The organism is Anabaena sp. TISTR 8404 (assembly GCF_056847745.1).
In genome coordinates this window covers 2,133,847-2,249,189 of the sequence record NZ_CP180578.1, presented here as the reverse complement: position 1 = coordinate 2,249,189, position 115,343 = coordinate 2,133,847, and the positions used below count along the sequence as shown (strand labels likewise).

Genomic DNA, 115,343 nt, shown 5'->3' with positions numbered 1-115,343 from the left:
CCTTGAGACTTCGTAAAAACGGAAACTGTTTAAGATTGGTACCTGATAGGAAAAGATTGCTTTTAGTTGAGGGAGATTCTCGTAATATTAAAGTACTCCGTCTTTTTAAAGCAGCACCTCGCAAATCTCAATATGAAAAGGCTATGGAAGCTTATAGACAAGTAAGTACTAAGTATAGAAACGCACTTCGTGAACTAGCTAAGTGAATGATATTTTTTGGTTGAGTGAGGAAGTCATTAAAGCTATGCACGAAGAACAACTAGCAGAACACGGTGGACTTCCAGGTATAAGAGACAGAAATCTGCTTTTAGCTAGTTTAGATAGACCTAAAAATTTATTTGCTTATGGCGAACCTACACCAACTATTTTTGATTTAGCAGCTGCTTATGCTTTTGCATTTGCAAAGAATCATGCGTTTGTAGATGGTAATAAAAGAATAGCCTTTCTTTCGATGGCTACCTTTCTTGTATTGAATGGGTATTCTTTAGAAGTACCAGAAGACGAAGTTGTATCAATGATAAAAAGACTTTCAACCGATAAAGAGACTCAAGAATCAATAGCAAATTGGGCTAAAGAAAATTGTATTAAAATCAGCGATTAATTGTTAGCAAAATTTATTTTGTCTAGTGTTTGTGATGATCGATAATTTTTGTTGCAATCCGTTTTACTAACCCAATAACCTTACTTGTGAACCTTGTTGAGTTTTATTCACTTCAATTCGGGCTTGGAAGGCTTCTTTGAGATGGGGCATGTGGGTGACGGTGAGGATGCAGGCAAAATCAGAGGCGATCGCATTGATGGACGCAATCAGGCGATCGCATCCTTCGGCATCTTGTGTACCAAAGCCTTCATCTATAATTAGCATTTGCAACGCTGCACCTGCCCGTTGTGCTAATAATTTTGCCATTGCTAAACGAATCGCAAAGTTAATTCTAAATGCTTCTCCACCAGAGTAAGTCTCATAAGCACGTGTTCCCTTAGCATCAGCAATTAAAATGTCTAAGGTATCGATCAGCTTGGCATTTTTCTTTGTCGATTTGCCGCTTCTTCCGGCTTTTTGCGTCACAAATTGTACGTGCAACTGATTTGCACTCAGTCTCGATAACAATTGATTTGTTTCTGCTTCTAGTTGTGGCAACACATTTTCAATCATCAAAGCTTGGATACCATTTTTACCAAATGCCAGGGCTAACTCGTGGTAAACACGGTACTGCTTTTTACAATCTTGCAGTTGTTGTTGTTGTTGTTCGTATTGAATTTGCAAAGTTTCTAGTTGATGTGCGAGTTGTTCTAAACGCCCCAATTTGGCTATTTGCTCATCGAGTTGTCGCCTGCGAGTAGCTAACTGCTGTTCTAAAGCTTGAATTTGCTCGATAGGGTTAGCTGACTGTGCTAGTTGCTGCACAATTTCATCAATTTGGCTGGCGAGTTTTTGCCGTTCGTTCAATCGAGTAGTTTTCGCCGCTTCTAACTCTTGTAATCTGCCTTGCAATTGGGGATACTGCTGTTGGGCTGACAACAATTGTTGATAGCGTAACTGCCAAGCTTGCCCTTGGCGGACTGCTTGACGTAAGTTATTGTGTTGCTCGGAACTATAACCAATTTCAGCAATTTGACGCTCAAGCGCCGCTATTTGTTTGGCACATTCAGAATCAGTTTGCTCTTGCTGAATTTTAGTTTGTAATTGAGTAATAGTCGCTTGTAACTCTGGTTTACGGGCTGCTAATTGAGTTTGGCGTTTCAGCGCATCTTTAATCTGCCCTTGTTTGATTTCTGCCCAGCGCCATCTTTCGACTTCACTCCGCGCTAAGGCATGGTCTTGCTCATTGTAATTTAATTGTTGCAGATATTCTTCTAATTGTCGTAGTTCTTTTTGTTTGTCGTGGGCGTAGTCACCAACTTGGAGCGATCGCTCTAAATGCTGTCTTTCTGCTGCTAGTTGTTGCAACTGTTCTTCTGCATCACTTGTAGATTCTAGTTGAGCTGCTAATTGTCCTCGCTGTTCTCGCAAAGAGTCATAAGGAGCTAAGTTTTGCGATACTTCTCGATATTTTTGACGTAGTACTTGAATTTCTCGATCTGTACAAGCCATCTGTTCACGAAATACCCACAATTGTTCCTCAGTGTCTTTGTACTCAGCTTTAGTTTTATCAGCAACTCGGTTCCAGTGATGTTCATCTAAAGGACGTTCGCACAACGGACAAATCGCATCGGGATTTCGCAGCATTTGCAGTTTTTGATCTAACTCCCCCAGTAACCTTTCATATTCCCGTTGTTGGGCTTGCAGGCGTTCAATAAAGTGTCGTCTTTCTTGCCCTTTTTCTTGAATACGTTGCAAATAAACTTTATCTTTCTCCATTTGCTCAATTTGCATCGCCACCGCCATGACTGCTTGTTGCAATTCGGGGTGGCGTAGAGAGGCGCGTTGCAGTTGGTTTTCTGTGGCTTGTATTTGTTCTAATCTGGCGACTAAACTAGCTTGAATTCTATCTAAATAAGTTTGCAAACTTTGGCGCTGTTGTAATAAAGGCGAAACTTGCATTTGCAGTTCATCTAACTGCGCCACCCGGCGACGCGCGGCGGAAAGTTGTCCTAAAGCGGCCTCGACTTCACCTGATTTACTCAGCGTTTGTTGAATTTCTTGTTCTTGCTGTGCTAAAGCTTCGAGTTGTGCTTGAACTTGTTGTAATTGCCTTTCAATTTCGTGAATTTGCCCAGTTAGTTGCTGCTGCTTTTGTTGGCGGAGGGCTGTGGCGCGGGTATGTTGTTCAAATTTAGCCGCAAAAGCTTCTTCTTGAGATTGGAGACTTTGATAATGAGCGTAACCGTTTTTAATTTCCGCTTCTTGATTTAATATGGCTGCCAATTCTGCCAGCTGAGCTTTGACAGACAATTGTTCTTGGTAGAGGCGATCGCAATCTTGCGTCAAATTTTGATATTGTTGCCTCACAAAGCTTAGTTGTTGTTCCCAATTTTGCCGCTGGTGCTGTACAACTTGCAAGCTTTGTAATTGAATATTATCAAAAGCTTGTACCTGTTGCAGTTGATTCAGTTCAGCTTCTATTTCTGATTTTTGAATTTCTGTTGTTTCCCGCTGTTGCAGTTGACTTTTAATTAATTCCAAAGAACGCTCTAATTCTTCTGCTCTCGCTTTGAATTGGCGGGAAGATTCTTTCGCTCGTTCTTCTAAATCGTCATACTGCGTCAGTTTTAACAACTCTGCCAAAATTTCCTTGCGTTCGGTAGGGCGCTTGAGCATGAATTCATCCGCACGACCTTGACGCAAGTAAGCAGAATTAATAAAAGTATCGTAATCGAGCTTGATGTGTTCTAAAATCAAATCCTGCGTTGCCCGGACTCCTTTACCAGTGAGTGGGCGAAACCCAGAAGGTGTTTCGATTTGAAATTCTAAAACACTAGTTGCACCGCGAACTCGCGTGCGAATCACCCGATAAAATTGTTGGTTAATTTGAAAAGTGAAATCAACTCGGACTTCTTTAGCCCCAGCATGGATGACATCATCTTCAACAGAAGCACGACTTTCACCCCAAATTGCCCATGTAATCGCTTCGAGCAGAGACGATTTACCTGCTCCATTAGAACCAGAAATACAAGCCGTATGCAAACCACGAAAATCTAAAGTAGCATCACGGTAACTAAGGAAGTTTTTGAGGATAAGTTGTACTGGAATCATTAAGGCAATAGCGCCACATCTAGGATTTGATGAACGAGCAGTACAGATGCACTCTTGATAGTTTAGCTAGGTATATATCAGGATTCTAGTCCTTAAGTCCGTAATTTTACGAAAATTAACAATATTATGAATAAGTTTTTCCCACTTGGCAAATGATTTTCCTCATATCTGGAGAAAAATTAGTTGAAACGCAAAGAAGTGCGGAGGTAAGCGCAAAGGTACGCTGAGTTTTTGAATGTGAGGTTAGCTTGATGAGAGGATAGCAGGTATGATTAGTGACGTTGGTGGGTTTCTTTTGTAAACATTTTGTTAATTCAATCTTTCAAGTTTCTCAGGAGTAGTTGACAACCGCATAAAAATGGGTTGGGATTTTCGATGCGTTCGTCCTGAAGCACCTTAATTGGCAGCTGACTGTTATAAATTAATTCATCGTAATCCATCAACGCATTCCACTTAATCTTGCCAGTGGGAAAGCCTAATTCTAAAGCTGCATCAAATATTAATTCTTGCCATTTCTGAATCTCTGGGTCTCGTGATTTACAGTAATCTAGAATGGCGATATATGCACCAGGTTTAGTAACGCGTAAAATCTCATCAAGAGCGCGGACAGGATCAGTAACAACACAAAGGGTAAAACCTGATGCTGCTGCGTCAAAACTATTATCAGGAAAATCCAGGTTCAGTAGATCCGTTACTTTCAGAGTGATGTCTGCGGATACATGCTTTTTCCGAGCTTCATCCAGCATTTTATTTGATAGATCAACACCTACAATATGCACTCCTTCGGGGTAGACGGGAAGATTCAGGCCTGTTCCTACGGCAGCATCAAGCACAGTTTGTCCAGGGTGAAGCTGTAACGAATCAATCAGTGGTTTACGATCAACATTCCAGTAACGCAGCATAATCGACTCATAATCTGCTGCTCCCTGATCGTAAGTCTTAATTATTTTAGTTACTTCCATACACTTCTTAATTAAGATAAGTATTTTTTAGAACTATTTCTGCAACAGTTTGGCGGGATATTACTACCAAATCTTGTACATAATCTTATCAGTATAAAGGTATATATATTGAGATATAAAATAGAAAACAAAATACTGATGGAACAACAGCAGGAAATTTGCGTCAAGCAGACTAATTCTCTGTGAAGCTGTACATTATTTTTACCCCTCCTGACCTCCCCTTCGTAAGGAGGTGTCGCAGGCAGTGGGGTTATTTCTATACCTCTTCATATAGAAATAGTATTAGTGAGAAGTATTGAACTTTTGATTTATCGACGCATTTTAGCAGTGTAAATTTTGTGGAACAATAGCAGATACTCCTCGTCATCCAATCAGCCTAACTTGCGGAATATGCCTAGGGATAGTTCCACAGCTAGTCAGAAACAATCTCAGTAATGCCTCGTCATTACATACGTCACAAACATCAACGCAAATTTTGTTATGACACACCTTTATCGAATTAAATCTGGAGCTGCTGCATTCATGGCAATGGCACTAACTACAGGTGCGATCGCTCCGATGATTGCTTTAGCTCCTGCCCAAGCACAATATAATATTGGGCAATCACGCTCAACTACGATTCCTGCTAATGTAACTTTGCCTGTGACTTACGAAAAAGAAAAAATCGTGGTCACTCCAGGCGAAAGTATGTCCCTCAAGCTAAAAATAGCTAACGACATTATTGATAGGAATAGAAATGTCCTAATTCCTGCTAGAACTGAAGTTATCGGCAGACTAGAACCTGTTGATTTATATGGCAGAAATTACCCCAGTGACAGCAATAATGACAATAGAAAAGGTGTCAGGTTTGTCGCTTCCGAATTAGTCTTCCCTTCTGGTCGTAGACTACCAATTAATGCTAATTCTCGAACCATCACCGAAACTGAAAAAATTACCAAAGGTGCTGATACTGGTCAAATTTTAACGGATGCAGCTATTGGTGCAGGTGCGGCTACTGTAATTTCACTACTCACAGGTAACAAGAGAATTGAAGTATTAGAACCTGTGGCAGGCGGTGCTGCGGGTGCTTTAGCAAGTGTATTGTTGCGGAAAAAACAAGCTGATGTATTTGTGCTTAGACCAGAAGAAGATTTAGATATCACACTGACAAGTAATTTAGTTATATCCCGGAACAATACTTATTAACTGAAAATTCAGTCGTGAATTTAATCAATCATATCAGCGATCGCTTCTTTCAATATAGTGAGCGATCGCTTCATTTTTAGAGATAAAAATTTAATTTTTCTGCAACTATTTTATCCTAATCTCGTCTTCTATAATATTCGAGTTATATGCTGAATATTTGCTGGGTAATAAATTCTAAGATTCGCTTCACTTATTCTTTAAAAGAAATTTAGTGTATGTACGGTATCAGTTTTTAGTAAAAAAAAACAAGATTAAATTATTAAGCACCCAAATAAATTTGCATCTTCCGTCCTACTGTGACAAATAAAATTTACTGATAGGACTGAACTAAGTTACAGCAGATTGCAGGTAAATGAGGTACAAGTCTTTACCAACAAGGCATGTAACACAAGACTTTCAAGCCTGTTCCCCGTTCCCTGTTCCCTGCTATATCTTTCCATTTCCTGTATAGGTGCGGTCATCAAACCAGTTGATTAGAGTTGGTTTGGAATCATTCATCATTGCTAATTTACACACATCTTACAAGGATTTTTACTAGAATGCTGAAAAATTTATCTCTTGCTTTATTAGGAACAACTGTTATTGTAGCGAGTGCCAACCCAGCTAGTGCCGTAACAATGGTAGTCAGTGGCGGTATGTTCTCTAGCTACTCTGATGCTAAAACTGTCACCTTTGATGATGGGACAGCAAATGATTCAAATGGATTTGCTACTTACTCTAATATTACTACTAACATTGTTCAAGGTAGTGTTAGTGGTCAATATGCCTCACCTTATGGAGATAACACCAAATTTCTGACAATTGCTCCATCAGGTAGTAATGTTGCAGGTGATAGTGGTTTTGTCAGTATTAATTTCAAAGAAGCTATTGATTACTTCGGTTTTTATGCAGGTTCCTTGGATAGTTACAACTATATTGACATCTATAGCGGTAATCAGTTGTTAAAGACTTTTAGTGGCTCAGATGTACCAGGTGCCGTAGCGGATGGTAGTTGGACTAGCGGTCAAGCTAATCTGTTTGTCAATCTTGTAGGTGATGCAGGCGAAAAATTTGATCGAGTTGTGATGCGCTCAAATGGTATTGCTTTTGAAACAGATAACCACGCCTATAGATTAGCGCAGAGTGTTCCAGAACCCAGTGCAATGTTAGGTGTATTGGTAATAGGAGCTTTTGGAACTACTTCACTATTAAAACGTCAACAAAAGAAAATAGCAGTGAAAGGATAAATTTCCTTTCAAGTTTAATTTGATAACTGCTATGTGTACAAATTCGCATAGCAGTTTTTTCATTGGAATTTCATGTTGCTATGAAATTATCCGCAATGAGCAATAGTTATTAATTAATTAGCAATTAATTTTTAATATGTCCTGGGAAATAGGTAATAAGTCATAGGATAGATGTCTATGACTTATTACCTATTTTTATGCGAATTATCTCCAATTTAAAAAGTAAGTACATCCCAAAAAATAGAAATATTCAGAAACTTTTTTTATCCAATATTGTCTAAGTAATTAACAGAAAACAAATAAATGTAAAGAGGTAAAATTGATGTTTACTGTAAATCGTTGGCAATCTAAAACTGCTGCACTCATGGCTTTGAGCATTACTGCTGGCGCTGTAGCACCTTTTATAACTGCTACACCATCTTTTGCTCAAACTACTTTTACAGATGTTTCATCGAATTATTGGGCAGCGCAATTTATTCAAGAATTGTCACAACGGGGTGTAATTGCAGGTTTTCCTGATGGTAGTTTCCGCCCAGAAGAAGCGGTAACACGCGCTCAATTTGCGGCGATGGTAAATAAGGCTTTTTCAAAAGCACCACAACGGCAAGCAATAAACTTTGTGGATGTACCCAGCAATTACTGGGCATCTAGCGCCATTCAGCAAGCTTATACCATCGGGTTTCTGTCTGGATATCCTGGAAATCGTTTTGAGCCTAACCAAGCGATTCCTCGTCAACAGGTTTTAGTTTCTCTAGCTAATGGTTTGGAATATAGCCCTAGTGGTAATGTTGAAAGTACTCTGCAATACTTCAACGATGCTTCTGGTATTGCTAGTTATGCTCGTAGCCCAATTGCAGCAGCGACTGAGCAGCAAATTGTGGTGAACTATCCCAATGTCAAATTCCTCAATCCAAATGCAACTGCAACACGCGCCCAGGTGGCAGCATTTATTTATCAAGCGTTGGTCAGTTCTAATCAAGCTTCAGCAATTAACTCACCTTATATAGTGGCGGCTCAACCTACTACCCCAACACCTGTATCAATCACAATTCCCCAAGGGACTGTTATCCCCGTGAAGTATGATCAGGCTAAGAAAATTCTCGTCACTAAGGATGAAACTGCACCGTTGACACTGACTGTTGACCAAAATGTAGTTACTCAAGACGGTACTGTAGTAATTCCTGCGGGTAGTCAAGTTGTTGGACAACTTAAACCTGCAAAAGGTGGTTCGCAATTTGTTGCTCAAAAACTCGTGTTAACCTCAGGTCAAGAGTATCAAATTGCAGCTACTTCTGATGTAATTACAACAACCGAAACTGTCAACAAAGGTACTAGTACTAGAGCTATTATTACCAATACTGTCTTGGGTGCTGGGGCGGCGGCGGCGGTATCTGCGGTGACAGGCGATCGCGCGATCGCTACTGAAGAAGTTCTCGGTGGTGCGGCGATTGGTGGCTTAATTGGCTTGTTCTTCGGTCGCAATAGTGTTGACTTAATTGCTATTAATCCCAATACCGATTTACAAATGACTGTCAATCAAAATTTGTTGGTCTCAGTTAGATAGTTGTTAGTCAAGAGTCAATAGTCCATAGTCAAAAGGAACTTTTTGACCATTGACTATTGACTAATAGGTAACCAAAGAATAAATGTAGTTCCCGGTGCATCCTCTGATGCGATCGCTCTTGTAATTGCTGGACTGAAAACTTCGATTTCACCTTGCATTTGCTCGATTAATTGTTTAGCGATCGCTAGTCCCAATCCTGTACCGGGAATTTCTGTTTGTGCTTGTACACCCCGATAATGTCTTTCGCCCAAATGTGCTATATCCTCTTGGGGAATTCCTGGGCCAGTATCACTAATAGCAATACCTAAAAAATTTGCTCTTTCTTGCCCTGCATGAATGTAAATCTTGCCGCCTTTTGGTGTGTATTTCAAAGCATTATCAATGATATTACTTAGTACTTCTTGCAAGGCTTTAATATTGACCCGAACTAAAGGTAAGTTTTTGGGAATTTCTGTTTTTAATTTCAGATGACGTTCTTGGGCGATCGCTTTTGCTGATGCTAATAATGGTGCTAATAAATCAGCTAAAGAGCAATCAGTTTCTTGTTCTCCTGTACCTGGTAATAACAAAATTGGCTTCGGTTCTGGTTGTACTGTTGCTTCGACAAATACTTCATTTTCTGGTAGCGCCAGCGGTGCTAAATCTAATTCTGTCCAGTCAATAACTTGCTCAAATTGTTGCAATAATTCTTTCAGGCGATCGCTTTCTCGAACAATATTCGCTCCCACTTCTCGGTTAGGGTCGCCTGGGCGCAGTCTTTTAAATAGCAATTTGCCAAAAGTCCGCAATGCTGTCAAGGGATTGCGAAATTGGTGTAATAAATTATCTAATAAATCTCGCTGCTGTTCTTGCAGAAGTTGTTGTTGATGTAACTGTTGTTGCAACCATGCGCGACGCTGATCTAAAACACAAGCGATCGCCAAAGTCTGGACTATCTTTTGAATTGTACTTTGTTCTTGTTGACTCCAAGCTCGGTCTTCTCTACATGTCACCAGTAATCCCATCATTACACCCTCATGAACCAAGGGCAGAACAATCTGGTGTCCACTCAGTAAATACTCTTCTTGAAAATCTGCTTGTCCAGTATCTGTTGTGTCTACTTCTGGCGATGAAGCCGTAGATTCCGTAGCTGCTGTTAATAACCTTTTTTGCTGTTTGGGGAGTAGCAAAATATTACTAATTTGCAATTGTTTGCGTGCTTTTACTTCAGTATTTTCTTCTCCTGGTGGTAATCCTGCTGTTTCTGGATAAACTACTACAGGAATTAGTTTCGCCTCAGTTGTTGGAGCTTCTACCAATTCTTGTGTTAAATAAACCACACTTAAAGAGGCTCCCAACCCTTGGGCTAACAATGCTATTTGTTCTCGGCATAAAGCCACAAAATCTGAACTAGCAGACATTAACATTTTTCATTTCTTGCTCAGGATCACGAACTTTGAGGGAATTTTCAAGAATTAGCTTGATTGTAACTCTGTTTTTATCAAGCTTAACTCAAGCTGCTTACGTCATAGTTGAGATAAAGAAATTGTGTACTTTACTAGTTTTGTGATTTATTTGCCTTCAAAAAAATTATTTTTGTTGTATCAAAAGTTTATAAACTCTTGATTTTTTGAACTAGAACTTTTATAATTACGACGGATTTTGTAGCTATCACTACAATCTAATAGCTTGAAAGAGGAGGAAAATAGGTTGGCAAGGAGACGGAAAAGGAAGAGTCGTCGTCGCCAGGAAGGACGGCGGATTTTAGAGCATGTGCCTCAATATAGCATCGAAAGCGGCGAAGAAAAACCTGTGACAGCAGCAAGAAAATTCATTCAAGCTGAAGGTATCTTGCCACCGGCTTTGCTACTCGTAAAGCGCAATGAACACACCACAGACCGATATTTCTGGGCAGAAAAGGGTCTGTTTGGTGCTCAGTACGTAGAAGAAAACCACTTCTTGTTTCCCAGCTTGCGGACATTAGAAGCTCCGGCTGGTTCAGAACCTGTGGCTGTAGCCGCTCGCTGAACTTCAATTGGTGATCCTACGTGTTGAATTTGTTCTGAATATTCATTTAACTGGCAAAGTTGCTCAGTTTATGCAAAATTTTCAATTTTTTTTAAATTTGGGTCTGATTTGCCAGTAGAGGTTTAGTCCAGGCGGTTGGACAAACAACTCGGCTCAAGCCAAATTGGTTGGGATGAGTTGGCTTATCATCAAATACGCATCAGGGAGCTAGAAAGAGCGATTACAAAGCATCCAAAAGCGAGAGTAGTATGCACTTTCCTTTTGCAGGCGACGTTACAAGATACTTTTTTCTCTAAAGCATTTCGTTTTAGAGAAAACTTACATCACAACAATCCTCTTTTCTACTCCCTATTGTTTATTTCTTCTTGCTCATCACTAGAGGAAATGTCCAAAAACTAAAATTTAATCACTCAGTTTTAAATTGAGTGCTTTCTGTAACTCAATCAGTTCATCTCGATGGGCAGTTACAGTAATCTTAGCTGGGGAGTTTGATTCATCTTGATTAGCTTTTTGCAGATGAAGCAAAACTTTCTCAGTTCTTCCTGCTTTTTTCCAATAAAAAAAACCACTCAAAGGTGATAGCAATACTATCCCAAGCAAAAAACTGCTAATGTTAGGCAAAAGCAGTGATAGAACAAACGATAAACAAACCAAACCAACAGTTGCAAGCAGCGTCAAAAAAATTGCTAAAAACAAGCTGGGTTGGACAAAACCCTCAAAAATGACTTGATTTTTGTCAGGGTCTACCGCTGCCACTCGGTAAGACCGTGAACGGAAATAATCCTGCAATTGAGGCATTAATACAGCTTCGTCTTGCTCAGATACCAGTTGTGCTGTTTGTGTGCGGTCTTTAGTTGCAGCACGAATAAAGAAAAACAACCCAACTGATAACAATAAGGTGAGCAGCAACGTAGATGGCAGAATAGCAGTATCCATAAATGATTGTTACTGTGTGACTGGAGGAGATTTATTCATTATTAATTATTAGTTAATTTGTCCTCCCGTTGATGTACTCTTGCCAAAGACGCGTTAAATCCTGCGCTTGAACTTGCCATTCTGGAGAAACTTGGTACATTCGCCTAGGTCTTCCTCGTCCTTCGAGCTTTTTCCAATACCCATTAATTGCCCTTTCGTCTTCGAGAAACTTAATCGCACTATAAAGTACGGTATCTGAAAGTCGATAGGTAGGGTATTCAGTTTCTAAACGTTGAATTAACTCGGTTCCGTAGGATTCACCTTGCAGTAAAACAGACAGTATGTAACAAATTGCTAGTTCCTGACAGAGGTAAGTTGGCGGAGGATTTTCAAAGAATTGATATATATCCTCAAGTTTCATGGTTGGTGAATGGCTAAAAAAATGCCTTAGGGTGGGATTTATAATCCTTGTGTTACGTATTTAATATTACTAAATGTAATCATTAATACAAAAACACTGAGGCAGGTGTTCAAAGCGTCAACTTAAAAAATGCAAAACAATTATGCCCCACGCAGATAAAGTCATGGGATACAAGCGAAATTCTAAGGAGCGTAAGAATTACACTCCTATTTAAGCTCTAGGCAGTGTGGTGAGGAGCAAGAAAGACAGAGGCTTAGCCACTGTGTTAGTGTCAAATGATGCCGAGCCGATTAGAACTGCATAAGCATAAAATGCCATCGAAGAAATTTTACAAGTAAAATGCCATTTTGTCTGTAAAAGTTATGAAACACTTGTTTATTAAGTATTCAATAATAGCTTTCTATACATGAAATAACTTACGTACAAAGTTTAGTTGTTGATATTAGACCTGCCTTGAAAATAGGGAACAGGGAACAGGAAGAGGTATTTTCATTGTTTTTTGTGAGTGTAACTCATGAAGTCTCTTGCAAAAGTTGCTTTTGCACTTTTGTAGGAAACAGGAAAAACTTAGGTCTATTCCCCGTTCCCTGTTCCCGACTTCTGCAAGAAGTCTATTGGGTGTAAAGTTTTTGAATAGCTACACCTTTATAGCCCTATATGCCTTGTTTAAGTCCTTGATTTTTTCTTTCACTACGAATTTCTACTTGAGATATTCATAGGTCATCTGGTAAGTGTGATAGTAAATCTAGCAAGCGCCAAGCATTTTGGTGATCAGTATGTCACAAAATTCCGATGCTCCATCATCTTCTGCTAATATTCGGGCGATCGCCCAAACATTTCGCCTCACAGGTTGGATTAGCTTTTGGATTCAGCTAGTACTAGGTGTGGTTTCTAGTATTATTGTGCTGCTCTTTGCTATTTTCTCGCAAAGAGCCGGTAGCCCTAGTAATAATCCTGGGACTGGTTTTGGAGTCTTTTTAGCGGTTTGTGGACTAATTATTTTGGGTGCGGGTATTTATTTAGCTTTCCGTTACACCAGAATTGGCCGACAACTACAATCTTCCAACCCTAGCAACCGCCCCCGGAAAAGCGAAACTGTACAAGTATTACGCTTAGGTCTGTGGATAAATTTAATTGGTACAGTTGTCACACTTTTAGGGGCGCAGGCGATCGTTGGTACACTGGTGGCAAGGTCAATATCTCCACAAGCCATCACTACACAATTTTTTGATCCGACTCGGATTATTAGCGGTCTTGATATGTTGGTAGTTCAGGCAAACACAAACACAGTCTCAGCACACTTTGCTGGCTTGGTAGCATCGCTTTGGCTTCTCAATCGCATAAATCGCCCTTAGTCAAGTCAAAAGTTAAAAGTCAAAAGTTAAAAGAATAAAACTGAGTTTCAGTAAAATTTATCTTTAACTTATACCCCTACACCCTTACACCCTTGCCCAAACCCTTGATTTTTCGTCTCCGGAGTTATACCATTTTGGATTTTAGATTTTGGATTTTGGATTGTGAAAGGGTTTGTTGGTAAGCTTTTTAGCACTCCATCTGTCGCAAACATTTTTTGAATTGGTATTAGTCCTAACCTAATTTATTCATCTGCTAATCAGACTCCGATTCATACTGAACTCTGAATTCTGACTCCTGAATTCTATTTAAATAAACCTAAGAAAGATAATCTTCATCGTCAGAAGTACTATCCCAATTAGAAGCTTCATTAGAGCGGTATGCTTCGGCTTTGGTGCGGCGATTTTCTTGTCTTAAGGCTTCTCGTTCTCGCAATGTTAGTTGTTGCTTGTCGGTAATGGGCAAACGTTCAACTGTACGCTTAGAAGTTTTTTGGCGTGTAAAGGTCTTCCAAGCAGTTTTCATTCCAACAACAAGGCTACGAGTACCGACTTGAATATTTTGGGCTTGTTTTTTTGCACCATCAATGCTTTGGTCAACTTGTTTAACAACTTGACCTGCACTTTTGACACCTTCACTAACATCATTGGTTAAGTCGGTGATTTCGATACCAGTGGAGCGGATGGAATTTAAAGTAGGTGGTAACTCCCGCGAAAGGGTGTCAAAAAACTTTTCTGCACTGCGGGCGGCGCGTGCTACTTCTTGCAAAGCGGGTATAGCCGCCACTAAAACAGCAGTTAGACTGGCGGCGACTAAGAGTAGGGACAGTCCCAACCAAAACAGAGGATCAATCACGGTTATGCTATTTACGAGCGTTCCGAAGGCTGGGGAATTGAATCTGAGTCTTCTTCAGGTGTTTGCCGATTCAAGACTTCACTTTCGCGCTGACTAGCATCTATGCCAGCTGCGATCGCTTCCCGTAGTCTATCTAAAGTTTCATCCCAGTTACGTAGTGCATTGGCAGAAAGACGATCTGCCTGAATTTGTACACTCGTTGATAAATCTTCTGCTAATTCTGGGATAGCATCAGCAGATTTTTTCAGAAGTTTACGCGTTTCGCGCCCTGTGCGGGGAGCAATTAGTAAACCGGTTAATGCACCGATGGTCGCTCCTAGCATCATACCGCTAATAAAGACTCCAGAACGGTTATTAGACATTTGAATTGTTTCTCTCCTTACACCTATTTTAGGTGGGTTGTTTCCCGTTGTATAACCAGAATGATTTTATCGAGTTAATTTATCGTGACAATTTATCAGCCAGAAATGTTGCTATTGTTCATTTCGGCTTTGGTGAGTGTCTTTCTCAACCAGAAAGAATTGGATTTGCGAAAATAACGTTTTCCAACTCGCTGACCTAACAATAGCAGACTCACAATTTGCCGCACTTGCTGGATTTTGAATTGTAGAGATTGGTTTTTCAGGCGAAGATTGCGGATATTTTGCTGACTAATATTGAGATTTTGGGGTGCTTGAGAAAGTAGAGTCTGGCTACATTTTTCATAGGCAGTTAACCTATCGGTGATAAATGCTATTCGTGCTTTAAGTTGCCATACTTCCCAAGCTATAAAGAACAGCAGTAGAGAAATGAGAGTGTTAATGATGACTACTAACGTTACCATTGTTTACTTTTTGTTTGCTGGAGTTAGATGACTAGGCGATCGCCCAAAACTACACTTTGGGAATCAGCGATCGCTCATAATAAAATTAATCTTATTGGCAAAATACCTATGGAAACTCTCACCCTCAACATACCACCCGCCGTAGGTTTAACAGACGAACAGTTTTATCAAATATGTCTAGCCAATGATGAATGGCGCATCGAACTCACCGCCGAGGGAGAACTGATAATTATGCCTCCAACTGGCGGCGAAAGCGGCATCCAAAATTCAGAAATCAACATGGAACTTGGTTTATGGAATCGTCAAACCAAACTGGGTAAAGTATTTGACTCTTCTACAGAATTTCGCTTACCAAATGGTGCTTATCGTTCACCAGATGCTTCTTGGATAAAGCAAGAACGTTGGGATGCACTGACCCCTGAGCAACGGGGACGCTTTCCACCCATCTGTCCTGATTTTGTGATTGAACTGCGCTCTGAGACTGATTATCTCAAAAAATTGCGTGCCAAAATGTTGGAGTATCGAGATAATGGGGCGCGTTTGGGTTGGTTGATTGATCCTTTCACACCTTTAGTTTAAATTTATTGCCCTAATGTTGAGGTTGAAGTGATTAATTTCGCTTTTGAACAACCACCTCAACTTAGGGGCGAAGATGTATTACCAGGATTTATCTTGTCATTAAATCAAATACTTAATCCTTGATATTTGAGAGAAATGCAGCAACAAAATGTTCAATCCCTCCTCATTTTGAGGGATTGAATATGTGAGAAGTTAACTTTTTTCTCAAGAACTAGAACAGGAATGTAGTCCGAATGATGCCAGTGTAGATAGTATCGTTGTTGCTGTTATGTTCGGGGTTAAATATCACCAACAATCCAGGTGTAATGGAGATGTTGTCATTCAGTTGGTAGCGATACAATGCTTCTAGACGGTAGGATGTATCAGAATCTTCACGGCGGGCAATACTATTAGTTGTGCCAAAGTCATTATCTGTGACTTTCGGTGGCTGGCCGAAAATAATACCCCCTAAGTTACCTTTTTTACCCAAGTCAGGGAAAGCGAGAGTAACTGCCCAATTCCAGATGTCGGCTTTATCACCACGATTGACGTTTGGTAAAAATGTAGTTTCTGCGATCGCCTGAGTATACCCCACCCAACCAGACAAGACAAATTTCGGGTTCAGCCGATAGCTGGCTTGGAAACTATAGTGATTGGCAGAAGTCGCAATCCCACGGGGATTTGCCGCTGTACTTCCAGGGCCAGCACCAAACGGTTGGTCAGCAAAGGAACCACCGTACAACCCGGAAACTGCTACATCATTATTAGCGCCACTAAAGTATGAGTGAGCATAGGTCAATCCCAAGGAAAGGTCTTTGTTAGGCTTGAATGCCAATTGTGCTAGAGCGCCGTAACTACCATCGAATAGGCCTTTTCCCGCAGTAGGATCGTTGGCTCTTCTGGCTAGATAACCGCCAGATAAGGTAATTGCGTCGCTGAGTTTGTAGTTAACACTCACTCCTGTACCAAAATTAACGCCAGAGCCACTGTTACTGGCGCGGTAAATGGGGGAAAAACGACTAGCACGGGAAATAGCACCCAAAGGAATTGATGCTAACAAGGGGTTAAAGTTGTTGAAGTTGTCGTAGAATTCTCCTCCAATTGCATCCACAGTCACGTTGAGTTTGTCACCAACTGGAAAGCGATAAAATAATTTTCCCACTAAGACTTCGTTATTAGTGTCTCCATCCCAGGAAAAGCGGGTCATGTTTGTACCCGTAACTGCGTTATTAAAAAGTACGGTGTTGTTCGCTTCTAAACGTGTCAACAGTTGGTCTTTACCAGTGAAGCTCGTAACAAAGTTGAGCCGGATGCGATCGCTAAATATTGTATTATTTGTCAAAGGTGCGCCACGGGTGGCTCCTGCTCTATATTGGTCAGAGTCTATCGCTCTATCTTCGCCATATACACCACCTACACTAAAAATTACCTCTCCATTTAACCTGGTGGTGGTGGAAAATTGCTGACTTTCCAAGATAGCTGTCCGATTTTCTAAAGCATCAACTCGTCCCCGAACTTGTGCCAGTGTATCGGCAAAATCTGTTTGGAGTTTTTGTAAAGTTGCTAAATCTTCCTTCGTTACTAAGTCTGCTGTACTGCTAGAAATCAGTTCATTGACTCGATTCAGGCAAGCATTCAAACCTGCGGCAAACTCATAACGAGTGAGGGCGCGATTTCCGCGATAAGTGCTATTTGGATAGCCTGCAATACAGCCATAGCGCTCAACCAATGATTGCAAAGCCTGGAATGCCCAATCTGTAGGTTGCACATCAGATAGTTGGGAAACAGATGTTACCTGAGCCTGAAACTCGTTCTGTTGTTCTGGCTCTGAACCTTCCACTTTGGTCTCATTAACTACATCGTTTTGAGCAGGAATTTGTGTCGCAGGATTGGCAAATGCTTGTGGTGCAGCGATCGCATTCAATCCCAGAACTATGGGTGCTAACCACAATGAATGACGCAGAATATCAGGCATTTATTTAAATTTTCCAGTAATGTTACTAAGCTTTTTAGTATCAATTACTGTAAGTCTAAATACTTTCTATAAAAGTATCAATTTATACATAAATTTAATTTATTTCTAAATGTATAAAAATACTTTAAAAGCCCACAGGCATTTATTTATAAGCATTCCAGTATATCAGAACAAATAGACTAAGGTACTAACACTAATTACAAAAATGCATATTTTTGATGTAGTTTATACATCGCATACTTTTTAGCACATCAAAATGTAGCAAAATTTTGCGTCTGTGCTGTCTTTCTGTAGTGGTATCCTCAGCAATGAGCGTTACATCACTAAATTATCTAAATCAGGAGATCCCAAAGATGTCCGTTAGCAATTCACCAACCCAACTCAAACGCGAGTTAGGAGTTTTTGGTGCAACCCTGATGGGGCTGGGTTCAATTGTCGGAACGGGTGTATTTGTCAGTATTGGTATTGCTGCGGGGATAGCTGGGCCAGCGGTAATTCTGGCGGTGATAATTGGGGCAATTGTTGCCACTTGTAATGGTTTGAACAGCGCCCAGTTGGCTGCTAATCATGCAGTTAGTGGCGGTACTTATGAATATGGTTATAAGTACTTGACTCCGGCTTTTGGGTTTACCGCAGGTTGGATGTTTTTGGTAGCGAAAACGGCTTCTGCTGCTACTGCCGCTTTAGGTTTTGCTGGTTACTTCCTCAATATTGTGGGATGGGATAACACTTGGACTATACCTGTGGCTGTGTTAGTTGTAATTGTGATGACAGTAATTGTGTTGAGTGGAATTCGACGCTCTAATACTGCTAATACTGTAATAGTTTCGGTAACATTGCTGTCTTTAGGTTTATTTGTTCTGGTTTGTTTACCTCGTGCAGCAACGGTGGGAGTGGAAAATTTAACACCTTTTTTCACCAGTTCTCCAGGGGCAGTACTTCATGCCAGCGCCTTGATGTTTGTTGCTTATACAGGTTACGGACGCATTGCCACAATGGGAGAAGAAGCGCGATCGCCTAGAGTTACAATTCCCAAAGCGATGATTATCTGTTTACTGCTGACAATGCTGTTATATATAGTTGTCGCAACGGTTGGCATTGGGGCTGTAGGTGCAGATTTTTTAAGTGATACCGTAGGGCAAAGTAAGGCAGCACCTCTAGAAGTTGTCGCCCGTAGTGTGGCAGGTTCCGGTGTGGCTTTGGTTTTGGCTATTGGGGCAATGACAGCAATGTTGGGTGTGCTGTTGAACTTGATTTTAGGCTTATCTCGTGTGTTATTAGCAATGGGTCGCCGTTCTGATGCACCGAGATTTTTAGCCCAACTGAACCGCGAACAGAATTCCCCTTACTGGGCGGTGATTGTGGTGGGAATTGCGATCGCTCTTTTAGTATTTTTAGGTAATGTTAAAACTACGTGGTCTTTCAGTGCCTTTAGCGTTTTAGTTTACTACGCAATTACCAATTTAGCTTCTCTCAAACTGGGTTCTTCAGAGAGACTTTATCCCGTTTGGGTAGGTTGGTTGGGTCTTTTATCTTGTTTATTTTTAGCTTTTTGGGTAGAGTCTGCTATTTGGCAAGTCGGTTTAGGATTGATTGTGGCTGGGTTAGTGTGGCATAAAATCCGACGAGCAACATCATCTTTGGCGTAAAACTCTATACCAAATCAGCTTAAAAAATCTAGGTTGGGGTGAGTCTTCTATTTTGAAGCTCAAAGTCTTTAATTTTGTAGCTTATAGATACGCCATAGTATACTTAAATTTTTTACATAATAGGAAGTTAAAAGGTGAATAGACAAATTAACACAATCAGGTTGAGAATTGCATGGAAAACGGAGCAAATAAATCAAGATTTATTAACATTAAATCGAGAGCGCTTTTGGGCACCTATCCGTGAAGAATATTCAAGATACTCAATAGACGAACTGGAAGCAAAATTAGTAAATCAGTTTAGTAATTCACTCAGAGATGCCTTAGTAAATCGTTTTATATATCCCTGGGAAGCTCTACACGATCAAAAGTCAATTGCAAGATTTGAAGAACAGCTTCAAAGATTGAGTAGGCTAATTGATGATGTAGAGCAGCGTATACGTTACGAACAGGCTGCAATTGATGAGCGGATTTTATCAATGGTTCATGATGCTTGGAATTCTATAACTGAATTCATCCGATTTAAGCGAGAAAACATTGAACAAAATAAAATTTATTCTGATTATCAAGAACAATTAGCATTATTAAAATCAATAGCAAAAATTTCTTTTTCAGCCAAAATTATTGGTTATTCAAGTGTTACTTTAGGAATTGATGTTGGTGGAGTTAGTCAATTAGCGAACATCTTTGAAAATGACTTCGATGCGTTTCAAGTTTTCCTAGATTCTTATATTCCAGATGGATTGTCCTCCGCGATACCTGCAAGAATGTCAGAGCGAATGACATATGATCTACAAATTCCTAATTCTATAAAAGAAGAATTTACTCAAAAATTGACATATATTTCGGATTCAAAACCTCCGGAGGAGCGCTCACCAGAGATCATCAAAGAAACTACTATTTCCAAAGCCCGTAAAAATGCCGAATGGATTTGGATATTATCTAATACTTCTTTAGTCGTTCCTGTTTTTTTAGCTTTAGCAGTCGTTTTCTTTGCGAGTAATGTAATGCGCTCAATAAATGTAGAGAATGCCGATATGTTGAAACAAGCCATTAATGAGCAAAAAGAACTCATTAAACAGAACCAGGAAAGTCTTACTAAAGAAAGAGAAAGGTTGTTTAAAATTCAGTCAGCACAGGATGAATACATCCTAAAACGGTTGCAGAAAGAGGAAACTGAACAAACAAACCGCCGTTAAGCCCTATTTGAAAAGTGTCTCTTTTTGGCTAGTAAATTGTCGGCATTGCTAGAAGAATTTTATGAAGCGATCGCATCTTAGCAACAAAACTACCAAGCCACAGGTTCACCTAAATGGAAAAAGCCGCCACTTGGCCCATCATCAGGCAGAGTTGCTAACTGAACACCTGTTTTTGCGCCTTCGGTAATGTCCATCATTGCGCCTTCGCCACCTAATTCTGTTTTTACCCAACCGGGATGGGCGCTGTTTACTTTCACTGGAGTATTGCGTAGTTCATGTGCCAAGTGAACAGTGAAGGAATTAACCGCTGCTTTGGAAGCATTGTAAGCAAAGGGTTTGGCATCATAAATAAACGAGTTTGGATCGGCGTGAAGTGTGAGTGAAGCTTCAATGCTTGCCATGTTGACAATCCGACCGCTTGGGCTTTTCAAAATCAAGGGTAATAAAGCTTGAGTCACTTCGACTAAGGCAAAAAAGTTAGTCTCGAAGGTTTTGCGGATAATGTCTAGGGAAACGGAACTGGCGTTGCTGATTATCCATGCACCATCCAACATTACCCCTGCATTGTTAATGAGAACGTCAAGTTTGCCAAATTTGTCACCAATTTCTTGAACTGCTGTTTGAATTTGGGTACTGTTGTTGACATCAAGTGCGATCGCCTCAGCTTGCAATCCTTCATCTTGAAGTTTCGTTGCTGCATCTTGTACTGCTTGGAGATTGCGACCTGCAATCAGAACTTTTAATCCATGCTGGGCAAGTTGGCGACTCATTTCAAATCCTAGACCTTTGTTTGCGCCAGTAATCAATGCAATTTTGCCATTTGATGTGCTGCTGACCATTGAATTCTCCTTTGGGGTAGATGCTGACAGCGGTCAGAGCGAATCTACCATGAGATCACAATGTCTGAACCTAGAAAATCGGCTAGTTTTTAATGATTTTGCAGGTTAATTTTATCTTTTTTAAATCTTACTAAAGATAGTTGTTTTTTTGTAAAAGCCTGAACTTTCTGCAACTTAGCACAAAAATATAAAACAGCTTATTATGGTTGAGATTATCATTCAGGCGATACAAGAGGTTTGGATAATATGGTGGCTGATGTAATTACCGATTCAGTTCCCGTTACTGTTTTAACTGGCTATTTAGGCGCAGGCAAAACAACTTTACTCAATCACATTCTCACTTATGAACACGGTAAAAAAGTGGCTGTGATTGTGAATGAATTTGGGGAAGTGGGCATTGATAATCAATTAGTTATTGATGCAGATGAAGAAATATTTGAAATGAATAATGGCTGCATCTGTTGTACAGTACGCGGCGACTTAATTCGCATTATCGGTAATTTGATGAAGCGACGTGATAAGTTTGACCATTTAGTAATTGAAACTACTGGTTTAGCTGATCCTGCACCAGTAATTCAGACATTCTTTGTTGATGAGGATATGCAAAATAAACTGTCTCTAGATGCTGTGGTGACAGTGGTAGATGCTAAGCATATTTGGCAACATTGGGATGCAGATGAAGCTCAAGAACAAATTGCTTTTGCAGATGTGATTTTACTTAATAAAACTGATTTAGTCACACCAGAAGAACTAGAAGAATTAGAAAAGCGGATTCGGGGAATGAATGCGATCGCAAAAATTTACCGCACCCGCAACTCAGAATTATCAATGGATGCGTTACTAGGTGTACAAGCCTTTGATTTGAATCGCGCCTTAGAAATTGATCCGAATTTTTTAGGCGAAGATGCTCACGAACATGATGACAGTGTTTATTCTGTGGCGTTAGTCGCCCAAGGTGCGCTGGATGGAGAAAAATTACATGCTTGGATGACGGAATTATTGCGTACTCAAGGCCCCGATATTTTTCGGATGAAAGGGATTTTAAATATTGCTGGGGAAGATAATCGCTTTGTTTTTCAAGGTGTACACATGATATTTGATGGCAGACCAGATAGACCTTGGAAACCCACCGAAACCCGGAAAAACGAATTAGTTTTTATCGGTCGGAATTTGGATGAAGCCAAACTCAAACAAGATTTTTTGGCTTGTCTTGTTTAAACAGTGCTGAGTGCTGAGTGCTGAGGAGCCAGTGCGTTGCGGAGGTTCCCTCCGTTGTAGCAACTGGCGTTGCTGAGTATTCAATACTTTCGTCTGCACTCTGCACCCCATACCCTTACACCCTTGTTTTAAGGTTTGTCTGAGACAATTGGTTCTTTAGCTACATCATCTAAGTGGATGCTGACTAACAAATCTTGCCATTGTGCTTTCAATTCTGTGTCTTGAGGATTTTTTTGTCTTAGTTTAGCTAGTGTTGTGAGTGCTTCGTGCCAAATGCCATTTTGGGCATAGATGGCAAACTGTTGCAAAGGTGTTGCTGTTTGTAATTGCTTGGTAATTTCTGGACTGAGGTTAACTCGTTTGATTACCCCTTCAACATAAACAGGAGGTGATTGTTTTGCTTTATCGCAAGAAAAAGTCAAAAACCAACGATATCGTTGATTAACAGCTAAATCAGGCGCGTCATCTGGTAGCGAAACACTCATGATTCCTGGATTAGTTGGAGGAGCGATCGCTTTTTCGTAAACTGGGTTTGAATCCTGATCTTGCAGCACAAACGTCGCTGGACTAGTCACATTTTGGGAATACGGCACATAAAACCAAAACGTGGGGTGTGTTGCTGTAGTTAATGACCAGACATTAGTCACTGAGGGCGGTTCTTGAGTAAAGGGTACTAAAGCAGTTAAATCCTGTTTGACTTGAGGACAAGAACCGCGTGTGGCTCCACCCAACACCCGGCCTCCAGGGGGTGGGTCTTTTGGTGGTGGGGGTGGGTTAAAATACACCTTTTGGGATAAAGCCGCCATACTATGGTGAGTGGCGACTACTGGTGTTGCTAGTGTTAAGTTCTGACTAGCAAAAAAACCTGCATAACCCAGAGCTAATCCTAAAAGTAGTTTCATTAGTTATAAACTCCAGTTTTTATCCGGCTGAGATTGATGATTGTATCTGTTGAGGCTGCTCTGATTGACGTTTAATTATTTATTTTTTCAACTTTTGCCATAAGTCTGATTTGCAATTTTGGATTGAAATCGCACCTGCTGTACCAACCAACAATAAAGCTGAGGGAACAAAAGGCACCCATACACCCCAGATTAATAAACTAAGACACAGAAAATAAAGTATGCCGGAGGTAATACCTACCGCTAATAACAAATTGGGTAGCCGCCGCCACCGCCAAACCAGCAATCCTCCCACCACAGACCAACTCCAAATCCAGGTAATTTCCCACCAAGGAGACCAAACTTTCAGTAGAGGTCGCTTATCCAAAACCGCACTGAGAATTTGGCTGATCATGTGTGCCTGTACTATAACTCCTGGCATTTTTGTCTCTAATCTACTGCCGTAGGGAGTAGCCCATTGGTCAGGAAAATCACCTCTAGCTATCACACCAATCAAGATAATTTTATCTTTGATAGCATCGGGATTTACTGGATTAGATAAAATGTGTGTGAGTGAGACTGTTTCTGCAATCTTCTTAGTAGCACGATAGTTGAGTAAGGTTTGCCCGCTATTAGCATCAATACCTTGATAACCGCTGCTACGAGGCGATAAACGCGGAAAAACGGCATTACCTAACTGCAAATTGCCTTGAGGTGTGAATTGCGGTTTAATTCCCAAAGGTAACAGATAACGGAATGCTAATTGTGTACTAAAAGCATACTCAGCCGGACACAACGATGCGGGTTCTGGGGTGAAAAACATCAGATGGCGACGAACTACTGCATCAGCATCTTGGATGAAGTCACTGAACCCCTGTCTTGATTTGGGAATTTCTGGCGGTGGTTCAATACCTTTAGTGTTGACTGTGGAATCGCTACCCTTACACACACCTATCAAATTGTCTGTTTTTTGTAGTCGCGCCCTTAAATTTGGCTGTTCTGCGGGAAAATCACGATAAATATCTAAACCGATCGCTCGTGGTTTGTACTGTTCTAATTTTATTAATAAGGCATTAAGTGATTTTTCGGAAAGGGAAGTTCCTTTCAACACTTCACCCTTACGACGTTGATTGAGTAAATCGGTATCGTCAATTGTAATAATCAACAGCCGTGAATCGGGTTGTTCTTGAGGACGCGATCGCATCATTTGGTCTAATGCTTGCAGTTCAGCAGTTTGCAATATGCCAAAAAACCGCAATCCTAAAACTGCACCTGTCATCGCCAAACTAGAGAATAAGCCTAATTTCCATTTAAATTTGGGGCGTTCAGGTATAATTTGTACTTCTGGCGTTTCGGTAGATGTGAGTTCTTGCCAAGTTAGGGGAATTTGGGCAGGATTTTGACAAATTACTGGTAGCCACGTCGCACAGGGAAATCTATCTTCTAAGCCTTGTAAGCGTTCGCGTGCTTGGCGGACTGCTTGGTATAACGTTTCTCCCCTAGAAAAACTAGTTAAAAAATACTTCAAAAATTCTTGCGCTACCTGGTCGGGAACAGGTTCGCGCATAATTACCATTTGGGGAATCTGGAGATCGGCCAATTCTCGCGCCAGTCCCAAACCATCACAGGAGTTAAAAATTGCCAGATGCAAACCGCGTTCAATGGCTTGCTTGAGAGCATATTTTAACTCGTTAATGCTGAAGCTATCGGTTTTGTTTAAATAAATGCGCCCGGCGATATCATTTCCTTGACTGGAACTGTGTCCGGCAAAGAATAAAATATCCCAATTTTTTAACCACAAAAAATCACTTAATTCTTGACGTTGGGGTTCTACTAAAAAAGTGATATCAACATTTGGACACTGCTGCAAAATGGCTAAATCAGCCTGAGTGTCAATTCCTTGACTATTACCGACAATGGCTAAAATTTTGACTTTTAGGTTTTGAGTGCGGGGTTGAAGAATACAGTCATAGGTTGGTGAAGCGATCGCTATTTCTGCTTTTGGATAGCGATCGAGTAATTCCCACAGATGCCAAGGCAATCTCTGCAATTGACTATTATCTGTTTGTAAAATTACTCGCACTTCATCTGTTGGCAGTAGTTTTTCTAACCATTTTTCTCGTAGTGGGCGAAATTCTTCGGCTCTTAACCAAGTATTAAAACGTGCCTGTAAAACGTGTGCTAAGTCTTGACAACTTTGGGTGATAGAAACATTTGTTACTTGAATTTTCTCAGCATCCAAACGATAACTGTTGCCTGTTTGACGATAACTCGATTGCCAACGGGTGTAGTAAAGCGGCATTTCTGGACATGGGGGCAATCTACCAGTGATTTCTGTTGTCGGGCGATCGCTTTCTTCACCAATCTGAAGCGTAACAGCAAACCCTTGGTTGAAACTAGCGTCTCCGAATTTCAAAACCACTAACTTAGCCATGACTGACAAACAATTTTGGATTTTATCGCTAAAGTGCTGAGTGCTGAGTGCTGAGTAAAAATACTTGCCTCTAGTCCTTAATCTCTAGCCTCTCTTTCCTCTTGAATTCTCAAATCATAAAGTGTTCTTGAATACTCATATCATCTAATGAGATTGCCACACTAAATTGTTCTTGGATTTCACCACGAAATTGCAACTGAATGTAATTATCTGCACTTCTGGCTTGAGCTTCCAAAAATATTTCTCCTGACTCATCTAATACCGTGAGTTTGACTCTTTCTGGTAAATATACTTGATTACTTGTGGGGTGTAATTGTAATCGAATGCTGATTTTATGATTTTGTTCTGGGTTAATTTCCATAATCAGCATTAAGGGACTGTTATCTAATTGGATACCCAAATCAATTAATTTTGCTCGTTTAGTAGCTACTGGCTGTTGATTGCCAAATGATTCTTCAGTAGTTATACCACCACGAAAAGCATAAGCAGGTCTAGATTCTAACAAATCTCGCAAGGATTCCACTGTTTGCCAGCCAGCATCAACTTGCCCAAGAAACCATTGGCTTAAGTTTACTAAGGTTTGAACTGGAGAAGCTTTCAACTGGGCGATGCAATCAATTAATTTTTCTAGAGGTTGCAGTTGATGCAACGGTAAAAATTCACTGTCTACACTGCGAGTAAAACCTAAGAGATTGGCTTCTTGCAGTAATTCATCTATTTGCACTACAACATAACCTACTCGGTCTTCCCAAGTTTCTGGGGGAATTAAACATGCTTGTTCATGCAGTTTTACAGGGCGACACTCCAAACGACCAACTGAGGCAATTTCTAGGTCTGCTGCGTTGGTACATAACTGCATTATGGGATTCCAACTGTCTCCAGTTTTGAGGTTAGTAGGAATTTCCATCATTTGCAAATACTCATTTACCACCCACACAGCTAATGTGTTCAGTCGAACTTGTTCTGCTTTAGCGGGGGTAGGTTGTTGATTAGCAAATTGTTGAGCAATGGTACAAGCAGCTTGAGTAATAGGCAATTTGATACCTAAATCATCTACTCTATGAGTGGTTGGAGTCATGGTGTAATACCTACTGTTCAGAAGGGTGCTGTAGTATCTATCGCCCGCATTCAATAAATTTATGCCACAAAATCAGAAAACAAAAGAAATGTCTGCACATTTTTGTGATGTCAAAGGCTAGAGGCTAGAGGCTAGGGGCTAGTATTTTTACTCAGTATTCAGCACTATTTTCAAGTCAGCTATTCATGAGAAAATCTCACAACCAAACATAAAAAAATCTTTCCCCTACACCCCTATTCCCATTTTCCAGAGGATACGCAGAGTTTTTATGAAACGTTTGCTTTTAATTACAGAACGATTTACCCCAGATTTGGGGGGTTTAGCTAGGAGTGCAACACGTTTGGTAACTACACTTTGTCAGTTGGGTGTAGAAGTTGACGTGGTGACATGGAGTCGTTATCTTCAACCAGGAGAAGTTTTACCACCAGAAACTGTAGATGCACAGTCTCGTGTTTATCGTATTGGGCTATATCGTCACTGGGATATGACTATGCCCCATACTTTGAATGTATTGGAATGGTTACATTCTTGTTATCAGTATGATGCAGTTTGGGGACATTATTTGTTTCCTAGTGGTTTTTTAGCTACTTGGTTTGCCGCATTGCAAGGAATAGCCAGCACTGTCAGTGTCCGGGGAAATGATATTGATAAAGAAATGTTTCCTCCAGGAGATTTTGCCCGCCTGCAATGGACGTTACAACACACTCAGCTAATTACGGCTGTGAGTGCTGATATGTCTCGCAAAATTCAGCTATTGAGTGGTAGGGATGATGTGTTGGTGTTGAAAAATGCGGTGGACACAGAAATTTTTGCACCGCAGCAAGTGATGGGGGAAGTTAGTAAGGAATCTTTAGGAATTGCGCCAGAGGAAGTAGTACTGGGGTTTTGCGGAGAATTACGGGAGAAGAAAGGACAGCAATTTTTGTTGAATGCGTTGACAACGGTACGAAATCAGCATCCTGCTTGCTTATTAATTATTGGTGAAGTGCGGGCTTCTCACGAATCTGTGCTGCAATTTTATGCAACTGAGCAACCAGAAAATGCTGAGAGGATTATTATTACAGGACATTTGCCGCATCTTCAAGCAGTTGCGGCACATTTGCGGCTGTGTGATGTTTACCTCCAGCCTTCACTGTGGGAGGGAATGCCAAATGCACTATTAGAAGCAATGGCTTGTGGTTGTTGTTGTATTGCTAGTGATGCGGGGGGTATTCCTGAAGTAATTACACATGGTGAAAATGGTTTTATCATGCCGCGATCGCAACTACATAAGCTGGGTGATGCTGTATTAGAATGTTTGGCACTGCCAATGACAAAGAAATCTCAAATTTCTCAAGCAGCACGCGATCGCATCCTTGCAGAACATTCTATCGCTCAAGAACAACAGCAACTTCAAACTATTATTGACCATCTTTTAAGTTAAAAGTCAAAAGTAGAAATGCAAAATTAAATATTTTTTACTTTTATCTTGTTACTTTTTACTTACTTGAACGTTTGATGCCTAATTCTGTATAAGCAGCAATTAAAGCTTCTCCTGCAATTTTCCAAGTGTAATGCTGTTCTATTCTGCTTCTGGCATTGGCGGCTAGTTGGGTTGCCAATTCTGGTTTACTTTGCAAGTGTAATATTGCATCTTTAATGGCTTTTGCTGAACCTGGCTTAACTAACAAAAAATGTACACCATTTTCTCCGAGTTCTCTTACTACTGGTAAATCACTAGCAATTACAGGTGTTCCTGTTGCCATACCTTCTAAAATCTTCAGGGGACAGCAACCTTGAACTAAGTTGCGATCGTTTGGTGTTAAAGGAGCCAAAATTACATCGGCAGCATGAATATATTTCACCAATTCTTGTTGAGGAATTGGTTCTAATATCTTGAGTTTATCTGCAACTGCTAATTTGACAGCCAGTTGTTTTAAAATCTTAATTTGATCATTTTTTACTTGTCCAATTACAGTTAAATATGCTGGAATATCTCGGTTAAGCAAAGCTAAAGCTTCAATTGCTAAATTTACACCTTGCCAAGGTGAAAGTGTACCAAAATATATTAGTTCTAGGGACTTATTGTTGAAAGTTGCTATCTTTGAATAATAGGTAAATACCTCTAAATCTACACCATTAGTAATGACTCGGATTTGATTAGCTGATACACCGCGATTTTGTAAATATTCAGAGGTGATACTACTAGGCGTAACGATTAAATCTGCTGCTGCTAGACAAATTTGCTCTTGAGCATACAACTTATGTAAAAGTTCTTGATCCTCAACAACATTTGGATAGCGGTATTTTAGCTCTATTGACGGTAAACCATTAACTTCAAAAATTAACTTATTACAATATTTCTGTTTATTTTTGGCAATGAAAAACCCTTCGTAAATTGAACGGATGTGTATTGCCTCAAATTCCTTGTTTTGTAACCATAGCCTTAACCAATGGCGAAAGTGCAAAATTCGCTGAATCAAATTATCCCCGCAAGCTGGTAACGTTGTTTGGATAACTTGTGGATAAAATTCTTGTGCATCTATACATTCTACTGTTGGCGAAACTGTTACTAACTGTATGCCATCAAAGGCTGCTGCCAATGTTCTAGAAAAAGCTGTAATATGAATCGCTGCCCCTTTTGGTGCTGGCACAATATCAAAGGAGATATAAGCTATTTTTTGTTGACTCATAGATATCTACATCATACCATCGCCTTTTATTTTTTTGCTTTGGTATAGTAACGGTTAACTGGAAATATATTTATTAAAAATTATTTCAAAAATTTCAATTTATCAAAAAACTCAATAAATTGAATAAAAGTAAAAAATCAGCTAAATCTAATCAACCTCATTCAGGTTGATGATTTTGTAATAATATGCCCGTTGATTTAAAACAATTCCGCCAAAACTTGACTTATATAGTGCAAGCCCCAGTTAATCAAGTGATAGCAGACTTGCATGAGATAGCAGAAATTGATTACCTAGCAGAGCTAAAACAAAAGGAATATGGCAAAAAGGCACTCTATTATTTTTTAGGAATCGTTATTTCCATTGTATTGATAATCGTTGTATCTGTTGCAATTACCAATACTGGATTGTTAGGTTGGTTATTTATTTTATTGATTATAGCTATTATTGGGTTGATTATTGGTTTTATTTATGCGTTAGTTAATAGATTTAAGTTTAGCAGAATTAACATTGTTAATTATCGCTACCAGTCAACGCAAAGAATATTGCAAATGCTTTCTAGAGATATGGATGCAAATGCTAATATTCGGTTGCAGTTGTCTTTTCAACCAATTGAAAAAAATGAACATAAAATAAGTACAATACCACATCCAGTTAAAGCTGGTTGGCAAGTAGATAATTATCAACATGAATGGATAAATATCCAAGGAATGCTTTTAGATAAAACTCGCTTTGAATTATCGGCGACTGCTATATCTAAAAAGCAGTACGGCTGGAAGCGTGGTAGTAGTGGTAAGAGTAAATACAAATCAAAAATTAAATCTGTAGGATTAGATGTTCACTTAAATATTAATTATTCTCAGCGCCGCTATGGAGCGATAAAAATTTTCAAAGATGAAATTAGCAGTGCAGTAAAATTACCAAAACTATCTCATCTACGAGCTTTAAGGGTAACAGATAAATCCATAGCGATCGCAGTCAGAATTGCCCCAAACGTTGCGGACAATCAAGAGGAAATTTATCAAACAGTTACGGCAATGTTTTTAAGCCTTTATCAAGTACTTAATTTAGCAAAGGCTTTGTCTAAGTAAGTAGCCAATAGGAGCTATTTTTTTCTAGAATGGCCTTGTAATGGTTAGGGAAAATTTAAAATAGGTGATTTGTTATGCAATTAGAAATCAAAAAAAACTATTACACACCTGAAGAATATTTAGAATTTGAAGAGAAAGCAGAATTCAGAAACGAATACCGTGATGGAGAAATCGTTCCAATGACAGGTGGTACTACCAATCATAATAAAATTTCAGGTAACCTTTATGCATACTTAAAGTTTGCTTTGAAAGGACAAAATTATGAAATTTATATCAGTGATGTACGGTTATGGATACCTCGATATCGCCAGTATACTTATCCAGATGTAATGGTAATTGCAGGGCAACCTATTTATACAGGAACCAATACAACTACTGTAATGAATCCTTGTTTAATTACCGAGGTTTTATCTAAATCGACCAAAAATTACGATCAAGGAGATAAATTTTTATATTATCGCTCAATCCCTGAATTTAAAGAATATATTTTAATTGACCAATATAACTATCATGTTATGCAGTATGTAAAAACGGCGGAAGGTCAATGGTTATTTACTGAAATTGAAAGTCAATCAGAAATTTTATTGATGCAAACTCTTGATTTTAAAATTGCATTGAGTGACCTTTACGAACAAGTGAATTTTGCTGAAAGTGATGAAGAAAATTAGCCAGAGTATTAAAAGATAAATGAAAAGTATAGGTTTAAAAATTTCTATTTTAGTTTTTCTGTTTACTGCTATTTTGGGATGTAGCAGTACAAATAAAAGTAGTGTCACTCCTAATCAAGCCAACAGTACTCCTGTAGCTGTGAATGAAACAAATGTAGCTACTAAAACCGATAAAATTAAGGTTAAAACAGAGGGAGGTACAGATTTATTTTCTCTCAAACAGCAAACAGATGGAGCTAAATTAGTTGATGGCAAAGAGCAAGAAATAGCTAAAATTAAAGCTGATAAATCAGGTAAAGTTAAATTTAAGAATGCTGCTGATAAAACTTTAGGTTATATAGTAACAGCAAAAAACTCTTGGAAGCTAGAAAACTCAGCACAAAATCAAGATTTATATATTCTGAGAAGGCAGAATAATGGTGATTACCAATTAGAAGATGCTGCTAAAAAAATAGTTTATCAAATTAAGCCACGCAATAATGGGTTGGAAATTTTAAATTCAAATAATCAGCTAGTTTACCAAATAAAAATTAAAGAAGGTAAAACTTCCTTAAAAAATCCATCAGAAAAAACGGTGTTTTATACAAAATCTACGATTTCGCCTATTGCATTTGCTTGCTTTGGTTTGGATGTTCTCAACCGCGAACAGCAGGCGGCTTTGGCTTATGCTGTCAATTTAACAGGAGGACAATAGACTTTGCAAATACAATTAACTTGGGTAGATCCAAATACAGGCGATCGCAGAGAACCATTGTTGGAAACACCAGTAGCTATTGGCAAACAATTTTCGACAATGCCACAGCAAATTGATGCTCAAAGAGTTTCTAGAATAGTTATCGAAGATGACTTAATTGCAGATTACCATGCTTTGATTGATTGGCAAAATCAAGAGTTAACAATTATTGACCAAAATACAAGCGACGGCATAAAAATTAATGATGTGCAGTTAACGAATAGCATCCTGCAAAATGGCGATCGCATCCAAATTGGCAGTTGTGAAATTATCGTCAACTTTGAAAGTACAAAATGGGAATGCGATCGCATGGTAGGCTTTTTATTTAAACGTCGTTGTGGACGCACTGATCGCACAAACTGCCCTGACTGTAATGTGTCATACGATGATGATTATGCTTATTATCCCGAATATGGTAGTTACCGCTCCTGGGGTAGCAGTTATTATCATGAGCGCGATCGCTATTCTTATGACCCCGAAACAGGTAATGTAGACTTTACCGAAGCTGATTCTATAAGTTTAGAAAACGAACGAGATACTGATTTTGAAACTAATATGGGTGCAAGTTGAGAGGATACAAAACAATAAAGCATAAAATTAAGAATTGTTTGGAACATCTCTCATTACCATAATGGCTGGGATAATTTCATCCTTCATACTTTAGACTTCATACTTTAGATTTGGCTAACACTTGGTTAATTTACGCCCTTGGGGGTGGTTGGGGACATCTAAATCGTGCTTTATCCTTGGGGAGAATTGCAGCTAAAGAAAGAAAAGTTAGGATTATTACTAACAGTCCCTACGCATTACAAATAAATAATGAAGGTTGCACAGTACATTGGATTCCCGATAAAGCTGGTTTTTCTGCAACTTGTCAGCAAGTACGAGAAATCATCCTGAAAACTCGCTACGATCGCTTGATAGTTGATACTTTTCCTAGAGGCTTAGGTGGTGAGTTGGCAGACATCTTACCATCGTTACAGCCTATACCCCGCATTTTCATACATCGAGATATTAACCCAGACTATGTAACTGCCAAAAATTTGCGGTCTTTTGTAAAAAATAATTACGATACAGTAATTGTCCCAGGCGAAGGCGAAGATTTACCTTTGGCTGACTTAGCGAATGTGCAGCATACAGCACCTTGGTTGATTCGGAATGCTGAGGAATTGCCAGATAGAATTAGTGTGCGATCGCGTATCCTAAAAGTTGACCCAGATATCAAAACAATTCTTGTTTGTGCAGCTGGGAAAGCATTAGAGTTGTCTTTATTTGCCCAACTCACCTTACACTTACAACAAAATTTCCCAGAGTGTGCGGTGAGAATGTTAGCTGCAAATTGTCCCGCAAATTTTCCCGAAGCTTTATGGGTATCACACCATCCTGGTATTGAGTGTCTAGTCGCAGCTGATGTTGTCGTTGGGGGTGCAGGATACAATACAGTTTACGAATGTGCCGCAGTAGGTGTACCCTTAATAGCATTTGCTTTTGAGCGTTTGTACGATCGCCAAGCCAAAAGAGCCAAAAAAGCTTACAGTGTGCAGAATATCCAAGAGGCAATTACTACCGTCAGTACACTTCTAGACACAGTAGATCCAAAAAATAATTCATCTGTATCAACTTATATTAACGGTGTAATGCAAGCAGTACATCAGATTTGAGTTATAAGTTATAAGTTATGAGTTTATACCTGAATTTTTAAGCTTTACCTGTACTGAATCGTGAATCTAACTCGACTGATTCCAATTTTTGATAATTCTGTTACTAGCTGGGCTGTAGAGGCGCGACTGCTGCGGTGGTTGACCTTGATTTGGCTATTTTTTGGGTTGATTGTGCTGTATTCAGCATCTTACCCAGTTGCCGACGCACGTCAAGGTGACGGATTATATTACTTCAAACGTCAGATTATCTGGGTGTTAGTTTCTCTAATTGCCTTCAACTTTATTGTGAATCTGCCGTTACGCAAAATTTTGCGGGTATCCCATTGGTTTTTAGGAATATTTTTACTGTTAATTTTCGTAACCCTCGTTCCAGGCTTGGGTAAAAAAGCTTTTGATGCAGCACGTTGGATAGCCATTGGCCCCATTCCTATTCAACCCTCAGAATTAATTAAACCTTTTTTAGTGTTGCAAAGTGCCAGACTGTTTGGACAATGGGAACAATTACCTTGGCGAGTGCGCTTGACTTGGATAGGTATTTTTGGTTTGGTACTTTTAGGAATTCTTGCCCAGCCTAACCTGAGTACAACTGCACTTTGCGGTATGACGATTTGGCTCATTGCCTTAGCGGCTGGATTACCTTATAAATATTTGGGTGGAACAGCAATAGGCGGAGTATTATTAGCTGTACTCAGTATTAGTATCAAAGAGTATCAGCGCAAGCGGGTGATGTCCTTTCTCAATCCTTGGGCAGATGCGACAGGCGACGGCTACCAATTAGTTCAAAGTTTGTTGGCTGTTGGTTCTGGGCAAACTTGGGGCGCTGGCTATGGATTTTCTCAGCAAAAACAGTTTTTCTTACCAATTCAAGATACTGACTTTATTTTCGCCGTCTTCGCCGAAGAATTTGGTTTTGTAGGTGGTATCGCCCTACTGTTGATGTTAGCGATATTCGCCACTTTAGGATTAATAGTGGCACTGAAAGCCAAGAATCCGATTCATCGATTAGTAGCGATCGGTGTGACAATTGTGATGATTGGACAATCTTTATTGCATATCGCTGTCGCTACAGGCGCTTTACCAACTACAGGCTTACCTTTACCGATGTTTAGCTATGGTGGTAATTCGATGATTGCCAGCTTAATTGCTGCTGCCTTACTCATTAGGGTAGCGCGGGAAAGTAACGAAGCAGAAGTAGTTCCTTTACGCAGAACTCCGCCTAATGGTCGTCAGCGTCGTAAGTCATAAGCCATCATTACTTGAATATACAAGAGAGGGTGAGAGCGATCGCTCTCACCCTCTTTTTGTTTAGAGATTCTCTACTTGTAACTGAGTGTCTGCGTGTTGCCATGCTGTAGTAAATTCTGCTTGTGCCAGTTGGACTGCATCATCTTTACCTTGTGCTTGCAAACTCTTGTGCAAACCAAACAAAGACCGTCCATTGTGGGGATATTTTTCTAAATCGGCACGAAACACTTTCTCGGCTGTGACATAATCACCCTTAGCTAACAGTACACCGCCCAATGCTTCCCGTGTGGGAAAATACCAATCTGGTGGTTCTACATAATCAAGGGCATCTTCAGCAGCTACTGCTTGTTCTAGCAAGTTAATTGCCGAGTCGTAGTCATGGTTAGCTTTAGCAATTTTACCCTCAAGAAATTTTTGCGCAATATAGAGAATACGACTAGCAGGAGTAAACCCAATAGTCGCCTCACCAGGCAGTTTTTGTATAGCAACTTGCATTGCACTGCTTTCATCAGCCGCGCCTTGAAGATTGCCTGTAGCCGCCTGGGCTAAACCTCTAGTAAAATGCCAAAGTGCTGTGGTTGTGGGCAAAGTCGCATCTGGTGCAGGAGTCTGTAAAATCGCCTGCCAGTCACCAAACCGTGCTTGTATCAGCATTTTATGTCCCAAAAATCCCTCAACCATAGGTATATGCGGGTCAAGAGAATAAGCATGGGCGACTAATTTCTCCGCAGCTTGCAGTGCATCATAGTATCTACCAGCCATGCTACTAGCCACCATCAAAAAATGTATATTGTGGCTAAAGTACATTTGAGAATAAATGCCCTGGATTTTATTTTTACTGATGTAGGCGACATCTTGAGCGATCGCTTGCTCATTTGACCGCATTGCGCCTTGATAATCTCCCACGCGAAAATAAATATGGCTGGGCATGTGTACCAAATGTCCGGCGGCTGGAACTAATGTTTCTAGACGTTTGGCGCTGGCGAGGGCGCGTTCTGGATGCAGAGAAGCTTCCACCGCATGAATATAGTAATGATTTGCCCCTGGATGGTTAGGATTTCGTTGCAGTACCGATTCTAAAACAGCGACAATTTCTTCTGTATCAGTTTGCGGTTTACCATCATGCGTCCAAAGTTGCCAAGGATGCAAATCCATCAAACTTTCAGCAAACAAAGTCGCTGCATCTAAATCATCAGGATATTGCTGGGCGAGATTTGCCATTGCTTTGGCATAGTCTACTTGCAGTTGGTGCAAATCTGCATCAGGATTTGGTGAATAACGCTTTGCTAAAGCCGCAATATAATCTTGTTCTGAAGCTGGTGCTTGAGGAGAAAGTGCCAAAGCTTGCTGTATTGCTTGATAAGCAGTTTGTTCTTTTTCTGTCGTGATGACTGCGTTGATGTTCGGCCCCAAAGCTAGGGCCATACCCCAATATGCCATTGCCATTTGCGGGTCGAGTTCCGCCGCGTGTTGAAAAGAACGCACCGCTTCATCATGATTAAAGCCGTAAACTAAATTCAATCCTTGGTCAAAGAACTGTTGTGCTTCCGGATTCTTAGTGGAAACTGGATGATGGTACGTTCCTAAGCCAGGAATTAGGGTGTAAGAGGGTTTTGCTTGAGCAAGTGCCTCACTGGGAAAGGCTAAAGTTAGTATGAGTACCCAAACTATAAATAAGTACCTCATAGTCAGATTCCCGTTCTTCAAGCTTTTTGATATTGGTATTTAGATTACAGTGACTTGAACAGGAAATATGCATCCCTCAAATTGGTGAGAATGGCGATCGCTTTTGCTATGAGACTCGGAATTCATTCCGAGGCGGGATAGGCATTCTAGCAACATTTGTGTGTACACCGTAGTCCCACAGGGGAGAGGCTTTGAAACCTTTATTTCTCGTTCAATACCATGAAGATTTTTGCCCCTCTCCGAGGCGGAGAGGGGTTGGGGGAGAGGTTCATCAAACTAAAGTGAAAAATAGGAACGGTACAGCAAATGACCGCTAAACTTTACACCATTTCAACACTTTTGGGTCTTTGTCATAGCGGTAGGTCAAGCCATCTTTAGTAGTAATAGACTCCCCTTTACTGGCCTTACTTCTAATAGTTGTAATCGAATAGGACGTTAATTCAGTCATTTCCTTATGAGAAAGACCTGCACTGATAATTGTCTGCGACCATATTGTTGATTGATTGCGGTATTCATGATGAGGCAAACTGTCTACAGTAATCCGAGTATTCTCAGCAGAGTTATGAGTAATTGTTGTTCGATGGCGATAATCTTGCACAGTTAACAGTTGCCAACCGGAATCTTGTGTAAGTTCCAGAACCCAATGATGATAATCAAACAGACTTTCCCTATGCCCAACACTTATAAATGTTGTTTTCGTTTCCTGTAGCTGTTGATATAAATTACCTTCATTACTTAAATCTAAGGCGCTTGTTGCTTCATCTAATATCGTGAATCTGGGATGAGTTAATAATAGTCTTGCGAAAGCTAGGCGTTGCTGTTCTCCGAGCGATAATATATTTTCCCAAGGAACTTCTGTATCAAAGCCATCGATGCGACTTAACAAGTTTTGTAGATTTACTTGTCGTAAAACTTCTTTTAGTTGTGCGTCGTTTATTTGACGATTTGTATTAGGATAAAGCAACTGTTCACGCAAAGTTCCCAAGATAATGTAAGGACGTTGGGGCAAAAATAAAACTTCTTCTAGAGGAGGTCGCACCAAACGACCAGTCCCAGCATTCCATAAACCTGCGATCGCTCTTAGTAGAGAACTTTTACCTCGACCACTCGCCCCAACAATTAATAAACCTTCTCCAGGCTGAACAGAAAGTGATAAGTCTTCAACGATTACCTGTTCATAGTCTGGCGTTTTTAACGTAACATTTTCAAAAGCAATCTGATTTTCTTCTATAGATTTAATGGTAGTTGTATCCTCTGGTTGTTTGGTAACAGCTTCTAAAGCATTTGTAAATTCAGATAAACGCTCAACATAACTAGAAACTTTGCCAGAATTACCAAATTCACGAATTAAGTCTGCTAAAGCATTAGCAAAAAAATAGCAACATATAGATGCTTGACTAATTTCTCCAAAATCCATTTCACCTTTAATATCTAAAGGCCCAAATACTATATATGGAAATATTTGAATTACCGCCTGATAACCTCTATTAAAAATCTCATTATTCCTCTCCCAATCAATTTTTTGTTTAGCAAAATTTATCAAAACATTAAATCGGCGGGCTATTATATTTGATTCTTGCTTCTCTCCTCTAAAGAAAGCTATTGATTCAGCATGAGTGCGGAAATGAGTCAGACAATAGGTGTAGTCAGCTTTGGCTTCGAGTTCTTCTCGATTAATTTTATTTAATTCTTGAGACAAGTACATAGCTATCAAATTACCTATGACTGTGTAAGTCACTAAAATTAAGGCAACAGACTGAGATATTGTCCAAAGAATTATCCAAAAAGCTGACATCTCTAGTATTTTTTCCAAGAGAGTTGCTGAAAAGCTTAAAGCATCACTAGCAATAGGTTCGATTTCTTGAGCTAAACGTTGATCGGGATTATCAATATTAGATTTAAAATTAATTTTGTAATAAGCTCGATTGTTTAAATATTTTGATAAAATTTGGTTATTCAGCCATTGATACCAATCGAGAGCAATTTTTTTTCTCACAAGTTTGGTGAACCCTACCAATAAGGTAACCAATACTAAAGCTGAACCATAAAGTAATAAAGCATTGTAAAACTTAGAAAGATCCTTATCTTTAATGATGACATCGAGTAAATAGCGATTAATAAAGCTATTAAAAACGTTTGCACTGACAAGCGCAATTATTAATGAAATTAGGAGAATGAGCATTCCCCATGAGCGAATTACATCTGAGAATGCCCTTGTTCCTGCCTCTGTTGGATACCAGTAAGGCCCAGCAACAAGTTTGACATTTTCCCAAAACTGAGTAAAAGCTGAATAAGTATTCTTGGAAGATTGGTTTTGAACTACTTGGGTTGTCATATTCTGGAAATAAACTGAGATTTTCCGTAACAAGTAAGCTATTTTTATGGAATTAGCGTTAAGTTCCAATTCCTTACCAAATAAGCATTTTAGCTATAAGTAAAGTGGCACACTGGTCTAATGTAATTTTGCTCTGTTTGGAGAATGATAAGCTTTTTCTCACAAGTTGGGAAACCTACTTTTAAAGTTATTTTTTAGCAAAATATTTTACTCTATGACGCATTGATATATCTGCTGCATTCTCCTTGGTGTCGATAGTTGACAGCATGATAGATACTAAATTTTCAGCAGATAATTTGGCAATAAGTGTCATTTTATAACGCAGTACATACCAAATTTACATTTTGATTTTTGTTTTAACCCCAAGTTACTGAACATATACCTCTTAACTGTCTTAACTGTCTGCTTAACTGTCTTAAATGTCTTAAATGTCTTGTTAACTATCTGCTTAACTGTCTTAACTGGCATTGTATTTTATTGACTAAAGTGAGATAATTTGTGAATTAAGGGGGTATAATTGATAAATTATAATTAATAGAAAAAATTTATTGTTAAATAAAAATTAATTTCATATATATATCTAGTAATAAAAAGGCAAGAAGTTCAAATGTGAATCAGTGAATGATTTATAAAATCAGCGATATATGCTAAAGAAATATTATATTACCTGCAAATAACAGAGACTAGTAAGCTTATTAAAAGTAGCAATATTTAGAATAAAATTCTTGATTTATTAAAATAGGCATTGATAAACGTAGAATTATGAATTTAACAGAGCTTCTAGAAAAACTTTCAGCGAAGAATGTTGAACTGTGGGTTGATAGAAACAAACTGCGGTATCGATCGCCTGAAGATTCACTAATCTCTGAGTTATTGCAGAAAATTCAGCAATTTGAACCAGAAATTATCCGAATCTTATCCCAGAATACTAATCAGGCTGCAACCTATCCCCTCTCCCACGGTCAAAAAGCACTCTGGTTTTTATATCAGTTAGCACCTGGTAATACTGCTTATAACGCTGCGTATGCAGCAAAATTAGTTGCAAATTTAAATATTCCTGCCTTAAAGCAGGCAGCACAATCTTTAGTTGCAAGGCATCCAGTTTTAAGAACTACCTTTGCAACCATTAATAGCGAACCTGTGCAAACAGTTCACGAACATCAGCAAGTTGACTTTCGCATCCAAGAAGCTTTCGATTTGAGTCAAGATGATATAAAAAACTGGCAATCAGAAAAAAGCGATCGCTCCTTCAATTTAGAACAAGGGCCAATATTACGCTTTGATTTATTAATTAACCAGATTAATACTGATAAATTAACCACAAAAGAACATATTCTTTTAATCACGTTACATCAGATAGTTGGAGATTTCCGGTCATTAGAAATCATTACCAGTGAACTCCAAAGTTTATATCAAGCGATCGCCCAAGGTGAAACAGCCCAACTATTACCACACAACTATCAATATCAAGATTACATCAAATCATCAGAGCAAATGCTCGCTAGTTCTCAGGGAGAAAATTTGTGGACTTACTGGGAGCAAAAGCTATCGGGTGAGTTGCCCTTGCTAAACTTAGCAACAGATAGACCAAGACCTCAGATTCAAACCTATAATGGTGCTTCCCGCTTTTTTACTATTGAAGAAAAACTGCGCCAAAAGCTGACAGAATTAGCAAATAAAGAACGTGTATCTCTAGATATTATTTTATTGACAGCATTACAAATATTATTACTACGTTATACCAATCAAGAAGATATTTTAATTGGCTATCCGACAGCAAATCGGAACCGCGCAGAATTTGAAAATATCGTTGGCTACTTTACTAATCCTGTAGTTTTGCGAGGAGATTTATCAGGAAGACCAACTTTTCAAGAGTTACTGATGCGATCGCACTGTTGTGTATTAGAAGCCATAGACCATCAAGATTATCCCTTTCCCTTATTAGTAGAGCAACTGCAACCAGTCCGCAACCTCAGTTTTTCCCCACTCTATCAGGTAGCCTTTGTCTGGAATCAGTCTCAACAAAATAACGATAGTTTGATTGTCCAATCAATCATCCCAGAGTCAAAAGGAGCCGCCTGTGATTTAACCTTAAATATTCTGGAGGAGACTGGTTCACTTAAAGGTACATGGAATTACAACACTGACTTATTTGATAGCAGCACAATTGAGCGCATGATGGGGCATTTTGTCAGTCTACTTGAGGCAATTGTGACAAATCCCCAGCAACGAATTGACCAGTTACCTTTGTTGACCAAATTTGAGCAACAGCAATTATTAGTTGACTGGAATGAGACAGCAATAGATTATTCCCAAGATAAATGTATTCATCAGTTATTTGAAGAGCAGGTAGAACAGACACCTGATAATGTGGCGGTGGTGTTTGACAATCAACATTTTACATACCAGGAATTAAACAGCCGTGCTAATAGATTGGCGCATTACTTGCAGTCTTTGGATGTAAAACCCGATACCCTAGTAGGAATTTGTGTAGAGCGTTCCTTAGAAATGGTTGCGGGATTATTAGGTATTCTCAAAGCGGGTGGTGCTTATGTGCCACTCGATCCAGAGTATCCAAGCGATCGCCTGAGCTATATGCTAGACGATACACAAGTTGAGATACTGCTAACCCAAAAGCGACTCCTAAATAAGTTACCTGCAACAAAAGCAAAACTGGTCTTTTTAGATGAAATAGAGTCATACATTAGCCAAAACAACCAAGAAAACCCCGCGAGTGAAGTCACAGCCTCTCATCTAGCGAATGTAATTTACACTTCAGGTTCAACAGGTAAACCTAAAGGGGTAATGGTTGAACATCGGGGATTAGTTAACCTAGCTCAAGCACAGATTCAGGCGTTTGGCGTAGATTCTGCTAGTCGAGTTCTCCAGTTTGCCTCCTTCAGTTTTGATGCCTGCATATCAGAAATCTTGATGGCTTTGGGTTCTGGGGCAAGATTATACCTGGGAACAAAAGACGCACTCATGCCTGGTGCGCCTTTAATAGAACGATTTAAAAATGATGGCATTACCCACGTCACCCTAGCACCATCAGCCTTGGCAGTTATGCCAGTAGAAGAACTGCCAACATGGCCAACAATCATTGTTGCCGGAGAAGCCTGTCCACTGGAACTGATGCAGCAATGGTCTGTTGACAGAAACTTCTTCAACGCCTACGGCCCAACAGAAGCGAGTGTCTGTGCCACAATTGCCAAATGCACGCCAGAGGATGAAAAAGTTACTATTGGTCGTCCCATTGCCAACACGCAGATATACATATTAGATTCGCAATTACAACCAGTACCAATAGGCGTACCAGGAGAACTCCACATAGGTGGCATAGGACTAGCGCGAGGATACCTCAACCGTCCTGAGTTGACACAAGAGAAGTTTATTCCGAATCCTTTTGAGGAGGCAGGAGGCAGAAGGCAGAAGGCAGAACTCAGAACTCAGAACTCAGCACTTTTATACAAAACAGGAGACTTAGCGCGTTATCTACCAGATGGCAATATTGAATACTTGGGACGGATAGATAACCAAGTAAAAATCCGGGGATTCCGCATTGAGTTAGGAGAAATCGAAGCCACCCTCAACCAACACCAAGACGTGCAAACATCATGTGTTATTGCCCGTGAAGACACACCAGGAAACAAACGCCTAGTAGCCTACATCGTAGCCCAGCCACAGACAACACCCACAGTTAGCGAACTGCGTAGCTTCCTCAAAGAACAACTACCAGATCACATGGTACCAAGTGCCTATGTCATCCTCGAAACCTTCCCCCTCACCCCCAACGGCAAAATAGATCGCCGCGCCCTACCGCAACCAGAAGCCCGCACCGGAATTGAAACCGACATAGTGCTACCACGCACCCCCATCGAAGAACAACTAGTCCAAATTTGGACGCAAGTATTAAGAATCGAGCAAATAGGCATCCACGATAACTTCTTTGAACTTGGTGGCGACTCCATCCTCAGCATCCAAATCATCAGTCGCGCCAAACTCGTGGGAATAGAACTGACAGTCAAACAACTATTTGCCAACCCCACCATCGCCCAACTAGCCACCGTTGCCACTCCCACCAAAGCAAACTCAATACCACAAGGACTAGTTACAGGCACATCGCCTCTAACACCAATTCAACATTGGTTTTTTGAGCAGAATTTACCCCAAAATCATCACTTCAATCAATCATTTCTCCTGGCTGTGCCATCAGACCTCAACATTGAAATCTTAGAGCAAGCATGGCAGCAAATAGTTCTTCATCATGATGCTTTAAGGCTGAGATTCACTCAAACAGACATCACTTGGCAGCAAAATCATACCAACCCAACAGATAAAATTACAATCTCGCGTTTTGACCTATCGCAAATTCCCGAATTAGAGATAGAAACCGTCATCGAAACCACAGCCAATGAACTACAGGCGAGTTTAAATCTGTCAGAAAATCTAGTACAGATAGCATTTTTCTGGCTGGGTGTTGACAAAAAAGCACGATTACTCATCGTGATTCACCACCTAGTAGTTGATGGTGTTTCTTGGCGGATATTGTTAGAAGATTTGCAGACTGCTTACCAACAACTCAGCCAAAGCAACACAGTTCAACTACCAGCTAAAACCACATCCTTCAAAGATTGGGCGCAACAACTAACAGAATATGCCCAATCAACCGTGGTGAAATCAGAATTAGATTATTGGTTGAGTGCAGGTTATGAAAGTGTTGAGTCGATTCCCGTAGACTATACCCAAGGTGTCAACATCACCGCATCGGCTAAAACATTAACAGTCTCGTTAGATGAAGCCGAAACTCAAGCTTTGCTGCAAGATGTTCCCAAAGCTTACAAAACCCAAATTAACGATATCTTACTCACAGCTTTAGCTTTGACGTTGAGTTCTTGGACTGATTCTGAAAGGGTATTATTCAACTTAGAAGGACATGGGCGGGAAGAGATTATTGATGGTGTTGATTTATCCCGCACAGTAGGTTGGTTTACAACGATTTTCCCAGTGGTAATTGGTTTGGGAAATACCAATGATTTAGGTGAAATTATTAAATCGGTCAAGGAACAATTACGAGGTATTCCCAACAAAGGAATTGGCTATGGCTTGTTACGTTATTTGAGCCAAGATGCAGAAATCACTGCTCAATTGCAGGCTTTACCCCCAGCCCAAATTAGTTTTAATTATCTTGGTCAATTCGATCAACTCCTCAATGAATCTTCTTCGATGCAGCCAACTAGTGAGTCGGCTGGACACATCCACGGTTTGCAGAACAACCGCGCCCATCTGCTAGATATAAATAGCATGATTACTGGGGAAAGGCTGCAAATAGAGTGGACTTACAGCAGCAATTTCCACCAAGACATCACAATTGAAACTCTGGCACAAGAATTTGTACAGACATTGCAGCAGATTATTGCTCATTGTTTATCGCCAGATAATGGAGGTTATACCCCTTCAGATTTCCCATTAGCCAAGCTAAACCAGCCAGGACTAGACCAACTTTTGGCTAGTTCAACATTTAACTGGCAAAACATTGAAGATATTTATCCACTTTCTGGTGTGCAACAGGGAATGCTGTTTGAAAGTTTGTATGCACCAGACTCAGGAGTGTATTTTCAACAGTGGATTTGCACGGTGAATGGTCAGTTGAACGTGCCAGCATTTGAGCAAGCTTGGCAGCAAGTGGTAGCAAGGCATTCCATCTTGCGGACGGCTTTTGTGTGGGAGGCATTGACTCAACCACTTCAAGTAGTGTACAGGCAAGTAGATGTCAAGCTACAAACCCACGATTGGCAAAAGCTATCTGCACAACAGCAACAACAGCAATTAGAGCAACTGTTACAGTCACAGCGACAACAAGGTTTCCAACTGTCGCAAGCACCATTAATGCGCCTGTGTCTCATCCAATTAAGTGCAGATAGTTATCAATTTATCTTTAATCACCATCACTTATTGCTTGATGGCTGGTCAATGCCTTTGTTGCTGCAAGACTTATTGCAATTTTACAGAGCAAATGCTCAAGGTGAAACTTTATCTTTACAACCAACTCTCAGCTACCGCAACTATATTGCTTGGCTACAGCAACAAGACTTAACCCAAGCAGAACAATTTTGGCGGCAGAAGTTGGCTGGGTTTATAGCACCCACTCCTTTGGTTGTTGATAAATCATTGTCAATGCAGGAGCCGCAACGCTCTGCCTACAGCGAACAACAAATCAAACTCACAGCAAAAGCGACAGCAGAGTTACAAACTTCTGCACGGCAGCATCAGCTGACAGTGAATAATTTAGTGCAGGCAGCTTGGGCAATACTGCTAGGTCGCTATAGCCAAGAAACTGATGTAGTGTTTGGTGCAACTGTGTCTGCTCGTCCACCAGCGATTTCCGGCATTGAGTCGATGGTGGGAATATTTATCAACACTTTGCCAGTGCGAGTTCAAGTTTCAGCAGATACCCAAGTGTTGGCTTTGTTAAAAGAATTACAGGCACAACAGGTAGAGTCTGAACAATTTTCTTATAGCTCATTGGCAGAAATTCAAGGGCTAAGTGATGTCCCCAGAGGAACGTCACTCTTTGAGAGCATTGTTGTCTTTGAGAATTATCCTATTGATGAGGCAGTGCAACAAAACAAGCACAGTTTCTCTTTAGAAAATATTTACGCTATTGAACAAACTAATTATCCTCTGACGTTGGTGGTTGTTCCTGGCGAGCAATTGTTGGTAAAAATTAACTACGACACTAGCCGATTTAATGATGCCGTAATTACTCGTTTGTTAGGACATTTTCAAACATTACTTGACGGAATTGTTGCTCACCCAGAAGAACGGATGTGGCAATTGCCAATGCTGACACAATCTGAGCAACGGCAGTTATTAATTGAGTGGAATGATACAAAAGTCGATTATCCCCTTGATAAATGTATTCATCAATTATTTGAGGAGCAGGTAGAGCAAACACCAGATGTAGTAGCAGTGGTGTTTGAGAATCAACAATTGACTTATCACGAATTGAATTGTCGTGCTAACCAATTAGCAAATTATCTCCAAACTCTGGGTGTGAAACCCGATGTAATGGTGGGGATATGTGTAGAACGTTCCTTAGAAATGGTCGTGGGATTATTGGGTATTCTCAAAGCGGGTGGGGCTTACGTACCACTTGACCCTGAGTATCTGATTGAACGCTTGAGCTTTATGTTAGAAGATGCAGCGGTTCCAGTGTTGCTGACACAACAGCATCTACTGGAAAAACTGCCCCAACATCAAGCGCAGGTTATATGCTTAGATACTGATTGGAATTATATTTCTCAGTTCAGCCAAAATGATGGTTTATCGCAATCAACGGTAAGTATCGCCTCTGTACAACCGAGTAACTTGGCTTATGTAATTTATACCTCTGGTTCAACTGGCAAGCCCAAAGGCGCAATGAATACCCACGGAGGTATTTGCAATCGGCTGCTGTGGATGCAGGAAGCTTATCAATTAACAGCAGAAGATTGCATTTTACAAAAAACTCCTTTTAGTTTTGATGTTTCAGTTTGGGAATTCTTCTGGCCATTATTCACTGGGGCGCGTTTAGTTTTGGCTAAACCAGGTGGACATAAAGATAGTGCTTACTTGGTCAATTTCATCCAACAACAGCAAGTAACTACATTGCATTTTGTCCCTTCTATGCTCCAAGCTTTCGTAGAAGAAGAAAGTGTAAAAAATTGCACTAGCTTAAAACGAGTTATCTGTAGTGGCGAAGCTTTGCCTTGGGAACTGCAACAACGCTTTTTTACAAGTTTAGAGTGCGAATTACACAATCTCTATGGGCCAACCGAAGCGGCGATTGATGTTACCTACTGGGAATGCCAACCAGATACTGATCTCAAAATAGTACCGATTGGTCGTCCCATTGCCAACACGCAGATATACATATTAGATTCGCAATTACAACCAGTACCAATAGGCGTAGCAGGAGAACTGCACATTGGTGGAATAGGACTAGCACGAGGATACCTAAACCGCCCTGAGTTAACACAAGAAAAATTCATCCCGAATCCATTTGAAAGAGGCAGGGAGCAGGGAGCAGGGAGCAAGGGGACAATTCAGAACTCAGAACTCAGAACTCAGAACTCAGCACTTTTATACAAAACAGGAGACTTAGCGCGTTATCTACCAGATGGCAATATTGAATACTTGGGACGGATAGATAACCAAGTAAAAATCCGGGGATTCCGCATTGAGTTAGGAGAAATCGAAGCCACCCTCAACCAACACCAAGACGTGCAAACATCATGTGTTATTGCCCGTGAAGACACACCAGGAAACAAACGCCTAGTAGCCTACATCGTAGCCCAGCCACAGACAACACCCACAGTTAGCGAACTGCGTAGCTTCCTCAAAGAACAACTACCAGATCACATGGTACCAAGTGCCTATGTCATCCTCGAAACCTTCCCCCTCACCCCCAACGGCAAAATAGATCGCCGCGCCCTACCCCAACCAGAAGCCCGCACAGGTATCGAAACAGACATAGTGCTACCACGCACCCCCATCGAAGAACAACTAGTCCAAATTTGGATGCAAGTATTAAGAATCGAGCAAATAGGCATCCACGATAACTTCTTTGAACTTGGTGGCGACTCCATCCTCAGCATCCAAATCATCAGTCGCGCCAAAATGGCTGGAATAGAACTGACAGTCAAACAACTATTTGCCAACCCCACCATCGCCCAACTAGCCACAGTCACCACCACCACAACATCAAACTCAATTGAACAAGGACTAGTTACAGGCACATCACCTCTAACACCGATTCAACATTGGTTCTTCGAGCAGAACTTAGTCCAAAATCACCACTTCAACCAATCATGGCTGTTCACAGTTCCATCAGACCTCAACATAGAAATACTAGAACAAGCATGGCAACACCTCCTCAAACATCACGATGCTTTAAGGCTGAGATTCACTCAAACAGACACCACTTGGCAGCAAAATCATACCGAACCAACAGATAACATTCAAATTCAGCGTTTGAACCTATCACAAATTGCTGAATCAGAAATAGAAACCGCCATAGAAAGTACAGCCAATCAGATACAAGCAAGTTTAAACCTGTCCAACAATCTGGCAGAGGTAGCATTTTTCTGGTTAGGAGTTGACAAACAAGCACGCTTACTCGTCATCATTCATCACCTCGTAATAGATGGTGTTTCTTGGCGGATATTGTTAGAAGATTTGCAGACTGCTTATCAACAACTATCTGAAGGTGAGAAAGTTCAACTACCAGCAAAAACCACATCATTCAAAGATTGGGCGCAACAGTTAATTGAATACGCCAACTCAGAAATTCTCAAATCAGAATTAGATTATTGGTTGAGTGCAGGTTATGAAAGTGTTGAGTCGATTCCCGTAGACTATACCCAAGGTGTCAACATCACCGCATCAGCTAAAACATTAACACTCTCATTAGACCAAACCCAAACTCAAGCTTTGCTGCAAGATGTTCCCAAAGCTTACAAAACTCAAATTAACGATATCTTACTCACAGCTTTAGCTTTGACGTTGAGTTCTTGGACTGATTCGGAGTCAGTGTTATTCAACTTAGAAGGACATGGCCGAGAAGAGATTATTGATGGTGTTGATTTATCCCGCACTGTGGGGTGGTTTACAACGATTTTCCCAGTGGTAATTGATTTAGGAAATACCAATGATTTAGGTGAAATTATTAAATCGGTCAAGGAACAATTACGAGGTATTCCCAACAAAGGAATTGGCTATGGCTTATTGCGTTATTTGAGCCAAGATGCAGAAATCACTGCTCAATTGCAGACTTTACCCCAGGCAGAAATTAGCTTTAATTATCTTGGTCAATTCGATCAACTGCTCAATGAATCTTCTTGGATGCAGCCAGCAAGTGAATCTAGTGGCAATACCGATAGTTTAAAAGGTCAACGTCCTTATTTGCTAGATGTTAATGCCATGATTTGTAACGAACAACTACAAATAGAGTGGACTTACAGCATCAATATCCATCAACAAGAAACCATTGAAGATATTGCTCAAGAATTTATCGAAATTTTGCAAGAGATAATTGCTCATTGCGTATTACAAGAAAATATAGGTTTTACACCTACAGATTTCCCATTAATTAATCTTAATCAATTAGAACTTGACCAAATATTACAAAATTTATGAAATTAGAAATTAACAAAAATAATCAGCAAAATATTGAAGATATTTATCCCTTATCTCCAATGCAAGAGGGGATGCTGTTTGAAAGTTTGTATGCGCCAGATTCAGGGGCATATTTTGAGCAGTTAAGTTGCATTTTAACAGGGAATTTAGATGTAAAAGGTTTTGAGAAAGCTTGGCAGCAAGTAGTAGCAAAATATTCTGTTTTTCGTACAGCTTTTGTATGGGAGTCATTAAGCAAGCCGATACAAATAGTGTATCGACAAGTAAATGTGAAAGTCGAAACATACAACTGGCGAAATTTATCAGCACAAGAGCAGCAACAACAATTAGAAACTTTTCTGGAGTCTGAAAGGCAAAAGGGTTTCCAACTGTCGCAAGCACCATTGATGCGCTTACATCTCATTCAATTGGAGAGAAATAAATATCAGTTTGTATGGTGTTATCATCACTTATTACTTGATGGCTGGTCGTCATCTTTAGTATTCAAAGATTTATTAGACTTTTATCAAGCAATTTCTCAAGGCGAAACTTTACCACTCAAAGCAACTTCCAGCTACCGCAACTATATTGCTTGGTTACAGCAACAAAATAAAGAATTAGCAACCCAATATTGGCAAGAAAAATTTCAAGGTTTTACTACACCAACTCCTTTGGTGGTCGATAAACCATTGTCAATGCGGGAACAAAACTCAGGCTATGGTGAACAGCAGATTAACTTAACTGCATCAGCAACAGCAGCAGTAGTATCTTTTGCTAGACAGCATCAATTAACACTGAGTAACTTAGTACAAGCAACTTGGGGATTATTGCTGTCTCGCTACAGCCAAGAAACAGATGTAGTATTTGGTGTAACTGTGTCTGGTCGTCCACCGGAACTGGCTAGTGTAGAGTCGATGGTGGGATTATTTATTAATACTTTGCCAGTACGGGTGCAAATCTTTGAGCATACAGAATTGTTGGGTTTGTTGAAGGATTTACAGGCGCAACAGGTAGAGTCTGAGCAATATTCCTATAGCTCATTGGTAGAAATTCAAGGGCTGAGTGATGTTCCTAGAGGAACGTCTTTGTTTGAGAGTATTGTTGTTTTTGAGAATTATCCTGTTGATAGTGCTGGACTAGAAACCAATAGCAATTTTTCTGTCTCGAATTTTCGGGTGATAGAACAAACAAATTATCCGCTAACAGTTATAGTTGCCCCTGGTGAGCAATTGTTACTGAAGGTGATGTATGATGCTAGTCGATTTGAATATGGCACGATTAGCCGAATGCTTGGTCATTTTGTGACTTTGTTAGAAGCAATTGTGGCAAATCCGCAGCAACAAATTTCCCAATTACCAATACTCACAGCAATAGAGAAACAACAGTTATTAGTAGAGTGGAATGATACAGAAATAGACTATTCTCAAGAAAAATGCATCTGTAAGTTATTTGAACAGCAGGTAGAACGAACACCAGATGCAGTTGCAGTTATCTTTAACAATCAACAACTTACATACTCTGAATTAAACTGTCGTGCAAATCAGTTAGCACATTACTTGCGCTTCTTGGGAGTCAAACCAGATACCTTAGTAGGGATATGTGTAGAACGCTCCCTAGAAATGGTCATCGGAATCCTGGGAATACTCAAAGCAGGAGGGGCTTACGTACCACTTGACCCTGAGTATCCCCAAGAACGTCTGAGTTTCATGTTAGAAGATGCTGCCGTATCAGTACTGCTCACCCAACAAAAATTAGTTGAGAAACTACCCCAACATCAGGCGCAAGTCATTTACTTAGACATCGACTGGTCACACCTCAACCAGTTGAGTCAAGAGAATCTCATGACTGGCGTGCAAGAACATAACTTGGGTTACGTAATTTACACCTCTGGTTCCACAGGTCAACCGAAAGGTGTAACCATGACTCAATTGGCACTGTGCAATCTTATACTGTGGCAATTGCAAAATTCGCCAATGTCATCTAAGGCAGTCAAAACCCTGCAATTTGCGCCTGTCAGCTTTGATGTCTCATTTCAAGAAATGTTCTCGACTTGGTTTAGTGGTGGTACATTGCTGTTGATTGATGAGCAATTACGCCGAGAACCATTAGCCTTATTAGGTTTACTTCAAGAACAAGCAGTAGAAAGATTGTTTGTTCCTTTTGTAGCCTTACAGCAACTAGCGGAGGTAGCAGTTAGTCATAACTTCATTACCAGTCATCTCAAGGAAATTATCACAGCAGGAGAACAGTTACAAATTACACCTGCAATATCCAAGTGGCTTAGTCAGCTAAATGACTGTACTCTGCACAATCATTACGGGCCATCAGAAAGCCATGTAATCGTCACTTATACTCTGACTGATTCAGTAGACACTTGGCCAGTACTAGTGCCAATTGGTCGCCCCATTGCCAACACCCAAATTTACATTTTAGATAAATATTTACAGCCTGTACCTATAGGTGTACCAGGAGAACTACACATTGGTGGTGTTTCCCTAGCGCGAGGCTACCTCAACCGCAGCGAATTAACCCAAGAAAAATTTATTCGCAATCCTTTTGTGAAGGCAGGGGGCAGGGAACAGGGGGCAGGGAGCAGGGGGCAGGGAGCAGGGGAACAGTTCACAACTCACAACTCAGCACTCAGCACTCAGCACTCAGCACTGTTATACAAAACAGGAGACTTAGCCCGTTACCTGAGTGATGGCAATATTGAATACCTGGGACGCATAGACAATCAAGTAAAAATCCGGGGATTCCGCATTGAATTGGGAGAAATCGAAGCCGTCGTCAGCCAATACGAGCAAATACAAGCCAGTTGTGTGGTTGTTCGCGAAGATACCCCAGGAGATAAACGCCTAGTCGCTTACATTGTTCCCCAACCACAGACTACACCCACAGTCAGTGAAGTACGACAATTCCTCAAATCTAAACTCCCAGAATACATGGTTCCAAGTGCCTTTGTCAGCTTGGAGTCCTTACCATTGACCCCTAGTGGTAAAGTTAACCGTCGCGCCTTACCATCACCAGAGTCGAATAGTGAATTATCACAGCAATATGTCGCACCCCGCACACCAATAGAAGAAATCCTGGCAAACATTTGGCAACAAGTTTTGAAAGTAGAGCCGATAGGCAGACATGATAACTTCTTTGAACTTGGGGGACACTCTCTACTCGCAACGCAACTAATGTCACGCATTCGGACAAACTTGAAAGTCGAACTGCCATTGCGGAGCTTATTTGCTGCCCCTACAATTGCTCAACTAGCACAATTAATCGCGCAAGTACAGCAACAAGACTCAGAACTGGCTGTACCACCCATCATTAAACGGACAGAAAATGCAGAAATACCACTGTCATTCGCACAGCAGCGTTTGTGGTTTTTAGACCAATTTGAACCTAATAGTTCTTTCTACAACATCCCCATAGGTTTGCGCTTAGTCGGAAGTGTGAATATTTCCGCCTTAGAACAAAGTTTATTTGAAATTATTCATCGTCACGAAGCATTACGCACTAACTTTGTGAGTGTTGATGGGCAACCAACTCAAATTATTAGGGAATGGGGAAGAGAGAATGGGGAACAGGGAATAGTTTCTGTTGTTGACTTGCAGCATTTACCCGCAACAGAAAAAGAAACTGCTGCACAGCAATTAGCACAACAACAAGCAATTCAACCTTTTGATTTAGCGAATGATGCCTTAATTAGAGCGACATTAGTATTGCTTTCTGATACAGAGCAGTGGTTAGTAGTCTGTATGCACCATGTTGTCAGTGATGGCTGGTCAATGGGTGTGTTTGTTGATGAATTAACTGCGCTTTATAATGCTTATGCTCAGGGTAAATCCTCGCCTTTAGCACCACTACCAATTCAGTATGCAGACTTCGCTATTTGGCAAAGACAATGGTTGCAAGGTGAGGTACTCAATAGCCAATTGAGTTATTGGCAACAACAGTTGACGGATGCACCAGGCTTTTTGCCATTACCCACAGATAGACCCAGACCTGCGGTGCAGACATTCAATGGTGCATATAAACAGCTAGCCTTGTCTGCGGAGTTGACCCAACAGTTAGAAAAACTCAGTCAACAGCAAGGGGTAACTTTGTTTATGACGTTGTTGGCGGCATATAATACCCTGCTTTATCGCTACACTGGGCAAGAAGATATTTTGGTGGGTTCGCCAATTGCTAACCGCGATCGCTCGGAGATAGAAGGGTTAATTGGCTTTTTTGTCAATACCCTAGTAATGCGGACTAACTTGGCTCAAAACCCCAGCTTTAACGAATTACTCCCACGGGTGCGCGAAACAGCTCTGTCGGCTTACGCTCATCAAGATTTGCCCTTTGAAATGTTGGTGGAAGCATTGCAGCCAGAACGGGATATGAGCCATACACCACTGTTCCAAGTGATGTTCAGTCTCCAGAATACACCTGTATCAGAATTTGAGTTGAGTGGGTTAAGTGTGAGTTTATTACCCACCGAAATTTCTACAGCCAAGTTCGATATGACTTTAGTTATGGAGAACTCTGCGACTGGACTAATAGGTTGGTGGGAATACAACACTGACTTGTTTGATAGCAGCACCATTGAGTGGATGATGGGTCATTTTGTGACACTGCTGGAGGCAATTGTGACAAATCCCCAAGAACGGATTTCGCAATTGCCAATGTTGACTGCTTCTGAGCAACAACAGTTATTAGTAGAGTGGAATAATACAAAATCTCCCTATCCCTCTGATAAATGTATTCATCAATTATTTGAGGAGCAAGTTGAGCGTACACCAGATGCAGTAGCGGTGGTGTTTGAAAATCAACAGTTAACTTATAGTGAATTGAATATTCGTGCTAACTCCTTAGCGCATTACTTACAGTCCTTGGGTGTAAAACCAGATACTTTAGTAGGAATATGTGTAGAGCGTTCCTTAGAAATGGTGGTGGGACTGTTGGGCATTCTCAAGGCGGGTGCGCCTTACGTACCGCTTGACCCTGAGTATCCAAATGAACGGTTGGCTTTCATGCTCGATGATACTCAAATATCAGTAATATTGACGCAAGAAAAATTAGTTAATAGGCTGGGCGAACACCTCCGGTGCGGCTTTGCCGAACGCAGTGTTAACTTAATTTGCTTAGACTCAAACTGGGATACCATCTCTCAACAACCAAAACACAACCCGACTAGCAACACCAAAGCGCAAGACTTAGCTTATGTGATGTACACCAGTGGTTCAACAGGACAACCCAAAGGTGTGAGCATTGTTCATCAAGGTGTAGTGCGACTAGTCAAACAAACTGAATATGTAAGCTTTAGTGAAAAAGAAGTCTTTCTCCAAGTTGCACCTATTGCCTTCGATGCTGCTACTTTTGAAATTTGGGGAGCGTTACTGAACGGTGGAAAACTAGTTATTTACCCCGCCAACACCCCAACAATTGATCAACTAGGAAAAGTTATTGAGCAACATCAAGTTACTATTCTTTGGCTAACAGCAGGTTTATTTCATCTCATGGTAGATGAAAATATTCATGCTTTCAAACCCTTACGTCAGTTGATAGCTGGTGGTGATGTTTTATCTGTTTCCCATGTCCAAAAATTTCTGCAAACTGTAGAAAATTGTCAACTAATTAATGGTTACGGGCCAACAGAAAATACAACATTTACTTGCTGTTACCAAATTCCTCAATCAATAAGTTCTGATGTTTCTGTTCCTATTGGTCGTCCAATTGCCAACACTCAGGTTTATATTTTAGATAAAAATCTGCAACCAGTACCAATTGGCGTACCCGGAGAACTGCATATTGGTGGTTCAGGGTTAGCAAGAGATTATTTTAACCGTCCAGAATTGACACAAGAGAAATTTATCCCCAATCCTTTTGAGAAATCAAAAATTAAAAGTAAAAAGTCAAAATTATATAAAACAGGGGACTTAGTACGCTATTTACCAGATGGCAATATTCAATACTTAGGACGCATCGATAATCAAGTCAAAATTCGCGGTTTCCGGATTGAATTGGGCGAAATCGAAGCTTTATTAAGTCAACATAGTGATGTACAGGCTTGTTGCGTCATTGTTCGAGAAGACACTCTGGGAGATAAACGCTTAGTTGCTTATGTAGTGGCATTTCCAGACTCTACACCAGCCACAAACGAACTGCGGCAATTTGTCAAAGCCAAGCTGCCAGAATACATGATTCCCAATGCTTTTGTCATTTTAGAGTCTTTACCGTTAACACAAAATGGCAAAGTAGACCGCCGCGCTTTACCTGCACCAGATTCCTACAGCAGCACCGACAAATATATTGCCCCACGTACACCCAATGAAGAACTTTTGGCGCAAATTTGGGCGCAAGTTTTGAAAGTCGAGCAAGTGGGCGTTGAAGATAATTTCTTTGAGCTTGGGGGACACTCTCTACTCGCAACGCAATTAGTTTCACGTATTCGCAACATTTTCAAAGTAGAACTACCATTACGTGAATTTTTTGCTGCCCCTACAATTGCTCAGTTAGCACAATTAATCGTGCAAGTACAGCAACAAGACTCAGAACTGACTGCACCACCTATCATTAAACGGACAGAAAATGCAGACTTACAACTATCATTTGCACAACAGCGTTTGTGGTTTTTAGACCAATTTGAGTCTGATAGTTCCTTCTACAACATCCCAATGGGGTTGCGCTTAGTAGGAAGTGTAAATATTGCTGTCTTGGAACAAAGCTTTAAAGAAATTATTCTTCGCCACGAAGCATTACGCACTAACTTTGTAAGTGTTGATGGACAGCCAAGACAAATTATCAAAGAATGGGGAACAGGGAACCGGGAACAGGGAATAGTTTCTGTTGTTGACTTAAAGCATTTACCTGCAACAGAGAAAGAAATTGCGGCCCAGCAATTAGCGCAACAACAAGCAAATGAGCCTTTTGATTTAGCCCATGATGTTTTAATCAGAGCAACATTAGTTTTGCTATCTGATACAGAACATTGGCTATTAATTTGTATGCACCACATTGTCAGTGATGGCTGGTCAATGGGTGTGTTTAGTCAGGAGTTAGTTGCACTTTACAATGCTTATTCTGAAGGTAAGACCTCGACCTTAGAACCATTACCGATACAGTATGCCGATTTTGCTATTTGGCAAAGACAGTGGTTGCAAGGGGAAGTACTACAAAGCCAATTAAATTATTGGAAAAAACAACTCAAAGACTCACCGGCCTTTTTATATTTGCCCACAGACCGACCCAGACCTGCTGTGCAGACTTTCAACGGCACACATCAAGAATTTGCGTTGTCTGGTGAATTAACCAATAAGCTCTCCAAACTCAGCCAAGAGCAAGGTGTCACTTTGTTTATGACGCTGTTGGCAGCATACAATACCTTGCTTTATCGCTACACCGGGCAAGAAGATATTTTGGTGGGTTCGCCAATTGCTAACCGCGATCGCTCGGAAATAGAGGGGTTAATTGGCTTTTTTGTCAATACCTTAGTCATGCGAACTAACTTGGCAGAAAACCCCAGCTTTAACGAATTACTCAGCCGTGTGCGTGACGTGGCAATGGCGGCATACTCTCACCAGAATTTGCCATTTGAAATGCTAGTAGAAGCATTACAGCCAGAACGGGATCTCAGCCATACACCCTTGTTCCAAGTAATGTTTGTCCTCCAGAATGCGCCCACCGCATCTGAATTAGAACTAACTGGGTTAAATGTCAGTCCATTGGCAGTAAAACTGACAACTTCCAGATTTGATTTAACCTTAATCATGCAAAACAGTCCTACTGGACTTGTTGGGTTGTGGGAGTACAGCACTGACTTGTTTGATGCTAGTACCATTGAGCGTATGACGAGTCATTTTGTCACGTTGCTAGAAGGCATTGTCTCTAACCCAGAACAGCAAATTTCCCAATTACCTCTGCTAACACAAACCGAACAACAAAAGTTACTGGTTGAGTGGAACGATACAGAAGTTGATTATCCCCTACATAAGTGCATCCATCAGCTGTTTGAGGAGCAAGTAGAACTGACACCCGATGCCATAGCAGTAGAATTTGTAGACGCGCCCAGTCATGGTTCTGGAAAAGTCAATCAACAACTTACTTACGATGAATTAAACCATCGTGCTAATCAATTGGCGCACTATTTACGGTCTTTGGGTGTCAAACCAGATACCTTGGTTGGTCTGTATGTCGAGCGTTCTTTAGAGATGGTCATTGGACTATTAGCAATTCTCAAAGCTGGGGGAGCTTATGTACCACTTGACAGTGAGTATCCAACTGAGCGTTTGAGCTTCATTTTGGAAGATACTCAAGTTAAAGTATTGCTTACCCAGCGATCGCTTGTTGACCGACTGCCCCCAAATCAAGCACAGCTTGTTTGTTTAGATACTGATGCTGAATTAATTTCTCAGTACAGCCAAGAAAATCTCATCTCTGATGTACAAGCTAATAACTTGGGTTACATAATTTACACTTCTGGTTCTACAGGTCAACCAAAGGGTATAGCTATGAATCAGCTTGCACTTTGCAATCTGATTTTGTGGCATCAAGACAGTCTCAAAATTGCTCGTGGAGCCAAAACCCTGCAATTTGCTTCCATTAACTTTGATGTCTCCTTCCAAGAAATCTTCACGACCTGGTGTTTTGGTGGTACTTTATTCCTCATTGCAGAAGAATTACGTCACGATACCTCAGCTTTATTAAATGTTCTCCAAGAACAAGCAATAGAAAGATTGTTTGTGCCGTTTGTAGCCTTACAGCAACTAGCAGAATTCGCTGTTAGTAGTGAGTTAGTCAATACTCATTTGCAAGAAATCATTACCGCAGGCGAACAGTTACAAATTACACCTGCAATATCTAAGTGGCTTAGTCAGCTAAATGACTGTACTCTGCACAATCATTACGGGCCATCAGAAAGTCATGCTGTCACCAGTTTTACACTGACTCCTCCTGTGGATAATTGGCCAGTACTAGTGCCAATTGGTCGCCCCATCGCCAACACCCAAATTTACATTCTAGATAAATATTTACAGCCTGTACCTATAGGTGTACCAGGAGAACTACACATTGGTGGTGTTTCCCTAGCGCGAGGCTACCTCAACCGCAGCGAATTAACCCAAGAAAAATTTATTCGCAATCCTTTTGTGAAGGCAGGGGGCAGGGAACAGGGGGCAGGGAGCAGGGGGCAGGGAGCAGGGGAACAGTTCACAACTCACAACTCAGCACTCAGCACTCAGCACTCAGCACTGTTATACAAAACAGGAGACTTAGCCCGTTACCTGAGTGATGGCAATATTGAATACCTGGGACGCATAGACAATCAAGTAAAAATCCGGGGATTTCGCATTGAATTGGGAGAAATTGAAGCTGTACTCAGTCAATACGAGCAAATACAAGCCAATTGTGTTGTTGTCCGCGAAGATACCCCAGGAGATAAACGCCTAGTTGCTTACATCGTTCCCCAACCAGAACAGACACCCACAGTCAGTGAAGTACGAAAATTCCTCAAATCCAAGCTACCAGAATATATGGTGCCAAGTGCGATCGCTATTTTGGATTTTTTACCTCTGACCTCCAGTGGTAAAGTTAACCGTCGCGCCTTACCCGCACCACAAGCAACTAGCGGGCAATTAGAAAAATATGTCGCACCCCGCACACCCCTTGAAGAAATCCTGTCAGGAATTTGGGCGCAAGTACTAAAACTAGAGCAAGTGGGTATTGATGATAACTTCTTTGAGTTAGGCGGACACTCCCTCTTAGCAACACAGTTGGTTTCTCGTGTACGTAGCAGCTTGAAAGTCGAACTACCATTGCGTTCATTATTTGCCGCCCCTACAATTGCCCAATTAGCACCATTAATTGTGCAGATTCAGCAACAAAACCTTAAATTCTCTGAACCGCCTATTTTACCAAGGACAGAGAATGCAGAAATACCACTTTCTTTCGCACAACAGCGGTTATGGTTTTTAGATCAGTTTGAGCCTAACAGTGCCTCATACATTATCCCTGTTGGTTTGCGCTTAATGGGAAGTGTGAATGTTGCAACTTTAGAACAAAGCTTTAGGGAAATTATTCATCGTCACGAAGCATTACGCACTAACTTTATTACCGTTGATGGACAGCCAACTCAAATTATTAGGGAATGGGGAATAGAAAGCAGGGAGCAGGGAGCAGGGAGCAGGGGGCAGGAAATAGAAATAAACTCCAATGTCTTAGCACCTATAGTTTGGAAAATTACAATTGTTGAGTTGCAACATCTTGCGAGGGAAGAGCGAGAATTTACTGCACAAAAATTACTGCAACAAAAAGCTAATGAGCCTTTTGACTTAGCGAATGATGCCTTAATCAGAGCGATATTATTTGTCTTATCTGATACAGAACATTGGCTATTAGTCTGTATGCACCACATTGTCAGTGATGGCTGGTCAATGAGTGTCTTTGTTGATGAATTAACCACGCTTTATAATGCTTACGCTCAGGGTAAATCGTCGTCTTTGCCATCACTTTCAATTCAATATGCAGACTTCGCTGTTTGGCAAAGACAATGGTTGCAAGGCGAGGTACTTAATAACCAATTGAGTTATTGGCAACAACAGTTAGCGAATGCACCCGCTTTCTTGCCATTGCCAACAGATAGACCCAGACCTGCGGTGAAGACTTTCAATGGTGCGCATCTGGAGTTTAGACTCTCTGTGGAGTTAACCCAAAAGTTGGAAAAATTGAGTCAACAGCAAGGGGTAACTTTATTTATGACGTTGTTGGCGGCATATAATACCCTGCTTTATCGCTACACTGGGCAAGAAGATATTTTAGTAGGGACACCAATTGCCAACCGCGATCGCAGTGAAATAGAAGGGCTAATTGGCTTTTTTGTCAATACCCTAGTAATGCGGACTAACTTGGCTCAAAACCCCAGCTTTAGCGAATTACTCCCACGGGTGCGCGAAACAGCTCTGTCGGCTTACGCTCATCAAGATTTGCCCTTTGAAATGTTGGTGGAAGCATTGCAGCCAGAACGGGATATGAGCCATACACCACTGTTCCAAGTGATGTTTGTTCTCCAAAATACGCCTGTATCAGAATTTGATTTGACTGGTTTAACTATCAGTGACTTGCCAATTGAAACTTCTACCGTCAAGTTCGATATAACTCTAGTTATGGAGAACTCTGGTGCTGGATTAGTAGGATGGTTGCAATACAACACTGATTTGTTTGATAGCAGCACCATCGAGCGGATGCTGGGGCATTTTGTCACACTGCTGGAAGGTATTGTGACAAATCCCCAAGAACGGATTTCGCAATTGCCAATGTTGACTACTTCTGAGCAACAGCAGTTATTAGTTGACTGGAATGATACAGCAGTAGACTATCCCGCTGATAAATGTATCCATCAATTATTCGAGGAGCAAGTAGAGCGTACACCCAATTCTGTGGCGGTGGTGTTTGAAAATCAACATCTCACATACCGCGAATTAAATAGTCGTGCAAATGGGTTGGCACATTATCTGCAAACTCTGGGCGTGAAGCCAGATACGCTGGTGGGGATATGTGTTGAACGTTCCTTAGAAATGGTAGTGGGACTGTTGGGTATTCTCAAAGCGGGTGCTGCATATCTGCCCCTTGACCCTGAGTATCCCCAAGAGCGATTGAGCTTTATGTTAGAAGATGCTCAAGTTGAGATACTCCTGACCCAGGAGAAATTATTAGATAAATTACCTGTTAATCAAGCAAAACTGGTCTTTATAAATGAAATCTGGTCACAAATTGACCCAAGCAACCAGAAAAATCCCACTAGTGAAGTCACAGCGTCTCATTTAGCAAATGTGATTTACACCAGCGGTTCCACAGGTAAACCTAAAGGTGTGATGGTTGAGCATAAAGGACTAGCGAACCTAGCTCAAGCACAGATTCAGGCTTTTTGTCTAGATTCTGCTAGTCGAATTCTTCAGTTTGCATCCTTCAGTTTTGATGCTTGTATATCCGAAATCTTATCAACTTGGGCATCAGGAGGCACACTATATTTAGGAACAAAAGACTCAATCATTCCTGGTGCGCCGTTAATCGAGCGATTCCGCGACTATGGCATTACCCATGTCACCCTACCACCATCAGCCTTAGCAGTCCTACCTACTGAAGAACTGCCATCACTGCAAACAATCATCGTTGCAGGTGAGGCTTGCTCGGTGGAATTGATCAAAACTTGGTCTGTTGGCAGAAACTTTATCAATGCTTATGGGCCGACAGAAGCAAGTGTCTGCGCTACAACTGCCAAATGTACGCCAGCGGATGACAACGTTACCATTGGTCGTCCCATTGCTAACGCACAAGTTTACATTTTAGACTCACACTTACAACCAGTTCCTGTAGGTGTACCTGGAGAACTGTACATTAGTGGTGCGGGTGTGGCGCGAGGTTATCTCAACCGTCCTGAGTTAACACAAGAAAAATTTATCCCCAATCCATTTGATGAGGTAGGAGAGAGTAGATTATATAAAACTGGTGACTTGGCACGATATTTACCAGATGGCAATATCGAATACTTAGGACGTATCGATAATCAAGTAAAAATTAGAGGTTTCCGCATTGAGTTAGCGGAAATTGAGTCAATACTGAGTCAGCATCCAGGCGTTAGGGAAAGTGTGGTAGTAGCAAGAGAAGATATCCCAGGAGAAAAACGCTTAGTAGCTTATTTTGCGCCACATTTAGAACAAAATCTAACTATTAATCAGTTACGCATTTTCTTGCAAGAGAAATTACCTCAGTACATGGTTCCAAGTGCCTTTGTAAGCTTAGAGTCTTTACCTTTAAGCCCCAATGGCAAGGTAGACCGTAAAGCTTTACCTGTGCCTGATTCTCAGAATACTCAGTCGGTAGTCAGTTTTGTTGCACCGCGTACCCACTTAGAAAAGGTATTAGCAGAAATCTGGGCTGATGTACTGCATCTGGAACAGGTGGGTGTTTTTGATAATTTCTTTGATTTAGGAGGTCATTCCCTAACAACGATTCGGGTAATGTCTCAAGTAAATGAGACTTTCCAGATGAAGTTACCGCTGCGCCACTTATTTACTGCGCCAACTATAGCTGAACTGGCTCAAACTATAGAATCTACTTCTAGGAAAGATTCTACTGTCAGTGATAATGAAATTAACACCTTAAACTTACAGGCTGAAGTTGTCTTAGACGAGACAATTAAGCCAGGGAATTTAGTTTATCAACCTGTAACTGAACCAAAGGCGATTCTACTGACTGGTGCAACAGGCTTTGTCGGTGCTTTCTTGCTGGCGGAATTATTACAACAAACTCAAGCAGATATCTACTGTCTGGTGCGTGGTACTAATTTGACCGCAGGGAAACAACGCCTGGAAGAAACCCTGAAAGCTTATTTAGTTTGGGAAGAATCTTTTAACTCGCGGATTATTCCGGTATTGGGAGATTTATCTCAACCGCTTTTGGGTCTTGCTGATGAAGAGTTTCACCTCTTGGCTGAGAAAATTGACTGGATTTACCATAATGGTGCGTTAGTCAATAACATTTATCCATACGCTTTGTTCAAAGCAGCAAATGTGCGGGGAACTGAGGAAGTCTTGCGATTAGCTAGTCAAGTCAAAATTAAGCCAGTGCATTTCGTTTCTACTTTGAGCGTTTTCTCCTCAGATGAGTATTTCAAATTAGGGGTGGTTGAAGAAAATGATCCTCTGCAACACAGCCAAGGACTGCTTGGAGGTTATACCCAAAGTAAATGGGTGGCAGAAAAGATTATCATGATGGCACGCGATCGCGGTTTACCTTGCAGTATCTACAGGCTTGGTAGAGTCACATGGCACAGTCAAACCGGGATTTGGAACGCAAATGACCTATTTTACAGATTCATCCAAGGCTGCATTCAACTCAAGTGTGCGCCAGAAATGGATAGTATGACAGAAATTACACCTGTAGACTATATAGCCAAAGCATTAATCCACCTGTCCCAGCAACCAGAATCTTTAGGTAAAGCCTTCCATCTCGTTAATTCCTATTCGGCTCCTTGGAGTCAATTTATTAACTGCATTCACTCTTTGGGCTACCCGCTGCAACAACTTCCCTATGGAGATTGGCAAGCTGAATTACTTCGCAATACCCAAATTTCTACTGATAACGCTTTGTATTCATTTGTATCGCTGGCAGCAGAAAATCCTTCTTCCAATTCAAAGGCAAAAGCAACATCTAACATAAAATTCGATTGTCAACATACCCTCAATGGGCTGGCAAATACTAACATTTGCTGGCCGAAAGTGGACGATAAATTACTCCAAGCTTTCTTTGCAAACTTTAGCCAGGACTTACGCACAAAGATTGTCGGTTGAGATGGGTGTAGAGGGGTAAGGGCATAGGGGTGTAAGGGTTTTTAACACCTACACCCTTACACCCTCATATTCCTACACCCTGCTGTAAAACCTTAATTTTCCGTTTTCTTGCGTAAGTCCTATCTCTTTGAGAGTAACTTAGTATCAGGTTAATAAGGACAAAAAACCCCTGAATCTTTTCAGGGGCTGTAAGTTAAAACAACAACTGAGGTAGAAGCAAACTCTATTATCAACTTCTGAGAATTACACTCAGGCTACTTGGGAGTGTCAATCAATTACGATGATTGTTACTGTAGCGAACCCTTGTACCTGCCCAGAGTAACTTCTCGCGCAGCGTTTGATAATAGGAATTGTTCTCGCGTAAAACAATAAATTTAGCTCGACAATCAGCCATCCGTACATCAACGCGATGTCCCGGCCAAATTGAAGTAGATAATACACCGTCCATCCACAATTTGGTACTCAAATCGTAATCGCCCAATGGCCAAATACTCACCACAACCCCAGGCGGCAAAACCAGAGGACGGCTAGAAAGGCTCATGGGACAAATGGGAGTAATGGTCACAGCTTCCATACCATCGTGCATGATGGGGCCATTGGCCGAGACCGTGTAACCAGTGGAACCTGTAGGAGTAGAAATAATCAACCCGTCTCCTACATATTGATCGACTACTTCACCATCAATTTCCATTTCCAGAATAGAGGTGATCATGCGATCGGCAGAAGCGGGTTTGACACAAAATTCATTTAACGAAAGGTAGCGCTCGGTGACTGGTTCTAAATTCGTGCGATGTCCTTCATACACTGCGGCTTGTAACATCATCCGCCGCTGAATGGCATAGCGATCTTCAAACAGCCGATCCCAAACTTTTTCTGTATCTTGAAATTCATCTACAGACTCGGTTAAAAAGCCCAGATGACCACCCACATTCACACCAAGAATGGGGATACCAGCTGGGGCTAAATGTCTGGCACTAGTTAAAACAGTACCATCACCACCGAGTACCAAAGCCATATCAATTGGTTGACCAGACGATGCCAAAAACACCGGGTAAGGGTTATCTTTTGGCCCGCTAGGGCCCATTAATACATGACAGTCGCGATTTTCTAGTTGCTTGGCACAAATTTCTGCCCAGCGTTTACTTTGAGAATCTCGCGCCTTATAAGCAATGATTACCTGCTTGAGTTGCACGCAAAATTACCACTTCAGGAGATTAAACTGCTCCATATCGACGGTATCGCGGTTGCGATAAATGGCCAGAACTATCGCCAAACCCACCGCCGCTTCAGCAGCAGCTACAGTAATGACAAATACGGTAAATACTTGGCCTTTAATTAATGTTGAGTCAAGAAAGTTGGAAAATGCCATTAAATTCAAATTAACAGCATTTAGTAGTAACTCAATTGACATCAGCACCCGTACAGCATTACGACTCGTAATTAAACCATAAATGCCGATACAAAACAAAGCGGCTGCCAGTAATAAAAAGTACTGAAGTTGCATGAATCCTAGTATTCCTTCTCTAATATGCTGGACAAGGCAAAAGGCAAAAGGTAAAAGGCAAAAGGTAAAAGTAAAAAGTTAAAAGGCAAAAGAAATAAAAAGAAAATAGTTGGTTCTTACAGCGTTACCGCAGTCTCACCCATATCTTTTTACTTTTCACTTTTTACTTTTTACTTTTTAGTCTTGGGTTTCTCGACCTGCTGATACCAGTTCTCTGGGACGTTCTGGCAAAGTTAGAACAGTTGAAGGTGAAACTTGATCTGGCAAATACTCACGACGTGCCAAAATAATTGCTCCTACCATTGCCATCAGTAACAAAATAGAAGCCAGTTCAAAAGGTAATAAAAAGTCGCTGAAGAAATGCTCACCAATCAAAACTATTGAACTTTCACCAGCCACAGGAGTAGTGGAGTATGCCCAAGGAGTTGCCAAAACCATTGCACTCAACAGCCCAAATAGACCGAGACTGACTACACCTGTGAGTACTTTCCGTACTCCAGCACTAGGAAATGGCGCAAAATCTTGGCGTTTGTTCACTAACATAATGGCGAACAAAATTAATACGTTAACCGCCCCAACATAAATTAGCACTTGGGCTGCTGCTACAAAGTCAGCATTTAGCAACAGGTACATCCCTGCCATGCTGATGAACACGCCTCCTAGCATAAAGGCAGAATAAACAATGCTGGAAGACAGCACTACACTCAGTGCTGCCCCAATCATCATTACAGCTAATATGCCCAATGAAACAATCTGTACACCTTCCGCTAGATTCACTTTTTTGTCCTCAGTCAATGGTCAATAGAAAGTATGAAGTATTAAGTATGAAATTATCTCAACCATCAACAGATATACAGATGTAGTGATTTTTTCATGCTTTAGACTTCGTTGGTCATAAGTCATTAGCAAAGAACAAATGACTTATGACATTTATTTTTCTACTTTTTCTACAAGGTCTTCAGGCCTTGCGCCGGCACGAGGTGCATCTGCGGGTACACCGTGGGGTTCTAGTACGCCCTTGGGTAGATAAACTAATTCCCGTAGTGGTGTAACCATTGGGTCATTGGTGACTTTGTAAGGCAAACGGCCCAGAGCTACGCTGTCGTAGTTTAATTCATGGCGATCGTAGGTGGAAAGTTCGTATTCTTCTGTCATGGATAGACAGTTGGTGGGGCAATATTCCACACAGTTACCACAGAAAATACAAACCCCAAAGTCGATGCTGTAGTGTTTGAGCTTTTTCTTTTTGCTACCTTTATCAAATTCCCAATCTACTACAGGTAAGTTAATCGGACAAACACGCACACACACTTCGCAGGCGATACATTTATCAAATTCATAGTGAATCCTACCGCGAAACCGTTCACTAGGAATCAGTTTCTCGTAAGGGTACTGTACGGTAATGGGTCGTCGGCGCATGTGGTCGAAGGTAACAGATAACCCCTGACCAATATAACGACCAGCTTGTACTGCTTCTTTGGCGTAATCACCAACTTGCTTCAGGAACTTTAGCATTGTGTTTCACACTCTCTTTCAATTTTGGATTTTGGATTTTGGATTTTAGATTTTAGACTCAATCACGCCACTTGCTTCAACGGAGGTAACCCCCCTTCGGGTTCGCCAGTCGCCTGGGTCGGTAAACCCTCCCGCAGGGCTGATTCACCGCAACGCAGTGGCTCTAAAATCTAAAATCGTAAATCTAAAATTGGACTATCCACCAAAGGCGACGGGAAAAGCTAATTTCAGGGCTGCGGTTAATAGAAGATTAACCAAACCAACTGGTAACAAAAACTTCCATCCTAAATCTAAGAGTTGGTCAATGCGTACCCGTGGTACTGTCCAGCGCAACAGGATGGCAACAAACACTAGTAAGTAGGCTTTGAGTACGGTCATGGTAATACCCAAACCAGCAGTGACTACTTGTAATACAGGATTAGCTTCACTGACACCTAGCAAACTAGCAATGGTGTTAATCGGAATGGGAAAATCCCAACCGCCTAAATACAGAACTGAGACTAATAAAGCAGAAAGCACTAAGTTAACGTAGGAACTGAGGTAAAACAAAGCAAATTTCATGCCTGCGTACTCAGTTTGATAACCTGCGACTAGTTCTTCTTCCGCTTCGGGTAAGTCGAAGGGCAAGCGTTCACATTCTGCTAAAGCGGCAATCCAAAAGATGAGGAAGCCAACTGGTTGTCGCCAAATGTTCCAGCCGAGGATGCCGTAACCAGATTGCTGATTGACGATATCAACTGTGCTGAGGCTGTTAGACATCATAGCGATCGCCAGCACACTCAGCGCCAGCGGAATTTCATAACTAATAGATTGCGCTGCTGCTCGCAATCCTCCTAAGAGGGAGTATTTGTTATTGGATGCGTAACCAGCCATTAACAACCCAATTGGCTGAATGCTAGACAAGGCAATCCACAAAAAGACCCCCATACCGACGTTTGTAATCACGATATTCTGTCCAAACGGCACAATCAAATAAGACAGAAATACCGGCAGTACCACAATGATGGGGCCGAGAGTAAATAACCAGGGGTCAGATTTAGCTGGTACAATGTCTTCCTTAAACACCAGCTTTAAACCATCTGCTACCGGAGCAAGTAAACCAAAAGCCCCAATAAATTCAGGGCCAATTCGCTGCTGTGCTGCTGCTGAAATCTTCCGTTCCAGCCATACGCACACCAACACACCCACTGTTGCCCCAATCAGCATTAGGATCATTGGCAGCGGCATCCATATTGCTTTGGCAGTGCCTGCTGGTAGTCCTAAATCCATCAGGGATTTAATAAACGTTCCTTGAAGGTCAATTCCTGAGTTCATGTTTCCGCTCTATAAGTCAGTTGAAGTGTGAAGTGTGAATTATGAAGTATGAAATTTCAGCTTTCACTCTTCATCTTTTATCCTTCCCAGATGACTCCTGATTGAAGATTTGTTGCTATATTCCCATGCCTAGTATATCGTTGCATGGTTTTCAGTCCCTGTAGCTATACAAGAACTTCTGCTTATGGGTAGGATTTAGATTTGCTATGAGGTTAGCAGGAGAAGTATGAAGGCTAAAGGCTAAAATTTTTCATAATTTCAGACTTCATCCTTCATACTTCATTGGCATCAAAAAACTGCCGCTTCCATGCTGGCAACGGTTATTTGCTGCTTATAGGATTTCTGATTCCCCTGATTGGGGGGTTGATGCTGATATTTTTACTTGAAGGTAGGTGCTATCTTAACTGTCACGCTGCCAGTTAACGTTGTTCGAGTGGGATATAAGGAACGTCGTGGTGACCGTTGTAAACCTGAGTAGGACGGAAAATCCGGTTTTCTGCTAGTTGTTCTTTCCAGTGCGCTAACCAACCAGCAACGCGGGCGATCGCAAATATTGGTGTAAACAAGTCTGTGGGAATTCCCATTTTTCTATACACCAAACCAGAGTAAAAGTCAACATTAGGATAAATTCCTTTGTGACCAAGTTTCTCCTCAACGACCCGTTCCATTTCTTGGGCGATGTCGTAGTACTTATCTGCCCCGAACTTCTCAAATAGCTGCTCTGCAAGGTTTTGGAGAATAATGGCGCGTGGGTCTTTCACTTTGTAGACGCGATGCCCAAAGCCCATTAGTTTCTGTTTGTTTTGCAGCCGCTCCTCAACGTAGGGACGGACGTTTTCTACCGAGCCGATTTCTTCCAACATCTGAATTACTTCTTCGTTGGCTCCACCGTGCAACGGGCCGCCCAAGGTTCCCACAGCACTAGCAACTACAGCATAAGGGTCAGTTAAGGTAGAGGCTGTTACCCTAGCACTAAAAGTTGAAGCATTCATTGTATGCTCAACGTGCAGAATCAAGCAGATGTCAAAGATTTTTGCCGCCAAAGCATCCGGTTCTTTCTCGTTGAGCATGTAGAGAAAATTGGCGGAATAATCTAAGTCATCACGAGGCTTTACTGGGTCATTACCCTTACGCATCAACTGAAATGCTGCCACCATTGTGGGGATAGTTGCTATCAAACGCACAACTGAATCCCGAATGTAGGCGGGGTTATGTAAATCTCGCAAGGAGTAAAACAAGCCTAAAGCCGCAGCCGAGGCTTGTAGAGCATCCATTGGATGACCGCTTTCCGGGAAGCATTTCATCATGTCCCGAATGCGGTATTTAATCCGCCTGTGGTGGCGAACTTCATCCTCGAATGCTTCTAGTTCTTGTTTACTTGGCAATTCACCCCAGATGAGGAGATAAGCAGTTTCTAGAAAGGTACTTTTGGCTGCTAATTCCTCAATCCGGATGCCACGATATTCTAGTATTCCCTTCTGCCCATCCACGTAGCTAATACTCGATTGGGCGGCGGGAATGCCTTCTAAACCAGGCTTGTATTCGCACACCATCATGGCAACACCATTTACTTTGTGAAATATTTGATCACGCTAACTTACCAGAAATTATTTTCGCCATAACAGTAGCCGTTATCACAACAATTCTTCGAGAAGAATTGAAAAACTGCTATAGCAAGTACTTGGGTGGTGTCAACCAGAACATTTGACTACGACCCACAACAGAGCCTGCTTCTGGTAGTTTTACTCCGATCATACCTGCTTTTTTCAGGACTAGACAGCTTTTGACTTCTCCCCAAAGGAGAATTTCTGCCCAACTACTTAAATCAGGTTCATGGCCTACCAAGGCAAGTTGGGTATTTTGGGAATAATTTTTGGGTTCTAACCAGTAAACTAACCAACTAGAAAGATGACCACCAGGGGCGAGGTGAGTAGATTCTTCTAACTGCGAACCCAGTCCGATGGTGACGAGAATTTCGGCTGTTTGGCGGGCGCGTACTAAGGGACTGGTGACAATTAAATTAAACTGCAAACCCAGCTTGAAGAGACGCTGGGCTACTTTCTCAGTTTTTTGCCGTCCTTCTTGAGTAAGGTGTCGCTCTTCATCTTTAATGCCAGCTTGCCTTTCTTGAGCGATGCCATGCCGAATTAGATACAGTTCCACAATGATAGTCCTGAGTGCTGAGTTAGGATTTACGCCTGATGTTATTTAACATATCCTAATTATTTTGGAACCTGTTCTGTTAGGTAAATTTTGGCGCGATCGCCAGTGTGAGGTATTCTAAATTTTTTTATGGATAGGGTAATAAGATTAAACCTTGAATAAACCTATAATCCCGTTGATTTTTTGTGATCAACGGATAATTGCAGACTATTGCTGTAGCTGCAATTAGGCTATCAGCAATCAGCAAACCATGACTTAACCGATAAGACCGTAATAAATCAACAGATGTGTCTGATATAGCCTGATCAATCTTAATAATGTAAAACTGCTTCAGGAAATTTTCTAGTGTTTGTAGTTCTGCTTTATTAGCACAACCAACCATTAATTCCATTTGTGTAACTACGCTAATTGCCAAGCTAGAAGTTACTTGTAGATTTTGCAAACAGTGAACTGCGTTGAGAACACCACGACCTGCATCAATTAAAATGTCAGTATCAATAATAGTTGAGTTAGTCATTAGATTTTGACCACTCATTGTCTCGAACACTACGCACCCAAGCAGTACTGTCAGCTAAATCTTGGCGATCGCGCCACATTCCAATAAAACTATCATTTACCAAGTCTAAATCTGGTGACTCAGATCTAGGTTCAGTGCTTTTATATCTTTGTCGTAAAAAAGCAATAAAATCGATTACCTGACGCTGTGCTTCAGCCGGAAGAGATAAAAATTCATTCAACAACTCTTGCTGTGTCATTAAAATTACTTTATTTTGGGGCAATAAGTTATCTTATTAACTATCTTGCCATACCTGCCAGCGATAAGTGATCGCACTACAAATTTTTGCACCATTCACACTGCTTAAATCTCTCTTCCAAAAACTCTTTTTTGGGACGGCACATTTCATCCTGTGGAACTCGTAGTTCTTTGCCCTCAAGTGTTCGATATTCAGTTTTTTTGCAAAGTAGGATGAATATAAACTTGAAGGGTTTCTGGATCAATAGTAATAAGATTTAAGTCAAATAAGGTATGCAAATCTGCGCGTAATAACAAACCATTTGATGGCGCATTATTTTATGTTTCAATATAAGGAATTATATGAGCAGCTTCTAGTGCTGCTTCAGCATCAAAATTGGTAATTGCACACTTCCCATTGTTTTAAAATAGGCTCTATCTCCCACTTTTATAAATTTAGAATTGCCGCAACTCCAAGATGTTCTATAGTAATCCTTTTTCTGTATAAATTTCGACTTAACTTCTTTTGGTAAGTCTTTATTTTGAATAATTTCTTTTTCAGTATAATATTCAAATTCACCTTTACACAGAAAAATTATAGTTGCCATCAGAGATACAATTGGCTAATTCTGACAATCAGAATACTAGCCATTAAATATACTAATTATGAGTCGTATATTTACTATGTTTTATGCTGAATTTCATTCGGCTACTTGAATACTTCCACAACTCTTTGCGTCTTTGCGTCTTTGCGTGAGACTTAAAGCTCTTTTTTTCTAACCTTCATGCAAGAATTATCATGTATACCTATAATTCACAAATTTAGATTTATATAATAAATAAACAGCCAAGAAATAAATTTCTGGCTGCAATCTAAATTCAGTTAAACTTTCGCTATCGATTCTTTGTCTTTGCGTGCAAGATTTACTCTGACTGAATGGGGTTATCTTTAGGATTCACTAACTTCAGTAATTTCTGCTTAATTTGAGCATCAAAAACTTCCCATTTTATCTTGGCGTATGCAGGATTTTCATTACCGCCAGAGAGGAATCCCATTGGAATTTCAAAGCCACCAGCACTGGTTCTACCACCGCCAAAAAAGCGTCCAGTGCTGTCTTGACCAAAGGCTTCTTTGATAAATTCGTCAGGGTCTAGGGTGAGTTTGGTGGTTCTCAGGGAACCGATGACTACTTCGAGTTCATCGTCTTCATCGTGAACAATGCCGTAAACAACTGCGGTGTGGACGTTTTCTTCGGTTACTAGAAAATCAGCTGCTTGGGGAATAGCATCGCGGTCGTCGTAGCGCAGATAACCAACGCCAGCGATGGAAAAGTTATTTTGGACGATGCGGTTTTTGAGCGATCGCTCAATTACATCCATTACCCGCTTGGAACGGTTCGCCTGTAAAATGGCATTTAGCAGTTGAGCATCATAAAATCGGCTGAGATAAGCAGCTGCCATAAAGTCTTCTTCTTGTGCTTGCATCAGTCGATTTGTATCCGATCGCAAGCCGTGCATCAAGGCTGTGGCACATTTAACGTGTTGGCTAATGCTGCTATCCAAAGCGAGTAACCCAGATTGCAAGTACTGAGTAAAAATTGTTGATGTTGCTCGTACATAAGGGCGGACATCCACAAACTCTGCTTTGAGTTCTGCCTGTAAGCTGTGATGGTCAACTACGGCTACTAATGGTATTCCTGCTTGCTGTATTTGTACTAATAGTTGACTGGTGGTTCCCTGGTTATCAATTAATACAAAGCCTTGATAACAGGACAAATCTTTGGATTTTAAGTTTTGTGGAGTCCAACGCTGCGCTGGTAAACCTGTAAGCTTAACTAGGGCGATATTTTCTTGATGGCTAAGAGTCCCAGCATAAATAATTTCACACTTAATGTCATATTGTTGAGCAATTAGCTGGTACGCCCAAGCACAGGAAAGCGCATCAGGGTCGGGAAAATCTTGCAAAATGATCAGTTGGCGCTCATGTCTATGCGCTAATAAGGTCTTTTGCAGTTCCTCTGCTTTTTGAAAAGCTATGGAATTGTTACGTTGACCGAGATAAACACTTACTCCGTCGTTGGTAGATGCTGGCAAGGATGGCCTGTTAAGCGGTACTTCAAGTACTTCTTGGTCTACTTCAGCATCCTCTGGATTTGGCTCTGTAGTCAATGAAAAACTCTCTGACTGCTTCAAGGAAGAATTTAGTTGCATAGAAAACATCTTTGTTAAGTGTGAGGCATTATTGATTGAGAAATTTACAACCAGGGTTTCACTGATTTAGCCACACATTCTGATCTTCGCAAAAATATAGAATACTGGGGATACGTATCTTGGTGTATTTTTTGTCAAGATAACCAGGCAAAATTTTCATAACTTCTGCCAGATTACATATAGCGGCAGAAAATCAATGCTTTTGGTTTATGAGCAAACTCTAATTTTTGAGCATAGCTAGACCATTCTCTCTATTGGAGAGAATTTTTTGAGCAAGTCTAGATTTTTTTAGGTTATGGATATACAATAGGAGACTGTTGAATTATTTAGGCAGATGCCAGCACACTACTTGAACAGCTACTGTTGGATAACCCGATGAGCAGCTGCAATTCTTTATTAGAATGCAATACCAGTCACAGTAGTATGTTAGCACCTAACCCATAGTTGCCCCAACTCAGACAACAGTGTCACACGTACAACAGTCTGTTGTGGCTGTGTCAGTTTATGGTGGAGTTGTTAGTGTCAAAGACCTATCACATATTTTTGCCACTCTTGATGCAGTCCATTTTTAAGATGCTTACTAACCTCGAAATAGAGGCTGCTGTAAGGTTGGCGGGGTAAATGACGCAGTAGCATATGGGCTTCTTGAGGTGTGCGATTGCCCTTTTTCACATTGCAACGGACGCAAGCCGTAACGATGTTTTCCCAGGTATCGCCCCCACCACGCGATCGCGGTATGACATGATCTAACGTCAACTCATCCCCTGTGTAGCCGCAATATTGACAAGTGTGTCCGTCGCGGTGCAAGAGGTTTCGACGAGTCAGAGGCATTTCCTTGTAGGGAACCCGCACATAATGACGTAAGCGAATCACCGTTGGCAATGGAAAACCCGCGTAAAGAAATCTGCCATTGTGTTCGACTCGTTCTGCCTTGCCTTTAATTAACAAAACCGCAGCACGTCGCCAGCTCGTAATATTGAGCGGTTCGTAAGAGGCGTTTAAGACTAAAACCTTCCCCATTGATTAACGCTCAAGGTATTAGTTTTACATATATTAACACGATTCTCTGCTCATTGGGAGATGAGAATAAATTATACTTCCGGAATAATTGGATAATTCTTGTAGTTAATAAAGAATCTTGGAATGCAAATCTTTGCGGAGAATGCTCCCCAGAGGATTGCTATGAGATAGGACAAGATCGTCCTCAATTTATTTATGAATTTGAGGTAAAAAATAATACTTGTAAATTTTATTAACTGCGGTTGAGAGTCTTTTTGAGGCTCAAATACTTAATACTCAATACTTAATTCCTTTTAAGAAAATCTTTTCAATTAACACGGAAGTAGTTTATATGGGTATGAATAACTAAAAATAAATACATAATGTGAAAGTTTATTGCTGGTGTGATAGGAGAAGAGAAATATGCTAAGTCGCGATCAAATGACTGGTGTTGCATCTAATCAACAGTGCGACACCTATGCGTGGTTTTCGCAGCGTGCTTGGGTAGAAATTGATATAGATGCGTTATCGCATAATGTGCAGCAACTCAAGCAGTTGTTATCACCACGTACACAGTTGATGGCGGTAGTCAAAGCTGATGCTTATGGACACGGTGCAGTCACAGTTGCCCAAACAGCATTACAATCGGGAGCGAGTTGGTTGGGAGTCGCCACAGTTCCTGAAGGAATTCAATTACGGGAAGCGGGAATTCAAGCACCGATATTGATTTTAGGGGCAACTCATACACCAGAGCAAATTCATGCGATCGCCCATTGGAAACTCCAGCCAACATTGTGCAGTCCCAAACAAGCTTTAATTTTTTCTAACATTTTAGAAGCGATTAACTATGGTTCTCCCGTACCCGTACATATTAAATTAGATACGGGCATGTCTCGGTTAGGCACTAATTGGGAAGAAGCCGCCGAGTTTGTGCAGTTAGTGGAACGCTTACCGCATTTGACAATTGCGAGTGTTTATTCTCACTTAGCCACTGCTGATAGTCCTGATCCTGCAATCATGGAAGAACAGCATCGAAGATTTAAAATTGCGATCGCGCAAATTCAAAAAATCGGCATCAAAATTCCTAGCTTGCACCTAGCAAATACCGCCGGGACTTTAGCAGATTCTCGACTGCACTATGACATGGTAAGAGTCGGTTTAGGTGTTTACGGACTTTCTCCCGCACCACATCTAAAACACAAGATTCATTTAAAGCCTGTGTTACAGGTAAAAGCGCGAGTCACCCAGGTGAAAACTATAGCTGCTGGTACTGGCGTTAGCTATGGTCATCAGTTTGTGGCTGACCGAGAAATGCGCATTGCTGTTGTGGCCATTGGTTACGCTGATGGTGTACCACGCAACCTTTCTAACAAGATGCAAGTATTGTTGCGTGGTCAGCGAGTGCCACAAATTGGAGCAATTACAATGGATCAGTTGATGATCGATATCAGTAAGGTTCCTGATATTCAAGAAGGTGAAATCGTTACCTTATTAGGCGACCAAGGAAAAGAACAAATCACCGCCGATGATTGGGCGAAACAATTAAATACCATTTCTTGGGAAATTCTTTGTGGGTTCAAGCATCGCCTACCGCGCGTCGGAGTTATTTAGTGTGATTGGGGACGAATCAGCAAGAGTATAAGGGGTGAAGTATAAAGTAGTGAAATATTTAAACTTCATCCTGCAATTTTAGATTCATTAGTCCCTATTCCCTAAAAAAATATGTTATGCTAGTATAGGTTAACTGATGCGGATGTGGCGGAATTGGCAGACGCGCTAGATTTAGGTTCTAGTTCCGAGAGGAGTGAAGGTTCAAGTCCTTTCATCCGCACTAATGTAAAACTGTATCTATCACAGATGTTTTTTGCAGCGATTTTTTATTTGTCATCGCTGACAGATTACTGTCATAGAAAATAGCTAATACCAAATCGATATAAAGAAGCATATAATTAGCCTGCGAAGGCAGGCTTTGTTTGTATAGCCCCAGACTTCCAGCCTGAGGGTTTTATATGCTTAGGGTACATCAATTACCAATAATTACAGATAGAAAAAGTTGACAATAGTTCTTGTATAGTCTATTGTGTAAAACCTATTATCATGAAAATTGATACCATAAGAACCCAAGTAATAGGCATTATCAATATTATTGATACCACCAGTACTATTAAATAAATTAAAATACATATAACCTCCCCATATAGTCTGACATTTAGATGGATTTAAGTTATACATAAATAACTTTAAATCATTCATATTAATGTAGGAAATTACGATTTTAGCCATTTTTTAGTTCCTTATAAATAGTTTAGATTTTATTAAAAATGTTTAATTCACTCTTGATAATTTAAGCGAATTATATGTGAATTATTCTTTTGTAAAATGGTAAGTATTAAAAATTTGGGGACATGAATTATCCGGCAAAATCGGATAATTATTTTGATATTCTTAGGAAACTTATTTAACTAGTCGGCCATCTTCTATATGAATTATTCGCTCAGATATATCTAAAATTCTGCTGTCATGAGTAACCATTAAAATGGCACAATTTTGTTCCTTAGCTAATCGTTGCATCAGGTTAACAATATCTCGACCTGATTTACTATCTAATGCTGCGGTAGGTTCATCAGCCAGAACTAATTTAGGATGGCTTACTAAAGCACGAGCAATTGCTACTCGTTGCTTTTGGCCACCAGAGAGTTCAGATGGGTAGTAATTAACTCGATTTCCTAATTTAACAGCATGAAGTATGGCTTCTGCTTTTTTACGAGCTTCCCATTTAGGAATGTCTTTGTCTAATTCAAGTGACATTTGAACATTTTGCCTAGCTGTTAAGAAATTCAGTAAGTTATGAGATTGAAAAATATAACCAATATAACGACGTACTTGGACTAATTGATCATTACTAGCTCCATAAAGCTCTTGATTTAGAAATTTCAAGCTCCCCTGTTGAACAGAACGTAACCCCCCAATTAAAGTCAGCAGGGTTGTTTTTCCTGAACCCGAAGGGCCAGTCAAAGTTACAATTTCTCCAAATTTAATACTAAGATTGATGTCAAATAAAATTTGACTTTTTAATGTTTTCTCACCAAAGTAGTGATTGAGATTACTTACCTTAATAAGAGAGTCTGTCATAACCATATTACAAAATAACTAAGTTAATTAAATGAGACTAAAAAAAATCTACTGGGTCTACATTACGCAATTTAATTGTAGATATAAAACCAGATGCCAAGCACATTAAAATGATAAATAATAATACTATAGCTGCTTTATCTATGCTCATGCTGATTGGTAAGTTAGTAGAACTTTGTGCTAAATCGTATAAACCTAAAGATAGAGTAAAACCAGGTATATATCCAAAAAAAGCTAATATTAAAGCTTGTTCAAAAACTACAATTAATAAATATTTATTTTTAAAACCCATTGCTTTGAGAGTTGCATATTCAGCTAAATGACTAGCGATATTACTGTAAAGAATTTGATAGACAATTACTACACCAACAATAAATACCATAGTCACCATCAATTGAAACACAAAACCAACAGGCGCTCTGAGTGTCCAATAGTTTTTTTCTAAATTAATGAATTCTTGGCGAGTAATCACTATTACATCTTTAGGTAATGTGGCTTTTAAAGTAGCCAATACTTTTTGCAGATTAGCATCAGCTTTGAGGTTTATTAAGCCTATATCTACATTTTGTGGTGAACGACCTTGGAATATTTGGAAAAAGGTAGACGCATTAACAATTAAATTTCCATCAACTGCAAAGGATGGGCCAAGGCTAAATAATCCACCAACTTTTACCTTGTAGCCAATTGATGAAGTATAGTTAAATATTTCAAGTACTACAGGGTTTCCTTGTACAAATTCCTGAGGTATTGGCCCAAATTGTGACCGAGATTTGCTGTCAAATAAAACTGTGTTAGGTAATTGTAGTAAATTACTGTTTTCCTGAATACTGGGTAAGTTTAAAATTGGCCTGTCTGGCTCAAAGCCAAGTACATATATGGGAAATTTTAACTTATTAATTGAATTTTTCAGCTTAGCAAACTGCATATATAATGGGCTAACTGATTCTATATCATCGCACCCTAATACCTGATATAAATACGAGCGTGGAAAGCTTTGATTGAATGTCAATGATTGATATTGATTGCTGATTATAAATAAATCGCCTTTGAGATTGTTATGCAATTGCGTAGCACTAGTATATAGAGCATTTTGAAAACCTAATTGGACAAACAATAGTACCGTAATAAAAGCAATTCCTGTCAAAGCGACAAAAAAGCGAGCTTTTTGTCGGGCTAATTGTAGCCAAGCTAGAGAGATATTGAGAATCATTTTAGAAACCTAAAGTGATATGCTTTTTCTGAAAGTTTAGATGGAAATACGAACCTGCACCTGTAAGTTAGTAAGGGCTGTAATTTGTTTGTTATCTTTCATATTGCTGATCCGAATTTTTACTTTGATTACTTTGTTGTCTATATCGGCTTGCAAATTATTGAACATATTTTGTTGCTCGACTTGTAGACCAATATCTGTGACTGTTCCCCATAATTGCTTTGGTAAAGCATCGCTAGTAATAATGACTGACTGACCTAAACGTACTTTTTTAATGTCAGTTTCATAAATTTCTGCTACTGCATACATCTGTTGTGTACGACCCAAGTCAGCTATTCCTGTAGTCCCAATAATTTCTCCAGGACGAGTATTGATTTTCAAAATTTTGCCAGTTATGGGCGATCGCACAGAACTTAAATCTAACTCTGCTTGAGCTTGTTTAACAGATGCTTCTGCACTCTCGACATTAGCTTGTGCTGCTTCTACGTCAGTAGCACGAACTTCTGTAATACTTGCAAACTTGGCTTTGGCCTCCATCAACTGCTGTTGAATAGTTTCTACAGTTCGATTGTGAGAAGCTTTAGCTTCTTTACACTGCTGTTGCAGAATTTCGACTTGCAAACGCCTAGCTTCTGACTCAGAAGCGGAAATTGCACCTACTTTGTATAGCTGCTGATAACGCTGATTTTCGCTTTCAGCATTACGTAATTCAGCTTCTAAACGAGCCATTGTTGCTTGTTGTGCAGACATCGCTCCCGATAAATCAGCTTCTAGACGAGCAATCGTTGCTTTTTGAGCAGATATATCTCCAGCTTTGGCTCCCGCTTTTACTTGATTCAGACTAGCTTGAGCTGCTAAAACTTGTTTTTGTGCTTTTTCTAAGGCTTTTAGACGGGGATAATAACTATCAAGAACAGCAACTATTTGTCCCTGACGCACCCAACTTCCTTCTTTGACAAGAAGTTTCGCTACTTGAACACCCCCTTGAGAATTAGGAGCAGATAGACGAATAACTTCTCCTTCAGGTTCTAAACGTCCTAAAGCAGTAACAGCAGTCATCCTAGGAGAACTGCTGGGAGTAGGTGAGTCTGATTTAGAAGTTAACTGAAATCGTGAAAAACTGTAGAGAGAAACTGTACCAGGAACCACAGCCATAGCAACTGCTAACGTAAGCAGATACCAACTTACAGGCCTTGTTAATGGCTGTCTTTGTTTGTATACCATAATTATTTCTTCCCAGTTAGTGCGTGCGTACAGGTTGTGTATTTAATTCGCTTCAATAGGTACAGCAAAATTTAGGAGTAAAACCGACTTCAAATCTCGCTTTGTTTCCTAAAACTTGTGCTTCACCTAAAGTTTAATTAGCAACAAAGTCTCACCCTAATAATCTTTAAATCCCGTTAGTCCAATTTATTATCTTTGATAAGCCTGAAGGCAAGATAAAGACCAAATTAACAGTTAATCTTGAAAGGTCAACTGTAAAAAGTTTGTTGCCATCTAGAGAAAAGAATCTAAAGCTATTTGAAGTGTTACCTATACCATCCTGAATGTTAGCCAAATTAACACCAGTAATACCTCCTAATACAGCCGCAGATTCTTCGGAAGATACTTGGGTGAACAGGTCATTATTTTCGAGATCAATAATTTGCAGCATATTGTGTAATTAACAGCATCTTCAGGAAAGAATAGTCGCAGCAATATTCTGAAATTTTGAATTAATCTAACTTTAAACTTTTAATTACTAACAACTGAAATTTGTCATTAAAATATAGAGATTAAAACGGCGGAATGTTTTGGTTAATTGAGTTACGAACTTCTGACATAAGAGAGTGAACTCCAAAGGCAATTAACGCACCAAAAATCCCAGCGGTTGCTGCGGCTGCACCGAAAATATAGGATGCGGCTAAACCACCACTAACAGTTGCAGATTCTTGATGAGAGATTTCGATAAAAAGTTCGTTATTTTCGAGATCAATAATTTGCAGCATATTGTGTAATTAATGGAGCATCAGGTTAAGAGTGAAGTAGCACTTTTTCAGAGTGAAAAGGTACACACATCATTTTCAGTCGTAAAAAGTAAGGAATTATTCACTACCTTTCTTCTAAAAGGTTGTTTGGAAAGTATTATTGTTAACATCAAAATCTTGAAAACCTAACTCCATGAGCTGCCCCTTCCCTACGAGGTAATGGGTATTTCAAAGCCTCTCTCCTTGCAGGGGGAGAGGTTTGGAGAGGGGTTTTTAGTATCTTTCACAACTTTCCAAACATCCTCTAAAAAGTTGTCGAAAAACTTAATTGTTGAGGGTAAGAGGAAGGAGGCAAATGTCTATGATTGTAAGAAGTTGAATAACATGTTTACTTAACTCAGTTTTAATCTGTGAGTATCGGATTATGCTCTAATTTCTTGAAACATGGAGAGCATTATTTACTTCAACTTATGGAAATGCTTAAGGAATCCAGGGGTTAATTGCAAGGGCAAATAATGCGGTTTGTACAATTCTTGAGAGAGTTAGATTTTGAGGATTATTAAATATGCCAGCACTTAGTGCAATGAAGCTTCCGAAGGCATAAGATACGGGGCCACTACCATTAACTGTAGCAGATTCTTCATGAGAAATTTCGCTAAACAGTTCTTTATTTTGGAGATCGATAATTTGCAGCATATTGTGCAATTAAAACCATCATGGTCAAGATTAAAGTGTACTTTTTCAGAACAAAAAAGTATGCACATTATTTCCAGCCGTCCACATCAAGGTCAATAGTTAAGTAAGAAGTAGGTAATTATTCACTCCCCTGCCTGGGAAAAATTGTCAGAAAACTTAATTTTTTGCAGAGGGGAAGTGAATAGTTAAGGAGGCAAATGTCTAAGGTTACAAGAGGTTGAATAACGCGCCCACTTCACTCACTTCTAAGCGGTGAGCGCGTTATTGACTTCAACTTATGGGAGCAAGTTTAGATGATGAAGGGGTTAAGTGTGAGCAATGTTAGCACGCCTTGTACCTGCCGACCTACCAAAGGGTTAAAAAAAGTGTTAGTGCCTAGTGCAATCAGACTTCCGAAAGCACCAGATATTAGCCCACCGCCATTAACAGTAGCAGATTCTTCAGAAGAAACTTGGGTGAACAGTGCGTTATTTTCGAGGTCGATGATTTGCAACATAAATTTTGTGTTCCTTCATTAACAGCATCAGGGTTAACATTGAAGTGGCACTTTTTCAGAGCCAAAAGTACACACTTGATTTCCAGTCATAAAAAATAAGTAATTATTCACTCCCCTGCCTGGGAAAAATTGTCAGAAAACTTAATTTTTTGCAGAGGGGAAGTGAATAGTTAAGGAGGCAAATGTCTAAGGTTACAAGAGGTTGAATAACGCGCCCACTTCACTCACTTCTAAGCGGTGAGCGCGTTATTGACTTCAACTTATGGGAGCAAGTTTAGATGATGAAGGGGTTAAGTGTGAGCAATGTTAGCACGCCTTGTACCTGCCGACCTACCAAAGGGTTAAAAAAAGTGTTAGTGCCTAGTGCAATCAGACTTCCGAAAGCACCAGATATTAGCCCACCGCCATTAACAGTAGCAGATTCTTCAGAAGAAACTTGGGTGAACAGTGCGTTATTTTCGAGGTCGATGATTTGCAACATAAATTTTGTGTTCCTTCATTAACAGCATCAGGGTTAACATTGAAGTGGCACTTTTTCAGAGCCAAAAGTACACACTTGATTTCCAGTCATAAAAAATAAGTAATTATTCACTCCCCTGCCTGGGAAAAATTGTCAGAAAACTTAATTTTTTGCAGAGGGGAAGTGAATAGTTAAGGAGGCAAATGTCTAAGGTTACAAGAGGTTGAATAACGCGCCCACTTCACTCACTTCTAAGCGGTGAGCGCGTTATTGACTTCAACTTATGGGAGCAAATTTAGATGATGAAGGGGCTAAGTGTGAGCAATGTTAGCGCGCCTTGTACTTGCGGGCCTACCAAAGGGTTAAAAAAAGTGTTAGTGCCTAGTGCAATCAGACTTCCGAAAGCACCAGATATTGGCCCACCGCCATTAACAGTAGCAGATTCTTCAGAAGAAACTTGGGTGAACAGTGCGTTATTTTCGAGGTCGATGATTTGCAACATAAATTTTGTGTTCCTTCATTAACAGCATCAGGGTTAACATTGAAGTGGCACTTTTTCAGAGCCAAAAGTACGCACTTCATTTCCAGTCACAGTTCACATTAAGGTCAATATCCAAGTAAATTGTTTGCTGATAATCAAATTTGCTTGTCTATTGGTGAACTTAGTAGTGAACTGTTCCTATTTCCTTTAACGAATGCTCAATGCAAAATATTCCAAAATGAGGGCAGCGAGTTTGTCATTTGCCGCGACTTAACTCTCAAAGCCTCGCCAGATGAAGAGTGCTGAGTTGAAAGTGCTGAGTGCTGAGGAGCCAGCCGCGCTGCCTCACCACGCGGCTGGCTCCTCAGCACTCAGAGAGGAAGTACTGAAAATGGTAAGCTTTTAGGAAAAAAAATCGCTCCCCTTTGGCGCAGAATTCAACGGACTTAAGATGCTATAGAAGACTTTAGTTAGTTGTGAAATTAATTTTGCAGGATATAGGAATATTTTGTATTGCCTATTCGTTAAAGAAGATAAGAACGGAAGAAACAGACATCAATAAATCCACAGCTAAGATTATCTGATATCGATTTCTGCCGTGATTTACTCCTAATACTTGCTTGCTCAAGCCTCAGTAAATTCGCTGGGGTTTTTTATTGAGAAATTGTCGAGCTAAGAGGGTGTCTGAAAAGTCGAAAATTATAATATCGCAGTTCTCGGTTGGGCGCAGTACATTTTTGACCTCTCTCCAAACCTCTCTCCTACGAGGAGAGAGGCTTTGAGTCTTACTCCCCTTCCCTTGTAGAGAAGGGGTCGGGGGTTAGGTTTTCAAGATTAATAATACTTTTCAGACAACCTCTAATAGAGTAAGGTTGGCTTTAACCAAATTTTTGTTGCTAGTTTAGGAATATTTTGGATTGACTATTCGTTAAAGAAGATAAGAACGGAAGAAACAGACATCAATAAATTCACAGCTAAGATTATTTGATATCGATTTCTGCCGTGATTTACTCCTAATACTTGCTTGCTCAAGCCTCAGTGAATTCGCTGGGGTTTTTTATTAAAAAACTATCGAACTAACTTCTATAAATCCACTTCAGATTAACCCAACTTTAGCAGGACTTACGCACAAAGTTTGTCTATGGAGACTGGGGTTAGGGGTGTAAGAGTTTTGGATACATACACCCCTATACCCCTACACCTTTACACCCCAAATTCGTTTGAATTTTGTGGTTAACTTATTGCCCTTGATTCTAAAGACTGCTTAACTCCCCAATTCCCGATACCGTTTTTGAACCTCTTCAATTTCAAACAACGCTTCAAAGTTTAAACCAACCGACTGGTAAAGTTCTGCACCTCCTTGCTTGCGGTCTACCAGTCCAATTACTTGTTCGACGGTGTAACCTGCATCTTTAAGTCGGTTCACCGCTTTTAAGGCAGACTGACCAGTAGTAACCACATCTTCCAAAACTACAATTTTTGCACCTTCTGGCAAAGTTGGCCCTTCAATATAAGCTTTCGTTCCGTAACCTTTGGCTTCTTTGCGAATAATTAGTGCTGGTATGGGTCGGTTTTCATAAACAGAAACCACACTGACTGCTGTCACAATTGGATCTGCTCCTAATGTTAAACCTGCCACAGCTTGAGTGTCCGCAGGTAGTAAGGGAAATAATAAGCGTCCAACGGCTAAAGCACCTTGGGGGTGGAGAGTTACCTGTGTTTTATTAATGTAATAAGTACTACGTAGCCCTGAAGCAAGTACAAAATCACCTTCTTGATAGGCGAGTTGGCAAAACAAGTCTAGTAGCTTGTGGCGCAAAGTGTCTAAGTCAGCAGTGGCTGCCCAAATATCAGCCTGGGTAAGGGGTTCAGTAGAATACGTCATTACAAATGATTATCAGTTGTGCTACACCAAAGGTTGAACTCATCAGAGTTCTGAAATTAAGCATAAGTTAAGATTTGCGCAAAATTGAGGAGTTAAGGAAGATGGGTATAAAGTTTAAACCCTTTGGTGGTCTTTTGGTGCTTTTAGCTACGGGTTTGATATTTCCCTCTGTGGCATCTGCTGAAACAGAAAACCCCAATTATGAAACAGCTAATGATGCATTTGAGCGAGCTTATTTTAGTCACGATCGCAACTTTTATGAAAATAACACTCCCAAGCGTCAAATACAAAACTTTCTCGGCAATGGTTCCGGTTTTCGCAATTCTTTCCCAGAAAATGAAATTGCCCGCGATGCTGAGTTAATGAACACACTCTATCGAGATGTTATGACTCAGCAAGTTGGTAATGACCCTTATCTTCGTACACCAGATTTACCCAATCCTTATGATACTTCCTTACTTGCATCTCCTCGCTTAAATGCTAACAAGCTAAGAGTCGGTACAGAATTCCGCTTTGAAACTGCTTCACCAAGGTAGTATTTGATCAATAGTCAATAGTCAAAAGTCCACAGTATTTACCAATCACCCACCATTGACTATTGACCATTGACTTTGAAAAATCCAGGGTGCAGGAGTTGAACCTGCCTTGGGCGAATTATGAGTTCGCTGCCTCAACCGCTCGGCCAACCCTGGTCGAATTTTAATTTTATCTCAAGTTGACTACTTGTCTACCCTTGTATAACAGTTTATCAGATTTTTATACTACATAATCTAATTATGAAATGATGCACACTATGATTGATTAAGTTCCTTTAAGGATTGAGGTACATAACTTCAATGCTCTTAATATAGACCAGCATTCTTCAGCAACAGCTTGTCAGCGATGAAAATAAATACGACTGTAATACTGACGTTCATTCTGTTAATCCTGATGTTGGGCGCAGGGTCTGTAAGCGCGTTTTTAGGGTTTAACTTGGGAAGCTTGGCTCTCAAAGGAGTGTCAACCCCAGATGGTCGCCCTACAACCAAATTCGCCAGCGCTAAGACAAGTAACTCCCAACAGGCTGGAGTAACGTTATTAAAAGAAGAAGAAATATTAAAAATTGTTAAGTCTCGCATCGAGGGTAAGGCCAAAGCCGCTAAATCAGAAAAACTAGAAGAAGACGAAGAAGAAACTAATAACAAAAAACAAAAGCCGCCAGAAAAGCCGCCGGAAGTTGAAGAAAAACTCCAACCTGGATTTCCCATCAGTGCTGAAAGCGAAGGTGTAACTTTTGCGGTGCAATCGGCTCGTTACTCTGGAGGCGATTTGCTACTGAAAGTGAAAATGCAGAACAAAGGTAAAGATTCTGTACGCTTTTTGTATAGTTTCTTAGATGTTACCGACGACAAAGGCAGAACCTTGAGCGCCAGTACAGAAGGTTTACCAGCAGAATTACCAGCAAATGGCCCGACATTTGCTGGTACAGTGATTATTCCTACAGCTTTACTGGATGATGTGAATAAGGTATCGCTGTCACTGACAGATTATCCTGCACAAAAACTCAAGTTAGATGTATCTGATATTCCTGTAGCAAGGTAGGGGCTGGAAAGTAAAAAGGTAAAAGGTAAAAGTAAAAATAATCTTTTGCCTTTTAACTTTTAACTTTTTACTTTTAAGTGAATTTACACGAGCTTTGGCAGTGATTGGTTTTCCTGGTTTAACTTGGGCAGATGTAGGGCTGCGATTATTATCAGTACTACTGCTGATTGCCATCAATGCCTTTTTTGTGACGGCAGAATTTTCGATGGTGACAGTGCGGCGATCGCGGATTCATCAGTTAGTCAAGGCTGGTGACGTACAAGCGATCGCAGTTGAAACACTGCAACGCAGTATAGATCGGCTGCTATCAACAACACAGTTAGGCATTACCCTTTCTAGTTTGGCGCTGGGATGGATTGGTGAAAATACAATTGTGGTGCTGGTGAGCGCGTGGCTAAAATCCTGGCCTTTACCAGAAACAACAACGAACTTCCTCGCCCATTCGCTGTCAATTCCCATAGCCTTTTTTTTGGTAGCCTATCTGCAAATCGTGTTAGGGGAATTATGCCCGAAATCATTAGCGTTGCTGTATTCGGAACAACTAGCGCGATTTTTAGGCCCCTCAGTTAAAGCGATCGTTCGTTTTTTCAGTCCCTTCATCTGGATTCTGAACCAATCAACTCGTTGTTTGTTACGAGTTTTTGGCATTGAATACACCGGGCAAAGCTGGAGACCACCAGTTACCTCAGAAGAATTGCAGATGATCATTGCCACAGAACGAGAATCTACGGGTTTAGAACATTCTGAACGTCAACTCTTGAATAATGTGTTTGAGTTTGGCGATGTTACCGCCCAAGATGTGATGATTCCTCGGACTGGGATTGTTGCCTTACCCAAAGATGCTACCTTCCAGAATTTACTCCAAGAAATGACTGCTACTGCTCACTCCCGCTATCCCATCATTGGCGAATCTTTAGATGACATTCGCGGCATAGTTTACTTTCGGGATTTAGCCCAACCCTTGGCGATGGAGAAACTAACTTTTACATCCCATCTCCAACCTTGGATGCGTCCCGCCCGATTTGTACCAGAAAACACACCCTTGAGTGAATTATTGCCGATGATGCAACAAGAAAAACCAGCAATGGTCATCGTCGTAGATGAATTCGGCGGGACTGTAGGGCTAGTGACCATCCAAGATGTGATTGGCGAAATTATTGGCAATACAGGAGAACCAGAAAGCAGCGAAGACTTGTTAATTGAAATTGTGGATCAAGACACATTTTTGGTACAAGCACAGATTAACCTCGAAGACCTCAACGAAGTTTTAAATCTCAACTTGCCTTTAACCAGAGAATATCAAACCCTAGGAGGGTTTCTACTTTATCAATTGCAGAAAATGCCAACAAAAGGTGAAATACTTTTATACGAGAATCTTCAATTCACCATAGTCTCAATTTTTGGGCCAAGACTGCATCAAATCCAGGTACAACGCTTACCGAGAGAATAAGGAAACGGGGCAGGGAGCAGGGGGCAAGGGGGAAATGCTCTGCGTTACTACCCACTCTCTAAGCATAAGGAATCGGGTCTTTTAATCCTAATTCATCAAAAGCTGCCAGCCTCAAGCGACAGGCATCACAAACACCACACGCTGCATCACCACCGCCATAGCAAGACCAAGTTAACTCCCAAGGAACGCCTAAAGCGTTACCAAGCTGGATAATTTCGGTTTTTTTCAGATTAATTAAGGGAGCAACGATCGCAGTTGGCTTGCCCTCGCGTCCTTGTTTGGTTCCGAGGCGAAAAACTTCCTGCATTGCCTGGATGTAGTCAGGACGACAATCAGGATAGCCGGAGTAATCTAAGGCATTCACACCAATGTAAACTCGTTCGGCTGCGATCGCTTCTGCATAGCCCAAAGCAAAGCTTAAAAATATTGTATTCCGTGCAGGTACATAGGTTACAGGAATATTTTGCGACATCTCATCCAAAGAACGCTCTTGGGGTACATCGATTTTGTCGTCTGTCAGTGCGGAACCACCCCATTGTCGTAAATCAAAACTGACTACCTGATGTTCTACCACCCCAGCAGTTTGCGCCACGAGCATAGCTGAGTTCAATTCTCGACGATGTCGCTGTTGATAATCAAAAGAAATTGCGTAACACTCACAACCATCAGCTTTGGCTTGGTACAGTACAGTAGAAGAATCTAATCCCCCAGACAACAAAATTACGGCTTTCATCTCGGCTGCCAAATTTTTTAGTTTTCCAATTGCTAAATCATCATATTAAAAAAGTACAAGTCAGCCTTACTCCTGTATTTTTCTTTCATACTGTACCAGTTTATAAACTGTACCAATACCTCAGTGTGATTGTCGCTATTTTTGTAATTTTACTGACCAAAAAATTATTGTTTTACAACGTTTTAAGTTTGTGAATTTCCTGGTATTCAATTGCCTGACTGGCATCTAGAAATTTTTACTTAAAATTTAGTTTGTGTTTAAAGTTAATAAAAAAACACATTAGCTATTGTGTAAAGAGCAAAAAACTGATTGATTTAAAACTGAACATAAAAATGACAGCCAGAATGCGGGAACTATCGCAAACTTTGAAATTCTTCATAAACAGAGCCTCTATGTTACCATCTGGATGGTTTTAGACGGATCATAACTGGCTGTTCAGTATAAATGCCAACGGCCGCAGCGTCTCTAAATTTGGTGGTTGAGGAGAGAACAATAGTGCAAAATAGCATGTCAGTGGCAGAATCAAATTCATACACACAGCGCAATCATCCACGACCGATTCGTGTAGGCGTAGTCGGGGTGGGTAACATGGGACAACATCATGCCCGCGTATTGAGTTCAATGAAAGATGTTGAACTAGTCGGTGTGGCAGATATCAATGTTGAACGAGGCTTAGAAACTGCCAGCAAATACAAGGTGCGTTTTTTTGAAGATTACTGTGACTTGCTACCACATGTGGAAGCAGTGTGCATCGCCGTACCTACCCGCTTGCATTATGCTGTAGGCATTAATTGCTTATTAGCTGGAATTCACGTTTTAATTGAAAAACCGATTGCTGCTAGTATTTCGGAAGCAGAATCCCTAGTCAACGCAGCGGCTGAATCTCAGTGCATTTTGCAAGTAGGACACATTGAGCGCTTCAATCCCGCATTTCAGGAACTGAGCAAAGTCCTGAAAACTGAAGAATTGCTGGCGCTGGAAGCTCACCGGATGAGTCCCTACTCAGATCGGGCAAATGATGTTTCCGTAGTGCTGGATTTAATGATCCACGACATTGACTTAATGTTAGAGTTAGCCGCTTCCCCAGTGGTGAAACTCACAGCAAGCGGTACTCGTGCTTTAGATTCTGGTTATTTAGATTACGTAACAGCTACCTTGGGATTTGCCAATGGCATAGTTGCTACTCTCACAGCCAGCAAAGTCACTCACCGCAAAATTCGCCGCATTGTTGCCCATTGCAAAAAATCTTTCACAGAAGCAGATTTTCTGAAAAATGAAATTCTGATTCATCGGCAAACAACCACCAATTTAACTGACAATCGCCAGTTACTTTACAGACAAGATGGTTTGATTGAAAAAGTCTATACCACTAATATTCAACCTCTTAGTGCAGAGTTAGAGCATTTTGTCAATTGCGTCCACGGAGGCAATCAACCTTCCGTTGGTGGTGAACAAGCGCTCAAAGCCCTAAGATTAGCAAGTTTAATTGAGCAAATGGCTTTGGAAGACAGAGTATTTAACCCGTTAGATTGGCAATCTGAATCCAGAGTCCAATCATTAACTTCAACAATCTAACAGTACTGCTCAATTGAATATATGAAACGATTAGGGGCGTAATAATTGCGCCCCTAAAATTTGGCTGTTGTTTGTAGGATTTTGAGAAAAGCCAAGAGACAGACGGGAAAAGTTAAAAGCTACAACCGAAGGAATTACAGATAATTATTCTCCCCTGCTGCCTGCTCCTCTGCTCCCCATCTGCTTCAGATTGCGATCGCCGCACAATTTTAATTATTGTGTACTCTGCAAGTACGGATTATCAGTAAAGTTTTAAGAAGATTAAAGCTAAATTAAGCAACGAAACTTGTGTTGCAATTTTAGGAATAGACTCAATGACCGAATGGATTACTAGTACTATCAAGTCCTTGGGATACGTAGGAATTGCGCTGTTAATGTTCTTAGAAAACCTGTTTCCGCCGATTCCTTCAGAGTTGATTATGCCACTGGCGGGATTTACCGCCAGTCCAAAGTTGCCGGGAGGATCACAACTCAATATCTTTGGTGTCTTTTTTGCCGGACTTGTAGGTTCTGTAGCTGGCGCACTTGTATGGTACTATCCTGGTAAGTTTTTGGGCGAACAGCGCTTAAAAAGGTGGGCTGATCGGTACGGCAAGTGGGTAACGGTATCCAGCAAAGATATCACCAAAGCAAAGCACTGGTTTGATTCTCAAGGTAGCAAAGCAGTGTTAATTGGTCGTCTTGTACCTGGAGTCCGCACTTTGATTTCTGTGCCTGCCGGCATTAGCAACATGCATTTGCTACCATTTTTATTTTATACAACCTTGGGTAGTGCTGCCTGGGTAGGTTTGCTAACATACTCAGGGTATGTGTTGGGTAGCCAGTATGAACTTGTGGACAAGTACCTTGCTCCAGTATCCAAAATTGTGCTTGGGAGTTTGGTTTTGGCATTTGTGGTCTGGGTACTCAAGCGTAGGCGAAAAAAGACGAGACGTTAAAATACACAACCCTAATTTAAAGTTGATTTAAAGTAAGGGGGTTACATCTGGTAAAAATTCGCCTACACTAAGCCAAATAATGCTGATAAAAGCGATCGCCTAAACTCAGCAGGATTGCGTATTCGTAGCTACACTTGACGAAACCTAGAATTTTTGGTATCTCGCATGTTTGTATGTAAAATGAGCAAGTTAAATTTAGACAGTTAAGAAAGGACTAGGAGCTTTCATGACAGACCAACCTTCCGCCGCTACCCCAATGAATGCTGCTGCTATCCCTCTCAACAGGGTTTCAGCATCTACCCCAATTAATACTGCTACTCCCGCTAAGACTAATGGCGGTTCCGGTAAATCCATTCTGAGTGTGGACTTAGGCAGAACTTCTACCAAGACTTCTGTCAGCCGCGAACCCGGTAATGTGGTTTTCATCCCTGCCAATGTCAAACAAATGTCAATGGAAGAAGTACGGGGAGGTATTTTTGAAGCCCGTGCGACAGATCCTTTAATGGATTTGTGGATGGAATATCAAGGCAGTGGCTATGCAGTCGGTCAACTCGCAGCAGATTTTGGCGCAAATCTCGGAGTTGGTAAATCTAAGGTAGAAGACGCACTTGCTAAAGTTTTGGCCTGTGCAGGCTATTTCAAGCTGAAAGACGAAATTTCTGTAGTGTTGGGTCTACCCTTCCTCTCTCTAGAGCAATTTGAGAAAGAAAAGGCTCAAATTATCAGTCAGCTAACTGGCCCTCACATCATGAACTTTAGAGGCGAAACCGTCTCCCTAAACATCAATAAAGTTTGGGTAATGCCAGAAGGTTACGGTAGCCTTCTGTGGTGTGAAGCTCAACCTAAAAAAGGCCCTGGCAGCCCCGACTTTACCAAAGTGTCAGCGGCTATTGTCGATATTGGCCATCAAACCATCGATTTGTTGATGGTAGATAACTTCCGCTTTGCACGAGGTGCTTCTAAGAGTGAAGACTTCGGGATGAGCAAGTTCTACGAAATGGTAGCTAAGGAAATTGAAGGCGCAGATAGCCAATCTCTGGCACTCATTTCTGCTGTCAACAAACCCAAAGGCGAACGCTTCTATCGTCCCAAAGGCTCTAGCAAGCCTGCGAACCTTGATGATTTTCTCCCCAACTTGATTGAGATGTTTTCTCGTGACATTTGCAGTCGTGTCCTCGCGTGGCTACCTGAGCGTGTGACTGATGTGATCATCACTGGCGGCGGCGGCGAATTCTTCTGGGAAGATGTGCAACGTCTGTTGAAGGATGCCAAAATCAACGCCCATTTAGCTGCACCATCTCGCCAAGCTAACGCCTTGGGGCAGTATATTTATGGAGAGGCGCAATTATCCGCCGTTCGTGCTGCTAGGTCGTAAAACCAATGTTCCAATGGTCAAAAAAAGTAGTTAAATCGGTCACGTTCAACCCAGAAGTTGCAGACGAAAGCTTGTTGGCGCTGGTAGAAAGCCATTTAGAGCCTCAACCAGAAAAGACCTTCAGTGACCTCTGCAAAGAAGCCCTATGGCAGTTTTTATGTGTACCGGAATCTGTCAAGCCTGGTTCAAAAACAATAGCCGCTGACTCGGTTGAACAGAAAATCGATGAACTGCAACGTCAAGTGGCCGACCTAGAGGAACGTTTTTTCGCTAAAGAATCGAATCGTTTGGAGGCGATGGAACGCCATATTGTGCAACTGACGCAACAAATGGCGCATCTAGCAATTTTGGTGACAGAACGACCGCCGATTATTCACCATCAGCCTCCAACTTCACCAGCACCAACGCCGGTAGTGTCAACAGTCCCAGCAATGGAAATGGTTAACACTACCCACCCTGCTCCACCTCCTGAAGATGTTGACCCGGTTATTAGTCGTCTCAGTCAGTTTCTTGATGATTTTTAAGAGACGGTTTGGATTGTGAGTATTATATTTTTTGGCAATCCTTAGTAGTGCAGGCTATTAAGGATTATTAATTTTTATCATGATTAGATTTGTGAAAGTCTTCAGATCCCCGACTTCTTGAAGAAGTCGGGGATCTAAATTTTGAGTGGACTTGAACTATAAATTATTTTCTTTCTTGCTGAGTTTGGTTTATTATCGCTAGTACTAAAGTTTTGACTAATCCAGTTATTGCCATAATCAAAGTCGCAGTTCCTCCCATCAACAAGGAAGTTAAAAATGCTGCTGCAAGAATGATTTCCGTGGGACTGTGGCCGTCACGTATCCAAGCAGAGGGATTTTCAATTGTTGAGGAAGATACGGGAATTAACTGTGAGGTTTGGGTAGAAGGTTGGGGGTTAGTAGAAGTTGTTAGGGAAGTATTCATGGCGCGAACCTAAGTGAAATTTACTGTTTTCATAGTATTTCTGCTGTGAAAGCCTGAGATGCCTGAGAAATAGAGATGAAGTAGAAGCAAGGTATAAGATAAGTAGAATCAAGCAAAATTTTTCAGGCTGTCTATGCAATGGGATGAGTTTTTAAGACAAGAAGCTGCTGATCGTGAGTTATCCCCAGAGCAAACAGAAGCCTTTTTAGCCAGGTTGCAGGTTAAAAACTCCGGTAAGGGTGAAGCGAAGCTTGCCGACGACATTAATATTGGTGAGGACGCGTTCACAAAGCGCATGGCTCAAGTGTATAAAAAGTTTGCCCAGAGTTGTCCTGAGTTAGCCACCTCTAAACGCGGGAAACTAGAAAAATTAAAGGCTTACCTAACAGCAAAATATAACGGTAACGGTATTCCCCGTACTCAAATAACAAAAGAAATTCATCATAATATTCCCTTCAGTGGCGTGGTGAAGTTTGTCGGACGAGAAACGGAATTACAAAACCTGCATCAGTTGTTGCAGGAAAACCAACAGGTAGCCATTGCAGCTATTGCGGGGATGGGTGGAGTTGGAAAAACAGAACTAGCACTGCAATATGCCAATTCCCACCGCGTCACTTATCAAGGCGGGATTTGTTGGTTATCCGCAGTGCAAGATGTGGGAGTGCAACTGGTACAGTTTGCTCGTAATAAGCTGCAATTAAACATCCCAGAAGATTTAGATTTAGCTGCGAGAGTGCAATTCTGTTTTACAAAATGGCCTGAAGGTGAGGTTTTACTGGTAATTGATAACGTCACTAATTATCGAGAAGAAGTTAGGCGTTATTTAGAGTCTGTTCCTAAGCGGTTTAAGCAGTTAATTACCACACGGGAAAAATTACAACCGCCGATAGTGCGCTTAGATTTAGATGTGCTGACACCACTAGCGGCGATGCAGTTATTAAAATTCATAATTGGTAGGGAACGACTGCGACGTGAGCCGTTAGTTGCGAGAAAACTTTGTAAGTGGTTGGGATATTTGCCCTTGGGTTTGGAATTGGTCGGGCGTTATTTGTTAGGTGATGAGGAGTTATCCCTAGCAGAAATGCTGCAAGATTTGGAAAATGAGCGTTTGAAGAATGAGGCTTTAGATGAAGCTCAAGCAGAAATGACTGCGAAGTTGGGTGTTGCTGCTGCGTTTGAGTTGAGTTGGCGACGTTTGCGAGAAAATGCTCAACGTTTAGGCTGTCTTCTGAGTTTATTTGCTCTAGCTCCGATTCCTTGGGAGTTAGTGGAGGGTATAACAATAAATGATGAGGCTCAAGATTGGAAAAAAGCCAGACGTGAGTTGTTACAGTTACATTTACTCCAGGATAAGGGTGAGGGAATTTATCAACTACATCCTCTGCTACGGGAGTTTTTCAAAGATAAGCTTGAAGGTTTAGAGCAGAAAGAGGAATTTAAGCGAAGTTTTTGCAGGGTAATGGTATGGGTTGCTAAAAATACTCCTCAAACTCCGACAATTCAGCAAATTAAGGCTGTTGCCCCAGCAATACCTCATATAGCTGAAGTCGCGAACAATCTCATTCAGTGTGTCAGCGTTGAAGATTTACTTTGGCCATTTGTTGGCAACGCTCGATTTTATCATGGTCAAGGATTGTATGACAAAGCAGCACCTTGGCTTGAGAAGTGTTTAATAATCACTAAAAAATACTTCGCTGAAGAAGATCCCAAGCTCGCACAAAGCCTCAACAACCTTGCAGTACTCTACTACTCCCAAGGCAAATACAGTGAGGCCGAACCCTTGTACATCCAAGCTTTGGCACTCACACGCAAAATCCTGGGTGAAGAACATCCCGATATCGCACTTAGCCTTAACAACCTTGCAGCACTCTATCGCTCTCAAGGCAGATACATTGAGGCAGAACCCTTGTACATTCAAGCTTTGGCTCTCTACCGTAAGTTGCTAGGGGAAGAGCATCCTGATGTTGCCATTAGTCTCAGCAACCTAGCATCACTCTATAAATTCCAAGACAGATACGGTGAGGCAGAACCACTATACATTCAAGCTTTAGCACTTTACCGCAAACTGCTGGGTGAAGAACATCCTCATATCGCCACTAACCTCAACAACCTCGCAGCACTCTACCGTTCCCAAGGAAGATACAGTGAAGCCGAACCTTTGTATATTCAAGCTTTGTCACTCAAGCGCAAGCTGCTGGGAGAAGAACATCCCTCTGTTGCTACTAGCCTCAGTAATCTCGCTTTACTCTACCGTTCTCAAGGTAAATACAGCGAAGCCGAACCCTTGTACTTTCAGGCTTTGTCACTCTACCGCCAGCTGCTAGGGGAAGAACATCCTGATGTTGCCATTAGTCTCAACAACCTTGCTTTACTCTACGTATCCCAAGGCAGATACAGCGAAGCTGAACAATTTTACATCGAGGCTTTAGATATTTTTGAGCAACAGTTAGGGGAAAATCATCCTAATACTGTGACTGTGCGTGACAATTTAGCAGATTTACGCGATCGCCTCAACTCACAACAGTAAAATTCAAGTTCCCAACATCATCAATCAAGCTTTTATCTCCAAGTTTCGTGTTCTGAACTCAAAGTTCCATGTTCCGAACTCAAAGTTTCGTGTTCTGAACTTGAAGTTTCATGTTCTGAACTCGAAGTTTCATGTTCCAAACGAGAATGTTCTTGTTCTGAGGTGGAATGATGGTGTTATGAAGGCGATCGCTTGAGCTTTTTACTCGAAGTGTCGTGTTTTCAAGTGCAATGATGGTGTTCTGAGGGCGATCGCTTTATTTGAGGGTATAAGTTGAGAAGCGATCGCTTAAAATGGAATCCACTCTAACTGATCTAGCCATTCTTCAGCTTCTGTTGTTTCCCAAATCAGCAACAGTTCTTGTGCTAATTGTCCTATTGATATTCTAGGACGCACCCAAAATAATCCCCAAATATGTCCACCTTCTGCCCAATGTGCTTCTAGATGAGATGGCATACTAGCACGGTTATCTGTTACCAACAGCCGTTGAGATAATTCTAAATAACGCAACACATGAGGATCTAAAGTTCCTAATTGTGGCGTATTACTTTCACCTAAACGCAAAATATTTATTGCTGGGTTAAGACGAAGGACAGCTACTTTCAGACGCGGTGATAAATTTTCATCGAGTAAAAAACGAACCTTCACAAAGCATTTACCTGTTGATTAATTCTTTGTGCTTTTAATATTCTCAGGCGTTGTGCTAAGGGTGAAGGATGAGTCAGAGATTCTTGGTAACGCTGTTCACGCCATTTTGCCAGTCGTGACAAATAAGCATCGATTTGAGTGCGATTATGTAAATAGTAAGTAATAGTCGCGTGGATTTGCTCCAAACTTAGAGAAGGCAAATTAGTAACAATCTCTTCTGGTGTATATCCTTCTAAATAATATTCAAGGACATTATCAATACCAATACGGTGTCCTTTCAGGCGAATATCATCGGGTGAAAGAAAGTCAAAATAATCTTCTAGTTGCATTAATTTTGAATCGTAATGTTATTCAGGCGATCGCTTTACTTAAATTTTAGAATGATTTGCGTAGACGCAAAGTTGCTTGTTGTTAGCGATCGCCTGTAAAAGATTGAGAGAGAAAGAGAATTGCATTCGGCCTTACCCTTGGCAAAAGGATAGCTGGCTTTGAGTGAAATAAATATATACCCCAACATTTCCTACACAGTTTTAAACAGGTACTTTTTTTACTCGATTCACTGTACAAATGCTAGAATCCTCAGATGAAAAGTTAGGATACCCCGATGCCAGTTGTAGCTAACTCAATCAAATTTGGTACAGATGGCTGGCGAGGTGTGATTGGTGAAGAATTCACCTTTGAGCGTCTCGCCTTAGTAGCACCAGTTGCCGCTAAAGTCTTATATGATACTTATTACTCTACAGTGGGTAGCCGAACTATCATTGTCGGTTACGATCGCCGATTTATGGCGGAAGACTTTGCTCGTGCTGTGGCTGATGCTGTCACCGCCGTTGGATTTGATGTTTTACTCAGTGAAAGCTATGCCCCAACACCAGCTTTTAGCTGGGCTGCTAAACAACTCAATGCGTTGGGTGCGTTAGTTATTACAGCTAGTCATAATCCTGGCGCATATTTAGGATTAAAAGTCAAAGGATATTTTGGTGGCTCAGTACCGCCAGAATTTACCAAAGAGATAGAAGCACTGCTACCGCAGGGTGTACCAACAGCAGCTACTCCTGGCAAGTTGGACAAGTTTGACCCTTGGCCGAGTTACACCGCAGGACTACAAGGCAAAGTTGATATTGCCAAAATCCGCGAAGCGATCGCCTCTGGTAAGCTAACTGTATTCGCTGATGTGATGCACGGTGCAGCAGCAGGCGGTCTGGCAAGATTATTAGGTGATCAGGTAAAGGAACTCAACAGCAACCGTGACCCCTTATTTGAGGGTGGTGCGCCGGAACCACTACCTAAATACCTTTCTAAACTATTTGAAGTTATTAAAACTCACAGAGAAACTAATAAATCAGGTTTAACTGTTGGTTTAGTATTTGATGGAGATTGCGATCGCATCGCTGCGGTAGATCAAGACGCTACCTTCTTAAGTTCGCAAATATTAATCCCGATATTAATTGACCACTTAACTTTGCGACGTGGCTTTACAGGTGAAATCATCAAAACAGTCAGTGGTTCTGATTTGATTCCCCGTGTCGCAGCATTACACAATCTCTCCTTGTTTGAAACACCAGTTGGTTACAAATACATCGCTGACAGAATGTTAGTCTCACAAGTGCTGCTGGGTGGTGAAGAATCCGGTGGTATTGGCTACGGTAGCCATATTCCAGAACGAGATGCGCTGTTGTCAGCATTGTATGTATTAGAAGCCATTGTTGAATCTGGGCAAGATTTGAGTGAGTATTATTCCTACTTGCAACAGCAAACAGGATTTAACTCCGCCTACGATCGCATCGATTTACCTTTAGCCAGTATGGAAGTGCGATCGCGTCTTTTACAACAACTACAAACCCAACCTTTAACCGAAATTGCAGGGAAAGCAGTCATTGATTGTCAAACAATTGACGGTTATAAATTCCGCCTCGCTGACAACAGTTGGTTAATGATTCGCTTTAGCGGTACTGAACCAGTATTGCGCCTTTACTGCGAAGCCCCTACCCTTGAACAAGTACATCAAACCCTTGATTGGGCGAGACAGTGGGCCGAGTAAAATTTAGTCAAGGGTCAAGAGTCCATAGTCAAAAGTTTATCTTCATCAAGAAAACACTATAGACTATTGACCATTGACCATTGACTATTGACCAATGACCAAATTACTCGTAGTCGCCACAAGCAATCCAGGTAAGTTGCGGGAAATGCAAGCTTACCTAGCAAGTTCTGGTTGGGAATTAACTCTTAAGCCAGAAGAACTAGAAGTAGAAGAAACAGGTGATACTTTTGCGGCTAACGCTTGTTTAAAAGCATCCGAAGTTGCCAAAGCTACAGGACAATGGGCGATCGCAGATGATTCTGGCTTGCAGGTAGATGCGTTGAATGGTGTGCCGGGAGTCTATTCAGCCCGTTATGGCAAAACTGATTCAGAGCGTATTGCTAGGCTACTTAAAGAATTAGGTAACGAAGTTAACAGGCAAGCACAATTTGTATGTGCAGTAGCGATCGCCCGTCCGGATGGTGAGATAGTCCTGCAAACTGAAGGGATTTGTCGTGGCGAAATTCTTCATGCACCGCGTGGTAATGGTGGTTTCGGCTATGATCCTGTGTTTTACGTTCCAGAAAAACAGTTAACCTTTGCCGAGATGTCCCCAGAGGATAAGAAGTCAGTTAGTCATCGTGGTAATGCATTTGCAGCGTTACTACCACAACTGAGTACAATACTGAGTGCTGGGTAAAGTTCGTACTACCTATTTTCATAGACGTAGCAAGTATAAATTACAAATTACTATGGCTATTGCGATCGCACTCAATACAGACTCGATTAACAAATTAGATTTATCACCTGCTTTAACGGTAATTGAACCACTGCTGCAAGAGAGAGTCGCTTCCTATGAACAGCAGTTAAGCTTTGATATCGATTACCCTTTAGAACCTGGAGATCCGCGCGAACTTTCGGAAGTTGCAGAGTTGCGCCTGTGGTTTATCCGCTTAGATGCCAAATATCCCTGGTTGCCTTTTTTACTAGATTGGAAAGCTGGAGAATTGGCTCGTTACACCGCCATGCTTGTACCGCACCAATTTAGTACAAAAGAAGGCATTCAATATAATCCTGAAGCATTAGAAATATTTTTAATGCACAAAATATTTGTTTTAACTGATTGGTTAAAACAGCAAGATATTCCCAGTTCAACGCGGCTCAAATCTATGGCGCAAATGCTGGGTTATGAATTAGATGAAGGATTATTTGAGATGTTTTAAATGAGAGTTTACAGGCGAATTTTCGCTTTCGTCTGTAAACATATTAGACTTGCCACGTTAATTGGGGAGGTAGGAAACAAGCTGCTTTCGTGTCACCATAAACTATTGACCATTGACCATTGACTTATGACAAATCAAACTCCGATTCCGGTGATTATTAACGGTGCTGCTGGCAAAATGGGACGTGAAGTAGTCAAAGCAATCGCACAAGCACCTGATTTAACTTTGATGGGTGCAATTGACCGCAACCCCGAACACCAAGGTAAAGACGCGGGTGAACTAGCAGGTTTAAGTGAACCATTGGAAGTGCCAATCACTGACCAATTAGAACCGATGTTAGGATATGTTGCTGGTGAAAGACAACTGCCACCTGGGGTCATAGTAGACTTTACCCATCCTGATTCAGTGTATGACAATGTGCGGAGTGCGATCGCCTATGGAATTCGTCCAGTTGTCGGGACTACAGGATTAAGCCCAGAACAAATCCAAAATTTGGCAGACTTTGCCGAAAAAGCCAGCACTGGTTGCTTGATTATTCCTAATTTCTCAATTGGGATGGTATTGTTACAGCAAGCCGCAGTCACCGCATCACAGTATTTTGACCATGTAGAAATTATCGAACTGCATCACAACCAAAAAGCAGATGCACCAAGCGGTACGGCAATTCAAACCGCACAGTTATTAGCAGAAATGGGTAAAACTTTTAACCCGCCTCTTGTGGAAGAAACCGAGAAAATACCTGGAGCTAGAGGGAGCCTAGCAGATGAAGGAATTAGAATTCATAGTGTCCGTTTACCGGGATTGATAGCACATCAAGAAGTAATTTTTGGTGCGGCTGGTCAAATTTATACATTACGCCATGATACAAGCGATCGCGCTTGCTATATGCCCGGCGTACTACTAGCAATTCGCAAAGTCACACAGTTAAAGTCGTTAGTGTATGGTTTAGAAAAGATACTCTAAAAATTAGCACTTAACACCCAGCACCCATGCTTGTCCCACTGACTCGCCAGAAATTTGAACAAGTCGTCCCCCTCATTGCTACTGGTCAGCAGTACAAGTACTACTGGGGGAAATTTTCTAATTTTTTACAGCGGCTATTAGTTTCTGTAGTTTCTGTAGTTGTAATTTTACTAGTAAAAGTCCTGTTTGGGCTGGATTTTGGCCCCATCCTCTTTTTTCTTGGGGTAATTGGGGCGCTTTTTTGGCTGTGGTTTCCCGTGTTTCAAGCAAGTGTACGGAATGCAAAATGCCGCCGTTATAAGTACAGCGGCTTTTTCCGTGGGCGAATTTTAGATTGGTGGATTACAGACAGATTGATTGGTAAACAAGAAACTGTCAACAGCAAAGGGGAATTAGTAATTGTTGAAAATCGAGAAAAACGCATCAACCTAGAAGTTGGCGATGACACCGGATTTAGCGTAGAGTTAGACGCGCCACTAAAACCTTTTCATAAAGCGATCGCTCGTGGTCAAATCGCTGAAATGATAGTGATGTCAAATCGTCCAGATTTAAGCACTATTGACGATTTCAGCGAAGTTTACATTCCCAGCCGTGACTTGTGGGTGAACGATTACCCCTATCTCCGTAGAGACTTCTTTTCGGAAGTCAGTAGCCGCTTACGCGAAGACCAACAAGACAGACCACGCCGCCGTCGTCGGAGATATGAAGAATAAAATGAAGTGTGAAGTATGAAGTCTGAAATTTCATACTTCATAATTCAGACTTCATACTTCTTTTAGCTTTGCCGATTTGCATTCTGTCCGTAAGCTTGCCAAGCCAAATCTACCAGTCCATCAACAACCGCAGCTGCGACAACGGCATTACCTTTGCGACTGTCAATTGTAATATAAGGCACTAAAGAGTCTTGTAAGCGACTTTTAGCAGTATCCACATCTACAAATCCAACTGGAGTTGCAATTATTAAAGCTGGCCGAATTTCTTCAGCTTCAATCAAATCCACTAGTGCTGTTAGTGCTGTTTGGGCTTGACCAACCACAAAAATCCCCTCTGGATAACGCTTGGCGAGGGTTTCAATTCCCCAAGCTGCCAGAGTTTTTTCCTTTTGGGGACGTGTGACTGTTTCCATGCTGCAATAGACTGGGTTAGCAAAGGTGTTTTGGATATCGTAGGCAATACCTACTTGTACCATCGGCACATCAACCACAATTGTTGTACGTGCTGCTAACGCCGCTGCACCTGCTTGCAAAGCATGTTCCGAAAATCGAATTAAAGACTTATATTCAAAGTCAGCCGTAGCATATATCACCCGCCGTACAATCTCATATTCTGCGGGTGAAAAGACATGATCGCCAATTTCACTATCTATGATTGCTAAACTTTGAGCATCAGTTACGTGCCATTCCATCACTATTCAGCGCTGATATACCAGCTTTCAGCTTATCAGCTGAGAGTGAGTACTGAGTCATCTGAAGTCTGAAGTTTGAAGTCTGAAGTCTGAATTCAGCACTCAGCACTCATAAACTCAGCATTTACAACTCCGCACTTGAAGAAGGACGGCTGAATACAGGAGATAGGTAAGCAACTAATGCACCGATTAAAAAGCCAGAAATATTGCGAACTAAAGGTAGCCAATCGCTTGTGCGGGTAACAACTGGCCCAATACCGAAGGCGATGAACAAAATTCCCCATAAAGGAGAGAAAATTAATGCCCATTGCCAAGCGAAAATTTGTTTGTCGTTACGAGGTTGGGCGGCAAATCCGCAAATTATCCCACCAATAACGGAAGTAACTAGAGTGAGAATCCACTGTTCTCTTGGCAGTCCAGGCACAACATTACAACCACCTTTTAGCAAGCAGCCTTTAACTGAGTCTAGGGCTTGTAATATTGCTTGGTCTTCGCCTTGTTCGCGTACAAAGTACAAATTACCAAAGCGAGTTTGTAATTCAATCCAAAATGTGCGGGGTAACAGTTCATAAACTGCATCGCCAACACTAAAGCTGAGAATGTTACCGCCACGAGAGTCAGCTACTAACAGGATACTTTTATCATCCAAACCCCAGTAATTAATTACTGCTCGACCAGGGGTGCGATCGTATTGTGTTAATACTCGCAGTTTCCAGCCAGTTTCGGTTTCAAATTGCTCTATTTCTGAAACTAGCTTGTCTTCTTGAATATCAGTGAGAGTTTTCGCTAAATCAATCACCGGAGTTTGGAAATTGGGCAACAACTCAGGATTGTCATAAGCAAGCGCTGAGGAGGGATTTGCTATCCAAATTGACCCAGCCACGAAAAATACTGCAATGGATACTAGAATTCGTCGCCAAAAACAAGACTGCATGGATGTTCTTATACAAATATCTACAGTAAAAGTGAACAAGTTGTTTTAAAAAGTAAAAGACAAAAGTGATACTTCTTTACACTTGTTTACTTTACTCTAATATTAGGGTCTAGGAAAAGTATTGGATATGAGAGATTTGTGGTATCGATTTGCGGGATAAAACGTCTTAGCGTAGAGGCAAAGCGGCTTTGCCTCTACGCTACTTCTAGATTTAGTCCTTTGTAAGGCTAAAATGAGATTTTTGGAAATTTTGAATACTGTAATACACTTCAATTTGATTTTTGTCAATTGAAAAGTTGATGAAATTGGTCAAACAATAGAAGATTTTGCCAGAACTCACTCTGACATTCTCCTCCACACCTCTGCGTGAAACAAAAAGCTTGACAAGTCACAAGATAAAATATGTGCAGCTTCTTCACTCAGTTGATTATTTAGCCAATTCACAATGGAAACTGCTATGTCTCCTCTAAAAACTGATTTCCCCAATCTTTATGAGGTAGATTATCTGCAATGGATAGAGACAACTGTAGAAAAACTCCGCAATCAAGACTATTCCAATGTGGATTGGGAAAATCTGCTCGAAGAAATTGAGGATATGGGAAAAAGTGAGAGAAGAAGTTTAGAAAGCAACTTGATTATAGTTATCTTGGATCTGCTGAAATGGCAGTTTCAACCTGAGAATAGAAGTGGTAGCTGGGAAGGAAGTATTGTTGAACATCGCGGACGAATCAAGAAAGCAATCAAAGAATCTCCCAGCCTCAAGCCTTATTTAGAAAGTATATTTGCAGAGTCTTATACAGAAGCCGTCAAACAAGCAAAACCTGAAACTGGCTTACCTTTAGAAACATTTCCTCAAGAATGCCCATATAGTCTACCAAATGTAATTGACGATGAATTTTTACCTAACTAATTTCTGGCGTTGTATCTTTGCCAAATGATTTGAGATTTGTGGATTTTTTGATTCAACCTGAGATGCGATCGCTTTTAATTACAAAATCATTGTCACTACCTAAACTAACTCGATGGTAGTGGTTGTTGATTTTCTAGGGTTTGGCTATCTAATGTTCGGGGTATTTGCATTAGCAGTACTGTCAGATTAATTGCCATGTAAGCTACCAGAGACATCCACAGCAATTGGTTATTGTGAATATACCAGGCTGTAATTGCTACAGGCAGAAAGCCAAATCCAAAAGCCATTAAAACGGCATTACGTAGAGTCGCACCTTCCTTTAAACCAATGAAGTAACCTTCTAGCATAAAGGCAATGGCTGTTAATGCCAAAAGTGGCAGCAACCAGACAGTAGAAGTACTGATATGTTTGTTGACTTCTGCGTGATTAGTTAACAGTCCGAACACTGTATCAGGAAACAGCACCGACACTACAGCAAAACCCAAGGCAATTACCAAACTGGTTAATACAGAGACAGTCAGTAATGAACTCATTTGTTCTTTAGCGCCTTTGCTGTGAAAGTTGCCAGTTAGTGTTTGAGTTGTCATACCCACACCTTGCACGGTGAACTGACTCAACAAAGCAATCTGTAATAGCAAACCATTCTCTGTTAAGATTTCAGTTCCCATTGCTGCACTCAAGTTGGTGAAAATGGCGTAGGTAGAAATCAATACTACAAATCGGATGAGAATGTTACTTTTGAGCGCCACAGTATCTTTTAAGGCTACCCAATCAAAAACTTCTTGCATAGCAGCGGGTAAAGTTTGCCAGGGAATGTTAAAGCAGGCATATATCACTCCAGTCAGTAACGCCAGATATTGACTAATAGCTGTTGCTAGTCCGGCTCCCATACTTTCCCAACCCCACCGCGAAATCATCAAATAATCCAGCAGCACGTTGGAACCATTACCAATCACAGACATAAGCAGGACGACGCTATTCTTTTCTTGTCCCATGAACCAGCCAATTAATACAAAATTGAGCAACACGGCTGGCGCTCCCCAAATTCTGGCTTGGAAATAATCAGCCCCAGCAATTTCAATGTCTGGAGAACCACTGAGAATCGTGAAGCCAATTTTTTGTAATGGGTATTGTAGGGATAGAATTAATAAGCCAATTCCCAGAGCAATTAAGCCACTGCGTATCCCGGCTAAGAGTATGGCTTTGTGGTCATCAAGTCCTACAGCTTGTGCAGTCAGCGCATTCACACTAGAACGCAGAAATTTCAACACCCGGTAAAGGTAGTCAAAAATAATAGTTGCCAAGATAACTCCGGCCAAGTGACGGATATCTGCCAAGTGTCCCAAAAAGGCGATGTCCACTAGACCTGCTAGAGGAACCATCATGTTGGATAGCACGCTAATGCTGGCCAGTTTGAAAAAGCGAGGCAAGAAGTTGTACTTGGGTGAGACCGCAATTGTCATAGATTGTTGTCTGTACTGGAATTTATATTCCAGTCTGTACTATTTCAGTCAGAAATGACAGATTACATCGTGTCTAGTAGAAAAATGAGCATTAAGGCAGCAAGGGTGTAGGGTTGGATGGACACGATCGCAGCGTCTTTGTCCTGAAACATTTTTGCGGCTCTTTACACGTAAACTAAAACCGCTTTCATCCCCATCCCTCACAAGTTCCTCAAATTGTTGCGCTACTTTTTATATTTGGATGAATCTGTCTAAAGACAGTTCTGACAATTAGCTATTTTGTTAAAAACATCTTCCAGGAGGGCAAACAAATGCCATACCTGAATTTATTAACTGTTTTTAATCGCTCTAATTACAGACGTAGCGGCTATGTAAGCATACCTTGGCAAGCGATCGCTACACAATGGCAAATCCCAGCAGATGAGCTGATCCTCACTGACTTACATGACCTGACACGCACACCAATCAAAGCGCAAGTAGATCAGGTTGACCCTGAAGATCCTAGCCGTGATGTTTTAATCTTTCATCTAGAAAAACCAATTCCGCCTTGTGGTGAAAATGATGTTTTAGCTTCGGCTTTCATTCGAGTTGACCAAGGTCAACCAGTCCCGAAAAGATTATGTGAGCCGTCTTTAGAAATAGTTTACGGGTCAGATAAGCGAGCCAGGGGAGTCAGACTAGTTAATAACCGATTGATTGTTTGGTTCAATTTCATCCCAGCACCGGAAGATAACGGACACAACTGGTTTTCTGGTTCGGCTACTAGTGTGCAGTTAGACAACCAGGAATTTCTCGATCCGTTTCGGTCGGCACGGGGCGAATGGCTGGGTCAAGAACCAGAAAAACGTTGTATGCAAGTGAGTGAAATTCAATTACCAGGGACGCTTTATCCCAAATCACCTTACTATCAAGTGTCTTTGTTTAATCACTCTTATCGATTAGTGGCTCAATCTAGTGGCCCAGTGCGTGCTAGTGTGACCATTGCTTCTGAACCCTTTGATTACATGGGTGCAGACCCAGTTACAGGACAAAATCGGCATTTAGTCTGTGAACTTTATCGGGTGATTAGTTTATACGCTGGCGCAGATTATTTGATTGAGGAATTATTTGTCAAGGGTAAACCCAAACATCCAGAAGACAAGATGGCTGATGCACCAGAGGTAGTTTATTTGCCCTTTGGATTGCATTATTTTGCTCATATAAATTTAGGGCAAACCCAAGATGTTGAGCAAGTCTTCCCTGTGCCTGATTGGTTTGCGGTTGGTTCTACTGCTCCCCCTTATGCAGCTTATGGCTTGGCAACTAGTTTACACATAGAAGCGATCGCTCATCCTCACGAAGGTAAGCCCAATTGTTTCTCTTGGCAGTTGTTACCAGGCACATCTGCCAAATGTTTACACCTATTCATGCGCGACCAACCCCAAGGATTTGATGCACGGGTAGGACATTATTGGTACGAGTTGATTTATAGTCCCCTGCAAGCAGAAATCTATCAAGATCAGCCAAAAGAGTTGAGAGTTTTGACTCCATTCCCGTAAGGCTGATAAGCTGTTAAGCATATAAGAAAGCACATTGAAGCCACAAGGGGGCAGGGAGCAAGGGAGAAGTTAATCGAATTCAAGTTAACTTAATTTCCTTGCAATGGGGCATTCAAGGCTTTTTCGATGCGATCGCGTGTTTCAAGAATATGGGCTTTGCTATATTCATCATTAGAACTGACCTGCGCTAGTTTTTCATCTAATTGTTTGAGTTTGTACCAAGCTAAAGTCCGGGCATCTTCTGGGACATTGTCTTTGCGCAACACCATCCCAATTAAGAGATTCAGGTATTCTCGTTGCAAACCTCGCCGCATACTGGATATTTGCAAAGCTGACCCTTGGGGTTTGATGACTTCTGTCCAAATGCCATCTTGGAGCGTATCAAATAATTCAGGCAAACTCAGTGCTTTACCTGATTGTGCTTTGAGTTCTAAATCCTTGAGACGGTTGAGGCGATCGCCTGAGAGTAAGTCTCGCAACACGGCACTTTGCAAGAATAAGACTAACTCGTGAATGGGATAATCTAAACGGCCAACGCGGGGATAGCTACCCCAGTGTCGCCAACGAGAAGGTGCTAATTTATTCAGTAAATCTGGAGCAAATTTTAAGGCATCTTCAGCAAACACATACTTTTGCAGCGTTTTTAAAGCTTGCCGTTGTTCTTCTACGGGGACTGGTTGAAATGGTAAACGATTTTGGCGATCGCCGCGATCGCTCAGTTTGCTAGACTCAACATCACCACCTTTGAGGCGGTAAAAAGACTGTCCCCCAATATACTTACTGACATAATAAATTTGCTGAAAATAGTTGCCCAATACCGTACTAAAGCGTTCACTTAAATCGCTGTAGCTTTCCCCAGCAGTGGGATAACCTCTATTTAGACGTTCCCACATCACCCGTGAATTATCTAATTGCCACTGAGAATACACCAACACATTGTTACTATTGTCCCAAGCATCAGCTGTAGGATCGAGGTCATAAACATCCTCATCTGTGGAATAACTCAACTCTGGCTTATAAGATTGGTTAGCAATTTCCTGTAACAATGGTTTTTCGGCAATGGGAGTTGTCGCCTGGGTAGTTACATAACCATATTGAATCGCCCATTCATCATAAGGCCCTACCGCACTGGGAAAATAATCACCTTGCTTTGTGCCTTGAGGTGCAATATTTGGCGGAATGTAATCCATCACAGAAGCAGTCAAACCCTTGTTATGGGTGACATCTTTATTATTCATCTGTTGTGGTGGTAGTAAAGTACTACCCCGGAAATTATGTCGCAAACCCAGAGTATGACCGACTTCGTGGGCAATAATTAAACGTAAATATTGATTGATATATTGTTTTACTTGGTCTTGGCTGGGTGTACCGTCTTTCAAAAGTGTCATTGCCAAGGAACCAAAAGCAAATTGGTTAGCGGCTTCCATGCCGTAACATAAATCATACTCTCCAGCTAGTTTAGATAAATTGCGCAACAATCCATTTTGTTCTAGCTGTAGAGAACTTTCGTCTTTTGCAGCTTCACCACCACAAAGAAAGCGATTTTGCATCCAGGCTGATAAGGATGTGCGGTTTTGGTTTTGATTAGGTTGAACAATTTTACGATACTCACTTTTCAGCGCCCGCACAAAGCTGGCATCGACTAAAATATCTGCATCTAAAATCTCTCCAGTTAAGGGGTTAACGCGGGATGGCCCCATTGCGAAATAACCATCGACTGTGTTTATCCACCGAATTGTGTTGTAGCGAATATCCGCAGGATCCCAAGTGGCGTTATCTGGCATTTGTCGGGCTTCAATGGCATCTTTAAATCCTGCTTTCAGGAAGGCTTTGTTCCACATTAATATGCCTTCTTTGATGGCATCACGGTATTCTAAAGGGACTGCGTTATCAATCCAAAAAACAATTGGTTTTTTAGGACGGGAGATTTTGGCTTTGGGGTCTTCTTTTTCTAAATGCCAGCGGTTGATATAACGGACAAAAGGATCACCACTGTCTTTGGTTAAGTCTTGGTAAGCAGTAATGAAATAACCAACTCGTTCGTCAGCCAACCGGGGGCGATAACCGTTATTTGGTAACTGTGAAAGACTGTAGTGGACGCGCAAAGTAAAGCCACGGTCATCAGGCAGTGAAGCAAAACTCAGCCTTTCATTGTTGCGACTGCTACTACTGCTGCTAGAGAAATTCAACACCGACTCAATTTCGACGTTATGGGGAAAAGCTTTGGCATCACCAAAGTATGACTGGTCTTTGGTAGCGTTCACACCTAAACTTGCAGATAATCCTGCCAAGTCTGAGAGTAACAACTCACTTAAATCGATGAGGAGTGTTTTGCGTTGGGGATGAATGCTTTTGATGGGTAACATGTAGAGAATTGAATCGCTAAACGAACGGGCAAGCGATCGCGCTTGTGGATCTCCTTCCCGCGTGCGAAAATTTACGTTGCGGACAACAAAGTGTAATTTGTCATCTACCCGTTGCCAATAAAACAAAAAATCTTGCAAAGGTATACCACTGTAAATACCTCGTTCGCCAATTCCTGATTCTAGTGTGGCTGTTGCCAGGAAATTATTATTTAACTGTTCAGGTTTAATTTCGAGATAAATTTTATTCTTTTTTTGATTGCGATAAAGGGTGAATAGTCCCTCTTTTTTTTCTGTATCTTTAATTACTTCATCAAAGTTTTCTAAATTATCTTTAGTTGCTGGTTTAACAGTAGAATCTGGCTTTTTTTCCGGTTTACTGCTTGGTTTGGCAACTTCTAAAAAGGGTTGTCTTTGTGCTTGTTTGAGATTTTTCACTACCCAAGTAAAAGGCTGACTTTGGACTTTTTTATCCTGATTAATCACCCAAACTTGCGGTGATGGTAACTTTTTCCAACTAGGTTGTGTGCTGTTGGTGGTGGCTGCAACTTCTGAACTCTGGTTAATACCCAATGCTTTAATGTCTTTATGACTACGTGGCGACTCAGCATTGGCAGTTGCTATTCCTAGTAATAATCCATGCAACAAAAGTACGTAAAATGTTACTTTATTCATTTAATTTTGCCCTGATAAAGATTACTAGATAATTTTTAATTTTTACCAAGAAAATTTTTTGATGCCATCAGTATAAGCAACCTAAAAATATCCGAAGTTATCTGACATCCAAAGACAGATTTTTCACTTCAGTTTTTATAGATTGGTTTCTGTTCTGTGATGCAGCTTTACTGTAGTATTCTGACTAACAATTACTTATGGAATACTTGGTAAGTATTATTTTGTCCCTAGCCGAGTCAAGATACTGGTAAAAATTACACAATTTAGGCAAAAACTTATAGGATATATAGATTTATTGATATATAAACAATTTTTAAAGGTAAAAATAAAGTTTATCTCCGATACAAACCCCTTACTGCTTGCAATTTAGCTGTTCTTAAGTCTTAGTGTCAACAAAATATACATACTACTTTATACTTTAAGCTTTGGCATCTCAAAACCAAACTCAACAATAAAAAATTAATAAATATTTAACATTAAATCGGGTAAATAGTAACAACTGATGCAAATTTTTCTTCTAAGTGTTTTGGGTTTTGACGATTCGCCTTAACTAATTACAAAAAAACCCTGTATTTCTACAGGGGTAGTACTAAAATACAGCAGATTACAGATGAATGAGGTACCAGTTTTCACCAAAAAGCCATGTAACACAAGACTTTCAAGCCTGTTCCCTGTCCCCTATTCCCTGTTCCCTGCTGTATTAGTTATTTGCAAAACCTGGCTAACTGACTAATTTTCCAAGAAGTTAGGTGTACCATTGCCACCAAACTTACCCACAGCAGGAATTACCAGGAACTTATCTGTAGCTTTGCCTGTACCATCGTCGGTAACAGAGGTAGAGTCACCAGGATGACCATTGGGGACGAACAATTGTGGATGGTCAAAAGGAGCTTTTTCATAGCGAACTCGCTCATCAGTTAGAGCTTTAAGAAACGCCACCAAATCAGCTTTCTCATCTTCCGTTAAATTTAACGGGGCGAGGGCGCTTTGCTGACGAAAGTCTCCGCCACGATTGTAAAAGTCCACAACTTGTTCCAAAGTCAAGTAGCCGCCATTGTGGAAGTAAGGGGCTGTAAGTTCGACGTTGCGTAGTCCGGGTGTTTTGAAACTACCATCTGCAAGTAATAAGTCACTGGCAGTAACTGTTGTATTAGGGTCAGAACCAAGCAATTGCTGAAACTTCCCTAACAAAGATAATCGTGCTTCTGACAGTGGATTGCCAAAGGGATCATTCCCACCAACACCAAGATCTTCTAAAGAGGGTCTCACACCAATATTGAAGAAGCCTTCGTCAAAGACAATTCTGGGAAAGTTCGGAATATTCAGTATCCCGATACGTTGTTGCTGTACAGCACTAACAGAAGCTCTTGTAAGTTCTGCACCATTGTGACAGGTGGTGCATCGAGCTTTGCCTTCAAAGAGTTCTTTTCCTCTTAGCTGCTGGGCGCTGAGGGCTGTGGTGTTTCCTTCTAAGAAGCGGTCAAGAGGTGTATCGTCAGCAATGAGTGTAGACTCATACAGCTGCACCGCCAGTCCGAAGAACAATGAGAAGTTGTACTCCATTAATGTGTACTCATTGGTCTCTAAGGGGCGGTTTGGTGGTTGATTGACGAAAGTTCTGCTACCGTCAGCATTCACTTGGATAATACGATTGGATGCCCACCATTCAGGTTTAAATGCTTGAGCAATTAGTTGTTGATAGGTGGGAGTTAAAGTTCCAGGTAAAAGTAACCGACTTTCTGAACCTAAAACGCTATCTAAGGGATGCACTAATTGTTTACCCAGTGGTCTTAGACCAAGTAACTTTTTCCCTAGTAGTCTGGGTAGTTTCTTACCTTTGCCAAAAATTTTAAAAAGATGAAATTTGCTGTCCACTGACCCGAACTTATCACCAATTTCAGCAAAGGTGCGACCATCAGCAGACATCTCAAAAGAACTGATTGGCGGGCCAACAGCTTGGGAAGCTAAAGAAGCATGGTTGAAGCTAACTTTTACAAATTCCAGTTGACTGGGAGTAATTGCTTTGGCTACATAAGCGTTGGGGTCTCTTAATCCAAATTCATTTACTCCATTGAAGACTTCCTGCGCTCTACCATCCCAGAAGTTACGGAAGTTAAAGACAGAATCAATGACAGTTGGTGTGTTACGCGGTTCGACACGGCGCACATTTGTACCGTCGATGTTAAATACAGGATCTGGTACTAAGGTTACTTGGTCTTGGGCATTGCCAGGTGTGACATCAACAAACTTGCTGTTAAAGACACCTTGGGAAGAAACGACATCATTAGTTTGGACAGGAAAATCTTCTGGCTTAAGTTTATAGTTGGGCGCACCACCAACATCAAACACTGTATCTGGATTGATTGTTTGGTCGGCGTTAACTCGCAATAGTCCCGGAGAAATTTGATTTTTGGATCTGTTGTCAGCACCAGCATGGAAGTGACAACTTGCGCAGGCGGTTACACCGTCACTACCCACTTGCATATCCCAAAACAGTACTTTTCCTAACTTGATTGCGGCGACTTTGTTTTTTACGAAGTCTGTAAGATTGTCAGGTTCTGGAACTGTAACTGTTTTGAGGGAAGCTAAGGGCGGTGTAACTTGTGCTGATACGGTGTTTCCTGCAATGATGGCGAAGGTTGCGATCGCTCCAATTATCATTGCTTTTTGCAACTTAGATCTCAGCTTTTGAGATAGCAAAGATTTAATTCTCTGCCTGTTTCGCCATCTACCTTTGGAAATAAGTAGAACGTAGATAACTAGGCTCGTAATCACGAGTCCGAAAATGATGACAGGTAAAATTGCCATGTTTTTTAGTAATAAAAAACATTAAGTAGATTGAACTAAAGTCTATAGCAATCTATTAACTTGATATTCAATGTATAGTATTTATTTAATTTTTCCAAGCTAAAAATATTACAGCGAAAAAATTAATTGATTAGTATTTACTATATAGATGTATAAAAATGCTTCTGTCTTAAGGCTGTTGTTTTTTGTTCTATTACACCCAATCTCAACAAATAACGTTTTTGCCTGAGTCTCAAGGATGATTGTGAGGTCTGCATTAACGCCAGAGTTTTGATACCATAACTGAATGTCACTACATCAAAACTCTGGCCGCTGGCGTTTAGGGCTGGCATTATCTCTACTGACTGTTTTATTGTGGGGAATCTTACCGATCGCGCTGGCTGTGATAGTACAAGCGCTGGATGTCTATACAGTGGTTTGGTTTCGCTTTTTGGTGTCCTTCGTACTGCTGACTATCTATTTGGGAGTACGTGGTGAGTTACCAAAGTTACGTGAATTGCATTCTGGCTCTTGGAAATTGTTAGCGATCGCTACACTGATGTTAGGCGCTAATTATTTCTTATTCATGCAAGGTTTAGCACTGACATCCCCTGCTAATGCAGAAGTACTGATTCAATTATCTACTTTGTTATTAGGCTTAGGTGGGTTATTTATTTTTCAAGAACGTTATACGTTGGGTCAATGGATTGGGGTTGGTGTACTTATTTGTGGGTATATTATATTTTTCCGTGACCAACTAACCAATTTAATTACTGCACATGGCACATATATTTTTGGTAGTGGTTTAGTAGTTTTAGGTGCAACTGTTTGGGCTGTTTATGCTTTAGTACAAAAGCAGTTATTACAATCGTTGTCTTCTTTTAGCATCATGATGTTGATTTATGGAGGCAGTGCTTTATTACTTACACCTTTGGCTAAACCAGACACTATTTTAAAACTGAATACTTTGCAATTAAGTATGTTAATTTTTTGTGCTTTCAATACTTTAATTGCTTATGGTGCTTTTGCAGAATCATTAGAACATTGGGAAGCATCACGAGTTAGTGCTGTGCTGACTTTAGCCCCGATTGTGACATTAATAGCAGTTGAGTTAGTAGCAATATTCACACCTACATTAATTCCAGCAGAAAACATCACACTCATAGGCATGATCGGAGCTTGTTTAGTAGTAGCTGGTTCGATGGCGATCGCCTTGGGCAAAAGAAATTAATTGTGCGTATTTAACATGACAAGCAAACTTACTTATTAACAGCATACATTACATATTTACATATACCGAGGTACAGTAAGTTTGTATTTGTTATGATTTCTGCGAGTGTGTCATACCATTTTAATGTGAGTTCGATGAGTGCTTTTTTGACCTCACCCCCAGCCCCTCTCCTACGAGGAGAGGGGAGTAAAACCCTTATTTTTCATTGCTCCTCTCTCGCCTTTTAGGAGAGGGAGGCTGGGAGGGAGAGGTCTGTTGAATTCACGTCATTTTAGATTTCGGATTGAGAATTGCTATCTGCTAACAGTTAACAGTTAACAATTATAAATTTAGGGTGCGCTAATAACTACCAAAGCCAACATCCAGTGAAACAACATCACCGCAACAGTTGAGCGATGAATAGTTTATTTAGTAATTGGGCCAGCACCCTGAAAAGAAATTCGCTGTTGCTGGTTCTGTCAACATTGCTGCCAATATTAGGAATTAATACATCTGTTAAAGCAGCAGAACGGGTTTATGTAGCATATTCAGCTTTAGAGGTATCAGTTTCTGTAACTGCTTTGGAAAATTTTGCTAAAAAAGGTGTAATTGATGATGAATTAACAATTTATCAGCAATATATACCTGCACAACAGTTTCAAGAATTACAGCGAATTTTAATTACTTCTGTAAAATCTAGTCCGGCGGTGGTGTCGCAATTTCTTTCTACACCACAAGGAGAATATTTACTCCGCCGTTTTACAGAAGTAATTCAAAACAAAGCACCACAAGCACAACCAGCATTTGATGAGATGCGTTCGGCGTTAATTCTGGCTGTTGCAGAACCAGAGGGGTTAACGTTATTAAATTTGTTACGCCAGTATCCGGCTAACAGTGTCCGCATTGATTTAGGACGTAGTTTTAAGATAGCGACGGAACTAGAAGATTTAGTGAAGGCGACTAATCAAGCGATCGCCAAAGTTAAACAAAAGTCTAATCTAGAATCTGTCACAATTCCCAAGCCTAGTAATTTCTCGCAACTACCAGATTTGCAACTACCAGGAAGCTTAAAGTCGCAAAAATATATATTGAATTATTTCGACTCAACCCGTAACCGCAGATTATTAACTGATGTTTATCTTCCCAATCTCTTGGTTCCTGTACCTGTAGTTGTTATTTCGCATGGTTTGGGTACAGATAGCAGTAACTTTCAATATTTAGCTAAGCATCTAGCTTCTTATGGGTTTGCAGTAGTTGTTCCCAATCATTCAGGGAGTGATACAAAACAATTGCGATCGCAAATTCCAGAACAGGCTGCTGAATTAGTCACAGCAGATGAATTCCAAGATAGACCTTTGGATATTAAATATATCCTGAATCAGCTAGAAAAAAGTAACAAATCAGATGCTCGATTTAAAGGTAGACTCAACTTACAACAAGTAGGAGTTTTTGGTCATTCTTTAGGTGGTTATACAGCGTTGGCTTTAGCGGGTGCGAAAATTAATTTTGCCCAGCTAAAACAAGATTGTACAACTGAGGCGTTACATCAAACTTGGAATATGTCTTTATTATTTCAGTGTCGCGCTTTGGAATTGCAAAATCAATCTGCTAATTACAATTTACAAGATAATCGGGTGAAAGCTGCGATCGCTGTTAATCCTGTGACAAGTTCTATTTTTGGTAAGGCTGGTTTAAACCAGATAAAAACCCCTGTGATGATTGTTGCTAGTAGCAATGATACTATTGCACCAGCTTTATTTGAGCAAATTTTACCTTACTCTTGGCTTGCTAGTTCTCAAAAGTACCTCGTCACTCTGGTTGGTGGAACTCACTTTTCTACTATTGGTGATGGAAACCCCGCATCTGGACAAGTCGCATTACCATCTGATGTCGTTGGTGATGTTTTCCAAGCAC

General features: G+C 40.9%; 83 protein-coding genes, 2 tRNA genes and 2 pseudogenes (1 of these 87 running past the window's edge). 38 read left to right on the top strand and 49 right to left on the bottom strand.

The features are described 5' to 3' along the window. Window positions 1–202: 202 nt before the first annotated feature. Window positions 203–601, top strand: a complete 399-nt coding sequence (locus ACMX3D_RS09770) for a type II toxin-antitoxin system death-on-curing family toxin (RefSeq protein WP_482751224.1) — start codon at window positions 203–205, stop codon at window positions 599–601. 66 nt (window positions 602–667) lie between these two features. Here ACMX3D_RS09770 and sbcC read toward each other — a convergent pair whose 3' ends face one another. Together sbcC and ACMX3D_RS09760 are read right to left on the bottom strand one after the other, a co-directional pair. After that, the gene (gene sbcC, locus ACMX3D_RS09765; protein ID WP_482751223.1) at window positions 668–3,694 is read right to left on the bottom strand and encodes an exonuclease subunit SbcC; all 3,027 of its coding nucleotides are present in this window, start codon (window positions 3,692–3,694) and stop codon (window positions 668–670) included. A gap of 314 nt (window positions 3,695–4,008) precedes the next feature. Further along, the gene (locus ACMX3D_RS09760) at window positions 4,009–4,656 is read right to left on the bottom strand and encodes a class I SAM-dependent methyltransferase (RefSeq protein WP_482751222.1); all 648 of its coding nucleotides are present in this window, start codon (window positions 4,654–4,656) and stop codon (window positions 4,009–4,011) included. A gap of 480 nt (window positions 4,657–5,136) precedes the next feature. On the opposite strand from ACMX3D_RS09760, the gene ACMX3D_RS09755 reads away from it, so the two are divergent. The 3 genes from ACMX3D_RS09755 to ACMX3D_RS09745 all read left to right on the top strand — a co-directional run bounded on the left by ACMX3D_RS09755 (window position 5,137) and on the right by ACMX3D_RS09745 (window position 8,631). Further along, the gene (locus ACMX3D_RS09755; RefSeq protein ID WP_482751221.1) at window positions 5,137–5,841 is read left to right on the top strand and encodes a conjugal transfer protein TrbI; all 705 of its coding nucleotides are present in this window, start codon (window positions 5,137–5,139) and stop codon (window positions 5,839–5,841) included. A 539-nt stretch (window positions 5,842–6,380) separates the two neighbouring features. Further along, window positions 6,381–7,067, top strand: a complete 687-nt coding sequence (locus ACMX3D_RS09750; RefSeq protein WP_482751220.1) for an Npun_F0296 family exosortase-dependent surface protein — start codon at window positions 6,381–6,383, stop codon at window positions 7,065–7,067. A gap of 322 nt (window positions 7,068–7,389) precedes the next feature. Then, the gene (locus ACMX3D_RS09745; protein ID WP_482751219.1) at window positions 7,390–8,631 is read left to right on the top strand and encodes an S-layer homology domain-containing protein; all 1,242 of its coding nucleotides are present in this window, start codon (window positions 7,390–7,392) and stop codon (window positions 8,629–8,631) included. A 53-nt stretch (window positions 8,632–8,684) separates the two neighbouring features. Here the strand turns inward: ACMX3D_RS09745 and ACMX3D_RS09740 are convergent, their stop codons facing one another. Continuing rightward, window positions 8,685–10,037: a GAF domain-containing sensor histidine kinase gene (locus tag ACMX3D_RS09740; protein WP_482751218.1), complete on the bottom strand. Its 1,353-nt coding sequence runs from the start codon at window positions 10,035–10,037 to the stop codon at window positions 8,685–8,687. 283 nt (window positions 10,038–10,320) lie between these two features. Between ACMX3D_RS09740 and ACMX3D_RS09735 the strand changes: the two genes are divergently transcribed. Beyond that, the gene (locus tag ACMX3D_RS09735; RefSeq protein ID WP_062294629.1) at window positions 10,321–10,638 is read left to right on the top strand and encodes a DUF3155 domain-containing protein; all 318 of its coding nucleotides are present in this window, start codon (window positions 10,321–10,323) and stop codon (window positions 10,636–10,638) included. Window positions 10,639–11,040: 402 nt separating this feature from the next. On the opposite strand, the gene ACMX3D_RS09730 is transcribed toward ACMX3D_RS09735, so the two are convergent. Together ACMX3D_RS09730 and ACMX3D_RS09725 are read right to left on the bottom strand one after the other, a co-directional pair. Then, window positions 11,041–11,574, bottom strand: coding sequence for a cofactor assembly of complex C subunit B (locus ACMX3D_RS09730; protein ID WP_482751217.1), 534 nt, complete (start codon window positions 11,572–11,574; stop codon window positions 11,041–11,043). Between the two features lie 52 nt (window positions 11,575–11,626). Then, complete coding sequence (locus ACMX3D_RS09725) at window positions 11,627–11,974, bottom strand: PadR family transcriptional regulator (RefSeq protein WP_062298395.1); 348 nt, start codon at window positions 11,972–11,974, stop codon at window positions 11,627–11,629. 776 nt (window positions 11,975–12,750) lie between these two features. Here ACMX3D_RS09725 and ACMX3D_RS09720 point away from each other — a divergent pair. After that, window positions 12,751–13,329 (top strand): DUF3611 family protein, encoded by a 579-nt coding sequence (locus tag ACMX3D_RS09720; RefSeq protein ID WP_482751216.1) that lies wholly within the window; start codon window positions 12,751–12,753, stop codon window positions 13,327–13,329. Window positions 13,330–13,645: 316 nt separating this feature from the next. On the opposite strand, the gene ACMX3D_RS09715 is transcribed toward ACMX3D_RS09720, so the two are convergent. The 3 genes from ACMX3D_RS09715 to ACMX3D_RS09705 all read right to left on the bottom strand — a co-directional run bounded on the left by ACMX3D_RS09715 (window position 13,646) and on the right by ACMX3D_RS09705 (window position 15,005). Next, a complete protein-coding gene (locus ACMX3D_RS09715) occupies window positions 13,646–14,182 on the bottom strand; it encodes a hypothetical protein (protein ID WP_482751214.1) in 537 nt (178 codons plus the stop codon). 11 nt (window positions 14,183–14,193) lie between these two features. Beyond that, on the bottom strand, window positions 14,194–14,544 hold the full coding sequence (locus tag ACMX3D_RS09710; protein ID WP_482751213.1) for a YtxH domain-containing protein: 351 nt from the start codon (window positions 14,542–14,544) through the stop codon (window positions 14,194–14,196). A 95-nt stretch (window positions 14,545–14,639) separates the two neighbouring features. Beyond that, a complete protein-coding gene (locus tag ACMX3D_RS09705) occupies window positions 14,640–15,005 on the bottom strand; it encodes a hypothetical protein (RefSeq protein WP_482751212.1) in 366 nt (121 codons plus the stop codon). Between the two features lie 108 nt (window positions 15,006–15,113). On the opposite strand from ACMX3D_RS09705, the pseudogene ACMX3D_RS09700 reads away from it, so the two are divergent. Then, a pseudogene (locus ACMX3D_RS09700) lies at window positions 15,114–15,707 on the top strand (Uma2 family endonuclease). 88 nt (window positions 15,708–15,795) lie between these two features. Here ACMX3D_RS09700 and ACMX3D_RS09695 read toward each other — a convergent pair. Continuing rightward, window positions 15,796–17,538 (bottom strand): iron uptake porin, encoded by a 1,743-nt coding sequence (locus ACMX3D_RS09695; RefSeq protein ID WP_482751211.1) that lies wholly within the window; start codon window positions 17,536–17,538, stop codon window positions 15,796–15,798. A 353-nt stretch (window positions 17,539–17,891) separates the two neighbouring features. Between ACMX3D_RS09695 and ACMX3D_RS09690 the strand changes: the two genes are divergently transcribed. Both ACMX3D_RS09690 and ACMX3D_RS09685 read left to right on the top strand, forming a co-directional pair. Next, window positions 17,892–19,187: an APC family permease gene (locus ACMX3D_RS09690; RefSeq protein WP_482751210.1), complete on the top strand. Its 1,296-nt coding sequence runs from the start codon at window positions 17,892–17,894 to the stop codon at window positions 19,185–19,187. A gap of 134 nt (window positions 19,188–19,321) precedes the next feature. Then, entirely contained in the window at window positions 19,322–20,383 is a 1,062-nt protein-coding gene (locus tag ACMX3D_RS09685; protein WP_482751209.1) for a hypothetical protein, read from the top strand. Window positions 20,384–20,472: 89 nt separating this feature from the next. On the opposite strand, the gene ACMX3D_RS09680 is transcribed toward ACMX3D_RS09685, so the two are convergent. Then, window positions 20,473–21,222 (bottom strand): SDR family oxidoreductase, encoded by a 750-nt coding sequence (locus ACMX3D_RS09680; protein WP_482751208.1) that lies wholly within the window; start codon window positions 21,220–21,222, stop codon window positions 20,473–20,475. A gap of 246 nt (window positions 21,223–21,468) precedes the next feature. On the opposite strand from ACMX3D_RS09680, the gene ACMX3D_RS09675 reads away from it, so the two are divergent. Then, window positions 21,469–22,440 (top strand): CobW family GTP-binding protein, encoded by a 972-nt coding sequence (locus ACMX3D_RS09675; RefSeq protein ID WP_482751207.1) that lies wholly within the window; start codon window positions 21,469–21,471, stop codon window positions 22,438–22,440. Between the two features lie 128 nt (window positions 22,441–22,568). Here ACMX3D_RS09675 and ACMX3D_RS09670 read toward each other — a convergent pair whose 3' ends face one another. From ACMX3D_RS09670 to ACMX3D_RS09660, 3 genes are all read right to left on the bottom strand, one after another. After that, a complete protein-coding gene (locus tag ACMX3D_RS09670) occupies window positions 22,569–23,342 on the bottom strand; it encodes a DUF928 domain-containing protein (protein ID WP_482751206.1) in 774 nt (257 codons plus the stop codon). Window positions 23,343–23,421: 79 nt separating this feature from the next. Then, window positions 23,422–25,755: a CHASE2 domain-containing protein gene (locus ACMX3D_RS09665; RefSeq protein WP_482751205.1), complete on the bottom strand. Its 2,334-nt coding sequence runs from the start codon at window positions 25,753–25,755 to the stop codon at window positions 23,422–23,424. Between the two features lie 109 nt (window positions 25,756–25,864). After that, window positions 25,865–26,833, bottom strand: coding sequence for a DUF1822 family protein (locus ACMX3D_RS09660; RefSeq protein ID WP_482751204.1), 969 nt, complete (start codon window positions 26,831–26,833; stop codon window positions 25,865–25,867). Between the two features lie 268 nt (window positions 26,834–27,101). On the opposite strand from ACMX3D_RS09660, the gene ACMX3D_RS09655 reads away from it, so the two are divergent. Beyond that, the gene (locus tag ACMX3D_RS09655; protein ID WP_482751203.1) at window positions 27,102–28,256 is read left to right on the top strand and encodes a glycosyltransferase; all 1,155 of its coding nucleotides are present in this window, start codon (window positions 27,102–27,104) and stop codon (window positions 28,254–28,256) included. A gap of 55 nt (window positions 28,257–28,311) precedes the next feature. Here the strand turns inward: ACMX3D_RS09655 and ACMX3D_RS09650 are convergent, their stop codons facing one another. Next, window positions 28,312–29,505 (bottom strand): glycosyltransferase family 4 protein, encoded by a 1,194-nt coding sequence (locus ACMX3D_RS09650; protein WP_482751202.1) that lies wholly within the window; start codon window positions 29,503–29,505, stop codon window positions 28,312–28,314. A gap of 230 nt (window positions 29,506–29,735) precedes the next feature. Between ACMX3D_RS09650 and ACMX3D_RS09645 the strand changes: the two genes are divergently transcribed. From ACMX3D_RS09645 to ACMX3D_RS09620, 6 genes are all read left to right on the top strand, one after another. Further along, a complete protein-coding gene (locus ACMX3D_RS09645) occupies window positions 29,736–30,593 on the top strand; it encodes a hypothetical protein (RefSeq protein ID WP_482751201.1) in 858 nt (285 codons plus the stop codon). A 74-nt stretch (window positions 30,594–30,667) separates the two neighbouring features. Beyond that, complete coding sequence (locus ACMX3D_RS09640; RefSeq protein WP_482751200.1) at window positions 30,668–31,261, top strand: Uma2 family endonuclease; 594 nt, start codon at window positions 30,668–30,670, stop codon at window positions 31,259–31,261. 19 nt (window positions 31,262–31,280) lie between these two features. Next, entirely contained in the window at window positions 31,281–31,955 is a 675-nt protein-coding gene (locus tag ACMX3D_RS09635) for a hypothetical protein (RefSeq protein WP_482751199.1), read from the top strand. A gap of 3 nt (window positions 31,956–31,958) precedes the next feature. Continuing rightward, window positions 31,959–32,564 (top strand): FHA domain-containing protein, encoded by a 606-nt coding sequence (locus ACMX3D_RS09630; RefSeq protein WP_482751198.1) that lies wholly within the window; start codon window positions 31,959–31,961, stop codon window positions 32,562–32,564. Between the two features lie 110 nt (window positions 32,565–32,674). Beyond that, complete coding sequence (locus tag ACMX3D_RS09625) at window positions 32,675–33,655, top strand: glycosyltransferase (RefSeq protein WP_482751197.1); 981 nt, start codon at window positions 32,675–32,677, stop codon at window positions 33,653–33,655. Window positions 33,656–33,715: 60 nt separating this feature from the next. Further along, window positions 33,716–34,900: an FtsW/RodA/SpoVE family cell cycle protein gene (locus ACMX3D_RS09620; protein WP_482751196.1), complete on the top strand. Its 1,185-nt coding sequence runs from the start codon at window positions 33,716–33,718 to the stop codon at window positions 34,898–34,900. A gap of 60 nt (window positions 34,901–34,960) precedes the next feature. On the opposite strand, the gene ACMX3D_RS09615 is transcribed toward ACMX3D_RS09620, so the two are convergent. Together ACMX3D_RS09615 and ACMX3D_RS09610 are read right to left on the bottom strand one after the other, a co-directional pair. After that, window positions 34,961–36,586: a tetratricopeptide repeat protein gene (locus ACMX3D_RS09615; protein ID WP_482751195.1), complete on the bottom strand. Its 1,626-nt coding sequence runs from the start codon at window positions 36,584–36,586 to the stop codon at window positions 34,961–34,963. Window positions 36,587–36,899: 313 nt separating this feature from the next. Beyond that, window positions 36,900–38,921 (bottom strand): ABC transporter ATP-binding protein/permease, encoded by a 2,022-nt coding sequence (locus ACMX3D_RS09610; protein WP_482751194.1) that lies wholly within the window; start codon window positions 38,919–38,921, stop codon window positions 36,900–36,902. A gap of 762 nt (window positions 38,922–39,683) precedes the next feature. Here ACMX3D_RS09610 and ACMX3D_RS09605 point away from each other — a divergent pair. Both ACMX3D_RS09605 and ACMX3D_RS09600 read left to right on the top strand, forming a co-directional pair. Then, complete coding sequence (locus ACMX3D_RS09605; protein ID WP_482751193.1) at window positions 39,684–49,097, top strand: amino acid adenylation domain-containing protein; 9,414 nt, start codon at window positions 39,684–39,686, stop codon at window positions 49,095–49,097. Then, window positions 49,094–63,397, top strand: coding sequence for a non-ribosomal peptide synthase/polyketide synthase (locus ACMX3D_RS09600; RefSeq protein WP_482751192.1), 14,304 nt, complete (start codon window positions 49,094–49,096; stop codon window positions 63,395–63,397). The genes ACMX3D_RS09605 and ACMX3D_RS09600 overlap by 4 nt, the downstream gene beginning before the upstream one ends. Before the next feature lie 271 nt (window positions 63,398–63,668). Here the strand turns inward: ACMX3D_RS09600 and ACMX3D_RS09595 are convergent, their stop codons facing one another. From ACMX3D_RS09595 to ACMX3D_RS09535, 13 genes and pseudogenes are all read right to left on the bottom strand, one after another. Next, a complete protein-coding gene (locus ACMX3D_RS09595) occupies window positions 63,669–64,589 on the bottom strand; it encodes an NAD(+) kinase (RefSeq protein WP_482751191.1) in 921 nt (306 codons plus the stop codon). Between the two features lie 6 nt (window positions 64,590–64,595). Further along, window positions 64,596–64,901 carry an NADH-quinone oxidoreductase subunit NuoK gene (nuoK, locus tag ACMX3D_RS09590; RefSeq protein ID WP_006199065.1) on the bottom strand — a complete coding sequence of 102 codons (306 nt, stop codon included), beginning with the start codon at window positions 64,899–64,901 and terminating at the stop codon, window positions 64,596–64,598. Window positions 64,902–65,078: 177 nt separating this feature from the next. Continuing rightward, the gene (locus tag ACMX3D_RS09585; RefSeq protein WP_482751190.1) at window positions 65,079–65,678 is read right to left on the bottom strand and encodes an NADH-quinone oxidoreductase subunit J; all 600 of its coding nucleotides are present in this window, start codon (window positions 65,676–65,678) and stop codon (window positions 65,079–65,081) included. Between the two features lie 153 nt (window positions 65,679–65,831). Beyond that, window positions 65,832–66,416 carry an NAD(P)H-quinone oxidoreductase subunit I gene (gene ndhI / locus ACMX3D_RS09580; protein WP_482751189.1) on the bottom strand — a complete coding sequence of 195 codons (585 nt, stop codon included), beginning with the start codon at window positions 66,414–66,416 and terminating at the stop codon, window positions 65,832–65,834. Between the two features lie 195 nt (window positions 66,417–66,611). Further along, the gene (gene nuoH / locus ACMX3D_RS09575) at window positions 66,612–67,730 is read right to left on the bottom strand and encodes an NADH-quinone oxidoreductase subunit NuoH (RefSeq protein ID WP_482751188.1); all 1,119 of its coding nucleotides are present in this window, start codon (window positions 67,728–67,730) and stop codon (window positions 66,612–66,614) included. A gap of 419 nt (window positions 67,731–68,149) precedes the next feature. Continuing rightward, the gene (locus ACMX3D_RS09570) at window positions 68,150–69,286 is read right to left on the bottom strand and encodes a citrate synthase (RefSeq protein ID WP_482751187.1); all 1,137 of its coding nucleotides are present in this window, start codon (window positions 69,284–69,286) and stop codon (window positions 68,150–68,152) included. A gap of 112 nt (window positions 69,287–69,398) precedes the next feature. After that, window positions 69,399–69,893, bottom strand: coding sequence for a phosphohistidine phosphatase SixA (sixA, locus tag ACMX3D_RS09565; protein ID WP_482751186.1), 495 nt, complete (start codon window positions 69,891–69,893; stop codon window positions 69,399–69,401). Window positions 69,894–70,020: 127 nt separating this feature from the next. Further along, window positions 70,021–70,410, bottom strand: coding sequence for a PIN domain-containing protein (locus ACMX3D_RS09560; RefSeq protein WP_482751185.1), 390 nt, complete (start codon window positions 70,408–70,410; stop codon window positions 70,021–70,023). Further along, complete coding sequence (locus ACMX3D_RS09555; RefSeq protein ID WP_482751184.1) at window positions 70,403–70,648, bottom strand: hypothetical protein; 246 nt, start codon at window positions 70,646–70,648, stop codon at window positions 70,403–70,405. Before ACMX3D_RS09555 ends, ACMX3D_RS09560 begins: the two co-directional genes overlap by 8 nt. A 191-nt stretch (window positions 70,649–70,839) precedes the next feature. Next, window positions 70,840–70,962, bottom strand: a pseudogene (locus ACMX3D_RS09550) (HNH endonuclease); the annotation flags it as partial. A 38-nt stretch (window positions 70,963–71,000) separates the two neighbouring features. Further along, window positions 71,001–71,234, bottom strand: coding sequence for a hypothetical protein (locus ACMX3D_RS09545; RefSeq protein ID WP_482751183.1), 234 nt, complete (start codon window positions 71,232–71,234; stop codon window positions 71,001–71,003). A 316-nt stretch (window positions 71,235–71,550) separates the two neighbouring features. Beyond that, a complete protein-coding gene (locus ACMX3D_RS09540) occupies window positions 71,551–72,837 on the bottom strand; it encodes a DHH family phosphoesterase (RefSeq protein WP_482751182.1) in 1,287 nt (428 codons plus the stop codon). A 522-nt stretch (window positions 72,838–73,359) separates the two neighbouring features. Further along, window positions 73,360–73,857 carry an HNH endonuclease gene (locus ACMX3D_RS09535; RefSeq protein ID WP_482751181.1) on the bottom strand — a complete coding sequence of 166 codons (498 nt, stop codon included), beginning with the start codon at window positions 73,855–73,857 and terminating at the stop codon, window positions 73,360–73,362. Window positions 73,858–74,259: 402 nt separating this feature from the next. Here ACMX3D_RS09535 and alr point away from each other — a divergent pair, with 402 nt between their 5' ends. Both alr and ACMX3D_RS09525 read left to right on the top strand, forming a co-directional pair. Then, window positions 74,260–75,447 carry an alanine racemase gene (alr, locus tag ACMX3D_RS09530; protein WP_482751180.1) on the top strand — a complete coding sequence of 396 codons (1,188 nt, stop codon included), beginning with the start codon at window positions 74,260–74,262 and terminating at the stop codon, window positions 75,445–75,447. A 138-nt stretch (window positions 75,448–75,585) separates the two neighbouring features. Further along, window positions 75,586–75,667, top strand: a tRNA-Leu gene (locus ACMX3D_RS09525). A gap of 623 nt (window positions 75,668–76,290) precedes the next feature. On the opposite strand, the gene ACMX3D_RS09520 is transcribed toward ACMX3D_RS09525, so the two are convergent. The 10 genes from ACMX3D_RS09520 to pyrE all read right to left on the bottom strand — a co-directional run bounded on the left by ACMX3D_RS09520 (window position 76,291) and on the right by pyrE (window position 84,163). Continuing rightward, on the bottom strand, window positions 76,291–76,974 hold the full coding sequence (locus ACMX3D_RS09520) for a DevA family ABC transporter ATP-binding protein (protein WP_482751179.1): 684 nt from the start codon (window positions 76,972–76,974) through the stop codon (window positions 76,291–76,293). A 31-nt stretch (window positions 76,975–77,005) separates the two neighbouring features. Continuing rightward, on the bottom strand, window positions 77,006–78,178 hold the full coding sequence (devC, locus tag ACMX3D_RS09515; protein WP_482751178.1) for an ABC transporter permease DevC: 1,173 nt from the start codon (window positions 78,176–78,178) through the stop codon (window positions 77,006–77,008). Between the two features lie 36 nt (window positions 78,179–78,214). Then, entirely contained in the window at window positions 78,215–79,402 is a 1,188-nt protein-coding gene (locus tag ACMX3D_RS09510; protein ID WP_482751177.1) for an ABC exporter membrane fusion protein, read from the bottom strand. 166 nt (window positions 79,403–79,568) lie between these two features. After that, the gene (locus tag ACMX3D_RS09505) at window positions 79,569–79,832 is read right to left on the bottom strand and encodes a hypothetical protein (RefSeq protein ID WP_482751176.1); all 264 of its coding nucleotides are present in this window, start codon (window positions 79,830–79,832) and stop codon (window positions 79,569–79,571) included. A 121-nt stretch (window positions 79,833–79,953) separates the two neighbouring features. Next, window positions 79,954–80,166 (bottom strand): hypothetical protein, encoded by a 213-nt coding sequence (locus ACMX3D_RS09500; protein WP_482751175.1) that lies wholly within the window; start codon window positions 80,164–80,166, stop codon window positions 79,954–79,956. 459 nt (window positions 80,167–80,625) lie between these two features. Further along, window positions 80,626–80,841 (bottom strand): hypothetical protein, encoded by a 216-nt coding sequence (locus ACMX3D_RS09495; RefSeq protein ID WP_482751174.1) that lies wholly within the window; start codon window positions 80,839–80,841, stop codon window positions 80,626–80,628. Between the two features lie 289 nt (window positions 80,842–81,130). Further along, entirely contained in the window at window positions 81,131–81,337 is a 207-nt protein-coding gene (locus tag ACMX3D_RS09490; RefSeq protein WP_482751173.1) for a hypothetical protein, read from the bottom strand. Between the two features lie 274 nt (window positions 81,338–81,611). Then, complete coding sequence (locus ACMX3D_RS09485; RefSeq protein WP_482751173.1) at window positions 81,612–81,818, bottom strand: hypothetical protein; 207 nt, start codon at window positions 81,816–81,818, stop codon at window positions 81,612–81,614. Window positions 81,819–82,092: 274 nt separating this feature from the next. Further along, window positions 82,093–82,299, bottom strand: a complete 207-nt coding sequence (locus ACMX3D_RS09480; protein WP_482751172.1) for a hypothetical protein — start codon at window positions 82,297–82,299, stop codon at window positions 82,093–82,095. 1,243 nt (window positions 82,300–83,542) lie between these two features. Continuing rightward, a complete protein-coding gene (pyrE, locus tag ACMX3D_RS09475; RefSeq protein WP_482751171.1) occupies window positions 83,543–84,163 on the bottom strand; it encodes an orotate phosphoribosyltransferase in 621 nt (206 codons plus the stop codon). Window positions 84,164–84,264: 101 nt separating this feature from the next. Here pyrE and ACMX3D_RS09470 point away from each other — a divergent pair, with 101 nt between their 5' ends. Beyond that, on the top strand, window positions 84,265–84,699 hold the full coding sequence (locus ACMX3D_RS09470; RefSeq protein WP_482751170.1) for a hypothetical protein: 435 nt from the start codon (window positions 84,265–84,267) through the stop codon (window positions 84,697–84,699). Between the two features lie 83 nt (window positions 84,700–84,782). Here the strand turns inward: ACMX3D_RS09470 and ACMX3D_RS09465 are convergent. Further along, window positions 84,783–84,855 (bottom strand) — tRNA-Ile (locus tag ACMX3D_RS09465). A gap of 190 nt (window positions 84,856–85,045) precedes the next feature. Here ACMX3D_RS09465 and ACMX3D_RS09460 point away from each other — a divergent pair. Both ACMX3D_RS09460 and ACMX3D_RS09455 read left to right on the top strand, forming a co-directional pair. Then, window positions 85,046–85,744, top strand: a complete 699-nt coding sequence (locus ACMX3D_RS09460) for a hypothetical protein (protein ID WP_482751169.1) — start codon at window positions 85,046–85,048, stop codon at window positions 85,742–85,744. Between the two features lie 100 nt (window positions 85,745–85,844). Beyond that, window positions 85,845–87,194 (top strand): hemolysin family protein, encoded by a 1,350-nt coding sequence (locus ACMX3D_RS09455; RefSeq protein WP_482751168.1) that lies wholly within the window; start codon window positions 85,845–85,847, stop codon window positions 87,192–87,194. 58 nt (window positions 87,195–87,252) lie between these two features. On the opposite strand, the gene queC is transcribed toward ACMX3D_RS09455, so the two are convergent. Then, the gene (gene queC / locus ACMX3D_RS09450) at window positions 87,253–87,927 is read right to left on the bottom strand and encodes a 7-cyano-7-deazaguanine synthase QueC (RefSeq protein WP_482752310.1); all 675 of its coding nucleotides are present in this window, start codon (window positions 87,925–87,927) and stop codon (window positions 87,253–87,255) included. A 495-nt stretch (window positions 87,928–88,422) separates the two neighbouring features. Here queC and ACMX3D_RS09445 point away from each other — a divergent pair, with 495 nt between their 5' ends. From ACMX3D_RS09445 to fcmC, 4 genes are all read left to right on the top strand, one after another. Continuing rightward, complete coding sequence (locus tag ACMX3D_RS09445; RefSeq protein ID WP_482751167.1) at window positions 88,423–89,502, top strand: Gfo/Idh/MocA family oxidoreductase; 1,080 nt, start codon at window positions 88,423–88,425, stop codon at window positions 89,500–89,502. A 314-nt stretch (window positions 89,503–89,816) separates the two neighbouring features. After that, window positions 89,817–90,440: a DedA family protein gene (locus ACMX3D_RS09440; RefSeq protein WP_482751166.1), complete on the top strand. Its 624-nt coding sequence runs from the start codon at window positions 89,817–89,819 to the stop codon at window positions 90,438–90,440. A gap of 226 nt (window positions 90,441–90,666) precedes the next feature. Continuing rightward, window positions 90,667–91,815, top strand: coding sequence for a filament morphology actin-like protein FcmB (gene fcmB / locus ACMX3D_RS09435; protein ID WP_482751165.1), 1,149 nt, complete (start codon window positions 90,667–90,669; stop codon window positions 91,813–91,815). Between the two features lie 5 nt (window positions 91,816–91,820). Further along, window positions 91,821–92,339, top strand: a complete 519-nt coding sequence (gene fcmC, locus ACMX3D_RS09430; RefSeq protein WP_482751164.1) for a filament morphology membrane protein FcmC — start codon at window positions 91,821–91,823, stop codon at window positions 92,337–92,339. Window positions 92,340–92,502: 163 nt separating this feature from the next. Here fcmC and ACMX3D_RS09425 read toward each other — a convergent pair whose 3' ends face one another. Continuing rightward, window positions 92,503–92,763, bottom strand: coding sequence for a hypothetical protein (locus ACMX3D_RS09425; RefSeq protein WP_482751163.1), 261 nt, complete (start codon window positions 92,761–92,763; stop codon window positions 92,503–92,505). Window positions 92,764–92,896: 133 nt separating this feature from the next. On the opposite strand from ACMX3D_RS09425, the gene ACMX3D_RS09420 reads away from it, so the two are divergent. Continuing rightward, window positions 92,897–95,290: a tetratricopeptide repeat protein gene (locus ACMX3D_RS09420; RefSeq protein ID WP_482751162.1), complete on the top strand. Its 2,394-nt coding sequence runs from the start codon at window positions 92,897–92,899 to the stop codon at window positions 95,288–95,290. Window positions 95,291–95,578: 288 nt separating this feature from the next. On the opposite strand, the gene ACMX3D_RS09415 is transcribed toward ACMX3D_RS09420, so the two are convergent. Further along, entirely contained in the window at window positions 95,579–95,938 is a 360-nt protein-coding gene (locus ACMX3D_RS09415) for a DUF5615 family PIN-like protein (protein ID WP_482751161.1), read from the bottom strand. Next, window positions 95,935–96,267, bottom strand: coding sequence for a DUF433 domain-containing protein (locus ACMX3D_RS09410; RefSeq protein ID WP_482751160.1), 333 nt, complete (start codon window positions 96,265–96,267; stop codon window positions 95,935–95,937). Before ACMX3D_RS09410 ends, ACMX3D_RS09415 begins: the two co-directional genes overlap by 4 nt. 275 nt (window positions 96,268–96,542) lie before the next feature. Here ACMX3D_RS09410 and ACMX3D_RS09405 point away from each other — a divergent pair, with 275 nt between their 5' ends. The 5 genes from ACMX3D_RS09405 to ACMX3D_RS09385 all read left to right on the top strand — a co-directional run bounded on the left by ACMX3D_RS09405 (window position 96,543) and on the right by ACMX3D_RS09385 (window position 100,857). Beyond that, on the top strand, window positions 96,543–97,979 hold the full coding sequence (locus ACMX3D_RS09405; RefSeq protein WP_482751159.1) for a phosphoglucomutase/phosphomannomutase family protein: 1,437 nt from the start codon (window positions 96,543–96,545) through the stop codon (window positions 97,977–97,979). A gap of 94 nt (window positions 97,980–98,073) precedes the next feature. Continuing rightward, the gene (rdgB, locus tag ACMX3D_RS09400) at window positions 98,074–98,658 is read left to right on the top strand and encodes an RdgB/HAM1 family non-canonical purine NTP pyrophosphatase (protein ID WP_482751158.1); all 585 of its coding nucleotides are present in this window, start codon (window positions 98,074–98,076) and stop codon (window positions 98,656–98,658) included. Window positions 98,659–98,710: 52 nt separating this feature from the next. Then, window positions 98,711–99,181: a CRR6 family NdhI maturation factor gene (locus ACMX3D_RS09395; RefSeq protein ID WP_482752309.1), complete on the top strand. Its 471-nt coding sequence runs from the start codon at window positions 98,711–98,713 to the stop codon at window positions 99,179–99,181. A gap of 126 nt (window positions 99,182–99,307) precedes the next feature. Continuing rightward, window positions 99,308–100,144 carry a 4-hydroxy-tetrahydrodipicolinate reductase gene (dapB, locus tag ACMX3D_RS09390; protein WP_482751157.1) on the top strand — a complete coding sequence of 279 codons (837 nt, stop codon included), beginning with the start codon at window positions 99,308–99,310 and terminating at the stop codon, window positions 100,142–100,144. Between the two features lie 26 nt (window positions 100,145–100,170). Continuing rightward, window positions 100,171–100,857 carry a phosphate ABC transporter permease gene (locus tag ACMX3D_RS09385; protein ID WP_482751156.1) on the top strand — a complete coding sequence of 229 codons (687 nt, stop codon included), beginning with the start codon at window positions 100,171–100,173 and terminating at the stop codon, window positions 100,855–100,857. A 62-nt stretch (window positions 100,858–100,919) separates the two neighbouring features. On the opposite strand, the gene ACMX3D_RS09380 is transcribed toward ACMX3D_RS09385, so the two are convergent. Further along, window positions 100,920–101,549 carry a precorrin-8X methylmutase gene (locus ACMX3D_RS09380; protein WP_482751155.1) on the bottom strand — a complete coding sequence of 210 codons (630 nt, stop codon included), beginning with the start codon at window positions 101,547–101,549 and terminating at the stop codon, window positions 100,920–100,922. 124 nt (window positions 101,550–101,673) lie between these two features. Beyond that, entirely contained in the window at window positions 101,674–102,483 is an 810-nt protein-coding gene (locus ACMX3D_RS09375) for a TPM domain-containing protein (RefSeq protein WP_482751154.1), read from the bottom strand. A 457-nt stretch (window positions 102,484–102,940) separates the two neighbouring features. Between ACMX3D_RS09375 and ACMX3D_RS09370 the strand changes: the two genes are divergently transcribed. Further along, entirely contained in the window at window positions 102,941–103,393 is a 453-nt protein-coding gene (locus tag ACMX3D_RS09370; protein ID WP_482751153.1) for a DUF29 domain-containing protein, read from the top strand. Between the two features lie 104 nt (window positions 103,394–103,497). Here ACMX3D_RS09370 and gntT read toward each other — a convergent pair whose 3' ends face one another. Next, complete coding sequence (gntT, locus tag ACMX3D_RS09365; protein WP_482751152.1) at window positions 103,498–104,856, bottom strand: guanitoxin biosynthesis MATE family efflux transporter GntT; 1,359 nt, start codon at window positions 104,854–104,856, stop codon at window positions 103,498–103,500. A 311-nt stretch (window positions 104,857–105,167) separates the two neighbouring features. Here gntT and ACMX3D_RS09360 point away from each other — a divergent pair, with 311 nt between their 5' ends. After that, on the top strand, window positions 105,168–106,394 hold the full coding sequence (locus ACMX3D_RS09360; protein WP_482751151.1) for a hypothetical protein: 1,227 nt from the start codon (window positions 105,168–105,170) through the stop codon (window positions 106,392–106,394). Window positions 106,395–106,483: 89 nt separating this feature from the next. On the opposite strand, the gene ACMX3D_RS09355 is transcribed toward ACMX3D_RS09360, so the two are convergent. Together ACMX3D_RS09355 and ACMX3D_RS09350 are read right to left on the bottom strand one after the other, a co-directional pair. Then, on the bottom strand, window positions 106,484–109,432 hold the full coding sequence (locus ACMX3D_RS09355) for a zinc-dependent metalloprotease (protein WP_482751150.1): 2,949 nt from the start codon (window positions 109,430–109,432) through the stop codon (window positions 106,484–106,486). A 729-nt stretch (window positions 109,433–110,161) separates the two neighbouring features. Continuing rightward, a complete protein-coding gene (locus tag ACMX3D_RS09350) occupies window positions 110,162–112,240 on the bottom strand; it encodes a cytochrome-c peroxidase (protein WP_482751149.1) in 2,079 nt (692 codons plus the stop codon). 286 nt (window positions 112,241–112,526) lie between these two features. Between ACMX3D_RS09350 and ACMX3D_RS09345 the strand changes: the two genes are divergently transcribed. Further along, window positions 112,527–113,450: a DMT family transporter gene (locus ACMX3D_RS09345; RefSeq protein ID WP_482751148.1), complete on the top strand. Its 924-nt coding sequence runs from the start codon at window positions 112,527–112,529 to the stop codon at window positions 113,448–113,450. A 395-nt stretch (window positions 113,451–113,845) separates the two neighbouring features. Next, window positions 113,846–115,343 carry the 5' portion of an alpha/beta hydrolase gene (locus ACMX3D_RS09340; protein ID WP_482751147.1) on the top strand. 287 nt of this gene lie beyond the right edge of the window, so only the first 1,498 of its 1,785 coding nucleotides appear in the window; its start codon is at window positions 113,846–113,848; its stop codon lies off the right edge, out of view.

Bases quoted from the DNA above. Each gene is read 5' to 3' on its own strand.
- sbcC (WP_482751223.1), bottom strand. From the start codon at position 3,694: ATGATTCCAGTACAACTTATCCTCAAAAACTTCCTTAGTTACCGTGAT.
- ACMX3D_RS09760 (WP_482751222.1), bottom strand. From the start codon at position 4,656: ATGGAAGTAACTAAAATAATTAAGACTTACGATCAGGGAGCAGCAGAT.
- ACMX3D_RS09755 (WP_482751221.1), top strand. From the start codon at position 5,137: ATGACACACCTTTATCGAATTAAATCTGGAGCTGCTGCATTCATGGCA.
- ACMX3D_RS09750 (WP_482751220.1), top strand. From the start codon at position 6,381: ATGCTGAAAAATTTATCTCTTGCTTTATTAGGAACAACTGTTATTGTA.
- ACMX3D_RS09745 (WP_482751219.1), top strand. From the start codon at position 7,390: ATGTTTACTGTAAATCGTTGGCAATCTAAAACTGCTGCACTCATGGCT.
- ACMX3D_RS09740 (WP_482751218.1), bottom strand. From the start codon at position 10,037: ATGTTAATGTCTGCTAGTTCAGATTTTGTGGCTTTATGCCGAGAACAA.
- ACMX3D_RS09730 (WP_482751217.1), bottom strand. From the start codon at position 11,574: ATGGATACTGCTATTCTGCCATCTACGTTGCTGCTCACCTTATTGTTA.
- ACMX3D_RS09725 (WP_062298395.1), bottom strand. From the start codon at position 11,974: ATGAAACTTGAGGATATATATCAATTCTTTGAAAATCCTCCGCCAACT.
- ACMX3D_RS09720 (WP_482751216.1), top strand. From the start codon at position 12,751: ATGTCACAAAATTCCGATGCTCCATCATCTTCTGCTAATATTCGGGCG.
- ACMX3D_RS09710 (WP_482751213.1), bottom strand. From the start codon at position 14,544: ATGTCTAATAACCGTTCTGGAGTCTTTATTAGCGGTATGATGCTAGGA.
- ACMX3D_RS09705 (WP_482751212.1), bottom strand. From the start codon at position 15,005: ATGGTAACGTTAGTAGTCATCATTAACACTCTCATTTCTCTACTGCTG.
- ACMX3D_RS09695 (WP_482751211.1), bottom strand. From the start codon at position 17,538: ATGCCTGATATTCTGCGTCATTCATTGTGGTTAGCACCCATAGTTCTG.
- ACMX3D_RS09690 (WP_482751210.1), top strand. From the start codon at position 17,892: ATGTCCGTTAGCAATTCACCAACCCAACTCAAACGCGAGTTAGGAGTT.
- ACMX3D_RS09680 (WP_482751208.1), bottom strand. From the start codon at position 21,222: ATGGTCAGCAGCACATCAAATGGCAAAATTGCATTGATTACTGGCGCA.
- ACMX3D_RS09675 (WP_482751207.1), top strand. From the start codon at position 21,469: ATGGTGGCTGATGTAATTACCGATTCAGTTCCCGTTACTGTTTTAACT.
- ACMX3D_RS09670 (WP_482751206.1), bottom strand. From the start codon at position 23,342: ATGAAACTACTTTTAGGATTAGCTCTGGGTTATGCAGGTTTTTTTGCT.
- ACMX3D_RS09665 (WP_482751205.1), bottom strand. From the start codon at position 25,755: ATGGCTAAGTTAGTGGTTTTGAAATTCGGAGACGCTAGTTTCAACCAA.
- ACMX3D_RS09660 (WP_482751204.1), bottom strand. From the start codon at position 26,833: ATGACTCCAACCACTCATAGAGTAGATGATTTAGGTATCAAATTGCCT.
- ACMX3D_RS09655 (WP_482751203.1), top strand. From the start codon at position 27,102: ATGAAACGTTTGCTTTTAATTACAGAACGATTTACCCCAGATTTGGGG.
- ACMX3D_RS09650 (WP_482751202.1), bottom strand. From the start codon at position 29,505: ATGAGTCAACAAAAAATAGCTTATATCTCCTTTGATATTGTGCCAGCA.
- ACMX3D_RS09640 (WP_482751200.1), top strand. From the start codon at position 30,668: ATGCAATTAGAAATCAAAAAAAACTATTACACACCTGAAGAATATTTA.
- ACMX3D_RS09635 (WP_482751199.1), top strand. From the start codon at position 31,281: ATGAAAAGTATAGGTTTAAAAATTTCTATTTTAGTTTTTCTGTTTACT.
- ACMX3D_RS09615 (WP_482751195.1), bottom strand. From the start codon at position 36,586: ATGAGGTACTTATTTATAGTTTGGGTACTCATACTAACTTTAGCCTTT.
- ACMX3D_RS09610 (WP_482751194.1), bottom strand. From the start codon at position 38,921: ATGACAACCCAAGTAGTTCAAAACCAATCTTCCAAGAATACTTATTCA.
- ACMX3D_RS09605 (WP_482751193.1), top strand. From the start codon at position 39,684: ATGAATTTAACAGAGCTTCTAGAAAAACTTTCAGCGAAGAATGTTGAA.
- ACMX3D_RS09600 (WP_482751192.1), top strand. From the start codon at position 49,094: ATGAAATTAGAAATTAACAAAAATAATCAGCAAAATATTGAAGATATT.
- nuoK (WP_006199065.1), bottom strand. From the start codon at position 64,901: ATGCAACTTCAGTACTTTTTATTACTGGCAGCCGCTTTGTTTTGTATC.
- ndhI (WP_482751189.1), bottom strand. From the start codon at position 66,416: ATGCTAAAGTTCCTGAAGCAAGTTGGTGATTACGCCAAAGAAGCAGTA.
- nuoH (WP_482751188.1), bottom strand. From the start codon at position 67,730: ATGAACTCAGGAATTGACCTTCAAGGAACGTTTATTAAATCCCTGATG.
- ACMX3D_RS09570 (WP_482751187.1), bottom strand. From the start codon at position 69,286: ATGATGGTGTGCGAATACAAGCCTGGTTTAGAAGGCATTCCCGCCGCC.
- ACMX3D_RS09560 (WP_482751185.1), bottom strand. From the start codon at position 70,410: ATGACTAACTCAACTATTATTGATACTGACATTTTAATTGATGCAGGT.
- ACMX3D_RS09555 (WP_482751184.1), bottom strand. From the start codon at position 70,648: ATGACACAGCAAGAGTTGTTGAATGAATTTTTATCTCTTCCGGCTGAA.
- ACMX3D_RS09545 (WP_482751183.1), bottom strand. From the start codon at position 71,234: ATGGCAACTATAATTTTTCTGTGTAAAGGTGAATTTGAATATTATACT.
- ACMX3D_RS09540 (WP_482751182.1), bottom strand. From the start codon at position 72,837: ATGCAACTAAATTCTTCCTTGAAGCAGTCAGAGAGTTTTTCATTGACT.
- ACMX3D_RS09535 (WP_482751181.1), bottom strand. From the start codon at position 73,857: ATGGGGAAGGTTTTAGTCTTAAACGCCTCTTACGAACCGCTCAATATT.
- alr (WP_482751180.1), top strand. From the start codon at position 74,260: ATGCTAAGTCGCGATCAAATGACTGGTGTTGCATCTAATCAACAGTGC.
- ACMX3D_RS09520 (WP_482751179.1), bottom strand. From the start codon at position 76,974: ATGGTTATGACAGACTCTCTTATTAAGGTAAGTAATCTCAATCACTAC.
- devC (WP_482751178.1), bottom strand. From the start codon at position 78,178: ATGATTCTCAATATCTCTCTAGCTTGGCTACAATTAGCCCGACAAAAA.
- ACMX3D_RS09510 (WP_482751177.1), bottom strand. From the start codon at position 79,402: ATGGTATACAAACAAAGACAGCCATTAACAAGGCCTGTAAGTTGGTAT.
- ACMX3D_RS09505 (WP_482751176.1), bottom strand. From the start codon at position 79,832: ATGCTGCAAATTATTGATCTCGAAAATAATGACCTGTTCACCCAAGTA.
- ACMX3D_RS09500 (WP_482751175.1), bottom strand. From the start codon at position 80,166: ATGCTGCAAATTATTGATCTCGAAAATAACGAACTTTTTATCGAAATC.
- ACMX3D_RS09495 (WP_482751174.1), bottom strand. From the start codon at position 80,841: ATGCTGCAAATTATCGATCTCCAAAATAAAGAACTGTTTAGCGAAATT.
- ACMX3D_RS09490 (WP_482751173.1), bottom strand. From the start codon at position 81,337: ATGTTGCAAATCATCGACCTCGAAAATAACGCACTGTTCACCCAAGTT.
- ACMX3D_RS09485 (WP_482751173.1), bottom strand. From the start codon at position 81,818: ATGTTGCAAATCATCGACCTCGAAAATAACGCACTGTTCACCCAAGTT.
- ACMX3D_RS09480 (WP_482751172.1), bottom strand. From the start codon at position 82,299: ATGTTGCAAATCATCGACCTCGAAAATAACGCACTGTTCACCCAAGTT.
- pyrE (WP_482751171.1), bottom strand. From the start codon at position 84,163: ATGACGTATTCTACTGAACCCCTTACCCAGGCTGATATTTGGGCAGCC.
- ACMX3D_RS09470 (WP_482751170.1), top strand. From the start codon at position 84,265: ATGGGTATAAAGTTTAAACCCTTTGGTGGTCTTTTGGTGCTTTTAGCT.
- ACMX3D_RS09460 (WP_482751169.1), top strand. From the start codon at position 85,046: ATGAAAATAAATACGACTGTAATACTGACGTTCATTCTGTTAATCCTG.
- queC (WP_482752310.1), bottom strand. From the start codon at position 87,927: ATGAAAGCCGTAATTTTGTTGTCTGGGGGATTAGATTCTTCTACTGTA.
- ACMX3D_RS09440 (WP_482751166.1), top strand. From the start codon at position 89,817: ATGACCGAATGGATTACTAGTACTATCAAGTCCTTGGGATACGTAGGA.
- fcmB (WP_482751165.1), top strand. From the start codon at position 90,667: ATGACAGACCAACCTTCCGCCGCTACCCCAATGAATGCTGCTGCTATC.
- fcmC (WP_482751164.1), top strand. From the start codon at position 91,821: ATGTTCCAATGGTCAAAAAAAGTAGTTAAATCGGTCACGTTCAACCCA.
- ACMX3D_RS09425 (WP_482751163.1), bottom strand. From the start codon at position 92,763: ATGAATACTTCCCTAACAACTTCTACTAACCCCCAACCTTCTACCCAA.
- ACMX3D_RS09420 (WP_482751162.1), top strand. From the start codon at position 92,897: ATGCAATGGGATGAGTTTTTAAGACAAGAAGCTGCTGATCGTGAGTTA.
- ACMX3D_RS09410 (WP_482751160.1), bottom strand. From the start codon at position 96,267: ATGCAACTAGAAGATTATTTTGACTTTCTTTCACCCGATGATATTCGC.
- ACMX3D_RS09405 (WP_482751159.1), top strand. From the start codon at position 96,543: ATGCCAGTTGTAGCTAACTCAATCAAATTTGGTACAGATGGCTGGCGA.
- rdgB (WP_482751158.1), top strand. From the start codon at position 98,074: ATGACCAAATTACTCGTAGTCGCCACAAGCAATCCAGGTAAGTTGCGG.
- ACMX3D_RS09395 (WP_482752309.1), top strand. From the start codon at position 98,711: ATGGCTATTGCGATCGCACTCAATACAGACTCGATTAACAAATTAGAT.
- dapB (WP_482751157.1), top strand. From the start codon at position 99,308: ATGACAAATCAAACTCCGATTCCGGTGATTATTAACGGTGCTGCTGGC.
- ACMX3D_RS09385 (WP_482751156.1), top strand. From the start codon at position 100,171: ATGCTTGTCCCACTGACTCGCCAGAAATTTGAACAAGTCGTCCCCCTC.
- ACMX3D_RS09380 (WP_482751155.1), bottom strand. From the start codon at position 101,549: ATGGAATGGCACGTAACTGATGCTCAAAGTTTAGCAATCATAGATAGT.
- ACMX3D_RS09375 (WP_482751154.1), bottom strand. From the start codon at position 102,483: ATGCAGTCTTGTTTTTGGCGACGAATTCTAGTATCCATTGCAGTATTT.
- ACMX3D_RS09370 (WP_482751153.1), top strand. From the start codon at position 102,941: ATGTCTCCTCTAAAAACTGATTTCCCCAATCTTTATGAGGTAGATTAT.
- gntT (WP_482751152.1), bottom strand. From the start codon at position 104,856: ATGACAATTGCGGTCTCACCCAAGTACAACTTCTTGCCTCGCTTTTTC.
- ACMX3D_RS09360 (WP_482751151.1), top strand. From the start codon at position 105,168: ATGCCATACCTGAATTTATTAACTGTTTTTAATCGCTCTAATTACAGA.
- ACMX3D_RS09355 (WP_482751150.1), bottom strand. From the start codon at position 109,432: ATGAATAAAGTAACATTTTACGTACTTTTGTTGCATGGATTATTACTA.
- ACMX3D_RS09350 (WP_482751149.1), bottom strand. From the start codon at position 112,240: ATGGCAATTTTACCTGTCATCATTTTCGGACTCGTGATTACGAGCCTA.
- ACMX3D_RS09345 (WP_482751148.1), top strand. From the start codon at position 112,527: ATGTCACTACATCAAAACTCTGGCCGCTGGCGTTTAGGGCTGGCATTA.